The organism is Nocardioides sp. Z38_18, assembly GCF_058215695.1.
In genome coordinates this window covers 504,979-615,503 of record NZ_JBZAJE010000001.1, presented here as the reverse complement: position 1 = coordinate 615,503, position 110,525 = coordinate 504,979, and the positions used below count along the sequence as shown (strand labels likewise).

112 protein-coding genes, 2 tRNA genes and 1 pseudogene (2 of these 115 only partly in view) are annotated in these 110,525 nt (G+C 71.1%); 61 read left to right on the top strand and 54 right to left on the bottom strand.

The window, feature by feature from the left end; genetic code table 11:
• The 4 genes from AC4BGC_RS03040 to AC4BGC_RS03025 form a co-directional block, all read right to left on the bottom strand.
• On the bottom strand, positions 1-1,711 hold the 5' portion of the coding sequence (locus tag AC4BGC_RS03040) for a glycosyltransferase family 2 protein (protein ID WP_490554248.1). The gene continues 197 nt to the left of window position 1, outside the view; the window shows 1,711 of its 1,908 coding nt (coding positions 1-1,711); it begins with the start codon at positions 1,709-1,711; the stop codon falls past the left edge of the window.
• Positions 1,712-1,718: 7 nt separating this feature from the next.
• The gene (locus tag AC4BGC_RS03035) at positions 1,719-3,533 is read right to left on the bottom strand and encodes a hypothetical protein (RefSeq protein ID WP_490554247.1); all 1,815 of its coding nucleotides are present in this window, start codon (positions 3,531-3,533) and stop codon (positions 1,719-1,721) included.
• Positions 3,533-4,723, bottom strand: a complete 1,191-nt coding sequence (locus tag AC4BGC_RS03030) for an NAD-dependent epimerase/dehydratase family protein (protein ID WP_490554246.1) — start codon at positions 4,721-4,723, stop codon at positions 3,533-3,535. The genes AC4BGC_RS03035 and AC4BGC_RS03030 overlap by 1 nt, the downstream gene beginning before the upstream one ends.
• A gap of 143 nt (positions 4,724-4,866) precedes the next feature.
• On the bottom strand, positions 4,867-5,757 hold the full coding sequence (locus AC4BGC_RS03025) for a LysR family transcriptional regulator (protein ID WP_490554245.1): 891 nt from the start codon (positions 5,755-5,757) through the stop codon (positions 4,867-4,869).
• A gap of 85 nt (positions 5,758-5,842) precedes the next feature.
• On the opposite strand from AC4BGC_RS03025, the gene AC4BGC_RS03020 reads away from it, so the two are divergent.
• A complete protein-coding gene (locus AC4BGC_RS03020; protein ID WP_490546211.1) occupies positions 5,843-6,568 on the top strand; it encodes an aspartate/glutamate racemase family protein in 726 nt (241 codons plus the stop codon).
• Between the two features lie 205 nt (positions 6,569-6,773).
• On the opposite strand, the gene AC4BGC_RS03015 is transcribed toward AC4BGC_RS03020, so the two are convergent.
• From AC4BGC_RS03015 to AC4BGC_RS02985, 7 genes are all read right to left on the bottom strand, one after another.
• Positions 6,774-6,846: transfer RNA gene (locus AC4BGC_RS03015), tRNA-Ala, on the bottom strand.
• Positions 6,847-7,012: 166 nt separating this feature from the next.
• A complete protein-coding gene (gene sepX / locus AC4BGC_RS03010; protein WP_490554243.1) occupies positions 7,013-7,891 on the bottom strand; it encodes a divisome protein SepX/GlpR in 879 nt (292 codons plus the stop codon).
• Between the two features lie 61 nt (positions 7,892-7,952).
• The gene (locus AC4BGC_RS03005) at positions 7,953-8,558 is read right to left on the bottom strand and encodes a GNAT family N-acetyltransferase (RefSeq protein ID WP_490554242.1); all 606 of its coding nucleotides are present in this window, start codon (positions 8,556-8,558) and stop codon (positions 7,953-7,955) included.
• 14 nt (positions 8,559-8,572) lie between these two features.
• Positions 8,573-9,043 carry a MogA/MoaB family molybdenum cofactor biosynthesis protein gene (locus AC4BGC_RS03000; protein WP_490555706.1) on the bottom strand — a complete coding sequence of 157 codons (471 nt, stop codon included), beginning with the start codon at positions 9,041-9,043 and terminating at the stop codon, positions 8,573-8,575.
• A gap of 5 nt (positions 9,044-9,048) precedes the next feature.
• Positions 9,049-9,528 (bottom strand): cyclic pyranopterin monophosphate synthase MoaC, encoded by a 480-nt coding sequence (gene moaC, locus AC4BGC_RS02995; protein WP_490546214.1) that lies wholly within the window; start codon positions 9,526-9,528, stop codon positions 9,049-9,051.
• A 12-nt stretch (positions 9,529-9,540) separates the two neighbouring features.
• Positions 9,541-10,788, bottom strand: coding sequence for a molybdotransferase-like divisome protein Glp (gene glp / locus AC4BGC_RS02990; RefSeq protein ID WP_490554241.1), 1,248 nt, complete (start codon positions 10,786-10,788; stop codon positions 9,541-9,543).
• A 10-nt stretch (positions 10,789-10,798) separates the two neighbouring features.
• Positions 10,799-12,184: a UTP--glucose-1-phosphate uridylyltransferase gene (locus AC4BGC_RS02985; protein ID WP_490554240.1), complete on the bottom strand. Its 1,386-nt coding sequence runs from the start codon at positions 12,182-12,184 to the stop codon at positions 10,799-10,801.
• Positions 12,185-12,206: 22 nt separating this feature from the next.
• On the opposite strand from AC4BGC_RS02985, the gene AC4BGC_RS02980 reads away from it, so the two are divergent.
• A complete protein-coding gene (locus AC4BGC_RS02980) occupies positions 12,207-12,821 on the top strand; it encodes a 5-formyltetrahydrofolate cyclo-ligase (protein ID WP_490554238.1) in 615 nt (204 codons plus the stop codon).
• Here AC4BGC_RS02980 and AC4BGC_RS02975 read toward each other — a convergent pair.
• The 5 genes from AC4BGC_RS02975 to AC4BGC_RS02955 are packed head-to-tail and all read right to left on the bottom strand — an operon-like array spanning position 12,811 to position 19,351.
• Entirely contained in the window at positions 12,811-13,617 is an 807-nt protein-coding gene (locus AC4BGC_RS02975) for an ABC transporter ATP-binding protein (protein ID WP_490546218.1), read from the bottom strand. The two genes, AC4BGC_RS02980 and AC4BGC_RS02975, sit on opposite strands and share 11 nt — an antisense overlap.
• Complete coding sequence (locus AC4BGC_RS02970; protein WP_490554236.1) at positions 13,614-14,663, bottom strand: FecCD family ABC transporter permease; 1,050 nt, start codon at positions 14,661-14,663, stop codon at positions 13,614-13,616. The genes AC4BGC_RS02975 and AC4BGC_RS02970 overlap by 4 nt, the downstream gene beginning before the upstream one ends.
• Positions 14,660-15,706, bottom strand: coding sequence for a FecCD family ABC transporter permease (locus AC4BGC_RS02965; protein WP_490554235.1), 1,047 nt, complete (start codon positions 15,704-15,706; stop codon positions 14,660-14,662). Before AC4BGC_RS02965 ends, AC4BGC_RS02970 begins: the two co-directional genes overlap by 4 nt.
• Positions 15,703-16,737, bottom strand: coding sequence for an iron-siderophore ABC transporter substrate-binding protein (locus tag AC4BGC_RS02960; protein WP_490554234.1), 1,035 nt, complete (start codon positions 16,735-16,737; stop codon positions 15,703-15,705). The genes AC4BGC_RS02965 and AC4BGC_RS02960 overlap by 4 nt, the downstream gene beginning before the upstream one ends.
• Before the next feature lie 52 nt (positions 16,738-16,789).
• Positions 16,790-19,351 (bottom strand): penicillin acylase family protein, encoded by a 2,562-nt coding sequence (locus AC4BGC_RS02955; RefSeq protein WP_490554233.1) that lies wholly within the window; start codon positions 19,349-19,351, stop codon positions 16,790-16,792.
• 83 nt (positions 19,352-19,434) lie between these two features.
• Between AC4BGC_RS02955 and AC4BGC_RS02950 the strand changes: the two genes are divergently transcribed.
• The 3 genes from AC4BGC_RS02950 (at position 19,435) to AC4BGC_RS02940 (ending at position 20,901) form a co-directional block, all read left to right on the top strand.
• A complete protein-coding gene (locus tag AC4BGC_RS02950) occupies positions 19,435-19,755 on the top strand; it encodes an FmdB family zinc ribbon protein (protein WP_490554232.1) in 321 nt (106 codons plus the stop codon).
• A 52-nt stretch (positions 19,756-19,807) separates the two neighbouring features.
• A complete protein-coding gene (locus tag AC4BGC_RS02945; RefSeq protein ID WP_490546224.1) occupies positions 19,808-20,473 on the top strand; it encodes an SAF domain-containing protein in 666 nt (221 codons plus the stop codon).
• A 62-nt stretch (positions 20,474-20,535) separates the two neighbouring features.
• A complete protein-coding gene (locus AC4BGC_RS02940) occupies positions 20,536-20,901 on the top strand; it encodes an MscL family protein (RefSeq protein ID WP_490546225.1) in 366 nt (121 codons plus the stop codon).
• 5 nt (positions 20,902-20,906) lie between these two features.
• Here AC4BGC_RS02940 and AC4BGC_RS02935 read toward each other — a convergent pair whose 3' ends face one another.
• Both AC4BGC_RS02935 and AC4BGC_RS02930 read right to left on the bottom strand, forming a co-directional pair.
• Positions 20,907-21,083, bottom strand: coding sequence for a hypothetical protein (locus tag AC4BGC_RS02935; RefSeq protein ID WP_490554230.1), 177 nt, complete (start codon positions 21,081-21,083; stop codon positions 20,907-20,909).
• Positions 21,084-21,101: 18 nt separating this feature from the next.
• Positions 21,102-22,235, bottom strand: a complete 1,134-nt coding sequence (locus AC4BGC_RS02930) for an LCP family protein (protein ID WP_490554229.1) — start codon at positions 22,233-22,235, stop codon at positions 21,102-21,104.
• A 279-nt stretch (positions 22,236-22,514) separates the two neighbouring features.
• Between AC4BGC_RS02930 and AC4BGC_RS02925 the strand changes: the two genes are divergently transcribed.
• The 5 genes and pseudogenes from AC4BGC_RS02925 (at position 22,515) to efeB (ending at position 26,768) form a co-directional block, all read left to right on the top strand.
• Positions 22,515-22,590, top strand: a tRNA-Arg gene (locus AC4BGC_RS02925).
• 163 nt (positions 22,591-22,753) lie between these two features.
• Positions 22,754-22,930: pseudogene (locus AC4BGC_RS02920) on the top strand (BldC family transcriptional regulator); the annotation flags it as partial.
• Positions 22,931-23,429: 499 nt separating this feature from the next.
• Positions 23,430-24,305 carry an iron uptake transporter permease EfeU gene (efeU, locus tag AC4BGC_RS02915; protein ID WP_490546228.1) on the top strand — a complete coding sequence of 292 codons (876 nt, stop codon included), beginning with the start codon at positions 23,430-23,432 and terminating at the stop codon, positions 24,303-24,305.
• Between the two features lie 16 nt (positions 24,306-24,321).
• A complete protein-coding gene (gene efeO / locus AC4BGC_RS02910; RefSeq protein WP_490554227.1) occupies positions 24,322-25,488 on the top strand; it encodes an iron uptake system protein EfeO in 1,167 nt (388 codons plus the stop codon).
• A complete protein-coding gene (efeB, locus tag AC4BGC_RS02905; protein WP_490554226.1) occupies positions 25,485-26,768 on the top strand; it encodes an iron uptake transporter deferrochelatase/peroxidase subunit in 1,284 nt (427 codons plus the stop codon). Before efeO ends, efeB begins: the two co-directional genes overlap by 4 nt.
• Before the next feature lie 25 nt (positions 26,769-26,793).
• Here efeB and AC4BGC_RS02900 read toward each other — a convergent pair whose 3' ends face one another.
• Positions 26,794-27,963, bottom strand: coding sequence for a saccharopine dehydrogenase family protein (locus AC4BGC_RS02900; RefSeq protein WP_490554224.1), 1,170 nt, complete (start codon positions 27,961-27,963; stop codon positions 26,794-26,796).
• Positions 27,964-29,078: 1,115 nt separating this feature from the next.
• Here AC4BGC_RS02900 and AC4BGC_RS02895 point away from each other — a divergent pair.
• Positions 29,079-29,351 carry a DUF2277 domain-containing protein gene (locus AC4BGC_RS02895; protein WP_490546232.1) on the top strand — a complete coding sequence of 91 codons (273 nt, stop codon included), beginning with the start codon at positions 29,079-29,081 and terminating at the stop codon, positions 29,349-29,351.
• Positions 29,344-30,219: an NAD-dependent protein deacetylase gene (locus tag AC4BGC_RS02890; protein ID WP_490554222.1), complete on the top strand. Its 876-nt coding sequence runs from the start codon at positions 29,344-29,346 to the stop codon at positions 30,217-30,219. Before AC4BGC_RS02895 ends, AC4BGC_RS02890 begins: the two co-directional genes overlap by 8 nt.
• Here the strand turns inward: AC4BGC_RS02890 and AC4BGC_RS02885 are convergent.
• Positions 30,157-30,843 carry an iron-dependent transcriptional repressor DtxR gene (locus AC4BGC_RS02885; protein ID WP_490546234.1) on the bottom strand — a complete coding sequence of 229 codons (687 nt, stop codon included), beginning with the start codon at positions 30,841-30,843 and terminating at the stop codon, positions 30,157-30,159. The genes AC4BGC_RS02890 and AC4BGC_RS02885 overlap by 63 nt on opposite strands.
• A 178-nt stretch (positions 30,844-31,021) precedes the next feature.
• Between AC4BGC_RS02885 and AC4BGC_RS02880 the strand changes: the two genes are divergently transcribed.
• A complete protein-coding gene (locus tag AC4BGC_RS02880) occupies positions 31,022-31,693 on the top strand; it encodes a LuxR C-terminal-related transcriptional regulator (protein ID WP_490554221.1) in 672 nt (223 codons plus the stop codon).
• A gap of 28 nt (positions 31,694-31,721) precedes the next feature.
• Here AC4BGC_RS02880 and csrA read toward each other — a convergent pair whose 3' ends face one another.
• The 5 genes from csrA to AC4BGC_RS02855 are packed head-to-tail and all read right to left on the bottom strand — an operon-like array spanning position 31,722 to position 35,233.
• Positions 31,722-31,961: a carbon storage regulator CsrA gene (gene csrA, locus AC4BGC_RS02875; RefSeq protein WP_490546236.1), complete on the bottom strand. Its 240-nt coding sequence runs from the start codon at positions 31,959-31,961 to the stop codon at positions 31,722-31,724.
• A 44-nt stretch (positions 31,962-32,005) separates the two neighbouring features.
• Positions 32,006-32,473, bottom strand: coding sequence for a flagellar assembly protein FliW (fliW, locus tag AC4BGC_RS02870; protein WP_490554220.1), 468 nt, complete (start codon positions 32,471-32,473; stop codon positions 32,006-32,008).
• Positions 32,470-33,360, bottom strand: coding sequence for a flagellar hook-associated protein FlgL (gene flgL / locus AC4BGC_RS02865; protein ID WP_490546238.1), 891 nt, complete (start codon positions 33,358-33,360; stop codon positions 32,470-32,472). The genes fliW and flgL overlap by 4 nt, the downstream gene beginning before the upstream one ends.
• Positions 33,360-34,754 carry a flagellar hook-associated protein FlgK gene (flgK, locus tag AC4BGC_RS02860; RefSeq protein ID WP_490554218.1) on the bottom strand — a complete coding sequence of 465 codons (1,395 nt, stop codon included), beginning with the start codon at positions 34,752-34,754 and terminating at the stop codon, positions 33,360-33,362. Before flgK ends, flgL begins: the two co-directional genes overlap by 1 nt.
• Positions 34,755-34,756: 2 nt before the next feature.
• Positions 34,757-35,233 carry a flagellar protein FlgN gene (locus tag AC4BGC_RS02855; protein WP_490546240.1) on the bottom strand — a complete coding sequence of 159 codons (477 nt, stop codon included), beginning with the start codon at positions 35,231-35,233 and terminating at the stop codon, positions 34,757-34,759.
• Positions 35,234-35,523: 290 nt separating this feature from the next.
• Here AC4BGC_RS02855 and AC4BGC_RS02850 point away from each other — a divergent pair, with 290 nt between their 5' ends.
• The 31 genes from AC4BGC_RS02850 to AC4BGC_RS02700 all read left to right on the top strand — a co-directional run bounded on the left by AC4BGC_RS02850 (position 35,524) and on the right by AC4BGC_RS02700 (position 60,570).
• A complete protein-coding gene (locus AC4BGC_RS02850; RefSeq protein ID WP_490546241.1) occupies positions 35,524-36,387 on the top strand; it encodes a sigma-70 family RNA polymerase sigma factor in 864 nt (287 codons plus the stop codon).
• A 112-nt stretch (positions 36,388-36,499) separates the two neighbouring features.
• Positions 36,500-37,297 carry a flagellin N-terminal helical domain-containing protein gene (locus AC4BGC_RS02845; protein WP_490546242.1) on the top strand — a complete coding sequence of 266 codons (798 nt, stop codon included), beginning with the start codon at positions 36,500-36,502 and terminating at the stop codon, positions 37,295-37,297.
• A gap of 114 nt (positions 37,298-37,411) precedes the next feature.
• Entirely contained in the window at positions 37,412-38,734 is a 1,323-nt protein-coding gene (gene fliD, locus AC4BGC_RS02840) for a flagellar filament capping protein FliD (RefSeq protein ID WP_490554216.1), read from the top strand.
• Positions 38,735-38,754: 20 nt separating this feature from the next.
• A complete protein-coding gene (gene fliS / locus AC4BGC_RS02835) occupies positions 38,755-39,141 on the top strand; it encodes a flagellar export chaperone FliS (protein ID WP_490554215.1) in 387 nt (128 codons plus the stop codon).
• Positions 39,138-39,473 (top strand): hypothetical protein, encoded by a 336-nt coding sequence (locus AC4BGC_RS02830; RefSeq protein WP_490546245.1) that lies wholly within the window; start codon positions 39,138-39,140, stop codon positions 39,471-39,473. The genes fliS and AC4BGC_RS02830 overlap by 4 nt, the downstream gene beginning before the upstream one ends.
• A 149-nt stretch (positions 39,474-39,622) precedes the next feature.
• Complete coding sequence (gene flgB, locus AC4BGC_RS02825; protein ID WP_490546246.1) at positions 39,623-39,991, top strand: flagellar basal body rod protein FlgB; 369 nt, start codon at positions 39,623-39,625, stop codon at positions 39,989-39,991.
• Complete coding sequence (locus tag AC4BGC_RS02820) at positions 39,991-40,383, top strand: flagellar basal body rod protein FlgC (protein WP_490546247.1); 393 nt, start codon at positions 39,991-39,993, stop codon at positions 40,381-40,383. The genes flgB and AC4BGC_RS02820 overlap by 1 nt, the downstream gene beginning before the upstream one ends.
• Complete coding sequence (gene fliE / locus AC4BGC_RS02815) at positions 40,383-40,712, top strand: flagellar hook-basal body complex protein FliE (protein WP_490554214.1); 330 nt, start codon at positions 40,383-40,385, stop codon at positions 40,710-40,712. The genes AC4BGC_RS02820 and fliE overlap by 1 nt, the downstream gene beginning before the upstream one ends.
• Positions 40,712-42,301: a flagellar basal-body MS-ring/collar protein FliF gene (gene fliF, locus AC4BGC_RS02810; RefSeq protein ID WP_490546249.1), complete on the top strand. Its 1,590-nt coding sequence runs from the start codon at positions 40,712-40,714 to the stop codon at positions 42,299-42,301. The genes fliE and fliF overlap by 1 nt, the downstream gene beginning before the upstream one ends.
• On the top strand, positions 42,301-43,314 hold the full coding sequence (gene fliG, locus AC4BGC_RS02805) for a flagellar motor switch protein FliG (protein ID WP_490546250.1): 1,014 nt from the start codon (positions 42,301-42,303) through the stop codon (positions 43,312-43,314). The genes fliF and fliG overlap by 1 nt, the downstream gene beginning before the upstream one ends.
• Positions 43,298-43,984: a FliH/SctL family protein gene (locus AC4BGC_RS02800; RefSeq protein WP_490554212.1), complete on the top strand. Its 687-nt coding sequence runs from the start codon at positions 43,298-43,300 to the stop codon at positions 43,982-43,984. Before fliG ends, AC4BGC_RS02800 begins: the two co-directional genes overlap by 17 nt.
• Positions 43,981-45,285 (top strand): FliI/YscN family ATPase, encoded by a 1,305-nt coding sequence (locus AC4BGC_RS02795; protein ID WP_490546252.1) that lies wholly within the window; start codon positions 43,981-43,983, stop codon positions 45,283-45,285. Before AC4BGC_RS02800 ends, AC4BGC_RS02795 begins: the two co-directional genes overlap by 4 nt.
• Positions 45,282-45,728 (top strand): flagellar export protein FliJ, encoded by a 447-nt coding sequence (locus tag AC4BGC_RS02790; protein WP_490554210.1) that lies wholly within the window; start codon positions 45,282-45,284, stop codon positions 45,726-45,728. Before AC4BGC_RS02795 ends, AC4BGC_RS02790 begins: the two co-directional genes overlap by 4 nt.
• Positions 45,725-46,684 (top strand): transglycosylase SLT domain-containing protein, encoded by a 960-nt coding sequence (locus AC4BGC_RS02785; protein WP_490554209.1) that lies wholly within the window; start codon positions 45,725-45,727, stop codon positions 46,682-46,684. Before AC4BGC_RS02790 ends, AC4BGC_RS02785 begins: the two co-directional genes overlap by 4 nt.
• On the top strand, positions 46,681-47,964 hold the full coding sequence (locus tag AC4BGC_RS02780; RefSeq protein ID WP_490554207.1) for a flagellar hook-length control protein FliK: 1,284 nt from the start codon (positions 46,681-46,683) through the stop codon (positions 47,962-47,964). Before AC4BGC_RS02785 ends, AC4BGC_RS02780 begins: the two co-directional genes overlap by 4 nt.
• Before the next feature lie 9 nt (positions 47,965-47,973).
• A complete protein-coding gene (locus AC4BGC_RS02775) occupies positions 47,974-48,483 on the top strand; it encodes a flagellar hook capping FlgD N-terminal domain-containing protein (RefSeq protein ID WP_490554206.1) in 510 nt (169 codons plus the stop codon).
• Positions 48,484-48,534: 51 nt separating this feature from the next.
• Positions 48,535-49,389, top strand: coding sequence for a flagellar hook protein FlgE (locus AC4BGC_RS02770; protein WP_490554205.1), 855 nt, complete (start codon positions 48,535-48,537; stop codon positions 49,387-49,389).
• A 236-nt stretch (positions 49,390-49,625) separates the two neighbouring features.
• Positions 49,626-49,922: a flagellar FlbD family protein gene (locus tag AC4BGC_RS02765; RefSeq protein ID WP_490546258.1), complete on the top strand. Its 297-nt coding sequence runs from the start codon at positions 49,626-49,628 to the stop codon at positions 49,920-49,922.
• The gene (locus AC4BGC_RS02760; protein ID WP_490554204.1) at positions 49,922-50,686 is read left to right on the top strand and encodes a motility protein A; all 765 of its coding nucleotides are present in this window, start codon (positions 49,922-49,924) and stop codon (positions 50,684-50,686) included. Before AC4BGC_RS02765 ends, AC4BGC_RS02760 begins: the two co-directional genes overlap by 1 nt.
• Position 50,687: 1 nt before the next feature.
• Positions 50,688-51,584: an OmpA/MotB family protein gene (locus AC4BGC_RS02755; RefSeq protein WP_490554203.1), complete on the top strand. Its 897-nt coding sequence runs from the start codon at positions 50,688-50,690 to the stop codon at positions 51,582-51,584.
• On the top strand, positions 51,581-52,024 hold the full coding sequence (locus AC4BGC_RS02750; protein WP_490546261.1) for a flagellar basal body-associated FliL family protein: 444 nt from the start codon (positions 51,581-51,583) through the stop codon (positions 52,022-52,024). Before AC4BGC_RS02755 ends, AC4BGC_RS02750 begins: the two co-directional genes overlap by 4 nt.
• Positions 52,025-52,069: 45 nt before the next feature.
• The gene (locus AC4BGC_RS02745; protein WP_490554202.1) at positions 52,070-53,020 is read left to right on the top strand and encodes a flagellar motor switch protein FliM; all 951 of its coding nucleotides are present in this window, start codon (positions 52,070-52,072) and stop codon (positions 53,018-53,020) included.
• Positions 53,017-53,823 (top strand): flagellar motor switch protein FliN, encoded by an 807-nt coding sequence (gene fliN, locus AC4BGC_RS02740; protein WP_490554201.1) that lies wholly within the window; start codon positions 53,017-53,019, stop codon positions 53,821-53,823. Before AC4BGC_RS02745 ends, fliN begins: the two co-directional genes overlap by 4 nt.
• A 2-nt stretch (positions 53,824-53,825) precedes the next feature.
• Positions 53,826-54,278 (top strand): flagellar biosynthetic protein FliO, encoded by a 453-nt coding sequence (locus AC4BGC_RS02735; protein WP_490554199.1) that lies wholly within the window; start codon positions 53,826-53,828, stop codon positions 54,276-54,278.
• The gene (gene fliP / locus AC4BGC_RS02730; protein WP_490554198.1) at positions 54,275-55,174 is read left to right on the top strand and encodes a flagellar type III secretion system pore protein FliP; all 900 of its coding nucleotides are present in this window, start codon (positions 54,275-54,277) and stop codon (positions 55,172-55,174) included. Before AC4BGC_RS02735 ends, fliP begins: the two co-directional genes overlap by 4 nt.
• 8 nt (positions 55,175-55,182) lie before the next feature.
• Positions 55,183-55,452, top strand: coding sequence for a flagellar biosynthesis protein FliQ (fliQ, locus tag AC4BGC_RS02725; RefSeq protein ID WP_490546266.1), 270 nt, complete (start codon positions 55,183-55,185; stop codon positions 55,450-55,452).
• A gap of 3 nt (positions 55,453-55,455) precedes the next feature.
• Positions 55,456-56,223: a flagellar biosynthetic protein FliR gene (locus AC4BGC_RS02720; protein WP_490546267.1), complete on the top strand. Its 768-nt coding sequence runs from the start codon at positions 55,456-55,458 to the stop codon at positions 56,221-56,223.
• A gap of 3 nt (positions 56,224-56,226) precedes the next feature.
• Positions 56,227-57,387: an EscU/YscU/HrcU family type III secretion system export apparatus switch protein gene (locus AC4BGC_RS02715; protein ID WP_490554197.1), complete on the top strand. Its 1,161-nt coding sequence runs from the start codon at positions 56,227-56,229 to the stop codon at positions 57,385-57,387.
• Between the two features lie 74 nt (positions 57,388-57,461).
• Complete coding sequence (gene flhA, locus AC4BGC_RS02710; protein WP_490546269.1) at positions 57,462-59,507, top strand: flagellar biosynthesis protein FlhA; 2,046 nt, start codon at positions 57,462-57,464, stop codon at positions 59,505-59,507.
• A complete protein-coding gene (locus AC4BGC_RS02705) occupies positions 59,504-59,752 on the top strand; it encodes a hypothetical protein (RefSeq protein WP_490554196.1) in 249 nt (82 codons plus the stop codon). The genes flhA and AC4BGC_RS02705 overlap by 4 nt, the downstream gene beginning before the upstream one ends.
• Positions 59,753-59,814: 62 nt before the next feature.
• Complete coding sequence (locus AC4BGC_RS02700; protein WP_490554194.1) at positions 59,815-60,570, top strand: hypothetical protein; 756 nt, start codon at positions 59,815-59,817, stop codon at positions 60,568-60,570.
• Positions 60,571-60,645: 75 nt separating this feature from the next.
• On the opposite strand, the gene AC4BGC_RS02695 is transcribed toward AC4BGC_RS02700, so the two are convergent.
• On the bottom strand, positions 60,646-61,080 hold the full coding sequence (locus AC4BGC_RS02695; RefSeq protein ID WP_490546272.1) for a MarR family winged helix-turn-helix transcriptional regulator: 435 nt from the start codon (positions 61,078-61,080) through the stop codon (positions 60,646-60,648).
• A gap of 272 nt (positions 61,081-61,352) precedes the next feature.
• On the opposite strand from AC4BGC_RS02695, the gene AC4BGC_RS02690 reads away from it, so the two are divergent.
• On the top strand, positions 61,353-61,766 hold the full coding sequence (locus AC4BGC_RS02690; RefSeq protein ID WP_490554193.1) for a hypothetical protein: 414 nt from the start codon (positions 61,353-61,355) through the stop codon (positions 61,764-61,766).
• Positions 61,767-61,769: 3 nt separating this feature from the next.
• Here the strand turns inward: AC4BGC_RS02690 and AC4BGC_RS02685 are convergent, their stop codons facing one another.
• The 3 genes from AC4BGC_RS02685 to pdxH all read right to left on the bottom strand — a co-directional run bounded on the left by AC4BGC_RS02685 (position 61,770) and on the right by pdxH (position 66,290).
• Positions 61,770-63,818 carry an ABC transporter ATP-binding protein gene (locus AC4BGC_RS02685; RefSeq protein ID WP_490554192.1) on the bottom strand — a complete coding sequence of 683 codons (2,049 nt, stop codon included), beginning with the start codon at positions 63,816-63,818 and terminating at the stop codon, positions 61,770-61,772.
• Positions 63,815-65,551, bottom strand: a complete 1,737-nt coding sequence (locus tag AC4BGC_RS02680) for an ABC transporter ATP-binding protein (RefSeq protein ID WP_490554191.1) — start codon at positions 65,549-65,551, stop codon at positions 63,815-63,817. Before AC4BGC_RS02680 ends, AC4BGC_RS02685 begins: the two co-directional genes overlap by 4 nt.
• An 82-nt stretch (positions 65,552-65,633) precedes the next feature.
• A complete protein-coding gene (gene pdxH / locus AC4BGC_RS02675; protein ID WP_490554190.1) occupies positions 65,634-66,290 on the bottom strand; it encodes a pyridoxamine 5'-phosphate oxidase in 657 nt (218 codons plus the stop codon).
• A 131-nt stretch (positions 66,291-66,421) separates the two neighbouring features.
• On the opposite strand from pdxH, the gene AC4BGC_RS02670 reads away from it, so the two are divergent.
• Positions 66,422-67,552, top strand: a complete 1,131-nt coding sequence (locus AC4BGC_RS02670; RefSeq protein WP_490546277.1) for a citrate synthase 2 — start codon at positions 66,422-66,424, stop codon at positions 67,550-67,552.
• 18 nt (positions 67,553-67,570) lie between these two features.
• On the opposite strand, the gene AC4BGC_RS02665 is transcribed toward AC4BGC_RS02670, so the two are convergent.
• The gene (locus tag AC4BGC_RS02665; RefSeq protein WP_490554189.1) at positions 67,571-68,110 is read right to left on the bottom strand and encodes a GNAT family N-acetyltransferase; all 540 of its coding nucleotides are present in this window, start codon (positions 68,108-68,110) and stop codon (positions 67,571-67,573) included.
• On the opposite strand from AC4BGC_RS02665, the gene serC reads away from it, so the two are divergent.
• The gene (gene serC / locus AC4BGC_RS02660) at positions 68,109-69,242 is read left to right on the top strand and encodes a phosphoserine transaminase (protein ID WP_490554187.1); all 1,134 of its coding nucleotides are present in this window, start codon (positions 68,109-68,111) and stop codon (positions 69,240-69,242) included. The genes AC4BGC_RS02665 and serC overlap by 2 nt on opposite strands.
• A 42-nt stretch (positions 69,243-69,284) precedes the next feature.
• Here serC and AC4BGC_RS02655 read toward each other — a convergent pair whose 3' ends face one another.
• The 5 genes from AC4BGC_RS02655 to AC4BGC_RS02635 form a co-directional block, all read right to left on the bottom strand.
• Positions 69,285-70,349, bottom strand: coding sequence for a hypothetical protein (locus AC4BGC_RS02655; RefSeq protein WP_490554185.1), 1,065 nt, complete (start codon positions 70,347-70,349; stop codon positions 69,285-69,287).
• 8 nt (positions 70,350-70,357) lie between these two features.
• Positions 70,358-71,566, bottom strand: a complete 1,209-nt coding sequence (locus AC4BGC_RS02650; protein WP_490554184.1) for a class I SAM-dependent methyltransferase — start codon at positions 71,564-71,566, stop codon at positions 70,358-70,360.
• 95 nt (positions 71,567-71,661) lie between these two features.
• Positions 71,662-72,939, bottom strand: a complete 1,278-nt coding sequence (locus tag AC4BGC_RS02645) for an MFS transporter (RefSeq protein WP_490546282.1) — start codon at positions 72,937-72,939, stop codon at positions 71,662-71,664.
• Positions 72,936-73,403 (bottom strand): MarR family winged helix-turn-helix transcriptional regulator, encoded by a 468-nt coding sequence (locus tag AC4BGC_RS02640; RefSeq protein ID WP_490546283.1) that lies wholly within the window; start codon positions 73,401-73,403, stop codon positions 72,936-72,938. The genes AC4BGC_RS02645 and AC4BGC_RS02640 overlap by 4 nt, the downstream gene beginning before the upstream one ends.
• 218 nt (positions 73,404-73,621) lie before the next feature.
• Positions 73,622-75,049 carry an NCS2 family permease gene (locus tag AC4BGC_RS02635; protein WP_490554182.1) on the bottom strand — a complete coding sequence of 476 codons (1,428 nt, stop codon included), beginning with the start codon at positions 75,047-75,049 and terminating at the stop codon, positions 73,622-73,624.
• Between the two features lie 68 nt (positions 75,050-75,117).
• Here AC4BGC_RS02635 and AC4BGC_RS02630 point away from each other — a divergent pair, with 68 nt between their 5' ends.
• Both AC4BGC_RS02630 and AC4BGC_RS02625 read left to right on the top strand, forming a co-directional pair.
• On the top strand, positions 75,118-75,432 hold the full coding sequence (locus AC4BGC_RS02630) for a DUF2530 domain-containing protein (RefSeq protein ID WP_490546285.1): 315 nt from the start codon (positions 75,118-75,120) through the stop codon (positions 75,430-75,432).
• A 102-nt stretch (positions 75,433-75,534) separates the two neighbouring features.
• On the top strand, positions 75,535-76,080 hold the full coding sequence (locus AC4BGC_RS02625; protein WP_490554181.1) for a dihydrofolate reductase family protein: 546 nt from the start codon (positions 75,535-75,537) through the stop codon (positions 76,078-76,080).
• An 18-nt stretch (positions 76,081-76,098) separates the two neighbouring features.
• Here the strand turns inward: AC4BGC_RS02625 and AC4BGC_RS02620 are convergent, their stop codons facing one another.
• Positions 76,099-76,842 carry a DUF3027 domain-containing protein gene (locus tag AC4BGC_RS02620; RefSeq protein WP_490546287.1) on the bottom strand — a complete coding sequence of 248 codons (744 nt, stop codon included), beginning with the start codon at positions 76,840-76,842 and terminating at the stop codon, positions 76,099-76,101.
• Between the two features lie 69 nt (positions 76,843-76,911).
• Between AC4BGC_RS02620 and AC4BGC_RS02615 the strand changes: the two genes are divergently transcribed.
• Entirely contained in the window at positions 76,912-78,333 is a 1,422-nt protein-coding gene (locus AC4BGC_RS02615; protein WP_490554178.1) for an MFS transporter, read from the top strand.
• A 50-nt stretch (positions 78,334-78,383) separates the two neighbouring features.
• Here AC4BGC_RS02615 and AC4BGC_RS02610 read toward each other — a convergent pair whose 3' ends face one another.
• Together AC4BGC_RS02610 and AC4BGC_RS02605 are read right to left on the bottom strand one after the other, a co-directional pair.
• On the bottom strand, positions 78,384-78,779 hold the full coding sequence (locus AC4BGC_RS02610; RefSeq protein WP_490546289.1) for a cold-shock protein: 396 nt from the start codon (positions 78,777-78,779) through the stop codon (positions 78,384-78,386).
• 161 nt (positions 78,780-78,940) lie between these two features.
• A complete protein-coding gene (locus tag AC4BGC_RS02605) occupies positions 78,941-79,591 on the bottom strand; it encodes an HAD family hydrolase (RefSeq protein WP_490554176.1) in 651 nt (216 codons plus the stop codon).
• Between the two features lie 79 nt (positions 79,592-79,670).
• Here AC4BGC_RS02605 and AC4BGC_RS02600 point away from each other — a divergent pair, with 79 nt between their 5' ends.
• Entirely contained in the window at positions 79,671-80,831 is a 1,161-nt protein-coding gene (locus AC4BGC_RS02600) for a fatty acid desaturase family protein (protein WP_490554174.1), read from the top strand.
• A gap of 25 nt (positions 80,832-80,856) precedes the next feature.
• Here the strand turns inward: AC4BGC_RS02600 and AC4BGC_RS02595 are convergent, their stop codons facing one another.
• From AC4BGC_RS02595 to AC4BGC_RS02580, 4 genes are all read right to left on the bottom strand, one after another.
• The gene (locus tag AC4BGC_RS02595; RefSeq protein WP_490554173.1) at positions 80,857-82,509 is read right to left on the bottom strand and encodes a DUF885 domain-containing protein; all 1,653 of its coding nucleotides are present in this window, start codon (positions 82,507-82,509) and stop codon (positions 80,857-80,859) included.
• Positions 82,506-84,182, bottom strand: coding sequence for an AMP-binding protein (locus AC4BGC_RS02590; RefSeq protein WP_490554172.1), 1,677 nt, complete (start codon positions 84,180-84,182; stop codon positions 82,506-82,508). Before AC4BGC_RS02590 ends, AC4BGC_RS02595 begins: the two co-directional genes overlap by 4 nt.
• Positions 84,183-84,225: 43 nt before the next feature.
• Positions 84,226-84,945 carry an SDR family NAD(P)-dependent oxidoreductase gene (locus tag AC4BGC_RS02585; protein WP_490554171.1) on the bottom strand — a complete coding sequence of 240 codons (720 nt, stop codon included), beginning with the start codon at positions 84,943-84,945 and terminating at the stop codon, positions 84,226-84,228.
• A gap of 62 nt (positions 84,946-85,007) precedes the next feature.
• Positions 85,008-85,673, bottom strand: a complete 666-nt coding sequence (locus tag AC4BGC_RS02580) for a histone deacetylase (RefSeq protein ID WP_490554170.1) — start codon at positions 85,671-85,673, stop codon at positions 85,008-85,010.
• A 60-nt stretch (positions 85,674-85,733) separates the two neighbouring features.
• Here AC4BGC_RS02580 and AC4BGC_RS02575 point away from each other — a divergent pair, with 60 nt between their 5' ends.
• On the top strand, positions 85,734-86,312 hold the full coding sequence (locus AC4BGC_RS02575; protein ID WP_490554169.1) for a YdeI/OmpD-associated family protein: 579 nt from the start codon (positions 85,734-85,736) through the stop codon (positions 86,310-86,312).
• Between the two features lie 4 nt (positions 86,313-86,316).
• Here the strand turns inward: AC4BGC_RS02575 and AC4BGC_RS02570 are convergent, their stop codons facing one another.
• A complete protein-coding gene (locus tag AC4BGC_RS02570; protein WP_490546296.1) occupies positions 86,317-87,684 on the bottom strand; it encodes an MFS transporter in 1,368 nt (455 codons plus the stop codon).
• A 34-nt stretch (positions 87,685-87,718) separates the two neighbouring features.
• Positions 87,719-88,477 (bottom strand): 3-hydroxybutyrate dehydrogenase, encoded by a 759-nt coding sequence (locus AC4BGC_RS02565; protein ID WP_490554168.1) that lies wholly within the window; start codon positions 88,475-88,477, stop codon positions 87,719-87,721.
• Between the two features lie 124 nt (positions 88,478-88,601).
• Here AC4BGC_RS02565 and AC4BGC_RS02560 point away from each other — a divergent pair, with 124 nt between their 5' ends.
• From AC4BGC_RS02560 to serA, 5 genes are all read left to right on the top strand, one after another.
• Positions 88,602-90,773, top strand: coding sequence for a helicase-associated domain-containing protein (locus AC4BGC_RS02560; protein WP_490554167.1), 2,172 nt, complete (start codon positions 88,602-88,604; stop codon positions 90,771-90,773).
• A 56-nt stretch (positions 90,774-90,829) separates the two neighbouring features.
• Positions 90,830-91,798, top strand: a complete 969-nt coding sequence (locus tag AC4BGC_RS02555) for a lytic transglycosylase domain-containing protein (protein WP_490554165.1) — start codon at positions 90,830-90,832, stop codon at positions 91,796-91,798.
• Between the two features lie 100 nt (positions 91,799-91,898).
• Positions 91,899-92,405, top strand: a complete 507-nt coding sequence (locus tag AC4BGC_RS02550) for a TY-Chap domain-containing protein (protein ID WP_490554164.1) — start codon at positions 91,899-91,901, stop codon at positions 92,403-92,405.
• Positions 92,406-92,505: 100 nt separating this feature from the next.
• Positions 92,506-94,155: a DNA repair helicase XPB gene (locus tag AC4BGC_RS02545; protein WP_490546301.1), complete on the top strand. Its 1,650-nt coding sequence runs from the start codon at positions 92,506-92,508 to the stop codon at positions 94,153-94,155.
• A gap of 26 nt (positions 94,156-94,181) precedes the next feature.
• On the top strand, positions 94,182-95,390 hold the full coding sequence (gene serA, locus AC4BGC_RS02540; RefSeq protein WP_490546302.1) for a phosphoglycerate dehydrogenase: 1,209 nt from the start codon (positions 94,182-94,184) through the stop codon (positions 95,388-95,390).
• A gap of 10 nt (positions 95,391-95,400) precedes the next feature.
• Here the strand turns inward: serA and AC4BGC_RS02535 are convergent, their stop codons facing one another.
• The gene (locus tag AC4BGC_RS02535) at positions 95,401-97,026 is read right to left on the bottom strand and encodes an alpha/beta hydrolase (RefSeq protein WP_490554162.1); all 1,626 of its coding nucleotides are present in this window, start codon (positions 97,024-97,026) and stop codon (positions 95,401-95,403) included.
• Between the two features lie 97 nt (positions 97,027-97,123).
• Positions 97,124-97,879, bottom strand: coding sequence for a copper homeostasis protein CutC (locus AC4BGC_RS02530; RefSeq protein WP_490554161.1), 756 nt, complete (start codon positions 97,877-97,879; stop codon positions 97,124-97,126).
• On the opposite strand from AC4BGC_RS02530, the gene AC4BGC_RS02525 reads away from it, so the two are divergent.
• Positions 97,872-98,225: a DUF8819 family protein gene (locus AC4BGC_RS02525; RefSeq protein WP_490546305.1), complete on the top strand. Its 354-nt coding sequence runs from the start codon at positions 97,872-97,874 to the stop codon at positions 98,223-98,225. The two genes, AC4BGC_RS02530 and AC4BGC_RS02525, sit on opposite strands and share 8 nt — an antisense overlap.
• A 19-nt stretch (positions 98,226-98,244) precedes the next feature.
• Positions 98,245-98,886 (top strand): maleylpyruvate isomerase family mycothiol-dependent enzyme, encoded by a 642-nt coding sequence (locus tag AC4BGC_RS02520; protein WP_490546306.1) that lies wholly within the window; start codon positions 98,245-98,247, stop codon positions 98,884-98,886.
• Between the two features lie 9 nt (positions 98,887-98,895).
• On the opposite strand, the gene AC4BGC_RS02515 is transcribed toward AC4BGC_RS02520, so the two are convergent.
• The 8 genes from AC4BGC_RS02515 to AC4BGC_RS02480 form a co-directional block, all read right to left on the bottom strand.
• Positions 98,896-99,633 carry a GntR family transcriptional regulator gene (locus tag AC4BGC_RS02515; protein WP_490546307.1) on the bottom strand — a complete coding sequence of 246 codons (738 nt, stop codon included), beginning with the start codon at positions 99,631-99,633 and terminating at the stop codon, positions 98,896-98,898.
• Between the two features lie 116 nt (positions 99,634-99,749).
• Positions 99,750-102,290: an ABC transporter permease gene (locus tag AC4BGC_RS02510; protein ID WP_490554160.1), complete on the bottom strand. Its 2,541-nt coding sequence runs from the start codon at positions 102,288-102,290 to the stop codon at positions 99,750-99,752.
• Complete coding sequence (locus AC4BGC_RS02505) at positions 102,290-103,063, bottom strand: ABC transporter ATP-binding protein (protein ID WP_490546309.1); 774 nt, start codon at positions 103,061-103,063, stop codon at positions 102,290-102,292. The genes AC4BGC_RS02510 and AC4BGC_RS02505 overlap by 1 nt, the downstream gene beginning before the upstream one ends.
• Positions 103,064-103,176: 113 nt before the next feature.
• Entirely contained in the window at positions 103,177-103,962 is a 786-nt protein-coding gene (locus AC4BGC_RS02500; protein ID WP_490554159.1) for an SRPBCC family protein, read from the bottom strand.
• 2 nt (positions 103,963-103,964) lie between these two features.
• Positions 103,965-104,816 (bottom strand): FAD binding domain-containing protein, encoded by an 852-nt coding sequence (locus tag AC4BGC_RS02495; protein ID WP_490546311.1) that lies wholly within the window; start codon positions 104,814-104,816, stop codon positions 103,965-103,967.
• Positions 104,813-107,347 carry a xanthine dehydrogenase family protein molybdopterin-binding subunit gene (locus AC4BGC_RS02490; protein WP_490546312.1) on the bottom strand — a complete coding sequence of 845 codons (2,535 nt, stop codon included), beginning with the start codon at positions 107,345-107,347 and terminating at the stop codon, positions 104,813-104,815. The genes AC4BGC_RS02495 and AC4BGC_RS02490 overlap by 4 nt, the downstream gene beginning before the upstream one ends.
• 1 nt (position 107,348) lies before the next feature.
• The gene (locus AC4BGC_RS02485; protein ID WP_490554157.1) at positions 107,349-107,882 is read right to left on the bottom strand and encodes a (2Fe-2S)-binding protein; all 534 of its coding nucleotides are present in this window, start codon (positions 107,880-107,882) and stop codon (positions 107,349-107,351) included.
• Positions 107,883-107,989: 107 nt separating this feature from the next.
• Positions 107,990-108,640, bottom strand: coding sequence for a VOC family protein (locus AC4BGC_RS02480; protein ID WP_490554156.1), 651 nt, complete (start codon positions 108,638-108,640; stop codon positions 107,990-107,992).
• 75 nt (positions 108,641-108,715) lie between these two features.
• Here AC4BGC_RS02480 and dapD point away from each other — a divergent pair, with 75 nt between their 5' ends.
• Complete coding sequence (gene dapD / locus AC4BGC_RS02475; protein ID WP_490546315.1) at positions 108,716-109,681, top strand: 2,3,4,5-tetrahydropyridine-2,6-dicarboxylate N-succinyltransferase; 966 nt, start codon at positions 108,716-108,718, stop codon at positions 109,679-109,681.
• A gap of 6 nt (positions 109,682-109,687) precedes the next feature.
• Positions 109,688-110,525, top strand: partial view of a hypothetical protein gene (locus tag AC4BGC_RS02470; RefSeq protein WP_490554155.1) — the 5' portion only. Its footprint extends 5 nt past the window's final position; 838 of the gene's 843 nt are visible here — the first part of the coding sequence; its start codon is at positions 109,688-109,690; its stop codon lies beyond the right edge, outside the window.

Sequence of the window (110,525 nt, the reverse complement as noted above, 5' to 3'; positions counted from 1 at the left end):
GACACACCGCGATCGCGACGAGCGCGGGGAGCCCGATCACCATGGCCAGCAGTGGCTGCCAGCCCACGCCGGCGAAGGCGACCTCGAAGATGCTGAGCGTCAGCGCGGCGAAGAAGAGCAGCGGGATCAGCATCGCGCGACGCGCCGTGTTGAACAGTGCGAAGGGCAGCACCACGGTCCCCGCCATCGATCCCGGCCGCAGCAACGCTCGCCGGTTGTGGGCGGCCACGTGGTAGGTGCTGCGAAACCACCGGATCCGCTGCTCGGTCAGGTGTGCCCAGGTGCGGGGGACCTCGCTGGCGTAGACGGCCCGCGGGTCGACGACGCAGCGGTAGCCCAGCGAGTTCAACCGCATGCAGATGTCGGTGTCCTCACCGTTGATCCCCTGCATGATCGGCCCGGCCTCGTCGAGCGCCGAGCCCCGGTACGCCGTCAGCATGCCCGGCACGCCCACGACCCCGCCGTACCCCATGCGTGCCACCTGGTAGAAGGCGTGCCGCAGGAGCACCTCGACCAGCCGCACCCGGTCGATGGAGGTCTCGGTGCGCGTCGGCAGCGGCAGACCCCCCACGGCACCGACAAGGGGATTGCTGAAGTGCCGCATCACCTTGCCCAGGCAGCGCTCCTCGACCAGGGAGTCGGCATCGAGGCGCAGCACGAAGGGCTCGGTCAGCCGGTCCAGCCCGTGGTTCAGGGCCGCGGCCTTTCCCGGCCGGGCACAGCTGAGCATCGTGCAGGTCAGGTGACGGGTCCGCGCCATGGCCTCTTTCGCGACGGCGACGGTGTCGTCGTCGGAGGCGTTGTCCACGACGTACAGGTGCACCGGAGCGTCGTAGGACCCGGCCGCGAGGTCGAGAGCGTGGATGGTCGCCGCGATCCCGTGCGCCTCGTTGTGGGCGGGGACCAGCACGCCGACCGGCCCGGTGAAGTGCGAGCGGCTCCCCCTGGCCACCAGGACGACCCCGATCGCCGCGGCGAACACCGAGACTGCCTGCTGGACCAGGAACACGCCGGGGCCGATCCCGCCGAGGAGGGCGACGGCCCGCATCACCGACACCACGCCGTCCAGCTCCTGCGCCACATGGACCGCCAGTGCGACCGCCAGTAGCACCGGCACCAGCAGCCGGGCCCAGCCTCCGGCGCCGATCCGGGCCGTCGGCGCGGGAGCGGGCACGGGATCGGGAAGCCGGGCGTTGGCCAGCACGACCACGGGAAACACGGCCACAGCGATGATCGAGCCGATGATCTGTTGCGCGGCCACCGGTGGGGAGACGCCCGGGATCCGGTGTGCCGCCAGGGTCAGCAGGTCGACGGCCAGGCTGATCAGCAGGACTGATCCGACAAGCTCGAGGAACACCAACAGGCGACGCCAGAGATTGGTGGCCAGGGTCAGGCTGTACACCGTGAAGTACACCAGGATGAAGATCCGCACGGGAATCGTCGCCTTGCTCCCGGAAGCGGAGAACAGCACGATGTCCCGGTCCTCCAGCCGTCCCGACCCGATCAGGCCCGCAATCAGGAGCAGCGCCAGGAGGCTGAGCGCCACGAACGAGACGAGGAACGCGATCACCGTTCGGGGTGAGCGCCTCATGGCGTATTCCTCGGGGGCGCTGTCCACCGAGCGGTAGTGCTCACGAACGGCCTCGGGAGCGATGAGCTCCTCGGACCTCGACCCGGGCTCTCCCGCCCCGTCCTCGGCCGGAGTGGTCACCGCGTCGTCACCTCGGGGTCTCCGCCCTCACCTCGGGTGCGCTCACCACCCGGCCCGACCTGCTCACCACGAACCCGCCACCACCGCCGGCGACCAGGCGGGCCTGCTCCCGGCCGTACGGCGGCACGACCACCTCGGGGTCACCGACTGGGGTGAGCACCATGCCGGGCTCTCGGCCCGCACGTACGCACTGCAGCACGATGCCGTCCTCGAAGGAGGACAGGTCGAAGCCGCCGGAGCGGATCCGCCCGTCGGCGAGGGTGACCAGTGGAGCGGTCCGGGCCGGAGGCGGACCGAAGAACAGGAAGGGGCGCGCCCGGAGCGTGCCGTCCCAGGCGAACACGGCCTCCTGGCGCCAGCCGCTGAACTCCCCCAGCGTGGGCACCAGCCCGGCGAGGGCGGTGGTCGGGTCCTCGAGGACCGAGCTCGGCACGATGACGTCGTAGCCGTCGGCGTACTGCGCCGGTACGGCGGTGAAGCCGGCGCCTGCCCCGCCGCCGGTCAGGGCGGACTCCTTGAGCAGCTGGACGTCGTAGGAGGTCTGCCGGACGTTGCAGCCACCGAGGTCGCGGTCACGGATCAGCGTCACCGTCAGCTCGTTGCGCACCAGCTGGTCCCGGGGCGGGAGTGCGACCGACAACGACTGACGGCCGGCGCCGGGAAGCCGTGAGCTGGCGAGGAGGTCGTCGTTGAGGCGCACCTCCACCAACCAGCGGGCATCGACGGTGGTGGCAGGGACCATCATCGAGATCTGGAACGAGGCCGGCACGGCGCCACCCGGCAGGTCCGCCAGCGAGTACGGCACCCGCCAGCTGCGGCGGTCGGAGATCTGCTGCACCGACGTGTCGACCCCGAGGTCCTCGAGGGTCGCACCGCTGCCGACGGCCCGCTGAGGCGCAGCCGCCCTCGGGTCGGTGGAGCCGGAGTCACTCGTGGTGACCGCGCTCGTGGTCAGGAACGTCGGTACGACGTCGGCCGCGGGCGTGACCACACCGAGCAGCGTCACGTCGCCTCGCGTCCCGACCCGAACCGAGCCGCTGTCGGCCGCTGTCTCCCAGTCCAGGGTGGAGAGCGCGTCAGGGGGGCCGAGGAGGATCGGGGTCTCACTGTGGTCCTCGGAGTCCGGGACGCTCTCGGAGTAGGAGACGTCGTACCCACGCTGGGTGAGGAAGGCGCCCAGCCGGGCCGCGGTCGCGAACCACTCGCGTGAGCTCGCCCGGGGCGAGAGGACCAGCGTGACCTCGTGCCCCAGCTCCGCGACCACGTCCCGCACGGTGTGCAGCGGCTCGTCCAGCAGCTCCCCCCGCACCCGAGTGTCCTCGGCGTCCAGGGCCACCAGGGCACCGATCTCGGTGGTGACGTTGCACCGCCGCTGGTCCAGACTGCCCGTCGTGCGGAGCTGCACGTGCAGCTCACCGTCCTCGACGGCCCACCTGGGCACGTCGATGTCCGCCTTCAGCTCGCGGTCACCGGGCTCGAGCTCCGAGACGAAGACCGACTCGCCGTCGATCAGCACCCGCAGGAAGACGGTGCTGGCCTGCGCGACCTCGGTGTTCCCGCGCAAGAGCAGCACGGAATGCTCCAGGCGGGAGTCGACCGGCACCGGGACGGTGAAGCTCCCCGAGGTTGAGTTGTCGTCGCTGAGCCGGATCCCTCTCACCTTCCCCAGGTCGAGCAGGCTCGTGCTGAACACGTGATCCGGGGGCACGTTGTCCTCGTCGTTGCTGAACCAGCTCGGGCGAGCCAGCACGGCCCCGACCACGACGAGAATCGCCACGAGGAGGAAGACCAGCGCCCCCACCGGCAGCCACCTCCCGCGCATCAGCCCTCCTCCGCGGCAGCTCGCCGGCCACGGGTCCAGTAGGACTCCGCCCGGATCTTGGAGCGGTCACAGCGATCGGCGTACCGGCTGGCGATCTCGATCGACTCCCGCATCAGCCCCTCGCCGACCAGGATCGGGTCGAGGCCGAGCGCGCGCAGGTTGTCGTTGCGCAGCGCCAGCTCGTTCTCGGCCGCCTCGACCCGGGGGTTGGAGACGTGGTCGACGGTCCCGCCGAGCATCCCCGCCACGAGCTGGGCGAGGTCCTCGACGCGCAGGGTCTCGGCGAGCTGGTTCATGATCCGCGCCCGGCCCCGCACCTGGTCGCCGGACTCCACGGCCATCCGCACGCAGCGCACGGTGTCCTGGATGTTGATGAACGCCCGCGTCTGGCCCCCGGTGCCGTACACCGTCAGCGGGTAGCCGATCGCTGCCTGCATCAGGAACCGGTTCAGCACGGTGCCGAAGTCGCCGTCGTAGTCGAACCGGTTGATCAGCCGGTCGTCGAGCCGGGTGTCGTCGGTCTGGGTGCCCCAGACGATGCCCTGGTGCAGGTCGGTCACCCGCACCTTGTCGTTCTCGGCGTAGTACTGGAACATCAGCTGGTCCATCGACTTCGTCAGGTGGTAGACGCTGCCGGGCTTGGTCGGGTAGAGGATCTCGCGGGTGACCGTGCCGCCCTGACGATCGGGGTAGCTCACCTCGAGGTATCCCTCGGGCAGGTCGACCGGCGAGGTCTCATAGCCGTAGACACCGGTGGTCCCGAGGTGCACCAGGTGCGCGTCGAGGCCCACCTCCACGAGGCCCGCGAGCAGGTTGTGCGTGCCGTTGGCGTTGTTGTCGACCGTGTACCGCTTGTGGGCGCTGTCCTTCATCGAGTACGGCGCGGAGCGCTGCTCGGCGAAGTGCACGACCGCGTCCGGACGCAGATGCTCCAGCAGGGCGAGGAGGCGGTCGTAGTCCTGGGCGAGGTCGAGGTCGTCGTACCCGATGACCGATCCGGTGACCTCTTCCCAGGCCGACAACCGTTCGGGCAGCGTGCGGATCGGGGTCAGCGACTGCACCCCGAGCTCTTCGTCCATCCGTCGCCGGACCAGGTTGTCGACGATGGTCACGTCGTGTCCCGCGCGGGACAGGTGCACCGCACTCGGCCAGCCACAGAATCCATCGCCCCCGAGAACAAGCACCTTCATGATCTCTCCTCACGGGTTGACCACATTCAGCGTAGGTCGCAGCCCTGCACCGAGGCTTCGCCCCGACTCGGCCGGCGGGCCTCACCGGCGACCCCCGCCTGCAGGGGCGGTCCAGACCGCTTCCGGCCCGGGCACAGCCGGGCTCAGGGCCGGGGCGCCCGCTGCAGCTCGGCGATCATCGCCTGCGTCGCTGGAACCCGGTCAGCCCCTTCGCGGTGCACGAAGCCGAAGGTCCGGGTGCCGAAGGACGCGTGCCCGCGCACGGACACGGCCGGGTGCCGGTAGGCCTCCAGCGCCGACTGGGGCAGCAGCGTGACCCCCAGCCCGGCCGCGATCAGGTTCTGCACCACCACGTAGTCGTCACTGACGTGCCGCACGCGAGGCTCGAAGCCGGCGGCGGCGCACAGCCGCAGCGTGTGCGCCCGGCACCGCGCGCACCCCACGATCCACTCCTCCTCGGCGAGGTCGCGCAGGGCGAGGCGGCGGCGGCTCGCGGCGGGGTGCTCGGCCCCGACCACGAGGCAGACCGGCTCGTCGGCCAGGGGGTGCCACAGCAGACCCGGCGCCTCGACGGGCGCGAGGTCCTCGTATCCGAAGACCAGGGCGAGGTCGACGTCACCGGCGATCACCTGCGCGATCGCCTCGGGCGGCTCGGCCTCGACGAGCTCGACGTCGACCTCGCGGTGTCGTTCCCGCAGGCCCGCCACCGCACGCGGGACCAGGGTCGCCGCCGCCGAGGGGTACGCCGCCAGGCGGACCCGGCCGCGCCGCAGCTCGGTCAGGTCGGCGAGCTCCTCCCCCGCCATGTGCAGCTGTACGGCGATCGCGTCGGCGCGCGCGAGCAGCACCCGGCCCGGCTCGGTGAGGTCGACCCCACCGGCGCCGCGGAGCAGGAGGGCGCACCCCACCGACCGCTCCAGTGCCCGCAGGTGCTGGCTGACGGCCGGCTGGGTCCAGCCGAGCTCGCGGGCGGCGGCGCTGATCGAGCCCGCCCGGGCCACGGCACGGAAGATCAGCAGACGTTTCGCATCCACCTGCTCGAGCATAAGTCCTGCTTATGGGTCGTCCTAGGAACTCGGGACTTCCGTAGGGCCCCGACCGGTGGCGAACATGGAGGGCATGAAGACGATCGGCCTCATCGGAGGCATGAGCTGGCACTCGACGCTGCAGTACTACCGCGTGGTCAACGAGCTCGTGGCGCAACGCCGCGGCGGCCACGCGTCGGCGCGGATCACCATGGAGTCCCTCGACTTCGCCGAGGTCAGGGAGCACCAGGTCCGCGGCGACTGGGACGCGGCCGGGCGCCTGCTCGCCGAGGCCGGCCGGCGTTGCGAGCGGTCCGGCGCCGATCTCGTGCTGATCTGCACCAACCTGATGCACCGGGTGGCCGACGACGTGGAGGCCGCCATCGACGTCCCGCTCCTGCGCATCACCGACGCGATCGCGGACCGGGCGCGCGAGTCCGGCTGGTCTCGACTCGGCGTGCTCGGCACGCGCTGGGTGATGGAGGAGGACTTCTACGTCGGACGGCTCGCCCGGGCGGGCCTCGACGTGGAGGTACCCGACCCCGACGAGCGCCGGGAGGTGGACCGGATCGTCTTCGACGAGCTCACCCTCGGCCGGGTCGAGGACCGGTCGCGGGCGGCGTACCTCGCGGTGATCGAGCGGCTGCGGGAGGCCGGCGCCGAGGCCGTGGTCTTCGGGTGCACCGAGATCGAGCTGCTCGTCAGTCCCGAGGAGTCACCGATCCCCGTCCTGGACTCGATGCGGACCCACGCCGAGGCCGCCGTCGCCGCCGCGCTCGGGGATCGCACCCCCGCCCCTGGCATCGGACGGGCTCCGTGAAATCCATATTTCGGACGAACAATGGCTTTATTGGTGCAGGACCGGCATCATCGCTGAGGTTTGCGGGCCGACCCCCGAGACGGCCCGAGACAAGCTGCCCGTCGTTAGGATATTGCGGCGGGCAGCACCCTTTTCCGCCCACGCCCTGTAGAAGCAGAACCGCCCGCCTCCTGCAGGCTGCAGGTGACGGGCGGTTCGTCGTCGGTGGAGCTGAGGGGATTCGAACCCCTGACCTTCTCATTGCGAACGAGACGCGCTACCAACTGCGCCACAGCCCCATGCGCCGTTCAGCGCGAGGGAAAAGTTACCACCGGCAGGGCCGGCCCTCCGAATCGCCCCCTGCTGACAGCCTGCATGTTGGAGAGGGTTGTGGACGCTTCAGGCCCGGTCGGCACCTTGATGAGCGTCCATAACCCCGATTTACATGCGGTTGGCGCCGCGGCCCTAGGCTCCGGCGACCCGGCGCTCGCCGTTGCCGGTGTCGGTCTCGGTGGAGGCCGCCTCGGCCGACTCGGCGGCCTCGCGGGCCAGGGTGCTGTCGGCCTCGTCGTGGCCGGAGCTGTTCATCCCGGTGAGCTCGATCGTGCGGACCGTACGACGGGCGCGAGCCTTGTTCACGTAGGTCGGCAGCGTCAGCGGCAGCGGGTCCCACAGGGAGCCGTCGTCGGCGAGTGCGGCCTCGATCTCCGCACGCTCCAGGCCCACGGTGTCCTCGGCGAGCAGGTCGACGAGGTCCTGCGAGTGCTGGACCTTCTCGACGGGCGCGGGTGCGTGCTCGACCTCGACCGCGACCTCGATCGCGTCGGCCGGGACGGCCTCGGGGACCGACGGGGCCACGACGGCGGAGGACCGGCGGGCGTTGAGCTTGCGGACCGAGAGCCGGGCGAGGACCAGCCAGCCGACCACCAGTGCCCCGGGGACGGCGGGCGCCCAGATCGGCAGGTAGGCGAACCAGGTCAGGGCCCACACGACGGCGAGTGCCGCGACGAGCAGCCCGAGCACCCGGCGGCGGCGCTGGGCCGCCTTGCGGGCCGCGGCACGGGTCACGAGGGGACGCGTCTGTGCAGGGACGCTCGGGGCAGCGGGCTTCGTGCGCCGGGGAGCAGTGACTGTCTTCTCGATCGTCTCGACGTGCTCGGTCTCGACCTCGACCACCTGCGTCTGGCCGCCCTTGGCCTTGCGGGTGAGGATGCGCACCTTGTCGGAGTGGCCCTCCACGAGGCGGTCACTGGCCAGCTCGTCGTGGTGCTTGAGCGCCTTCGGGATCAGGTAGAGCGCCCAGGCGACGGCGAGCACGACGAAGATTACTGCTGACAAGTCCACGGGGCTGACGATACGAGGGGGGCTGGGCCCGGAGCCGCATGCGTGGCGGTGTGTCGGGAGATCACTCGTGTGACTGTTGTGAATCTTGTGATCGGCGGGTGCTCTCGAGGCGTTTCAGCAGTCCCAGCGGCACTTCCTCGCGGGTGATCGCGAACAGCCGGTGGTCGCGCCAGTTGCCGTCGATGTGCAGGAAACGAGGGGCGAACCCGAACTCCTTGATGCCGAGCTTCTCCACCACGCGCAGCGAGGAGGTGTTCTCCGGCCGCACCGCCACCTCGATGCGGTGCAGCCCCACCGGGCCGAAGCAGTGGTCGATCGCCAGCGCCACCGCCACCGGGGTGATCCCGCGCCCGGCGTACTCCTGGTCGATCCAGTAGCCGATCGAGGCGAACTGCGCCGATCCCCGCACGATGTTGCTCACCGTCACCTGCCCGACGAACCGGCCGCCGAACTCCACCACGAACGGCAGCTGCCGGCCGGCCTTCGCCTCGATCAGCATCTGGCGCACCATCGCCCCGTAGCTGCGCGGCTGGACCTGGCTGCGGGAGGGCGCGGTCGCGTCCCAGCGGCCGAGCCAGCCGGCGTTCGCCTGCCGGACCCGCCGCCAGACGTCCTTGTCGTGCCGGCTGATCGGCCGCAACCGCACCTCGCCGGCATCCAGCACCACCGGCCAGCCGGCGCTCAGTGGTCGCTCCCCACGATCTGCTCGACGGCGTGCCGCAGCAGTGGTACGACGACCTCGAGGCCGTCCCTGACGCCGCCGCGCGACCCGGGGAGGTTGACCACGAGCGCGCCCCCCAGGGTGCCGGCGACCCCACGGGAGAGCGCCGCCGTGCTGACGCCCTTGCCGATGCCGTGCGCCCGGATGGCCTCGGCGATCCCGGGGACCTCGCGCTCCAGCAGGCCGCGGGTCACCTCGGGGGTGAGGTCGGTCGGGGTGAGACCGGTCCCCCCGGTGGTCAGCACGGCCCGCGCCCCGGACTGCACGGCCGCACGGATCGCCTCCCCCACCGGCTCCCCGTCCGGTACGACGACGGGGTCGCCCACGGTCCAGCCGGCGCCGCGCAGCGCCTCGGCGATCAGCGGGCCGGTGGTGTCCTCGTAGACCCCGGCCGCCGCGCGGTTCGAGGCGACCACGACCGCCGCGGGCAGCGAGGTCACCGGGAGCCCTCGCGCCTGTAGGTGCCGCTCTTCCCGCCGGTCTTCTCCTCCAGCCGCACGTCGGTGATCTCCGCGTTCTTGTCGACCGCCTTGACCATGTCGATCACGGTCAGCGCCGCGACGCAGACCGCGGTCAGCGCCTCCATCTCCACCCCGGTGCGGTCCGTGGTGCGCACGGTCGCGGTGATCGTGACCCCGGAGTCGTGGACCTCGAGGTCCACGGTGACCCCGGAGATGGACAGCGGGTGGCACAGGGGGACCAGGTCGGGGGTCCGCTTGGCGGCCATGATCCCGGCGACGCGAGCCACCCCGAGGGCGTCGCCCTTGGGCACCCCGTCCCCGCGCAGCGCCTCCACCACCGCTGGGGAGACCAGCACCCGGCCGGTCGCGGTGGCCGATCGCGAGGTGACGTCCTTGCCGGAGACGTCGACCATCCTGGCCGCACCGGACTCGTCGAGATGGGTGAAGCGCTCCATGTGGTTCCTCCCTCAGTCCAGCGGCCGGTCGAGCAGCAGCACCGGGACCTGGTCACCCTGGTCGATCCGGGTGACTCCCTCTGCCAGCACGATCAGCGCGTCGGCCTCGGCGAGGCCGGCGATCAGGTGCGAGCCCGCGCCACCGACGGGGGTGACCCGGACCCCCTCGGCGCCGAGCTCGACCTTCGCCCGGACCAGCTGCTGCTTGCCCGGCATCGAGCGCAGCGAGGTCTGGACGGTCGCGGTCACCAGCCGCCGCCCGGCGGGCTCGCGGCCCATCAGCTTGTGCAGGGCCGGGACCACGAACATCTCAAAGGAGACGTACGCCGAGACCGGGTTGCCCGGCAGCGTGAAGATGGGAGTCCGGTCCTCGCCGACGACGCCGAACCCCTGCGGCTTGCCGGGCTGCATCGCCACCTCGAGGAAGTCCACGGTGCCGAGCTCGGCGAGCACCTCCTTGACCACGTCGTGGGTGCCCTTGCTGACGCCGCCGCTCGTGACCACGAGGTCGGCCCGCGCCAGCTGGTCGGTGAGCGCCTCGGTGAACGCGGTGGGGTCGTCCGAGCTGGCGACCACCCGGTACGCGCTGCCGCCGTGCGCGCGGACCGCCGCCGCCAGCAGGTAGCTGTTCGCGTCGTAGATGCTGTCGTGCCCCAGGGGCCGTCCGGGCTCGACGAGCTCGGAGCCGGTCGACATCACCACCACCCGGGGCCGGGGCGAGGTGGAGATCCGGCCGAGGCCGACCGCGGCGAGCAGCCCGACCTGCCGGGTGCCGATGACCTCACCGCGACGCATCAGCACGTCGCCCTTGGAGACCTCCTCGCCGGCGCGACGGATGTGCTGGCCCTCCTCGGGCGCCCGGTGGATGAGCACCTCGCGGCCCTGCTCCTCGGTCCACTCGAACGGGACCACGGCGGTGCACCCGGCGGGGACCGGCGCCCCCGTCATGATCCGCACGGCGGTGCCCGGCGTCAGCGAGAAGATCGTGGCCTGCCCGGCCGCGATCTCACCGACCACCGGCAGGTGGACGGGCCGTTCACCGGTGGCCTCGGCGACGTCGCGGAACGCCACGGCGTACCCGTCCATGCCGGAGTTGTCGAAGACCGGCAGCGAGACCGGGGAGACGACGTCCTCCCCCACGGGCAGGCCGATCGCGTCCATCAGCGGGTGGTCGAAGGGCTGCATCGGCTCGATGCCGCTGAGCACTCGCTCGAGGTGGTCCTCGACCGGCAGCAGGTCCGGGGGCGGCTCGACAGGCATGGGCACGACCCTAGTCCGCGGTGGGTTCCTCACCGAGGACCTGGCCCGCCTCGATCCGGCCGTGCGCACCCTCGACCTCGACGGCGCCCCGGATCCGGACTCCCTTGCCGAAGGTCCAGTCGCCGGAGACCACCAGCGACTCCGCGCCCTTCAGCGACGGGACCCCGGTCGGGAACCGCTTGTCGAAGTCCTCGACCAGCTTGTAGTGCTCGTCGAGGTCGATGAACGGGAGCGTCTCGGCCACCTGGTCCAGGACGAAGTCCTCGCCGAGGTCGTAGGCGTCCGAGCGGAGCACCAGCAGGTCGTTGGTCGTCTTCACCGGCACGAACCGGTCCCGGCCGACCTCGATCGTGCGGGAGTCGTCGAAGACCTCGATCGCCGCGCCCATGGCGGTCTCGATCTGGATCACCTCGGGGCTCGAGGAGTCGCTCGGGTCGACGTTCTTGACGTTGCGGATCAGCGGCAGCCCGAGGATCCCGTCACGGCGACGGCTCTCGTCGCGCATCCGCTCGAGGTCGAACCACAGGTTGTTGGTCGAGCAGTACTTGTGCCGGTCGAGGTCGCCCAGCGCCTCCAGGTCGGCCTTGGCCGTCTGCGCCGTCTCGCGCAGCACGATCCGCCCGTCGGCCTTGCGGCGGGCGAAGTGGCCGCCCTTGCGGTCGGACTTGGTACGCCGCACGGCCTCGATCGCGAACGGCGCACCCGACTCGGCGAACCACCCGGCGACCCGCGCGTCGGCCACGGCACCGAGGTTGTCGGAGTTGGAGACGAACGCCTGCCGGTAGCCGGCGTCGATGAGCTGGTCGAGCAGCCCGCTCGACATCAGCGCCGTGTAGATGTCGCCGTGCCCGGGCGGACACCACTCCATCGACGGGTCCCGCGGCCAGCTGACCGGTCGCAGGTCGTCGGCGCGCAGCTTGGGCTCCTTGTTCTGCAGGAACTCCAGGGGCAGCCCGGGGACAGCGAGGTCCTGGTAGCGCTCCAGCGCGGCGAGGGTGTCGGCCGAGGTGCGGAAGCTGTTCATGAAGATCAGCGGCAGCGTGGCGCCGTACTCCCGGCGCTGGTGGAGCACCTGCCGGGCGATCACGTCGAGGAACGACAGTCCCCGGCGCACGCACAGCAGGGACTTGGCGCGGGCCATCCCCATCGAGGTGCCGAGGCCACCGTTGAGCTTGATCACGACGGTGGCGCCGATCGCCTTCGCGGCCGCTTCCTCGCTCACCTCGACGTCGTCCAGTGAGGGCATGTCCAGCGGCTCGATCGTGCTCTCGGCGATCATGCCCTTCTCGCCGTGCTCGAGCTGTCGGTAGTAGTGCGCGAACACCTGGATGGCCAGGTCGTCCACGCCCGCGGCCTGCATCTTCTCGGTGGCCTGCCGCAGTCCTTTCGATGTCATGTGCCGATCGTAGGCTGATCGCGTGCCCGACTACATCGCTGCCGCCAAGCTAGCGCTCCGCGACCAGGTCCTGACCGCTCGCAAGCACCTCCCGCTGACCGTCCTGGGCGAGCGCGCCCGGTCGCTGGCCGACCATCTCGTGGCGACTCCCGAGGTCCGGGACGCCGCCACGGTCGCGGCCTACGTCTCGGTCTCCAGCGAGCCCGGCACCGGGCCGCTGCTCGACCGGTTGCGCGAGCAGGGCAAGCGGGTGATCCTCCCGCTGCTGCAGGGCGACGACGACCTCGACTGGGCGCCGTACGCCGGCCCGGAGGACCTGCACACGGCCCGCCGCGGGCTGCTCGAGCCCTCCGGTCCCCCGCTCGGCCGCTCCGCGGTGGCCACCGCGGACGTGCTCCTGGTGCCCGGCCTGGCGGTCGGCAGGGACGGCGTGCGCATGGGCCGGGGAGGCGGGTCCTACGACCGGGCCCTGGCCCGGGTGCCCGTGGGGACCTTCGTGTGCGTGCTGCTCAACTCCGAGGAGGTGCTCGACACCGTGCCGCACGAGGACCACGACCGGCCCGTCGCGGCCGTGGCGACCGAGCTGGGCGTCACCCGCCTCGGCCGCGGGGCGTCCCAGGCGGGGCCTACGCCGTGAGCGAGTGGTGCCGCCCGATCGGCAGCACCATCGGCTTGCCCGAGACCGGGCAGGGCTTGACCTGGCTCTCCATCCCGAACACGTCGCGCACCACCTCGGCGGTGAGCACCTCGTGCGGATCGCCGGCGGCGTGCAGCCGTCCGGCCCGGACCGCGACGAGGTGGTCGGAGTAGCGCGCCGCGAGGTTCAGGTCGTGCAGCACCATCACGATCGTCGTGCCGCGGGTGCGGTTGAGGTCGGTGAGCAGGTCGAGGACGTCGATCTGGTGGCTCACGTCGAGGAACGTGGTCGGCTCGTCGAGCAGCAGCAGGTCGGTGCGCTGGGCCAGTGCCATCGCGATCCACACCCGCTGGCGCTGCCCGCCCGAGAGCTCGTCGACCGGCCGGTCGGCCAGCTCGGTGGTCTCGGTCACCGCCAGCGCCTCGGCGACGGCGTCGTCGTCCGCGGGGGTCCAGCGGGCCAGGAAGCCCTGGTGGGGGTGGCGGCCGCGGGAGACGAGGTCACCGACCACGATGCCCTCGGGGGCGATCGGCGACTGCGGGAGCAGCCCCAGCGTCCGGGCGACCTCCTTGGTCGGGAGGCGGTGCAGGTCCTTGCCGTCGAGCAGCACCCGGCCCGCCTGCGGCGAGAGCAGCCGCGCCATCGAGCGCAGCAGGGTCGACTTCCCGCACGCGTTGGCCCCGACAATCGCGGTGATCCGTCCCGGGGGGACGACGAGGTCGAAGCTCTCGACGACCGTGCGGTCGCCGTACCCGAGGGTGACGCCCTCGAGGCTCAGGGAATGTAGGTCGGTCACAGTGACCCTCCAGCACGGTTGTTCCGGACGAGCAGGTAGACGAGGTACGGCGCACCGATGGTGCCGGTGATCACCCCGACGGGGTAGCGGGCGCCGAAGGCGAACTGGCCGACGAGGTCGGCGGCCATCACGAGCACCGCCCCGACCAGGGCCGCGGGGACCATCAGCGACCCGCCACTGCCCACGATGCGGGCCGCGATCGGGCCGGAGAGGAACGCGACGAACGCGATCGGGCCCGCCGCGGCGGTGGCGAAGGCGATCAGCGCGACCGCGGCGACGATCGACAGGATGCGGGTGCGCTCCACCCGGACGCCGAGGGCCGACGCGGAGTCGTCCCCCTGCTGCATCAGCGTCAGGTTGCGCGACTGGGCGAGCAGGATCGGCGCGACGAGCACGACGGCGACCAGCAGGGGACCTACCTCGCCCCAGGTGGCGCCGTTGAGGCTGCCGGTGAGCCACTGCATCGCGGTCTGCAGGTCCCACGCCGCGGCCTGCACGATGACGTAGGCGACGACGCTGTCCAGCATCGAGGCGATCCCGATGCCGATCAGGATCAGCCGGGTGCCGACGACGCCGTCCTTGTAGGCCAGCACGTAGATCAGCAGCGCGGTGACCAGGGCCGCGGTGATCGCCATCAGCGACACCACGGTCTCGTCGACCGAGAGCACCACGATCGCGATCACGGCGGCTGCGCTGGCCCCGGAGCTGATCCCGATCACGTCGGGCGAGGCGAGCGGGTTGCGCAGCATGGTCTGGAAGGTGGTGCCGGCGATGCCGAAGCAGGCGCCGGTGAGCACCGCCAGCACGGTCCGCGGCAGCCGCAGCTCCCCCACCGTGAACGACGCGCCCGGCACGACCTCGCCCATGATCACGCGGAGGACCTCACCGGGTCCGTAGAAGGTCTGCCCGACCATCAGGCTCACCGCGAACAGCACCACGGCGATCACGGCGAGGTTCACGCTGGTCAGGGCACGGCGGCGGCTGCGGCGTACCCGCGACTGGGCCACGGTCCGGGCCGCCGAGTCGCGCACCGGCTGGGTACTCACAGCGCACGCAGCTTCTGCCGGCGGACGATCGAGATGAACACCGGGGCTCCGATCAGCGCGGTGACGATGCCGACGTCGATCTCGGTGGGCCTGGCCACGACCCGGCCGATGACGTCGGCGGTGGTGAGGAGCAGCGCGCCGACCACGGCCGAGCTCGGCAGCAGCCAGCGGTGGTCGATGCCGATCACCAGGCGGCACACGTGCGGCACGATCAGGCCGACGAACGCGATCGGCCCGGCCACCGCGGTGGCCGCACCGCACAGCGTGACCGCACCCAGGAACGCGATCACTCGGGTCCGGGCGACGTGCTCGCCCTGTCCCGCGGCGACGTCGTCACCGAGGGCCAGGGAGTTCAGGCCGCGGGCCGTGGCCAGGCAGATCACCGCGCCGACGACGAGGAACGGCAGGACCTGGCCCAGCTTGGAGTACGACGCGCCGCCGACCCCGCCGATCTGCCAGAACCGGAACTGGTCCATCACGTCGATGCGCGGGAGCAGGATGGCGCTGATCAGCGAGGTGAGCGCCGCCGAGGTGGCTGCTCCCGCGAGGGCGAGCTTGAGCGGGGTCGCACCGCCCCGTCCCAGGGAGCCCACCGCGTAGACGAACAGCGCCGCCAGGGCGGCACCGAGGATCGCGACCCAGATGTAGGCGGTGGACGACGAGAGCCCGAAGAAGGCGATGCCCGTCACCACGGCCAGCGAGGCCCCGGTCGTCACCCCGAGGATGCTGGGGTCGGCGATCGGGTTGCGGGTCACGCCCTGCATCACCGTCCCGGCGGTGCCCAGCGCCGCGCCGACCAGCATCGCGAGCAGGGTGCGCGGGATCCGCTTCTCCACCGCCGCCTGGGCGAGACCGTCACTGCCGGCTCCCAGGGCGGCGAGGACGTCGCCGAGGGAGACGACGCGAGCGCCGAAGGCGACCGAGGCGAGCGCTGCGAGCGCCAGCAGCCCGAAGGCCACCACGATCCACAGCGCCCGCCCTGCCGCGGGACGCCGCCCGGGGGCGACGTCCCGCGGCATCGTTCGCAGGGGTGTCTGCGTCACGCCTTTTCAGCAGCTGCGGCCAGCAGGGCGAAGTACTTGTCGATGCCCCACGGGATGGACAGCGGCGAGGGGTTGGCCGAGGCCGCCAGCGGGGTGTTCTCCTCGAGCACGGCCACGGCGCCCTTCTTGATCGCCGGGATCTGCTTGAGCAGGGCGTCGGACTTGATCCCCTTGAGGATCTTGCCGTCCGGGTCGCCGTAGGTCACGAAGACGTCGACGTCGTTGAACTGGTCGGCGTTCTCGGAGCTGACGCTGCCCAGGAACTCGTCGCTGCCCTCGGATGCCTTCGTCACCGCGGCGGGCATCTTCATGCCGACCGACTCCATGAACCCGGGACGGGTGTCGTTGGTGGTGTAGAAGCCGATCTTGCTCATGTCGGCGGGGTCGAAGTAGGAGAAGATCAGGCTCTTGTCCTTCAGCACCGGGTACTTGGCGAAGGCGTCACCGACCTGCTTGTCGAGGTCCGCGATGAGCTTCTCGCCCTCGGCCTTCATCCCGAGCGCCGTGCTGTTGAGCTCGATCATGTCCTGGACCGAGGTGGCCCAGGCGATCTCCGGGTAGGCCACCGTGGGGGCGATCTTGCTCAGCGTCTCGTAGTCCTTGTCGGTCAGGCCGGAGTACGACGCGAGGATCACGTCGGGCTTGGTGTCGGCCACGGCCTCGAAGTCGATGCCCTCGGTCTCGTCGAAGAGCACCGGGGTCTTGGCGTCGAGCTCCTCGAGCTTGTCCTCCACCCACGGCAGGACGCCGTCGGCGTCGTCGTCGCCCCAGGTGGCCTTGCTCATGCCGACCGGGACCACCCCGAGTGCCAGCGGCACCTCGTGGTTGGCCCACGCCACCGCGGCGACCCGCTTGGGCTTGGACGTGATCTCGGTCTTGCCGAGGGCGTGCTTGATCGTGACCGGGAAGGCGTCGGACCCGGCGTCGGACCCGGAGCCGGCGTCCCCGTCGTCCGACGAGCTGCCACAGGCACTGAGGGTCACGGCGAGGGCGACCGAGGTGGCCACGGCCAGCAGGCGCGGTGTGCGCATGATGGTGCTCCATTCTGCTAAGTAGGTAAGGCAAACCTAACCTACCGCGGACCTACCGCGGAGCGAGGACCATCCTGTGGTCCACTTCGCGACGTACGGCGTCGCGGCCGAAGGCCCAGCGCAGGGTGCGCCCCGACGCCCACAGCGGGGTCTGGTCGCGGTAGTTCCCCGAGGCGGGATGGCCCGAGGCACCGGTGAGGTTCACCCACCGCGAGCGGTCGAGGTCGTCGAGATCGACCACCATCCGCATCGACGGCGCCGAGGTGACGGTGTACCCCTGGCTGGCGTCCCAGTTCGTCGCGTCCACGGCGGCGCTCCCCCCGGCGGCCGCGAACGGCCCCCGGTTGAACAGCGCCTCCACGAGGCCCACACCGCTCTGGCCCAGCGACTGGTTCTCCAGCTCCAGGCGGTGCAGCCGGCCCCACTCCCACCGGTTGGGGCTCAGCGCCACCTTGCGGGTGAGCTCGTCGCGGGCGGCGAGCATCGCCTGGGACAGGATCATGTCGCGGTCCTCCACGACGTCCTCGGTCTTCGAGTCGTCCCACCACTGGTTGTCGGGCTGGCGCAGCAGGTTGCTGACCACCGCCATCCAGCGTTGCCCGCCCTCGGGCCACAGCGCCTCGGGCAGCTCGTCGTGGAAGGTCCGGCGCAGCAGGTTGCTCCAGACCACGTTGAAGTAGGCGGCCGGGGCGGAGTCGGCGGGCTGCGAGTAGTCCCAGTCGAGCAGCAGCCGCTGGCCGTCGGCGTAGTACTCCGAGGTCATCAGCTGGCGCAGCAGGTAGGGCACCAGCACCGGCGCCATCGGGTTGCGGTCGTCGAGCTGCAGGGCGCTCATGTCGCCGACGTCGAGCCGGGCCCCCTCCTCGAAGCGGCTCTTGAGCACCGACCGGATCCGCTGGCTGCGGTAGCCGTGGTCCGGGGAGTCGCTGAGGTAGTGCTCGTACGACGGGCCGGTGACCGCCTGGTTGGCGGTGACGATGAACCCCTCGGCCGGGTTGAGGACGTTGGGCAGCTCCTCGAACGGCACGTAGCGGCCGCTCCAGTCGTTGGCCGAGCGCCAGCCCTCCGCCGGGTAGGCCCCGCTGCGGTTTCCCTTGCGGATCGGGATCGCTCCCGGCGCCTGGTAGCCGATGTTGCCCGCCCGGTCGGCGTACACCAGGTTCTGGCTCGGCACGGCGAACTTGGAGGCCGCCTCGCGGAACTCCCCCCAGTTCCTGGCCGCGTCGATCATGAAGATCGCGTCGGCCGTCGGCCGCGGGGTCAGGGCCGTCCAGGCCAGCGCCACGGCGTAGCCGTTGTCCCGCTCCGGGGAGTCCGCCCCCACCTTGGCGTTGGCGCCCACGCTGGAGAGCTCGGCGGAGACGTCGGAGAGCAGCGGTCCGTGGCGGGTGGAGCGCACCGTGATCAGCCGCGAGGACGAGCCGGCGACCCGGATCACCTCGTCGCGCTCCTCCAGCGGCACCTGCTTCCCGTCGTAGAGGTAGCTCTTGCCGCTGACCTTCTCCAGGTAGAGGTCGGTCACGTCGGGGTCGAGGTTGGTGAACCCCCAGGCGATGTCGCGGTTGTGGCCGATCACCACGCCGGGCATCCCGGCGAAGGTGAAGCCACTCACGTCGAAGGGGCACTCGGCGGTGACGGTGTTGCAGTGCAGGCCCATCTGGTACCAGATGCCGGGGATGGAGACGCCCAGGTGCGGGTCGTTGGCGAGCAGCGGCTTGCCCGAGACCGTGTGCTCCCCCGAGACGACCCAGCTGTTGGAACCGATCCCGCCTCCCTTGCCGAGCAGGTCCGGGATCGCCCCCACCCCCCGCTCGACCGCCTCGAGCGCCTGCAGGGCCGCGCGGCTCGGTGCCGGCCGCGGGTTGCCCTCCGCCAGTCCGCCGGACGACTCTTCGGCGTCGCGGACGATCGGGCGGTGCCGGTCGTAGGGGTAGCGCGGGTAGAGCTCGTCGACCTGCTCGGGGGTGCGGTTCACCGCCAGCCGGGTGCGGGCGATCTCCTCGCTCATGTTGCCGCGCAGGTCCCACGCCATCGCCTTGAGCCAGGCCAGCGAGTCGACCGGCGTCCACTTCTCCGGCTTGTAGTCCAGGCCGGTCGCGCCCAGGACGGTGTACTCCACCGCCAGCTCGGTGGCCGTGCGGCCCTCGAGGTAGGCGTTCACGCCCTCGCTGTAGGCCTCCAGGTAGGTCCGGGTCTCCGGGGCCAGCAGGTCGAGCTCGCGCGCCGCCACCCGGCGCCACCCCATCGTGCGGATGTACATGTCGGTCTCGACGGTGCTCTCGCCGAGCAGCTCACTGATCCGTCCCGCGGTCACGTGACGACGGAAGTCCATCTCGAAGAACCGGTCCTGCGCCTGCACGAACCCCTGGGCCTTGAACAGGTCGACTGCCGTGTCGGCGTACACCGAGGGGATGCCCTGCTTGTCGCGCAGCACCTCGACCTCGCCCGAGAGTCCCTCGATGCGCTGGACGCCCTCGGTGTCCGGGAGCGGGCGCCGGACCATGGCGATCCCGGCCACGAGACCGGCCACCAGGACGAGCACGACCACCATCGCGACGTACGCCGAGGCGCGTGCCCATCCGGGCCAGTCGCTGATGGGGTGCTTGGAAGTCACCTCAGGCATTGTGCCGTAGCATTCGCAGTCGACGACCACGAGTGCCAACCCCTCGTCCCGCACGACCCCCGGAGGACCAAGCAGTGCCCACGTACCAGTACTCCTGCACCGAATGCGGCCACTTCTTCGAGATCTTCCAGAGCTTCTCCGACGACTCGCTGACCGTCTGCCCCGAGTGCGAGGGACGGCTCCGCAAGGTGTTCAACGCGGTGGGCGTGGTCTTCAAGGGATCGGGCTTCTACCGCAACGACAGCCGCGGGCAGCAGAGCGGCGCCGACGCCCCCAGCGCGCCCAAGGAGTCCTCGGGCTCCTCGGAGAAGACCGGGGACACGGCCGCCAAGACCTCCACGCCGGACAAGCCCAAGGCCACCACCCCCTCGTCGCCGGCCACCACCTCCTCCTGACCCTGTGGACGACCGGCGCACGCGCTGAGCGATCGTCCTACCGTCGGGGGCCATGAACCCCCTGCACCCGGTCCTGGGCCCCGTACTGGGCCCCGTCCTGCTCCGCCTCGGACGGCTGCGCCGCCGGGTGCTCCTGCACCGCCGCCCACTCGCGGCACTGCTCGCCGGGGCCGCCGTCCTGGCGGCCCTGCAGGCGACCTCTCCCCCACCGCCCGAGACCGTGCGGGTCTGGACGGCGAGCCGGGACCTGCCCGGCGGCACCGTGCTGGAGCCCGCGGACCTCGCGGACGTCCGGTTCGAGCCGGGCTCGGTGCCCGCCGCGGCCGTGCGCGACCCGCGTTCGGTGCTCGGACGCCCCCTGGCGGCGCCGATGGGACGCGGCGAGGTGGTCACGGCGCTGCGCACCGTCGGTGAGGGGCTGCTCGCGGGCTACCCGGGCCGGACGGCGGTGCCGCTGCGGGTCACCGACGGCGCAGTCGTCGACCTGCTGCGCGTGGGCGACCGGGTCAGCTTCGTGGTGGCCGACCCCGAGGGCCGGACCGCGCCCCTCGTGCTGCTCGAGCGCACCCCCGTCGTGGCGATCCCCGCGGAGCCGGACTCCCGCTCGGACACGGGGCAGCCCGGGCGCCTGGTGGTCGCCGCTGTGCCGAGCAGCCGGGCCGGCGAGGTCGCCGCGCGGGCCGCGACGTCGATACTGATCCCGGTATGGGACCAGTAGCGTTGTTGACGACTAGGAGAGGGCGTCCGAACCGGTCGGGTCCTCAACCAGGAGGAATCACCATGAGCGGCTTCAAGAACTTCATCCTGCGCGGAAACCTGATCGAGCTCGCCGTGGCCTTCATCATGGCCACGGCGTTCGCGGCGGTGGTCACCGCCACCGTGGAGCTGATCATGTCCCTGATCGGCAAGCTCGGCGGCCAGCCGGACTTCAGCGCCTGGCGGCCGGGGGACCTTCCCGTGGGCGCGTGGATCACCGCAGTGGTCTCGTTCCTGATCATGGCGGCGATCGTCTACTTCCTGATCGTCAAGCCCTACACCGCGGCCAAGGACCGGTTCTTCCCTGCCGAGGAGACCGGGACACCGGCCGACATCGCGCTGCTGGAGGAGATCCGCGACCTGCTCGCGACGCGTTCCGGTCCCGCCTGAGGGAGCTACTGGCCGTGGTGCGGCGGCACCTGTCGTCGCAGCCACTCGTCGCTGCTCTCGGAGGTCGTCCCCGACTCGTCGGCGTCGTCGTTGGTCTGCTCGGGAAGCACCTCGCCGAAGACCTCGGCGAGGCGGCGGCGCCTCGCCGCGCGCTCCGCGGGGGTCGGCTTGTCGTCGCTCATCGGCTCACGCCGTAGCGCTCAGGCACACAGGCCTGCCTCGGCGGCCGCCCTCTTGCGGGCCTCCTCCTGCGCCTCCGCGTCCGGCGAAGGGGCCTGCGACGGGCTGGCCGAGGCGGAAGGTGACCCGGACGGGGACGGGGTGGCCGAGCCGCCGGGGGCCTCTCCGGGCTTGCGTCCGGGGGTGACCGCGTCGGCGGCGAGGCGGCCGAGCGGCTTGTCGAATCGCACCTTGCGCCACACCTCGTCGGCCTCGGGCGCCCACTCGAGGCGGTTGGGATCGGGCGCGTAGGGCCGGTTGGGCACGGTGATGAACTGGATGTTGTCGAGCCCGATGTTCTTCAGCGACGACCCCAGCGAGGTGAGCTCCTGGAGGTGCGCGAACCCGGTGTCGGTGGTCAGTGACTCGGTGGCTGCGTCGAGGAAGCGGTAGAGCCGCACGGGGTTGGCCAGGGTGCCCTTGGAGACGACCTTCTCGATCATCGCCGCGATGAAGGCCTGCTGGCGCTTCATCCGGCCGATGTCGCCGTTGGCCGCACCGATGTCGTGGCGCACCCGGACGTAGTCCAGCGCCTGGGCGCCGTTGACCTTGTAGGTGCCCGCCGGGAGGTGGATGTGCCCGATGTCGTCGTTGACCTCCTTGGGCACGCAGACCTGGACACCCTCGATGGCGTTGACCATGTCCTTGAAGCCGGCGAAGTCGATCACCACGAAGTGGTCGATGCGGACGTCGGTCAGCTGCTCGACGGTCTTGATGGTGCAGGCCGGGCCGCCGACGGCGTACGCCGCGTTGAACTGGGTCAGCCCACCGGGGATGGTGCGCTTGCCGTTCTTGCTCACGCACTCGGGTCGCTCCACCATCGCGTCGCGCGGCAGGCTCACCCCGTAGGCGCGCTTCCGGTCGGCGGAGAGGTGCAGCAGGATCGTGGTGTCCGAGAGACCCGGGGTGTCCCCACCGATCTTGGTGCCGTCGCGGTTGTCAGAACCCATCACCAGGATGTTCAGCGGCCGGGTGGGCCCGTCGACCACCTGGTCGGGACGGTCGTCGCCGAGCTGGTCGCCTAGCGTGACGGCGTTGATGTTGCCCTCGAGCTTCTTGTAGGCCACCAGCAGCACCGAGGTGAGGACGAGGAACACGACGCCGACCACGATCACGACGCGTTGGGCGATCGTTCGGCCACGAGACCTGCCCTTGTGGCGCGGCGCTTCGCCGGGCGACTCATCCTCGGACAATGTGACCTTCGATCTCGACAGTGACCCCCCATTGTGACCGTGCGACCTCGGGTCGCCCAAATCATGACATGTAGCAGGTGGGGAACCGTGCACGTTCGTCCGGACCGTCGCGAACCGCCGACGGCCCAACGGCACCGCCTCGTCCCCGCATGGCAAACTTCTGCCGAACGCGCCGGAGACACTGCTGTCCGGACGCGTCCCGCCCCAGTAGCTCAGTGGATAGAGCAGCCGCCTCCTAAGCGAAAGGTCGCCAGTTCGACTCTGGCCTGGGGCACCACGGCTGGAACCGCTCTAGTCCAGTGGGGAGCAGTTTCAAGCGTGAAACCGAGGTGGAAGTCTCCGAGAAACGCCCAATTTGGAGCAGATCACCTTTTGACCAGCCGAGTCCTAATATTTCGGGCCTATCCTCGGCAGGTACCTTCGGGGGAGATGAGGAACCGATGACCCAGCACCAGACCGCAGAAGAGCTGCTCACACCGGCAGAGGTGGCAGCCATGCTCTTCGTGGACCCCAAGACCGTGACCCGGTGGGCACGGGCCGGCAAGCTCGACGCGATCCGGACGCCCGGCGGTCACCGCCGATACCGGACCAGTGACGTCCTCGCGATCATGGCGGGTGACTACAGCAACGAGATCGAGTCCGGACTCGAGACCCCCAGGCCGCTCGTCGCGAGCGTGGACGACGCCGAGCTCGGCACGGACGAGGCGACCGCACGCGCTCTCGAGGCCGAGGCAGACCGCGCCACCCGCCACGTCCTCGAGGCAGCTGCCGCGGTGACCGCGGCCGCGGAGAAGGCGGCCACCGCCGTCGCCCGCGCCCGGGCCGCACGCGCCCTGGTCGGCTCGCCGGCCCCAGCGGATGTCCAGGCGGATGTCCAGACCGGTGTCCAGTCGACTCCGGAGCCGGCTCCGGCCCGCCGCCGGCCCACCACGGACCTCCAGGTGCCCTCGCAGCGCGGGAGCACCCACCAGGACGCCCACACCGCCTGACCGGCGGCGACGCGGTCCGTTCTCACAGACCGTTCTCCTGGCCGGGCTCGGGCCCGGACGCCTTTTGCGCACCGGGTGGGGCAGGTTTACCTTAGCGAGGTAAGCCTTACTTCACTCCGGAGCCTCGATGTCCTCTTTCCCGCTCGGCAACTACCTGATCGGGTTGCGCGAAGGACTCGAGGCCAGCCTGGTGGTGGTCATCCTGATCGCCTACCTGGTGAAGTCGGGCCGAACGCACCTCCTCCCCCGCATCTGGGCCGGGGTCGGGGTCGCCGTACTCATCTCGCTGGCCTTCGGTGCGCTGCTGACCTACGGGCCGCGACGGCTCACCTTCGAGGCGCAGGAGGCCATCGGCGGCATCCTGTCGATCGTCGCGGTCGGCTTCGTCACCTGGATGGTCTTCTGGATGGGCTCCCACGCCCGCGGGCTCTCCGGTGAGCTCCGCGGCAAGATCGACGTGGCGGCCGACGCCGGCCGGTTCAGCCTCGCCTTCGTCGCTCTGCTCGCCGTCGGGCGCGAGGGGCTGGAGACCGCGCTGTTCCTCTGGGCCGCGACGCAGGCGGCCACCGGGTCGGAGGGGTCCACGCTGACCCCGCTGCTCGGTGCCCTGCTCGGCATCCTCACCGCGATCGCGATGGGCTTCGCCTTCTACAAGGGCGTCCTGAAGATCAATCTGTCCAAGTTCTTCACCTGGACCGGCGCCATCCTGATCGTGGTCGCCGCCGGCGTCCTGGCCTACGGCGTGCACGACCTGCAGGAGGCCGGCATCCTTCCGGGCCTGAACAACCTCGCCTTCGACGTCAGCGCCCAGGTCCCGCCCGACTCCTGGCGGGGCACCCTGCTGAAGGGGACGCTGAACTTCTCCCCCGCCACCACGTGGTTCGAGGCCGGGGCCTGGCTGGCCTACCTCGTCCCCACGATGACCCTGTTCCTCCTCCGGATGCGCACCCCGCGCCCACCGGCCTCCTCCGCTCCGGCAACCTCGCCGGCGCGGGCCGCCTGACGAAAGGCTCCACCCCGTGAACCGACTGATCACGACCTCATTGGCGGTCGTCCTGCTGGGTGCGGGCTCGGCGTGCAGCCTGACCGAGTCCAACGAGCCCTCCTCCAGCGGGGGCAAGGGCACCATCGAGGTGGACTCCTCGGCGAAGGACTGCAAGCTCACCGCCACCGAGGCCCCCTCGGGCAACGTAGTGTTCAAGGTGAGGAACACCGGCAACCAGGTCACCGAGTTCTACCTGTACGCCGAGGACGGGATGCGGATCGTGGGCGAGATCGAGAACGTCGGGCCGGGCCTGTCGCGCGACCTCGTCGTACGCACCGTGCCCGGTGACTACGTCACCTCCTGCCGCCCGGGGATGACCGGCAAGGGGATCCGCTCGGACTTCAAGGTCACCGACTCCGGCAAGGACACCAAGATCACCGGGGTCGACCAGGCCACCATCGACGCCGCGACCACCCAGTACGCCGCCTACGTCAAGGACCAGGCCTCCCAGCTCGTCGACGAGACCGAGGCGTTCACCACCGCCTACGAGAAGGGCGAGGACGAGAAGGCCCGCGCCCTCTACCCGCAGGCGCGCGGCTACTGGGAGCGGATCGAGACCGTCGCGGAGTCCTTCGGCGACCTCGACCCGAAGATGGACCTCCGCGAGGCCGACCTCGAGGAGGGCCAGAAGTGGACCGGCTGGCACCGGATCGAGAAGGACCTGTGGCCCCCGGCGTCGGGCTACAAGCCGCTCACGCCGGCCCAGCGGGCGACGTACGGCGACGACCTGCTGGCCAACACCAAGACGCTGGATCAGCGGGTCCAGACCCTCGACTACACCGTGGACCAGATCGGCAACGGCTCCAAGGGCCTGCTCGACGAGGTGGCCGCCGGGAAGATCACCGGCGAGGAGGACATCTGGTCGCACACCGACCTCTACGACTTCCAGGCCAACGTCGACGGCGCCCGGGTGGGCTTCGAGGGCCTCGAGCCGCTCCTGGAGGTCAAGGACCCCGAGCTGGCGAAGCAGATCGAGTCGGCCTTCGCCGCCCTGCAGACCCAGCTCGACAAGTACAAGGTGGGCAAGGACGGCTTCGTCTCCTACGACAAGGTCACCGAGCCCCAGCGCAAGCAGCTCTCCGACGCCGTGAACACCCTCGCCGAGCCGCTCTCGAAGATGACCGGGGCGATCACGCTGTGACCCAGGGCCGTCCCCCCGGCAGCGGGCTTTCTCGCCGGCGGCTCCTCGGAGCAGCCGGCGCGGGAGCGCTCGCGGCGGGCGCTGCGGGGGTCGGCGGCTTCGCCTACGGCCACGAGTCGCAGGAGCCTGCTGCCGGCGGGGTCGACCGGGCGGCGTACCCCTTCGGCGGCAAGCACCAGGCCGGGATCACCACCCCCGCCCAGGACCGGCTGCACTTCGCCACCTTCGACGTGACCACGGACTCCCGCGAGCAGTTGGTCGCGCTGCTGCGGGAGTGGACCTCGGCCGCCCGTGAGCTGACCACGGGGGTGGCGGTCGGCGACGGCCTGCCCACGTCGTACGACGCGCCGCCGACCGACACCGGTGAGGCCGTCGGGCTCGACGCCTCGGGGCTGACCCTGACGTTCGGGTTCGGTCCCACCCTGTTCGAGAAGGACGGCAAGGACCGCTTCGGGATCCGGGACCGGCGACCCGCGGCGCTGCGCGAGCTGCCGCACTTCCCGGCCGACAACCTCGACCCAGCCCGCAGCAACGGCGACCTCTGCATCCAGGCCTGCGCGCACGACCCGCAGGTGGCGGTGCACGCGATCCGCAACCTCGCCCGGATCGGCTTCGGGACGGTCGCGATGCGCTGGACCCAGCTCGGCTTCGGGCGTACGTCGTCGACCTCGACCCGGCAGGCGACCCCGCGCAACCTGTTCGGGTTCAAGGACGGCACCGCCAACCTCAAGTCCGAGGACCCGAAGAACCTCGAGGAGTTCGTCTGGGTCCACGAGGACGACGACGCAGGAGCCACCTGGCTCGCCGGCGGCTCCTACCTGGTCGCCCGCCGGATCAACATGCACATCGAGACCTGGGACCGCACCAGCCTGCGCGAGCAGGAGACGCTGGTGGGTCGCGACCGCACCGAGGGCGCACCGCTCTCCGGCGGGACCGAGTTCACCGAGCCCGACTTCGAGCTCAAGGGCCGCGACGGGCCGCTGATCGCGACCGAGTCGCACGTGCGGCTGGCGCACCCGACGCAGAACAAGGGCACCAAGATGCTGCGCCGCGGCTACAACTTCACCGACGGGAGCACCTCGCTCGGGCGCCTGGACGCCGGGCTGTTCTTCATCGCGTTCGTGCGCAACCCCGACGAGCACTACATCCCGATGCAGAACACCCTCTCGGCGAAGGACGGGTTGATGGAGTACCTCCAGCACACCGGCTCCGGCCTGTTCGCCGTACCGCCCGGGGTCACCTCGAGGAGCGGCCACATCGGCGAGGGCCTGTTCGCCTGAGGCCCGGCTGAGGTCTGAGGTTCGGCTAGCCGACGACCTCGAACCTCATGCCGGCCTTCTGCAGGCGGGAGAGCAGGTTCTCGGCCATCGCGGTCGCGGTGGTCACCTGCCCGGCCGTCGTGGGGTTGTCGTCGAGGACCAGGCACATCGCGGACTCCGCGAGCATCTTCGCGGTCTCGGTGTAGCCGGGGTCGCCGCCCGAGACGCGGGTGTGCACCGACTTGCCGGCACTCGTCCCGACGAAGTCCACGGTGAACCACGACTTCTCCCGGCGCTTCACCGAGGGTCCCTCGCCCTGCTGGAACTTGCCCTGGAGGAGGTTGCGCACCGGCTTGACCTGCGCGGCGAGGGCGAGCGCAGAGACCGCCGCGACACCGCCCACGGCGTACGGCAGGGTCTTGAGACCGGCGTAGTGGCTGTAGCGGAAGTCGGGACCGTAGCTGGCCAGGGCCGCACCCGAGCGGGCCACCACGAACGGGTCGATCGTCGGCAGCGGCAACAGCCACAGGCCGAGCTCGCGGTCCCGGCCCGGCTTGCCGGAGACCGCACGCGACTTGCGACCCTCCGGCCGGCCCTCCTTCTTGCGACGGGCGACCATCGCCTCGCGCATCTGCTTGGCCCGGCTGATCTGGCCCAGCGCCGAGGCGAGGGTGCCGCCGGAGAACTGCGCGCCGGCACGTACGGCGCCCCGCAGCGTGATCGGGTCGCTGGAGCCGAGCTGCTGGACGGTGAACCATGCGCCGAGGTCGTGCGGGATCGAGTCGAACCCGCAGGCGTGCACGATCCGCGCCCCGGAGGCGACCGCGGCGTCGTGGTGCGCGAGGTACATCCGGTCCACGAACTCCGGCTCCCCGGTGAGGTCGACGTAGTCGGTGCCGGCGGCGGCGCACGCAGCGACCAGCGGCTCGCCGTACTCCAGGTAGGGACCGACCGTGGTGACCACGACGCGCGTGGACTCGGCGAGCGTGCGGAGCGAGGCCGCGTCGGTGCTGTCCGCCTGCAGCAGCGGGAGCTCGGTCAGCGCCGGGTCGATCTTGGCGAGCCGGGCCCGCACCACCTCGAGCTTGGACTGGTTGCGTCCGGCGAGCGCCCACCGCAGCCCGGCTGGGGCGTGCTCGGCGAGGTAGGCGGCGGTGAGCTCACCGGTGAAGCCGGTGGCCCCGAGGACGACGATGTCGTGTGCGCGATCAGGCACGGTCACTCCTGGGTCGGTTACGAGCTGGTCCCCCATCCTCACCCATCCGGACGCCCCGCCGCCCCCACGGTCCGCGATGCGGTGCCCCAGCCGCCCCAGGGGGGTCGAGCAACGAGCGGTAGAACTCCCGGGCGTACGGCACCGAGTTCCCGCACTCGGACGTACGACGGGCACGACCACAAGGTGGTCGAGCAGCGAACGCAGTGAGCGGACAGCCGAGACCACTCAGGTGAGCCCGCAGGCAGACCCACGCGGGCGGGTTTCCAGCCGCACGCCGGGGCGCGCCCGAAAGGTGGTCGAGCAGCGAACGCAGTGAGCGGACAGCCGAGACCACGTGAGGCGAGCCGAGAGCCAGACGTACGACGGCAACGAGTTCCCGCACTCGCACGTACGACGGGTACGACCACAAGGTGGTCGAGCAGCGAACGCAGCCTTGCGTCGAGCAGCGAGCGGACAGTCGAGACCACCATGGGGGTCGCGCCCTACGGCGTACCCCCGCCCTCGGCGTACGTCTGGCTCTTGGCTCACCTGACGTGGTCTCGACTATCCGCTCGCTTCGCTCGCTGCTCGACCACCTAGTGGTCGCGTGCACCGGCGTACGTCTACGAGCACGGAGCATCTGCCGTCGTACGTCTGGCTCTTGGCTCACCTGACGTGGTCTCGACTATCCGCTCGCTTCGCTCGCTGCTCGACCACCTTGTGGTCGCGTGCCTCGGCGTACGTCTGCGAGCACGGAGCATCTGCCGTCGTACGTCCGGCTCTCGGCTCGCCTCACGTGGTCTCGACTGGCCGCTCGCTTCGCTCGCTGCTCGACCACCTAGTGGTCGCGCGCACCGGCGTACGTCTGCGAGCACGGAGCATCTGCCGTCGTACGTCTGGCTCTCGGCTCACCTGACGTGGTCTCGACTAGCCGCTCGCTTCGCTCGCTGCTCGACCACCTTGGGGTTGCGCGCCCCGGCGTACGTCTGCGAGCACGGAGCATCTGCCGTCGTACGTCTGGCTCTCGGCTCACCCGGTGGGGTCTCGACTGTCCGCTCGCTGACGCTCGCTGCTCGACCACCGGGGGCGCTGCGGAACTGCTCGACCGGTCGGGAGGGGGCGCCTAGACTCGAATCATGTGCCGCAACATCCGCACCCTGCACAACTTCGAGCCGCCGGCGACGCGGGACGAGGTGCACGCTGCTGCGGTGCAGTACGTCCGGAAGATCAGTGGGTCCACCAAGCCGTCGCAGGCCAACCAGCATGCGTTCGACCACGCTGTCGCGGAGGTCGAGGCGGCGACGCGGCGGCTGCTGGAGAGCCTGAGCACCAGTGCGCCGCCGAAGAACCGCGAGGAGGAGGCGGCCAAGGCCCGCGCTCGGGCCGAGGTGCGCTACGCGCGTGGCTGATCCGGTCGGCACGCTGCTCGGCGGGCGCGTCGTCGTGCTCACCGGCGCCGGTCTCTCCACCGACTCGGGCATCCCCGACTACCGGGGCCCGGGGGCGCCGGTGCGGATGCCGATGACCTACCAGGAGTTCGTCGCCACCCCGGACAACCAGCGCCGCTACTGGGCCCGCGCCCACGTCGGCTGGTCCCGGATGGGCGAGGCCGAGCCCAACGAGGGCCACCACGCGCTGGCCCGGCTCGAGGCCGCCGGACGCGTGTCCTTCCTGATCACCCAGAACGTCGACGGCCTCCACGAACGCGCCGGCAGCCAGCAGATGGTCGCCCTACACGGCCGGATCAGCGAGGTCGTCTGCCTGGACTGCCGCGGCCGCACGCACCGTACGGCGATGCAGCGACTGCTGAGCGAGGCCAACCCCGGCTGGCTGCAGCGGCACTCAGAAGTCCTGTCCCGACCGGACGGAGACGTCGAGCTCGACGACACGCACGCGTTCGTCGTCCCCGGCTGCTCGGGCTGCGGCGGCCGGCTCAAGCCCCACGTGGTCTTCTTCGGCGAGAACGTGCCCAAGGACCGGGTCCAGCGCTGCTACACCGCGCTCGAGTCGGCCGATGCCCTGCTGGTCGCGGGCTCGTCGCTGACGGTGATGTCCGGCCTCCGCTTCGTGCGGTACGCCGCCAAGGCCGGCGTTCCCGTCGTGATCGTGAACCGTGGCCCGACCCGCGGGGACCCGCTGGCCACCGTGAAGATCGAGGCCGGCTGCAGCGAGTGGCTCACCGCCTGGTCGCTCAGTGCCGGCGACGCAGAGCCCTCAGGAGGGCGTCACGAAGATGTGCTCGGCCGCCTCGGTCACGATCTCGGTCGTCTCGCCTGAGCTGCCCAGCAGCACGCCCTCGGGGGTGGAGACAGCGGCGATCACGGCGCCCGGGATCGCACCCGCACGGCGCAGGGCGCCCATCAGCACCTCGTCCTTCTGCATCTCCTCGCTGATCCGGCGTACCCGCACCCGCCGCGACTCCGGGCCGACCACGGAGCTCAACGGTTCGACCCCGTCGCGGAAGTGCTCGCCCTCGCCGCTCTGGCCCAGCTCGGCCAGCCCGGGGATCGGATTGCCGTAGGGCGACTCCGTGGGGTGGTCGAGCAGCTCGAGCAGGCGGCGCTCGACGGTCTCGCTCATCACGTGCTCCCAGCGGCACGCCTCCTCGTGGACCAGCTCCCAGTCCAGGCCGATCACGTCGGTCAGCAGGCGCTCCGCGAGGCGGTGCTTGCGCATCACCCGGGTGGCGAGGCCGTTGCCCTTCTCGGTCAGCTGGAGGTGCCGGTCACCCTCGACGGTCAAGAGGCCGTCGCGCTCCATCCGGGCGACCGTCTGGCTCACCGTGGGCCCGCTCTGGTGCAGCCGCTCGGCGATCCGGGCGCGCAGGGGCACGATGCCCTCCTCGACGAGCTCGTAGATCGTGCGGAGGTACATCTCGGTGGTGTCGATCAGATCGCTCACCCACTCATTCTGGCACTGTTCGCATGACGAGCGGGTGCCCACCTCGCTGCCGCGGACGCCGGGCGGCGCGAGCGCGACCCGGGCCCGGCGCTCTCAGCACGTGGACGCCAGGCGCGCCCCGAGGCGCCAATTCCCGCGTTTTGTTCCGCGCCGTCCCCCTTTGCGGATACAACGGAGCGTGCACTCATCGGGGCCCCATCGAGTCTTCCTCCTCGACGAGAACGAGATCTTCCGCCTCGGGGTCCGGTCGGTGCTCTCCGACAGCGAGGCCCTGCACGTCGTCGGCGAGACCGGGAGCCCGGAGCAGGCGATCTCCCTGGTGGCGGCCGCCCGCCCGCACGTGGCCGTGGTGGGCATCCGGGAGGACGGGGTGTCCCTGCTCGAGCGGCTGCCCGAGCTCAAGGAGCGGCACCCGCCGATGCGCGTGCTGGTGCTGAGCCGCGCCGACAAGGACGAGCTGCTGGACGCAGCCCTGCGGGGAGGTGCCGACGGGTACCTGTTCACGAACCTCCACGCCGAGCAGCTCACGGCGGCGGTGTGCGCCATCGCCGAGGGCCGCACCCTGATCGACCCGGCCGTCGCCGTACGCCTGGCGACCCGCCGGCAGCGCGCGCCGGAGGCCTCAGACGCGGCGGACGCGTTGCAGCTGCTCACGCCCCAGGAGCACAAGATCCTGGCCCTGATCGGCGAGGGGCTGACCAACCAGCAGATCGCCGACCGGCTCTACCTGGTCGAGAAGACCGTGCGCAACCACGTCACCCGGCTGCTCGCCAAGCTCGGGGTGCAGCGCCGTACGCAGGCCGCCCTGCTGGCGGCACGGCTCGGCGTGGGTCCGCACACGGGCAGCTGAGCGGCACCGGCCCTGCGCAGAAAGCGGGTCAGAGACCGCGCTGGCGGCGGATCGCCTCGCTGAGCGACTCCACCGTCTCGTCGCTGGGTGAGGCGGCGTCCTGGTTGGTGCTCTCCAACTGCGCCAGCAGCTCCGCGCGGTGCACCGCCACCGACCGTGGGGCGGCGATCCCCACGCGCACCACGTCGCCGCGCACCTCGAGGACGGTGACGACGACATCGTCTCCGATGGCGACGCTCTCACCTACGCGACGGCTCACAACCAGCATGCGCCCACGCTACCTGCCGAAGGACTCCACGGCAGGCACGTGGCTCAAGCGGCGCTCAGCGGCGTGGTCAGCGAGAGGCCGGGATCGTCGAGGACGACCTGCTGGGCCCGCCTGGTCGAGGTGTTCACCAGCAGGGGTGCCGCGAGGTTGGCGGTCGAGTCGGACAGCGAGGCGCCGGCGTTGACCACCACCAGCACGAGGACGTCCTCCGGGCCGGCGATGCCGAGCTCACGGACCGTGTCCTCGTCGACCTCGGGCACGTAGTCGGGGAAGAAGGCCGCCGGCGGCATCACCAGGAAGCGCAGCTCGGGCTCCTCGATCGAGCGGAGGGCGCAGAGCAGCCCGTCGTCGTCGAGCTGCACCAGCGCAAAGCGGCGCAGGGCGGGGAAGCCCGGCATCGGCTGCACGAGCTCGATCAGCGGTACGTCGGACATGTGACTCCCTGGTGAGTGGGCGGTCCTGTCGAGGTCGGTGACCTCGTCAGTGACCGGGGGCGCGTAGTCGATGGTCATCGCAAGAAGTCCAGGAGGCTCGGCTGCATCACGCGGGCCGTGGCCGCGAGGGCAGCCTGGTAGGCGGTCTCCTGCAGCTGCAGCTCCACCATGACCTTGGGAAGGTCGGCGTTCTCGACCTCGGAGAGCGAGCTCCTCAGGCGCAGCTCGAGGTCCGCGGAGGTCTGGGTGGCGGCATCGACCTGCTTGGCGCGCGTGCCGACCCCGGCGTGGGCCGTGTTCAACCGGTCGAGGTCGGCGTTGAGGTTGGTGATGCCTGCCTGGATGCCGGCCTGGTCGCCGTCCCGCAGCGCGGTCGAGAGCGCGGTGAGGTGGTCGAAGACGTTGTCGCCGGCCGGGCCGAACACGGCGTCGGCATCGGTGTCGACCCGGACCTGCACCCCGTCGGCGATGGTCCGGTTGACGGCCCCGGGCGTGCCCACGAAGGTGCCGGAGGCGTCGTACGCCTTGTCGCCGGCGGTGATGCCACCGAAGACCGGGCGACCGAGGTAGGTGGTGTTGGCCGCGGCCAGCAGGTTCTTGCGCAGCTCGTCGACCGTCGTGGCGAGGGCATCGCGGGCGGACTGGCCCACGGCGCCCGCGTTGGCGCCCTGGAGCGCGAGGTTGCGCGCCTCCCGGGTCTGGTCGGTCACCGAGGTCATCGTGTGGTCGATGGTCCCCAGCCAGGCGGCGCCGTCCTGGGCGTTGCGCTGGTACTGGCGGGCCGCCGCGAGGTCGTCGCGCAGCCGCATCGCCGTGGTGGTCCCGCTCGGCGAGTCCGAGGGCCGGTTCAGCACGCGGCCGGTGGACAGCTGCTCCTGGAGCCGGCCCATCCGGGACATGTTGGCCTGCAGCGACTCCAGCGAGTTGCGGGTCAGCATGCTCTGGGTGACGCGAGTGATGGCCATCAGCGCAGCAACCCGGTCCGGTTGATCAAGGTGTCGAGCACGGAGTCGACCGTGGTCATCACCCGGGCGGCCGCCTCGTAGGCCCGCTGGGCCGCGATCATGTTCACCATCTCCTCATCGAGGTCGACGCCGGCAAGCTGCTCCCGTGCGCTGTCGACCTGGCCGGTCAGGACCTGCTGGTTGGCGGCACGCCGCCGCGTCTCGATCACCTCGGTGCCGAGCCCGTTGACGAGCCGCTGGTAAGCCCCCTCCACCCCGGGTGCGGTGGCGAGCAGGTCGGCGTTCCCGGTGTCGGTGCCGCCCCCGGGGACCGAGGAGGCGGCCACGAGCCGGGGGTCGGTGAGGCTCACCGCGAGGGTGCCGAGGACGTCGGCCGGGTCGTAGGAGAACACCGCGAGGCCCGGGTCGCCGGCAGCGTCGTACCCCGCCTGGTGGCGGGTGTTGATGCCGTCGGCCAGGTCCTTGGCCACGGCGGAGAGCCCGGTCAGGTAGCCGGGCAGGGTGGTGGTGAGCAGGTCGGTGAGGCCGCCGAGCTCGCCGCCGATCCCGGCCGGGACCGCCGTGGTGCCGGACGCGTCCACGACGGCGAAGGAGACCGGGGCACCGTCGCTGTCCCCCGTCGGCGTGACTCCGCCGGCGACGGTGAGGCTGCCTGCCCGGCTGCCGGTCACGAGGGGTACGCCGTTGACCGTCACGTCCGCGCCGCCGTCGGCCCGCACGGTGGCCTTGGCGCCGGTGAGCTCCGCGAGCCGCATCGTGAGCTGGTCGCGCTTGTCGAGCAGCACGCCCACGTCGGAGCCGTTCATGGTGCCGGCCGCGATCGCCCGGTTGGTGTCGGCGAGGCCCCGAGCCACGGTGTTGGCCTCGCCCACGTCGCCGAGCAGGCGGACCCGCTGGTCCCCGGCCTCGGTCTCGACGTGGCGCGCCTGGACCCGGATGGCGTCGAGGACGTTGCGTGCGCTGGAGAGGACCTGTGCCCGGGCGGACTCGCTGGTCGGGCTCTTGGCGAGCTCGGACCAGGCGTCGCGCAGCTCGGCCAGCGAGGCGGCGATCCCCGCGTCGCCGGGCTCGCCGAGGCCGTCCTCGATCCGCTCGAGGCTGGCCGTGCGGACGTCGAGGTAGGCCTGGTTCCCGTGCTCACGGCGACCGCGCACGTTGAGCAGCTCGTCGGTCATCCGGGTCACCCCGGAGACCTGCACGCCGTCGCCGGCACCGTCGTAGCGCGACCACATGGCCGGCTGGGTCGGCCCTCCGATGGCAGCCGCCTCCACGCGGCGCCGGGCGTATCCCTCGGTGGAGACGTTGGCGATGTTGCCGCCCGCGACGTCCATGGCGACGCGGTTGTACCGCAGCGCCGACAGGGCCGTGTTGAGGGAGGAGAAGCCGCCGGACACCGCTACAGGCTCCTGTCGACCAGTCGCGGGACGGTCTCGGTCATCACGGCCGCTCCGTCGGGCGAGTAGCCCTGGGCGACGCGCTCGAGGCTCAGCAGCGCCTCGCGCGCGGAGCGCAGGCCGGTGGTGAGCAGGTCGCGGTTGGTCTCGGCCATCGCCGTGATCTCGCGGCTGACCTTCTCGAAGGAGTCCTTGTGGTCGAGCAGGATGGAGCGCCACGGCTCGTCGACCGCCTCCGCGAGGGCGCGCAGGCTCGGGTTGCTGGACAACCCGATCGAGTCGGCGGCCTCGTCGGCCGCGACCGCCCGCAGGATCTCGGTCTCCCGCAGCATCTCCAGCACCAGGGCGACCTCCTTGGCGGCCCGGGACAGCCAGCGCGTACGACCGCTCGCGAGCACCAGCTGCTCCATCTCGAGCTTGAACAGCAACGAGTCGAGGAGCTCACGCTCGCGCCACAGGATCTGCGACAGCTTGTCCACTGGTCCTCTTCTCCTCGTCCGGGTGCGCACGTCCCCAGGTCGGCCCCAGGACGGCGATGTCCCTCTCATCGGCGGCGAGCGGCCCGGTGTGAGCAGAACGAGCAAGAAATTCGGGCGCGATCGGCACGAGCTGGTCTACAAGGTGGACCTGTTTCGCTGGCCGCCGCGGAACCCCGAGTAGTCCCACCTAGCTATGCCTACTAGGGACATACGTCCCGAATCTCGCGACTCGCCCGATTTATCCCAAGAAACCCACCAGAAGGGACATAGAGCGCAAGAAGGTACGTCTCGTGACCAACGCACTCCAGTCCCCCGCCGTCTCGTCGGCCGACGAGATGATCACCGCGCATCTGCCCCTCGTCGCCCACGTGGTGCGCGAGACCATGGGCCGGGTGCCGGGCCACGTCAACCGCGACGACCTCACCTCCGCCGGCATGATGGCGCTGGTCCAGGCCCAGCGTGCGTACGACGCCAGCCGGGGCGTTCCCTTCGCCAGCTACGCCACCACCCGGATCCGCGGCGCCGTGCTCGACGAGCTGCGCAGCGTCGACTGGGCCTCCCGCTCGGTACGCCGCCGGGCCCGCACCCTCGACGAGACCCGTACCCACCTCGCCACGTCCCTGGGCCGGATGCCGAGCGCCCAGGAGGTCGCCGCCGCCGTCGGCCTGACCGCCGACGAGATCGCCCGCAACCAGGACGACATCGCGCGGGCCCAGGTCCTCTCGATCCAGGGCTCCGAGCAGTCCGACCTCGAGCACCTGCTGCCCACGGCCGGCGAGACCCCCGAGCAGGTCGTGGAGAACCGCGAACAGCTCACCTACATGGTCGAGGCCGTCGCCGAGCTGCCGGAGCGGCTGCGCACCGTGGTGGAGCAGTACTTCCTCGTCGAGCGCCCGATGGCCGAGATCGCCGCCGAGCTCGGGGTGAGCGAGTCCCGCGTCTCCCAGATCCGCGCCGAGGCGCTCGTCCTGCTCCGCGGGGCGATGGAACGCGCCCTCGCGCCCGAGCAGGTCGCCGAGACCGGCCGGGCGACGGGCTGCGCAGCTCGCCGCCGCGAGAGCTACTACTCCGCGGTCGCCGCCCGGCACGCCGCCGGCGGCAGCCTCGCGATCGGGGCCCACGCACACCCGGTCTCGCTCGACGAGACCGCGTGAGAAAACTTCTGTAAAAACATCTCAGGAGGTCGGCGGCCACGCCGATGAGACAGCCACGGAACCCAAGGACGGGGACCGGCACCACGACTCAACATCCAGGAAGGAAACCATCATGAGTCTTCGCATCAACCAGAACATCGACGCCTTCAACAGCTACCGCAACCTGTCGGTGACGCAGGGCCAGATGTCCAAGTCGCTGGAGAAGCTGTCCAGCGGATTCCGCATCAACCGCGCTGCCGACGACGCCGCCGGCCTCGCGATCTCCGAGGGCCTGCGCTCGCAGGTCGGCGGGCTCAAGGTGGGCGTGCGGAACGCCCAGGACGGTATCTCCGTCGCGCAGACCGCTGAAGGTGCCCTCACCGAGGTCCACTCGATGCTGCAGCGGATGAACGACCTGTCCGTCCAGTACGCGAACGGCACGCAGAACACCGAGTCGCAGGCCGCCCTCTCGGCGGAGTTCGACGCACTCAGCACCGAGATCGGCCGGATCAAGGACAACACCAAGTTCAACGGGGTGGAGCTCTTCTCCGGCGGCGCGCTGGCGTTCCAGGTCGGCTACGACAGCGGGGACACGATCGAGATCTCCGCCACCGCCCTGGCCGACTTCTCGACGGCCACCGCGATGGCTGCGATCGACATCACCGACAGCAACACGCTGAAGGCGGCCGTCACCGAGGTCTCCACACAGCGTGCCGCCCTGGGTGCTGTGCAGAACCGGTTCGAGCACACGATCAACAACGTGAACGTTGCGATCGAGAACCTGTCCGCCTCGGAGAGCCGGATCCGCGACACCGACATGGCCTCGGAGATGGTGAACTTCACCCGCTCCCAGATCCTGTCGCAGGCCGGCACCGCGATGCTCGCTCAGGCCAACCAGGCCCCGCAGAGCGTGCTCAGCCTGCTCCGCTGATCGACCACCGTCTGATCAGCACAGGCAGTACCAGCAGCTCCGGCGAGGGGGCGAGACCCCCTCGCCGGAGCTGTTCCACCTAAAAGCAACGACCAGCCAGGGAGGGGACGTCAGATGGCCACCGCATCGATCAGCGGACTCTCGAGCGGGCTCGACACCGCCACGATCATCGACCAGCTGATGCAGCTGGAGTCCGCCCCCCAGACCCGGCTCCGGACCACCCTGACGGCGGAGCAGAGCAAGGTCGCCCAGCTCCAGTCGATCAACACCAAGGCCGCCGCCCTGATGACGCAGGCCAAGGACCTGGCCGCCGGCACCGGGTGGAACGCCCTCACCGCCACCTCCTCGAGCACCGGCGTGGCCGTGAGCACCACCGGGGGCACGGCGGTCGGCAGCTTCGCCTTCACCGTCGACGCGACGGCCGCAGCCCACCGGCTGACCTTCGCGACCACGTCCGCCGCGAGCACCACGGTCGTCTCCGGTGGCACCACCGTCCAGCTCACCTCCGGTGGAGTCACCCAGAGCCTCGAGACCGGCGACGGCACCCTGGACGGCCTGGTCAACGCCCTCAACGGCTCCGGCACCGGCGTCACCGCCGCCAAGGTCAAGCTCGACGACGGCAGCTTCCGCCTGGTCGTCAGCGCCAGCAGGACCGGCGCCGCCGCAGGCTTCACCCTGACCAACGCCGACGGCTCGGACCTGCTCGGCGGGGCGAGCGTCACCGCCGGCCGCGACGCCGCCATCACCATGGGCGCCGACACGATCCACTCCCCCACCAACACCTTCACCGGAGTCGTCCCGGGCGTGGACCTCACCGTCTCCAGCGCCGCCGTCGGCACCTCCGTCGAGGTGTCCGTGGCGCGGGACAGCAACAAGGTCAAGGACAACGTCAAGTCGCTGGTCGACGGGGTGAACGCGATCCTGACCCAGATCGACTCGCTGACGGCGTACAACCCCACGAGCAAGACCACCGCGCCGCTCGCCGGCGACACCGGTCTGCGGGAGCTGCGGACCCAGCTGCTCAACTCGGTCTACCCCGGCGACGGGACCTCGATGGCCGAGATCGGCCTGCAGACCGACCGCTACGGCAAGCTCGTCCTCGACGCCACCAAGTTCGCCACGGCGTACGCCGCTGACCCCGCACGGGTCGCCGGCGCGTTCACCAGTGACTCCGGTGACGGGTTCGCGGCCCGGATCGCGACCATCGCGGAGAAGGCGAGCGACAAGTACACCGGCACCATCACGACCGCGATCACCGGCCGCAACTCCGCGATCGGGCGGCTCAACGACAGCATCGACAACTGGGACACCCGCCTGGAGCTGCGGCGCACCACCCTGACCCGTCAGTTCACCGCCCTGGAGACGGCGCTGAGCCAGATGACCAGCCAGTCCAGCTGGCTCGCGGGACAGATCAGCTCCATGACCGGATCATCGTAGAAGCCAAGGAGGGCACGAAGATGATGATGATGACCAACGCACGCGCCGCATACATGGATGCATCGGTGGCGACGGCAGACCCCAGCAGGCTCCTGCTGATGCTCTGCGACCGGCTGGTGCTCGACGTGCAGCGCGCGCACACCGCCCAGGTCGCACAGAACCACCAGGCCGCCCACGACCAGCTCCTGCACGCGCAGGCGATCGTCAGCGAGCTGCGCACCAGCCTCGACCCTGCCGGGTTCAAGGGCGGCGTCGAGCTAGCGGCGCTCTACGACTACCTCTACCAGCAGCTCGTCGTGGCCAACATCCGCCGCGACGCCGAGGTGACCGCGCAGTGCGAGCAGATCGTCGTCCAGGTCGCGGAGACCTGGCGCCAGGCAGCGCTCTCGCTGGCCAGGACGGCGTGAGCACGATGAGCGCGATGGCACGCGACGAGCGCCACGACGTGGCCCTGGAGTGGGAGGTCGAGCTCGACCGCCTCGACCTCGAGGTGATCAGGGTCGAGCGGCTGCTCAAGGCGATGAAGCCGATGGAGCACCCGGACTGGGTCGCGCCGTCCCCCTCCGGCCCGATGCCGCCGCACCTGCTCCCGCGAGCGATGGAGATCCACCGCCGGCAGACGGCGATGCTGGAGCGCGTGCTCCGCGCGATGCGGAGCACCACGCTGCACCGCACCTACGTGGAGACCCTCGCGGACCCGAACGACGCGGCGCCGCGCTACGTCAACGTGACCGGCTGAGTGGCAAATCCGCGATATTAGGGACATTTGGCCCCAATATCGGATTTTCTCCTTAACCCCGGCCTAGTCCGGCCGAAAGAACCAGCGAGCACGGATTGCTCGCCACTGCCGAAGGACCGGCGCCCCATCGCCATCTCCGGAGGCATGTCGTGTCCTTGGCCGTATCCGACGCTGTGAGCCGTGTGCTCGGAGTCGCCCTCGAGGGCGTCACCCTGCGCCAGAAGGTGACCGCCGACAACATCTCCAACGTCGACACCCCCGGGTTCCGGGCGACCAGCGTCGACTTCGAGACCTCCCTGCGACAGGCGGTCGAGGGCGGCAAGATCACCGCGAGCTCCAGCGGTGGCGTGAGCGTCGAGACGAACCCGACCGACACCCCCGTGGGCGCCAACGGCAACAACGTGGACCTGCGCAAGGAGACCCTCGCCGCGGTCCAGACGCAGTACCAGTACCAGATGCTCTCCCGCGCCGTGAACGACCGGTTCACCCGCATCCGCGACTCCCTCGGCGGCATGTGATGGGCGCCTTCGACGTGCTGCGGATCGCCAGCTCCAGCCTGGGCATGCACCAGACCTGGCTGGACACGCTCGCCAACAACATCGCCAACGTGAACACGGTCAAGCCGACCAGTGAGGACGCCTTCACGGCGCAGTCCGTGATCGCCGAGGCCCGCCAGGGCGGCGGCGTCCAGGTGGGCGGCATCGTCGAGGGTGACCCGGCCGGTCGCCTGGAGTACGCCCCGGACCACCCGCTGGCCGACGAGCAGGGCTACGTGCGGACACCCGAGGTCGACATGGCCAGCCAGATGAGCCAGCTGGTGATGGCCCAGCGCGGCTTCCAGGCCTCGGTCCAGGTCACCAAGGACGCCCAGGAGACCTACCAGTCCGCCCTGTCGATCGGACGTGCCTGATGAGTGTCTCCGGGATCGAGTCCATCGGGTTCACCCCGCTCGCCACCCCCACCCTCGACGCCGGCAGCGGCGTCAAGGGAGCTGCCGCCAGCAGCTCCGTCAAGGGTTCCGGCGAGTTCGGGGAGCTGGTGCTCGACGGCATCGACCGGCTGGAGTCGGTCCAGGCCACCAGTGACCAGCTGGCCGTCAAGGCCGCGACCGGTGACCTCCAGGCGATCCACAACTACACGATCGCCGCCACCGAGGCTGCGGTGACCACGCAGCTGACGGTCGCTGTGCGCAACAAGGCCCTCGAGGCGTTCAACGAGATCATGCGGATGCCGGTGTGATGAAGGATCGAGTGCTGCAGAAGTTCTCCGGGTACCAGCAGACCTTCTCCGGCTTCACCGCCGCGCAGAAGGTGGTCGCCCTCCTCGGGACCGGGGCCCTGCTCCTTGCCGCGGTGATGGTGTTCCGCTGGGTCTCCCAGCCCGACTACGCCCCGCTGTTCAGCAACCTCTCCTCCGAGGACGCCTCGGCCGTGATCGAGCAGCTCGACGCCCAGGGCATCGACTACGAGCTCGGCAACGGCGGCAACAGCGTGCTGGTGCCCCGCAACGACGTCTACAAGACGCGCATCCAGCTCAGCGGCGAGGGCCTGCCGAGCGGGTCCAAGGGCGGCTACTCGCTGCTCGACGAGCAGGACCTCTCCACCTCGCAGTTCAAGGAGCAGACCGACTTCAAGCGGGCCATGGAGGGCGAGCTCTCCAAGACGATCGAGGCGATGGACAGCGTCCAGTCGGCCGTCGTCCACCTCGCCATCCCGGCCAAGCAGGTCTTCGCCGACAAGCAGGACCCGCCGACCGCGTCGGTCCTCGTCGGCACCCGCCCGGGCTCCACGCTGAGCAACGAGCAGGTCCAGTCGGTCGTGCACCTGGTGGCCGCGAGCATCGACGGCATGGACGCGGAGAAGGTCACCGTCGCCGACTCCACCGGCAAGCTGCTCTCGACGAACGGATCGGTCGGAGGCGCCGCGGCGAGCACGCGCAGCCAGTACGTCACCGACTTCCAGAACGAGATCAACGCCCGCGTCCAGGCGATGCTGGACCGCGTGCTCGGCCCGGGCAACTCCAACGTCCAGGCCACCGCGGACCTCAACTTCGACAAGACCGTCACCGAGTCCCGCAAGTACGCGCCCGCCGACCCCGAGGGCCTGGAGCTCTCCTCCACGACCAACACCGAGGACTACACCGGACCGGCCGGCTCCGCCGCCGCCGCCGGCGTGGTCGGCCCGGACGGCCAGATGGACACCTCCGCGGGCGGAGACGGCTCCGGCTCGAGCTACGCCAAGAAGTCCGAGACCAAGGACAACGCGATCAACAGCACCACCGAGCGCCGCGAGGCCGCCCCCGGTGCGGTCGACTCCCTGCACATCGGCGTCGCCCTCGACCAGGAGGCCGCGGCGAGCAACGACCCCGAGGAGATCCAGCAGATGATCGCCTCGGCGCTGGGCATCGATCCCAAGCGCGGCGACACGGTGCGCGTCTCGGTCCTGCCCTTCGACCGCAGCGCCGAGGAGGCTGCCGCCAAGGCCGTCAAGGCCGAGGCGGCCGCCGCCGAGAAGGCCGGCCGGATGGAGCTGCTTCGCAACGTGTCCATGGGCGTCATGGTGCTGCTCGCGCTCCTCGCCGCCTGGATCACCGGGCGCCGCCGCAGCAAGAAGCGGCAGGAGGCAACGACGTACGTCGTCGAGCAGCTGCGCAACGACGCCGCCCGCCGCGACGAGGGCCGTGCCCTGGAGAGCCCGGCGAGCGCACTGCTGAGCCTCGAGGGTGCGTCCTCGCCCGAGGACGACATGCGCGCGGAGCTGATCGCCCTCGTTGAGAGTCAGCCCGAGGACGTCGCGGCCCTGCTACGCGGATGGCTGGTGGAGCGCTGATGACGCCGTCGGTTGCCACCATCGGGGTCCGCAAGGCCGCGATCGTGCTGATCCAGCTCGGCCGCGAGCGCGCGGCCCTGGTGCTGAGCAAGCTCAGCGAGGCCGAGGTCGAGGCGGTCAGCGCCGAGATCGCCCGCCTGGACTCGATCACCCCCGAGGAGAACTCGGCGGTGATGGGCGAGTTCCACGACCTGATGACCGCCCGGTCGCACATCGCCCAGGGCGGCCTGGAGTACGCCAAGCACCTGCTCGAGCAGTCCCTCGGTCCCGAGCGCGCCTCCGAGATCATGGACCGGCTCAACGCCGCGGCCGTGCAGCTGCCGTTCCAGTTCCTGCGGCGGGTGGACCCGGCCCAGCTGCGCTCCTTCATCGTCGACGAGCACCCGCAGGTGATCGCCCTGGTGCTGGCGCACATGTCCGCGGAGAAGGCCTCGCTGCTGCTCTCCGGGCTGCCCTCGGACCAGCAGGCCGAGATCGCGCACCGCATCGCGGTGATGGACCGCACCTCCCCCGAGATGATCAAGGCCGTCGAGAGCACCCTGGAGCGCAAGCTCTCCTCGATGCTCCAGCCGTCCGACGTGTCGCGCGTGGGTGGCGTGGACCCGCTGGTCAACATCATCAACCGCTCCGACCGGTCGACCGAGCGCCAGATCGTCGAGGGGCTCGAGGCCCTCGACGCCGCTCTGGCCGAGGAGGTCCGGAGCCGGATGTTCATGTTCGAGGACATCGTCCAGCTCGACGACCGCTCGGTGCAGCTGGTGATGCGCACGATCGACACCGGCAGCCTGGCGCTCGCCCTGAAGGGTGTCTCCGAGACGGTGCGCAGCAAGATCACCACGAACCTCTCCCAGCGTGCCGCCGCCGACCTGATCGACGAGATCGAGATCCTCGGCGCGGTCCGGCTCACCCAGGTCGAGGAGGCCCAGCAGGGCATCATCCGCTCGATCCGCGAGCTCGAGGAGCAGGGCCAGATCATGCTGCGCCGCGGGAACGACGATGACTTCGTCGTCTGAGCCGCGCGTGCTGCGCGCCGGCCAGGCCGGATCGGCGTACGCCCCGAGCACGCCGGACCTCCGTGCCGGCACCTGGACCCGGCTGGGGTCCAACAGCACCTTCGGCGACCTGGTCACCGAGGACACCCTGTCCGGCCTGGCCGAGCGCACCCGCTCGACCGCGGAGGCACAGGGGTACGCCGTCGGCTGGACCAAGGGCGTCCGCGAGGCCCGGGCCGCCGAGCAGGCCGCCCGCAGCGAGCAGGAGGAGCAGCTCCGTCTCGACTCCGAGCGCCGCGAGGCCGAGCACGCCAACGCCCTCGCCGCCCTGCGCGCCGCCGCCACCAAGCTGGAGCAGGCCCGGGCCGAGCTGGTGCACCGCCTCGAGGAGCAGTCCGCCGCCCTCGCCGTCGCGGTGACCACCGAGGTGCTGGGCCAGCGGGCCGCGGAGCAGACCCCCGTCGAGGTCGTACGCCGCGCGCTGGACGTCCTCCCCGAGGGCGCCCTGGCCACCGTGAGACTGAGCCCTGCCGTGGCCTACCACGTGCTCGACGCCGAGCTGCCCGCCGGCGTGACGATCGCGGTCGACGCGACCCTCGCGCAGGCCGACGCCCTGGTCGAGCTGCACGACCACGTCCTCGACCTGCGCATCGACCGCGCGGTCGCCCGGGTGCGGGAGGCGCTGCGATGAGCCTGCTCGCCACCTCGATGCTCGACCTCGCCAGGGACGCGGCCCGCCCCGCACGCCTGGGCCGGGTCTCCGAGCTGCTCGGGCTGCAGCTGCGGGTCACCGGCCTCGACGCCGCGGTCGGCGACCTGCTCTCGGTCGAGGGCGCCTCCCCCGTGCTCGCCGAGGTCGTCGCCAGCGGGCCGTCGGGCCTGGTGTGCCTGCCGCTGGGCTCAACCTCGGGCCTGAGCATCGGGGCGCCCGTGCACCCTGCCGGCGGACCGCTGCGGATCGGTGTCGGCGACGCTCTCCGGGGACGGGTGCTCGACGGCCTCGGACGCCCGATCGACGGCGGACCCTCGCTCGACTCCCTGCCTCGCGTCACGGTGGAGCACGCTGCTCCCGGCGCCCTGGCCCGCCCGCGCATCGACCACCAGGTCGGGCTCGGGGTCCGTGCCCTGGACGCGCTCGTCTCCTGCGGCCGCGGCCAGCGTCTGGGCATCATGGCCGGCTCCGGCGTCGGCAAGTCCAGCCTGCTCTCGATGGTGGCCCGCGGCACCGACGCCGAGGTGTCGGTGATCGCCCTGGTCGGTGAGCGCGGCCGTGAGGTGCGGGAGTTCATCGAGAACGACCTCGGGCCCGAGGGCCTCGCCCGGTCGGTGGTCGTGGTGGCCACCTCGGACGCTCCTCCGGTCGAGCGGCTGCGCTGCGCCTTCGTGGCGACCCGCATCGCCGAGTTCTTCCGCGACAGCGGCTCGCACGTCGTACTGATGATGGACAGCCTGACCCGGGTCGCGATGGCGCAGCGCGAGATCGGCCTCTCGGCGGGCGAGCCCCCGGCCACGCGCGGCTACCCGCCCAGCGTGTTCACCCTGCTGCCGCGGCTCCTCGAGCGCGCGGGCACCAGCCCCGAGGGCAGCATCACCGGGCTCTACACCGTCCTGGTCGAGGGCGACGACCTCCAGGATCCGATCGGCGACAGCGCCCGCTCGATCCTCGACGGCCACGTGGTGCTCTCGCGGCGGCTCGCCACCTCGGGGCACTTCCCGTCCATCGACGTGCTCGAGTCGATCTCGCGGGTCACCGGCGCGGTGACCACCCGCGAGCAGCAGGAGGACGCCCGTCGGCTGCGCCGGCTGCTCGCCGCCCACCGGGAGGTGCGCGACCTCGTCGAGATCGGCGCCTACGTCAACGGCGCGGACCCGAACGCCGACCAGGCGCTGGAGCTGATGCCCCGCATCGAGGCGTTCCTGCAGCAGTCGATGGACGACCCGACCGACTGCGCCACCACGTGGGAGCGACTGCACGGGCTGGTGAACCGATGACCGCACGCGACGTGCACTCCCTCGACGCCGTGGCCCGGGTGCGCCGGGTGCGCGAGCGCGACAGCCTGGCCGGCCTCCAGATCGCCCTGCGCGAGGTGGAGACCTCCCGCATCGAGCTGGCCTCCGTCGAGTCGCGGCTCGCCGGCCTCGCCGGCGAGCACGCCTCCTCCCCGCTGGAGTTCGTGGCGCTGCGCCAGACCATGCTGGCCCTGGGCCAGGCGGTCGCGACCGCCCGCACCCGGCTCGAGTCGGCGGGCGGCCTCGCCGCGTCCGCACAGTCCCACTGGCAGCACGACCACACCCGCCTGCGCACGATCGAGATGCTCCAGGAGCGACGCCTGGACGAGGCCCGCGCCGAGGCCCTTCGTGCCGATGCGAAGGTCCAGGACGAGGTCGCCACCCAGCTGTGGCGGCGTACCCGTGCGCTCGGGGAGGCATCGTGAGCGTCGGCGACGTCACCTCCCGGATCCAGCAGCTGCAGTCCCAGCTGGCGCTGCTCAGCCCGGTCCGCACGTCCTCGGTGGACGCGGCCAACGGGACCGCGTTCGCGCAGGCGCTCGGCACCGCAGGCACCGGCACCGGCGCGGTCACCGGCAACGACATCGTCAACGAGGCCAAGGAGTTCCTCGGCCTCCCCTACGTCTGGGGCGGCAACTCCAAGGAGCGGGGCGTCGACTGCTCCGGCCTGGTCCAGCAGGTCTACCAGAAGTTCGGCTTCGACCTCCCCCGTCTCTCCGCGGACCAGGCCCGCCAGGGGCGGCCCGTGGCCAGCCTCGCCGAGGCCAAGCCCGGCGACCTCCTCGCGTGGGACAACTCCAGCCGCAACAACGGCGCCGACCACATCGCGATCTACGTCGGCAACGGCAAGATGATCGAGGCACCCCGCACGGGACTCGACATCCGCATCGTCGACGTGCCGAAGACGCCCGACATGATCCGCCGGATCCTGCCCGACTCGGCCGTCTCGGGAGTCGCTCCCGTGGCCGCCGCCGGCGTCGCGGGTGGCGGCACCGTCTCCGGCGTGCCGTACGCCGACCTGTTCAACCAGGCAGGCGCGAGGTACGGCGTCAGTCCCGCCCTGCTCTCCGCGGTGGCCAAGCAGGAGTCCGGCTACCGCCCCGACGCCGTCAGCCCTGCCGGGGCGCGCGGCCTGATGCAGCTGATGCCCGGCACCGCGAAGGGCCTCGGCGTCACCGACTCGATGGACCCGGCCCAGGCCGTCGACGGAGCCGCCCGGATGCTCCGCGACCTGCAGAACCGCTTCGGCAGCACCGAGCTCGCGCTCGCGGGCTACAACGCCGGCCCCGGTGCGGTGATGAAGTACGACGGGATCCCGCCGTACGCCGAGACGCAGAACTACGTACGCAACATCATGACGATGTTGGGGAGGACCGCATGACCCAGATAGCAGTCGAGTCCTCGGTCTCCGCCCTCCCGGCAGGGGTCCTCGGGAACCCGCCGGCCGTGGGGATCGGCGCCGCGGAGGCCTTCTCCGTGGCCATCCGGCTCGCGCTCGGGGTGCTCACGGCTCCGGCGACCACCGGGACCGCTCCCGGCGAGCAGGAGGGCGCCCAGGAAGGTGGTCAGGAGGGTGCGCAGGAAGCACCCGCCGATCTCCTGGCCGACCTCCTGGCCGGCTTGCGGCCAGGTCTCCAGGCCGGCGCCGCCGCGCTCTTCCCGGCCCCTCTCGGTGGCAGCCCTTCCGGGGACGCCACCGAGACCACCGACCCCGAGGCCGACGCCACTGCCGGTCCCGCTGTCGATGCTGGTGCCGTGCTCGGCCTCGCGTTGGCGCTGGACGGACTGCTCACGGTGCCGGTGCCCCCGGCACCGGAGGCCATCGCCCTGTCGGGCGACGCGGGCACGGGCAACGGCGTCAGTGCCGACCTGGTGGTCCCGCCGGCCGACGGCCCGTCCGCGGACGCCCCGGCCGCCGCCACCCAGGCAGCGGACAACCGGTCCGGCACCCAGACCACCGGCACCCAGACCACCGACAACCAGACCACCGACACCCAGACCACCGACACCCAGCCCGTCGACGTACAGCCCGGCGACCACCAGGCCGAGGCCGCCCCCGCGCCCGCCGGCCCCACGGGCAGCCAGGCCGTGGCCGGACCGGCGCAGGTCGCACCGGCGCCGGACCTGCCCACGACACCTGTCTCGCGCGCGGTGGCCGGCCAGGTCGTCCCCGAGGTGACCAAGCTGTTCAGCAACGGCGAGGGCGTCCACCGCGTGACCCTGGAGCTGAACCCGCGCGCGCTCGGCGAGGTCCGCGTCGTGCTGACGGTGCGCGACGGCGACGTGCACGTGCGGCTCGCCGCCGGCAGCGAGGCCCGGGAGGCGCTCGCGCTCTCCGCCCGCGACCTGACCCGCGCGCTCGAGCTGATCGGCGTCAAGGACCACAAGCTCACCCTCGCCGAGCTCCCGGGGGTGGCCTCCTCGAGCGGCACCCAGTCCGGGTCGCTCGCCGACACCCCGGAGAACCGGGACCAGCAGGCGGCCTTCACCGGTCGCTTCGACACCCAGCAACACCACGGATCGCGTCACTCACGGATGGGCGACGACAGCCATGCCACGGACGGCACCGACCACGACCACGGCTCCCGCTCCCGCGGGGACCGTTCGATCCACGAGGTCAGCCACGTCCCCAGCCGGGGCGGGGTCGACCTCCGGATGTGAGGAGGACGCATGTCCATCGGAGCCACCGAGCCGCTGACCTACACCGGCATCCTCGGCACCGGACCGACGACCGGTGCCGCCACCGGACCCACCACGACGACCAGCACCTCGGCCGACAAGGACATGTTCTTGCAGCTGCTGGTCGCCCAGATGAAGTACCAGGACCCGATGAACCCCACCGACTCCAGCCAGTTCCTGGCGCAGTCGGCGCAGTTCACCGCCCTGGAGAAGATGCAGGACGTCGCCGACCAGACCGCTCAGCTCGTCGCCAGCCAGATGGCCTTCGGTGCCAGCGGGCTCGTCGGGCGCAGCGTCTCCTGGACCTCGGCTGACGGGGCCCTCCAGAACGGCACCGTCAACGGGGTCACCTTCGGCAGCGACGGGCCCGTGCTCGACGTCGCCGGCAACCAGGTGCCCCTGGCCCAGGTCCAGTCCGTGACCTCGGGTACGCCGTCGACCGCCATCAGCAGAACCGATGGCAGCAACACCGACGGCACCGAGAGCCCCATCACCGCGTAGCACCGCCGGCCCAGGGGCCGGTGCACCCATCCATCGAGAGGAACCCATCCCATGCTTCGCTCACTCTTCGCCGGCATCAGCGGCCTGCGTGTCAACCAGACCATGCTCGACGTCACCGGCAACAACATCGCCAACGCCAACACCGTCGGCTTCAAGTCCAGCACCACCGTCTTCTCCGACACGCTGAGCCAGATGCTCACCGCGGCGTCGGGGTCCAACACCGCCCGCGGCGGCACCAACCCGGTCCAGGTCGGGCTCGGCGTCCAGGTCGCAGGCACCACGACCAACTACAACCAGGGAGCCCCGCAGAGCACCGGCCGGGCCACCGACCTGATGATCCAGGGCGACGGCATGTTCGTGGTCCGCAAGAACGGCGAGCAGCTCTACACCCGCGCCGGCTCGTTCACCTTCGACGAGACCGGCGGGCTGGTCAACCCGACCGGCGGCCGGGTCCAGGGCTACGCCCTCGACGGCAACGGCAACCCCACCGGCGGGCTGGTCAACGTCTCGCTCGACTACAGCGGGTTGACCCCGCCGGTCCCCGCGGGGGTGCAGATGACGTCGTACAACATCGCTGGCGACGGCAAGCTGCGTGCGGTGTTCTCCGACGAGACCCAGCGCGACATCGCCCAGCTGGCGATGGCCAACTTCAACAACCCGATGGGGCTGGAGAAGGTCGGTGAGACCTCCTTCCGGGAGACCGCGAACTCGGGCGCGCCCCAGGTCGGCCTCCCGGGTACCGGCATGAACGGCGACCTCGTCGGCGGCATGGTCGAGATGTCCAACGTGGACCTCGCCGTGGAGTTCACCAACCTGATCCTGGCGCAGCGCGGGTTCCAGGCGAGCTCGCGCGTGATCACCACCTCCGACCAGGTCCTCGAGGACCTCGTCAACATCAAGCGCTGACCCTGCCGAGAGCACCCTGGCGCCCCGCGAGTCCGCGGCGCCAGGGTGCTCTCGCACGTCCGCCCGGCTCCTCCCCGCGCCACTGCTGCGACAACTGCTTCGGTCGCCCTGCACAAAACCGCCTTTTTCGGACACCTTTTTCGGTCAACGGCTCAGGTCTGGGCGGGCGCGGCCGATGGATCAGGCACCTGGCCACGGATGGCCGCTCACAGGTGTAGGCACAAGGAAGGTGCGTCGTGATAGCGCTCACGCGAATCTCAGGTCAGCCGTTCGTCTTGAACTGCGACCTCATCGAACGAGTCGACTCGACGGCCGACACCGTGATCACGCTGGTCGACGGCAAGAAGTACGTCGTCCTGGAGTCCCCCACCGCCGTGACCGAGGCGATCCGGCGCCACCGCAGCGAGATCATCACGCTGAGCCGCTACCTGCAGCCGGTCGACGTCGGCCTGGACGCCGACGGCCACTGCGGTGAGCCGACCCCCTCGGTCCCGCACCTGTCCCCGGTCACCCCGATCTCGCGGGAGGTGTGATGGATCCGGCACCCGCCATCGGCATCGGCGCCGCCTTCGCCGTCGTCGTCACCGCGAACGTGCTCGAAGGGGGCGACCCGACGAGCCTGTTGCTGCTCCCGCCGATCCTGCTCGTCTTCGGCACCACCCTGCTGGTCACCATGGCTGGCGGCACGATGCACGACGCGAAGACGGCCGTCTCCTCGGCCAAGCGTGCCTTCACCGGCAAGGCCGAGTCCCCCGAGGACCTCGTCCCGCAGGTGGTCACCCTCGCCGAGCGCGCCCGCCGCGAGGGGCTGCTGGCCCTGGAGGACTCCGTCAAGGAGGTCGATGACGACTTCCTGCGCCGTGGCGTCACCATGGCCATCGACGGCACCGACCCCGAGGAGCTGCGCGAGATCCTCGAGTCCGAGGTCTACGCCAAGCGTGCCGCCGACAAGCAGGCGGCGAAGTTCTACGCCGACGCCGGCGCCTACGCGCCCACCATCGGCATCATCGGCACCGTCATGGGCCTGGTGCACGTGCTGGAGAACCTGGCCGCGCCCGAGGAGCTCGGGCACCTCATCGCCGGCGCGTTCGTGGCGACCCTGTGGGGCGTCACGTCCGCCAACGTGATCTTCCTGCCGCTCGGCAACCGCCTCAAGCGGCTCGGCGAGCTCGAGGCGGCCCGGATGGAGGTCACCATCGAGGGCGTCGCGGCCATCCAGGCCGGGTCGAACCCGCGCGTGGTCGCGCAGAAGCTCCGCTCGCTGATCATCGGGGGCAGCCAGGAAGAGGCGGCCTGAGATGAGCCGCGGCAAACGTCAGGCTCCGCACGAGGAGCACGAGAACCACGAGCGCTGGCTGGTCACCTACGCAGACATGGTGACGTTGCTGATGGTGCTGTTCATCGTGATGTTCGCGATGAGCCAGGTCGACGAGAAGAAGTTCAACGCCCTCAAGGTGGGTCTCGCGGCCGGGTTCGGCCAGTCGACCTCCATCCTCGACGGGTCGAGCAGCCTCCTCGAGCAGCCCGGCACCGCCATCGCGGCGCCGATCGCCCCCGCGGAGCTCGCCAGCGACCTGCCGCCCAAGCAGCAGGCCGCGGTCGCCCAGGCAGTGGAGCGCAACGACCGTCTCCGCCAGCAGCGTGAGTACGCCGACGCCGAGGTGGAGGTCGACCGGCTCGAGGGCATCCGCAAGCGGCTCTACGAGGCCCTGAAGAAGGCCGGCCTGCAGGACGACGTACGTACCGCGCTGGACGAGCGCGGCCTGGTGGTCAGCCTGGTCTCGCGCCACGTGGTCTTCCAGAACGACGTCGCCGAGCTCTCCCCCCGTGGCCGCAGGGTGGTCGACACGATCGCCCCGGTCCTGGCCGAGCTCGACGAGTCCCTCTCCATCGACGGGCACACCAACCAGGTGAAGGTGAAGCCGAAGTACTTCCCGACCGACTGGGAGCTCTCGGCCGCCCGGGCCGTGCGGGTGCTGCGGTACCTCAACGAGACCTGGAAGCTCCCCAACAAACGGATGACCGCCAGCGCGTTCGGCCCCGAGCGGCCCATCCTCGACCCGGCCAAGCCCGGGTCCCAGGAGGTCAACAAGCGCGTGGACATCGTCATCCACTCGTCGCTGCCGGCCCAGACCCGTTCCCTGATCAAGCAGGTCCTCAGCACCCACGACCTCCCCGGAGGAGAGCCCTCATGACCATCACTGCCATGCCCACGAGCCCGCCGGCCCAGGGCACCGACGGCGCGGCCCCGGCCGAGAGCAAGAGCCGGAAGAAGATCGTCGTCATCGTCCTCATCCTGGTGCTCGCCGCCGGCGGCTACTGGAAGTTCCGGCCCCAGCCCCCGGCCCCGCCGAAGCCCGGCGAGGTGATGACGCTCGACCCGATCCAGATCAACCTGGCCGGTGCGCACTACCTGCGCCTGGGCCTGGCGCTCCAGCTGTCCGACAAGGCCCACGAGGCCGACGGCAGCAAGGCACTGGACGCGGCGATCAGCGAGTTCAGCGGGCGCGACCTCGCCGAGCTCACCGACCCGAAGAAGAGGGAGAAGCTCAAGAAGGACCTCGAGCACGAGCTCGGGGAGCGCTACCACGGGGACGTGATGGAGGTGTACTTCACGGAGTTCGTCACCCAGTGAGCTGAAAAGGCTCAGGTCGGGTCCACGCCGGTCGATACGACGGGCGTGAACCCCGCATCCTCACCCTCCCGCGCCACCGGGGGTTCCGTCCTGCCCGAGGGCCGCGAGCGGTCCAAGGCGGTCGCGTACGACTTCAGCCGGCCGATCCAGCTCTCCCGCGAGCACGCCCGCATCCTGCAGGTGGGCCTGGACAGCTTCGCGCGCCAGGCGACGACCCTGATCACCTCGTCCCTGCGGACGGTGTGCTCGCTGACGCTGCTCTCGGTGGAGCAGCGCAACTACGGCGAGTACGTCGACGGGCTGCTCGCGCCGACGTACATGACCATCTTCACCGCGGACCCGCTGGCGGGTCGCGGCGTGCTCGAGATGCCGGTCAAGGCCGCGATGACCTGCATCGACCACATCCTCGGCGGGCCCGGCTCCGACTCGCAGCCGCTGCGCACGCTGAGCGAGATCGAGAGCACCGTGATGACGCGGCTCATCGAGCGCCTGCTGGCCGAGATGCGCTACTCGATGGGGAACGTGCTCGAGTTCGACCCCGTGATCCAGGGCGTCGAGTACAACGCGATGTTCGCCCAGGTCGCCGCCGCCTCCGACGTGGTGGCCGTCGCGACCTTCGACCTCCGCATCGGCGAGCGGCCGCACCGGGTGACGCTGTGCCTGCCGTTCAGCGAGCTGCTCCCCTACCTGGTGGCCGCGGCGGCACCGGCCCCGGTCTCCGACCGCGAGCGCGCCACCCGGGTCCGCTCGGCCGAGCTGCTGCGCCGCCAGTTCGAGTCGGTACCGGTCGACATCGCCGTCCGCTTCCGGACGACGCACGTCTCCCCCGACTCGCTGGGCGAGCTGGCCGTCGGCGACGTCATCCGGCTCAGCCACCCCGCCGCCGCACCCCTCGACGTCACCACCGACGACACCGTCTTCGCCCACGCCACCCCGGGCTCGAAGGGTCCGAAGCTCGCCGCCCTCGTCGTGGGCGCCCCCAAGGAGGACCGATGACCACCCAGCTCCCCACCGTCGACACCACGATCGCAATCGCGGCCGCCACCCTCGCCTCGGGCGTGCTGCCCTCGGTGCAGCCACTGATCGTGGCAGGCGCCCAGGTCGGCACCGCCGAGGTCGGCGCCGGCTTCCCCGGCGCGGTGGTCGCCCGCCTCACCGGTCACCCCACCGCCCGGATCGGGATCCTCGTCGGTGACGAGCTCGTCGGCGCCCTCGCGTCCAGCCCGACGCCAGGGCTGCGGCTCGCCGCCGCGGTGCAGCCCGCCGTGGACGCCGTGGCCCTCACCGTGGGCGCCACCGCCGAGGCGGCCACCGACGTCGACCCCGGCTCCCTGGCCGCCGAGCTCGGCGGGCCGTTCACCGTCGTACCGCTGATCGGCGCCGGCGCCGCCGCCGCGATCGCCGTGACCAACGACGTCCTCGTCGCCGCGACCACCGAGACGGGTCAGTTCTCCACCGCCACCAGCGCGGCCGCCGCGAACGCCCCGACCGTCCCGCCGGCCGCCGTCACGCACCAGCCACTGACCGGGAACCCACAGCCCGGGGTGGCTCCGCGACGCGGCATCGAGATGCTGCACGGCGTCGACATGGAGCTCACGGTCGAGCTCGGGCGCACCCGGATGGCCGTGCGCGACCTGCTCGCCCTGGCACCCGGCGACGTCCTCGAGCTGGACCGCGCAGCGGGCAGCCCCGCCGACCTCCTGGTCAACGGCCGACTGATCGCCCGCGGCGAGGTCGTCGTCGTGGACGAGGACTTCGGACTCCGGATCACCCAGATCCTCGACTCCAGCGCTGGGTGACCATGGTCGAGCTGGCAGTACGACTGGTCTTCTCACTCGCCGTCGTCATCGGTCTCCTCCTCATCACCGTCAAGGTGGGAGGACAGAAGTTCCGTCCCCGCAACGGCGCCCTGGTGCGCGTCGTGCACCGTCAGGCGCTCAGCCGGGGAACCGCGGTCGCCGTCGTACAGGTCGGCAGCCGCGTGCTGGTGCTCGGCACCACCGAGCACCAGGTCAACGTGCTCGCCGAGCTCGAGGAGGGCGAGCTCGGCGAGCCGGCAGAGGTCGTCACGGCCCCCGCCGCGCGCGACGACCACGCCGAGGTCACCGACCTCGACGACGTCGCCGCCAGGCAGCCCCTCCCGTCCCTGCCGAAGGAGCGGTCGCTGGCCGCCACCGGTCCGCTGGCCGGCTCGGTGCTCTCCGCCGAGACCTGGCGCCAGGCGATGGCCGTCGCCACCGGACGCGCCTCGTGAGCACGGTCCGGCGCGCGCTGCTGCTCCTGTCGCTGCTGTTCGCCGGGTTCGTCGTCTCTATCGCCGTGCTGCCGGCCACTGCCGGCGCGGCCACCAGCCCGGCCACCAGCCCGGCCATCAGCACGGCCGGCGTCAGCCAGGTGAGTACGCCGAGCCTGCTGCCCGCCGCGCCCGGTGACCCCGGCGAGCCCGACGGCCCGGAGGGGCCGGACGGACCCGCGGAGCGAAACCAGACCGACGTCAACGTCAACCTGAGCGGCCTCACCGACAAGCCGAGCACCTCGGTCTCGGTCATCCTCACGATGACCCTGCTCTCGCTGCTGCCGGCGATCGTGCTGACCTGCACCAGCTTCACCAAGATCCTGGTGGTGCTGGGCCTGACCCGCAACGCGCTGGGGCTGCAGCAGTCGCCGCCCAACCAGGTGCTCGCCGGCCTCGCGCTGTTCCTGAGCCTGTTCATCATGACCCCGGTGCTCAGCGGCATGAACGACGCGGGGCTCAAGCCCTACATGGACGGCGACAAGACCTCCGCGCAGGCCTGGGAGGACGGCTCGGAGCCGCTCAAGGAGTTCATGCTGGACAACACCGAGGACGAGCAGCTCGAGCTGCTCACCAACGTGGCCAAGCGGGAGCTGCCCAAGAACCGCGCCGACGTCGGGCTGAGCACCCTGATCCCCGCGTTCGTGCTCAGCGAGCTCAAGCAGGCCTTCATCATCGGCTTCATCGTGTTCATCCCGTTCCTGGTGATCGACATCGTCGTCGCCGGAGCGCTGATGGCCCTGGGCATGATGATGATGCCGCCCGTGATGGTCTCGCTCCCCTTCAAGCTGCTGCTCTTCGTCCTCGTCGACGGGTGGGGGCTGCTGATCAAGTCACTCATCTCGAGCTACGGGTAGGTGCCTCGATGACAGACACCACGATCATCGAGCTGGCGATGAGGACCATGATGGTGGCGCTGAAGCTCTCGGCGCCGATCCTGGTCACCTCGCTGGTCATCGGCTTCGTCATCTCGATGTTCCAGTCGATGACGCAGATCCAGGAGTTCACGCTGTCCTTCGTGCCGAAGCTGATCGGCGTCGGGATCGCGCTGCTCGTGTGCGGCAACTGGATGCTGCACACGCTGATGACCTTCACCATCGACCTGTTCGAGGGCCTTCCGGCCATGCTGGGCTGACCGGTGGAGATCACGGTCCCGGGCGACGCGCTCATCGGGTACCTGCTCGCCTCGGTACGGATCGTGTCGTGGCTGGCCGTCGTACCCCCGTTCTCCTCGCGAGCGGTGCCCAACACCGCCAAGGTGATCCTGTCCCTGGGACTGGCCTTCGCCGTCGCCCCCGCACTGAAGGACACCGCGCTGCCGACCACGGCCCTCGGCCTGGCCGCCGAGACCGCGACCCAGGTCGCGATCGGGGCCTCGATGGGCTTCGTCACCTTCATGCTGCTCGCCGCCATCGCGGCCGCCGGCGCCATGATCGACGTCTTCGGCGGCTTCTCGCTGGCCCAGGGCTTCGACCCCCTCGGGATGAACTCCAACACCGTCTTCGGCACCTTCCACCAGATGCTCGCGACGAGCATCCTGTTCGTCACCAACGGGCACATGCTCGTGCTGGGCGGCCTGCTCAGCACCTTCCGGTTCCTGCCGGTCGGCGCCAACCCCGACACCACGCACGCCACGGAGGTGATCGGGTCGGCCTTCCGGGTCTTCTTCACGACCGCCGTGCAGATCGCGCTGCCGCTGATCGCCGTGCTGTTCATCGCCGACCTCGGGCTGGCGCTGCTGACGAAGGTCGCGCCCCAGCTCAACGCCATCAATGTGATGTTCCCGGCCAAGATCGGGCTGACGCTGCTGCTGCTCGGGCTCTCCTTCCCGGTGCTGCCGCCCGCCGTGGCCAGGCTGACCGACCTCGCCCAGCAGGCGATGGCCGTGATGTCCGGGGCGGGGTGAGCGATGAGCGCAGGTAGCGGCGGCGGGGAGAAGACCGAGAAGCCCACTCCCAAGAAGCTCAAGGAGAGCCGCAAGGAGGGCCAGGTCGCACGGACCCAGGACCTGGGCGGCTGGGCCTCGATCCTGCTGTTCGGGCTGGCCCTGCCGATCCTGCTCAAGCACGAGCTCACCGCGCTGTGGGAGCTGCTCGAGCGGACCCTCGCGCTGACCGAGAACCCCTCCACCTCGGTGGCGCTGGACCTGCTCGGCGAAGGCGCCCGGCACGCGTTCTTCGCGCTGGTGCTGCTCGGCGGGCTGGTGATGGTGGTCGGCGTGGCCTCCGCGGTGGCCCAGGGCGGGTTCGTGCTGGCGACCAAGTCCGCCAAGCCGAGCGCCGCGAAGCTGGACCCGATCAAGGGGGCCAAGCGCATCTTCGGCCCGCAGGCCGCCTGGGAGGGCGTGAAGATCCTGCTCAAGAGCACGGTGGTCGCCCTGCTCGCCTATCTCGCCATCCGTGACCTGATGCCGCTGGTGGGCGGCCTGGTGCCGATGCAGGCCACGCTCGAGCAGCTCTCGCAAAGCGTCTTCGCGATGATTCGCAACATCGCCCTGGCGGGTCTGGTCCTGGCCGCCGCCGACTACGCGATGCAGCGGCGCCGCGTCGGCAAGCAGACCAGGATGAGCAAGGAGGAGGTCAAGCAGGAGCACAAGCAGGCCGAGGGCGACCCGATGCTCAAGGGCGCGATCCGGTCACGCCAGCTCGCCGCCTCGCGCAACCGGATGATCGCCGACGTGGCCACTGCCGACGTCGTGCTGGTCAACCCCACCCACGTGGCCGTCGCGCTGCGCTACGAGTCCGACAAGGGCGCACCGCGGGTGGTCGCCCGGGGCGCCGGCGCCATCGCGGCCAAGATCAGGGAGCGTGCCGTGGAGGAGCGGGTCCCGCTGGTCAGGGACATTCCGCTCGCCCGGGCGCTCTACTCCTCCACCCAGGTCGGTCAGACGATCCCGGGCGAGCTGTTCGCCGCGGTCGCCACGGTCCTCGCGTTCGTGATCAGCAGGCGCACCACCGGTCAGTACGGCGGCGAGCACCGGTCCCCCCGGCGCCAGGACGACCTGCCCGCCGTACTCCCCAACGGACGACGTCCCCGGATCTCCTCAGCATCTCCACCCGCCGGCCGATAGGACCCACGTCGCCAGGAGGGCGGGCACCGGTGCCAGGACGGCGCAGCGATCTAGTTGTCCCCGAAAGGCTCTCCGTGCCGCTGAAGCGTCTGACCCAGCTGGGCGTGCCCGTCGGCGTCGTCCTCATCGTGGTGATGCTCGTCGTACCGCTGCCCGCGATGGTCCTCGACCTGCTGATCGCGCTGAACATCGTCGCGGCGCTGCTGATCCTGCTCACCGCGATGTTCATCCACCGCCCGCTCGAGTTCGCCGCCTTCCCGGCGGTGATCCTGGTGATGACCCTGTTCCGCCTCGCCCTGAACGTGAGCGCGACCCGGCTCGTGCTCCTCGACGGGTACGCCGGCAAGGTGATCGACACCTTCGGGCACTTCGTCGTGGGTGGCTCCCTGATCGTCGGCCTGATCGTGTTCGCGATCCTGCTCGTGATCCAGTTCGTGGTCATCACCAACGGCGCCGGCCGCGTCGCCGAGGTGGGCGCGCGGTTCACCCTCGACGCGATGCCCGGCAAGCAGATGGCCATCGACGCCGATCTCAACTCCGGCCTGATCGACGAGGACGAGGCGCGCAGGCGGCGTCGTGAGGTGCACGCCGAGGCCGACTTCTACGGTTCGATGGACGGTGCCTCGAAGTTCGTCAAGGGTGACGCGATCGCGGCGATCATCATCACGGTCGTCAACCTGCTCGGCGGCTTCGCCGTCGGCGTCGCGCAGAAGGGGATGCCCTTCGGTGAAGCGGTCGAGACCTACAGCCTGCTCACCGTCGGCGACGGCCTCGTCTCCCAGATCCCCGCACTGCTGCTCTCGGTGGCCACCGGCCTGATCGTCACCCGCAACACGGGCGAGGACGACATGGGCTCGGACATCCTTCGGCAGGTCACGGCCCAGCAGGTGCCGCTGCGGGTGGCCGGCTTCGCCGGGCTCGCCCTGTGCCTGATCCCGGGCCTGCCCAAGCTGCCGTTCATCGTCGCCGGCGGGGTGATGCTGCTGGCGTCCACGCGAGCGGGCAAGAAGCCCGAACCACCGGAGCCCGAAGCCGCCCTGGCCCTCACGTCCGGGGAGCAGGAGACGCCGGAGGACCTCGCCCTGGAGATCCAGGTCGACCCCCTGGCCCTGGACCTCTCCGCCGACATCGTCGACCTCGTGGACCCCAACGTGGGCGGCGACCTGCTCAGCCGGGTCAAGGCCCTGCGCCGCAAGATCGCCGCGGACATCGGCATCGTGATCCCACCGCTGCGGACCCGGGACAGCCTCGACCTGCCCGCCCAGACCTACGCGATCAAGCTCTTCGGCGTCGAGGTCGCCCGGGGCGAGGCGCCGCGCGGACAGGTGCTCGCGATCGGCGAGTTCCTCGGCTCCCTTCCCGGTACGCCGACCCAGGAGCCGGTCTTCGGCCTGGACGCCAAGTGGATCGCCTCCGAGCTGCGCAGCCAGGCCGAGCTCAGCGGTGCCACCGTCGTCGACCGGCCCTCCGTGATCACCACCCATCTCGCCGAGGTGGTGCACCAGCACGCCGCGCGCCTGCTGGGACGCGAGGACGTGCGCCTGCTGACCGACGTCGTCAAGCGCAGCCACCCGGTGGTCGTCGAGGAGCTCACCCCGGCCCAGCTCAGCCTCGGCGAGGTGCAGCGCATCCTGCAGGCCCTGCTCGACGAGGGCATCTCGATCCGCGACCTGGTCCGCATCTTCGAGGCGATCTCGCTGCGCGCGCAGAGCACCAAGGACCCGGACACTCTCGTGGAGAGCGCCCGGGTGGCGCTCGGCCCCGCGATCGTGGCCCAGCACACCAGCGCCGACACCGTGAACGTGATCAGCCTCGACCCCCGGCTCGAGCAGCAGATGCTCGAGGCCCAGCGCCAGACCGAGGCCGGCACCATCCTCGCGCTCGACCCCGACACCGGCCAGCGCGTGCTGACCCAGGTCGACCAGCTCGTCCGCGAGGCCCAGAACGCGAACACCAACCCCGTCGTCGTCTGCGCCCCGCAGATCCGGGCGTCCCTGCGCCGGTTCCTGCGGCCGACGATGCCCCGGCTGCCGGTGCTGTCCTACTCGGAGCTGATCGGCACCGGGCAGGTCCGCTCCGTCGGCGTGGTCGTGGTGGAGCGCCTGGCGGTCACCCGATGAGCGCTCCCCTCGGCCTGGTGCTCGGCACCAGCCTGGTGGTGGCCTCACCGGTCCTGTGGATGGTGCACGAGGGCAGCCTGAGCGCCACGGTCGCGCTGCAGCGCTGGGGCATCTGCCTGGTGGTCTGCTGGGTCGCGATCTCGGTGATCGGCGGCCTGGCGTTCCCGGACACCCGCAAGGGCGCGGCCGCCGCCGTACCGCCGGAGTCCGCGCAGCCGGAGGCCGAGCCCACCGTCGCCGTGTGAGATCGGTCAGAGCGGGTGGGCACGGCTTGCCTCGGTCCGGGTGTCACGGGCAGGGTGGCCCGATGGAGGACGCGTTGCTGGTGCCGTCGCGCTACTGCGGGCCGGCGAAGTCGGGCAACGGCGGCTACGTCGCCGGAGCCCTGGCTGCTGAGCTCGGGGACACCGCGGGCCGGGCCGTGACGGTCAGGCTCCGCCAGCCCCCACCCCTGGACGCGACGATGCGGATCGTCCGCACCGATGACGGGCTCGAGCTCACCTTCGGCGGCGCCGTGGTCGCACAGGCAGCCGGGTCCGAGGTCGACGTCGAGCCGGTCGAGGCGGTCCCGTGGGACCAGGCGGTCGCGGCGAGCGCGTCGTACCCCGGGCACCGCTCGCACCCGTTCCCCTACTGCTTCTCCTGCGGCACCGAGCGGATCGACGGGCTGCGGATCTTTCCCGGCGAGGTGCCCGCCGTCCGCGACGGACGCACGCGGGTGGCCGCGCCCTGGGTGCCCGAGGACACCTCGGGCACTCCCCTGCGCGAGTACGACGACACCGCCGCCCGGGCCTGCCTGGCCGTGACGTGGTCGGCGCTGGACTGCGTCGGGGGCTGGGCCGGGGACCTGACCGAGCGGCTGATGGTCCTGGGGCAGATGACCGCCATCGTCGACGACCTTCCCGTCACCGGGGAGCCCCACGTGGTCACCGGTGAGCACCGCGGCTCCGAGGGGCGCAAGACCTTCACCGCCTCGACGCTGCACGACTCCGACGGGCGCATCGTCGGCCGTGCCGAGCACACCTGGCTCGCCGTCGACCCGGCGACCTTCAACGGCCCCTGAAACGCCCCTGACGGCCTCTGACGCCCTCTGAAACGCCCCTGACGGCCTCTGAAAACGGCCTTCAACCGCTGAGGGTCACTCCAGGGTGGCGTTGTAGGCCGTCAGCGAGCGCACGAACTCCCGCAGCTCCTCGTCGGTCCAGCCGTGCAGGCGCTCCCCGAGCGCCTGCCGACGGACCTCGGCGATGTCGGCGAGGCGCCGGTGCCCCTCCTCGCTGACGGTGAGGATCATCGCGCGCCGGTCGTCGCTGTCGCGGGCCCGCTCGATCAGCCCGAGGTCGAGCAGCACCTGGACCTGGCGGCTCACCGCGCCCTTGTCGATCGAGAACACCTCGACGAGGTCGCTGGCCCGCCGCGGACCCGAGTCGTGCAGGGCCATCAGGATCGAGTAGGCCACCGGGGGCAGATCCGGGTGCAGCATCCGGGCGCGGTCCGCGATCACCCGCCGCAGCCGGCGCGCGAGCACGCTCATCTCGTGCTCGAGGGCTCGCAGGGTCTCGTCGTCGGCCACGGCCTCACCCTACAAATGTGTGCGGAATGCAGCGACCCGCAGGTGTGGCTTCGAGAAGCCGCTCGGGGGACGTTCCCGATTCACCTGCGGGTCGGGTGACTGCTTTGGATTCACCAGCGCGCTCTCGCACGGCTGGCCGGCGGGCTGCTAGCGGGCAGCCACCTCACGCGTCCTGAAAGAAATCATTCTTCGGACCACCTCCTTTCCCGTGTCCCACCACCGTAGGTCGTCGCGAGGCGTGACTCAACGGGTTTTCGGGTATGCACCCACGCATGAGCGAACAACCAGAAGACGCGACCGCCGACTCCGCGCCCGAGCCCGACGCCGGCTCCGGCAGCGACTCCGAGGAGTCCAGCTCGATCGAGCTCGAGGAGAGCGAGCCCGGCGAGGTGGGCGACGACAAGCTGCCCGAGGACCTGCAGCCGACCGAGGACAACCCGCTGGCCCGCCACCCCGGCCAGACCGGGAACGACGAGGACAAGATCGGCGCCGATGTCGAGGGCACCGACGCGGAGAACCCGTCGACGAACACCACCTACGGCAGCGGCCCCGACGACGGCGGCGCCTCGCAGGCGGAGCAGGACTCCTCCGACGACGCTCCCGGTGAGTCCGAGAACAGTGAGGTCAAGGCGGAGGAGGACGACGGCTCCTCGACGCTGGACAACGGCGGCGGCGGAGCCGGCTGACCCCTACCCGCCGGTGGCCGTGGGTGCGGCGAACTGGGCGTTGTAGAGCCGGGCGTAGGCGCCGTCGGCCAGCAGGAGCTCCTCGTGGGTGCCCTGCTCGACGATCGCCCCGTCCTCCATCACCAGGATCAGGTCCGCGTCGCGGATCGTGGAGAGCCGGTGGGCGATCACGAACGAGGTCCGGTCGCTGCGCAGTGCCGCCATCGCCTGCTGCACCAGCAGCTCGGTCCGGGTGTCCACCGAGCTGGTCGCCTCGTCGAGGATCAGCAGTGCGGGATCGGTCAGGAACGCGCGTGCGATCGTGACCAGCTGCCGCTCGCCGGCGGAGAGGTTCGAGCCCTCCTCGTCGATGACGGTGTCGTAGCCCTCCGGCAGCGAGTGCACGAACCGGTCCACGAACGTCGCCCGGGACGCCTCGAGGATCTCCTCCTCGGTGGCGTCGGGACGGCCGTAGGAGATGTTGTCGCGGATCGTGCCCTCGAAGAGCCAGGTGTCCTGGAGCACCATCCCGATCTGGCTGCGCAGCGCCGCCCGCGGCATCGTGGAGATGTCCACCCCGTCGAGGGTGATCCGGCCGCCGTCGACGTCGTAGAAGCGCATCACCAGGTTGACCAGGGTGGTCTTGCCGGCGCCCGTGGGGCCGACGATCGCGACGGTCTCCCCCGGCCGGGCGACCAGGGAGAGGTCCTCGATCAGCGGGACGGCCGGGTCGTAGGAGAACGTGACGTGCTCGAAGGACACCTGCCCCCGGCGCGACCCTGCCGGTGCCGGAAGACTGTCGGAGTCGGCCGGCTCCTCCTCCGCGTCGACGAGCTCGAAGACCCGCTCCGCGGACGCGACCCCCGACTGGAGCAGGTTCATCATCGAGGCCACGGTGGTCAGTGGCTGGGTGAACTGGCGGGTGTACTGCACGAAGGCCTGCACCTCCCCCAGGGACAGGGATCCCGAGGCGACCCGCAGCCCGCCGATGACGGCGATCACGACGTAGTTGAGGTTCCCGATGAACATCATCGCCGGCATGATCAGGCCCGAGACGAACTGGGCGCCGAAGCTGACCTTGTAGAGCTCGTCGTTCTCCTCCGCGAACGTCCGCTCCACCTCCTGCTGCCGGCCGAAGACCTTCACCAGCGCGTGGCCTGAGTAGGCCTCCTCGATCTGCGCGTTCAGTCGTCCCGTACGGCGCCACTGGGCCACGAACTGCCCCTGCGAGCGCTTCATGATCGCCCGCGTCAGCAGCAGCGAGACCGGCACCGAGACCAGGGCCACCAGCGCGAGCAGCGGGGAGATCCAGAACATCATCCCGAGCACGGCGAACACCGTGAGCAGCGAGGTCATCAGCTGGCTCAGCGTCTGCTGGAGGGTCTGGCTGACGTTGTCGATGTCGTTGGTGACCCGGCTGAGCAGCTCGCCGCGCGGGGATCGGTCGAAGTAGTTCAGCGGCAGCCGGTTGATCTTCTCCTCGACGTCCTGCCGCATCCGGTGCACGGTGTTCTGCACGACCCGGTTGAGCACGATGCCCTGGAGCCATCCCAGCAGCGCCGCCCCGACGTACACCGCGAGCACGGTGAGCAGCACGTTGCGCACCGCGACGAAGTCGACGCCCTGGCCGGGCACGATGTGGTCCATCCCGGCGAGCACGTCGGCGAGCTTGCTCTCACCGCTGTTCCGCAGCCGCTCCACCGCCTGCGCCTGGGTGGACCCGGCGGGGACGAAGTTGCGGCTGAACATCCCGGAGAACACCAGGTCGGTGGCGTGGCCGAGGATGCGCGGGCCGACCGAGAGCAGCAGCACGCTGCCCACGCCGAGGAGCACCACCACCACGGCCTTGGCGCGGTCCGGGCGCATCTGGGCGACGAGCCTCTTGGAGGACGGGATGAACGTCATCGCCTTCTGCCCGACCATGCCCCCGCCCATGGGGCCGCGGCCGGGGCCGCCGGCGGGCGCCTCGATCCGCTCGGTGGCCTCGAAGCCGGCCTGCTTGTCCTTCACGGCCGGGGAGTCCGCCGAGGAGTCGACCGGGGCCTCGACCGGGGCCTTCTCGCCCGGGCTCATGCCGCCTCCTCCGCGGTCAGCTGCGAGGTGACGATCTCCTGGTAGGTGCCGCAGGTCTCGAGCAGCTCGTGGTGGGTGCCGCGTCCCACCACCCGGCCGTCCTCGAGCACCAGGATCAGGTCGGCGTCGATGATCGTGGTCACGCGCTGGGCCACGATCAGCGTGGTCGAGTCGCGGGTCGTCGGTCGCAGCGCCGCCCGCAGCCGCGCGTCGGTGGCGAGGTCGAGGGCAGAGAACGAGTCGTCGAACAGGTAGATCCCCGGCTTGCGGACCAGGGCCCGGGCGATCGCGAGGCGCTGGCGCTGGCCGCCGGAGAAGTTCGTGCCTCCCTGGACCACCGGCGCGTCGAGCCCCTCGGCGAGGGACTCGACGAAGTCGCGGGCCTGGGCGATCTCGAGGGCGGCCCACAGCTCGTCCTCGGTGGCGTCGGCCTTGCCGTACTCCAGGTTGCTGCGGATGGTCCCGGAGAACAGGTAGGCCTTCTGGGGCACCAGCCCGATCTGGGACCAGAGCGCGTCCGGGGCGATCCGGCGTACGTCGGAACCACCCACCCGGACCACGCCCGAGGTCGCGTCGAAGAGCCGCGGGATGATGTTGACCAACGTCGACTTCCCGGCACCGGTGGACCCGATCACCGCCACGGTCTGTCCCGGTCGAGCGGACAGGGACACGTCGCTGAGCACCGGGGACTCCGCACCGGGGTAGGAGAACGTCACGTCCTCGAGGTCGAGCCAGCCGCGCCGGGCGGGGTCGGGCAGCTCGGGGTCCTCCGGCGGCGGCACCGAGGTCTGCGTGTCCAGCACCTCGACGATCCGGTCCCCGCAGACCGAGGCCCGCGGCACCATCATCAGCATGAAGGTCGCCATCATCACCGACATCAGGATCTGCATCAGGTAGGACAGGAACGCGGTGAGCGCCCCGACCTCCATCTGGCCGTCGTCGACGCGGTGCCCGCCGAACCAGATCACCGCGACGCTGGAGACGTTCACCACCAGCATCACCAGCGGGAACATCGTGGCCATCCACCGCCCGGCCCGGACCGAGACGTCGGTGAGGTCGTCGTTGGCGCGACGGAAGCGGGCGGCCTCGTGGGGCTCCCGGACGAACGCCCGGATGACGCGGATGCCGGTGACCTGCTCGCGCAGGATCCGGTTGACCTCGTCGATGCGGACCTGCATCCGGCGGAAGTTGGGCACCATCCGGCTGACCACGAGGCCGACGCTGAGGAACAGCGCGGGCACGACGACGGCGAGGATCCAGCCCAGGCCGAAGTCCTCGCGCAGGGCCATCACCACGCCGCCGACCATCATGATCGGGGCGGAGACCGCGATGGTGCAGGCCATCAGCACCAGCATCTGCACCTGGGTGACGTCGTTGGTGCTCCGGGTGATCAGCGACGGGGCCCCGAACTCCTGGACCTCCCGCGCGGAGAACGTGCCCACGCGCCGGAACAGCGCGGCCCGCAGGTCGCGGCCCAGGCTCATCGAGGTCCGGGCGCCGAACCAGACGGCGCTGACCGAGCTGGCCGCCTGGACCAACGTGACGGCGAGCATCACCCCGCCGGCACGGACGATGTAGCCGGTGTCGCCGGTGGCCACCCCGCGGTCGATGATGTCCGCGTTCAGGCTGGGCAGGTAGAGCATCGCCACCACGCCGACGAACTGCAGGACGACGACGGCGGCCAGCCAGGACCGGTAGGGCTGGAGGTACTCGCGGACGAGGCGCAGCAACATCTCAGCCCTCCCTTCCCTGGTCCCCGGGAGGCGTCACGCCGGTCTCGCGCCTGATCTGCTCACTGCGGGTCACCTGACCACACTAGGGAGCAAGGCGCGACGTGCCCCAACCATTTGTCCCGCGTCGGTAGACCAGTCGGTCGTGCAGCCGGCCCTTGCGTCCCTGCCAGAACTCCACCAGGTCCGGCAGCACGCGGTAGCCGCCCCACCGGGGCGGGAGCGGGACCGGGTCGGCGTCGGCGAACCTGCCCTCGACCTGCGCGTACAGGTCGTCGAGCTCGTGTCGCGAGGACACCTCCTGCGACTGCGGCGAGGCCCACGCGCCGAGCTGGGACTCGCGGGGCCGCACCGAGAAGTAGGCCTCGCTCTCCTCCTGCGAGACCGGGGTCGCGGTGCCCTCCACCCGGACCTGGCGCTGCAGGTCGTGCCAGGGGAAGAGCAGCGCGACCGCGGGGTTGGCGGCGAGGTCGTGGCCCTTGCGGGAGTCGTAGTTGGTGTAGAACACGAAGCCCTCGTCGAGCCCCTTGAGCAGCACCATCCGGGACGACGGGCGTCCCTGGTCCGAGACGGTGCTCACGACCATCGCGTTGGGCTCGTGCACCCCGGCCGCGACCGTGTCCTCGAGCCAGGCCCGGAACATCTCGACGGGGTCGGGCCGCAGGTCTGGAAGGTCGAGCCCGCGGTCGCCGTACTCCCTCCTGAGGGCGGCAAGGTCGGCACCGTTCGGCTTCTCGCTCATCCTCCGAACCTAGCGCCAGCGCCCCGGCCGAAGTCCGCAACTGGGTACCCAGCGTGACGGCGCGCACAGGAGTAGGCATGATGTGACAGTCCGCGACACTGCCGGACAGCCACTCGAAGGAGTCGTCACCAATGACCGAGGTACACCACGGCCTGGAGGGCGTAGTCGCCTTCGAGACCCAGATCGCCGAGCCCGACAAGGAAGGGTCCGCGCTCCGTTACCGGGGCGTCGACATCGAGGAGATCGTCGGCCGGATCCCGTTCGAGAAGGTCTGGGGCCTGCTCATCGACGGGTCCTACGACCCGGGTCTTCCCCCCGCCGAGCCGGTCAACCTGCCGATCCACACCGGCGACGTCCGCGCCGACGTCCAGGCCGGTGTCGCGATGCTCGCACCGATGCTGGGCATGAAGCAGACCTACGACATCTCCGACGAGGAGGCCCGCACCGACCTCAGCCGCGTCGCGGTGATGGTGCTGTCGTACGCCGCCCAGTCCGCTCGTGGTCTCGGCCTGCCGATCGTCCCCCAGCGCGAGGTCGACAAGGGGAACACCCTCGCGGAGAAGTTCATGATCCGCTGGAAGGGCGAGGCCGACCCCGCCCACGTCAAGGCGATCGACGCCTACTGGAGCTCGGCCGCCGAGCACGGGATGAACGCCTCGACGTTCACCGCCCGGGTGATTACCTCCACCGGCGCCGACGTCGCCGCGGCGTTCTCCGGCGCGATCGGCGCGATGAGCGGCCCGCTGCACGGCGGAGCCCCCTCCCGCGTGCTCGGGATGATCGAGGACGTCGAGAAGACCGGCGACGCGAAGGCCTACGTCAAGAAGCTGCTCGACGACGGTGAGCGCCTGATGGGCTTCGGCCACCGCGTCTACCGCGCAGAGGACCCCCGGGCCCGCGTGCTGCGCCGCACGGCCAAGGAGCTCGGCGCCCCTCGCTACGAGGTCGCCGAGGAGCTGGAGAAGGCCGCGCTCGCCGAGCTCAAGGAGCGCCGCCCCGACCGCGTCCTGGAGACCAACGTGGAGTTCTGGGCGGCGATCGTCCTGGACTTCGCCGAGGTCCCGGCCAACATGTTCACCTCGATGTTCACCTGCGCCCGCACCGGCGGCTGGTCGGCGCACATCCTGGAGCAGAAGACCACCGGCCGGCTGATCCGGCCCTCGGCGATCTACGTCGGCCCGGGCGAGCGTCCGGCCAGCGACATCGAGGGCTGGAACCCTGCGTGGGGCGACACCGACGCCTCCGAGGAGCCCGTCGCCTGATCGTCCGACGGCCCGGGGTCAGGTGCGGCGATCGCCCTGCCCCCGGGCCGTTGCGCGCTCCGGGGTGGGCGCCAGGCTGCGCGCGAAGCAGCGCGAGAGCGGCGCGTCCTTGTAGAACCCGAACCCGGGGATGCGGACGTAGCCCGAGGACTCGTAGAGCGAGATCGCCTCGGGCTGGCGGATCCCGGTCTCGAGCACCATCACCTGCGCCCCCGCTTCGCGGGCGGTCTGCTCGAGATGGGCCAGCATCTCGCGGGCCAGGCCCAGGCGCCGGCCGCTGGGGGCGACGTACATCCGCTTCACCTCGGCGCTGAGCCGGGTGCCGTCCACCTCGACGTCCTCGCGCCGGCGCCAGGCGCCGGTGGCCACCGGCCGGTCCTGGAGATAGCCGACGAAGAAGGCGCCCATCGGCTCCTCGAAGTACGTCGGGTCGATCGGGGTCTCGTCACGCCCGCCGTAGCGCCGGACGTACTCCTCCTGGACCTCCTCGACGAGGACGGCCGCGTCCGGATGGGTGATCGGCAGCCGTTCCACCCGCCAGCCCGAGAGGTCCACCATGACTGACAGAATAGGGACCGTGACCGACATCGTGATCCCCGAGGAGCTCAAGCCTGCCGACGGACGATTCGGAGCCGGACCCTCGAAGATCCCTGTCGGCGCCCTGGACGCGCTGGCCGCGACCGGCACCTCCCTGATGGGCACCTCGCACCGGCAGGCTCCCGTGCGCAACCTGGTCGGGCACGTCCGCGAGGGGCTCGGTGACCTGTTCTCGCTCCCCGACGGCTACCAGGTCGTGCTCGGCAACGGCGGCTCCACCGCGTTCTGGGACATCGCCACCTTCGGGCTGATCCGGGAGAAGAGCCAGCACCTGAGCTTCGGCGAGTTCGGCTCGAAGTTCGCCCAGGCCGCCACCGCGGCCCCCTTCCTCGCCGACCCCACGGTGATCAGGAGCGAGCCCGGTTCGCGGCCCGAGCCGGTGGCAGAGGAGGGCGTGGACGCCTACGCGTGGGCTCACAACGAGACCTCGACCGCGGTGATGGCGCCCGTCCGGCGGGTGGCCGACGACGACTCGCTGGTGCTCATCGACGCGACCTCCGGCGCCGGAGGGCTTCCGGTGGACCTCAGCGAGGCCGACGCCTACTACTTCGCGCCGCAGAAGGCCTTCGCCTCCGACGGCGGACTGTGGATCGCCCTGATGTCGCCGGCCGCCCTGGACCGGGCGGCCTCGATCGCGGCGAGCGGCCGCTGGATCCCCGCGTTCTTCGACCTGCCCACCGCCATCGAGAACTCGGCGAAGAACCAGACCTACAACACCCCCGCGGTCGCGACGCTGTTCCTGATGGCACAGCAGCTCGACTGGATGAACGGCCAGGGCGGGCTCGACGCGATGGTCGCGCGGACCACGGCCTCCTCCCAGGCGCTCTACGGGTGGGCCGAGCGCACGTCGTACACCACGCCGTACGTCGTCGACCCGCAGCACCGCTCGCTGGTGATCGGCACCGTCGACCTCGACGAGGCGATCAGCGCCGACGCGGTCGCGGCGACCCTGCGGGCCAACGGCATCGTGGACACCGAGCCCTACCGCAAGCTGGGGCGCAACCAGCTCCGGATCGCGATGTACCCCGCGGTCGACCCGGCCGACGTCGAGGCGCTCACCGCGTGCGTCGACTTCGTGGTCGAGCGCCTCTGACCTGACCCGACCCCAGCTCGCGGCCGCCGCACCGGCGCAGGGTCAGTCCGACCGGTGGCGCAGGCCCAGGCCGATGCCCGAGGCGCCCACGCCGACGACGCCCAGGATCGCCCACATCAGCCAGGGGTCGGGCATCTCGAACCCGGCCCGGTCCTGCTCGCCCGGCGGCGGCTCGGGTGTCGGCACGGGACTGGCCGTGGACGAGGGGGTCGGGGCGGTCGGGGTCGCGGAGGCCGACGGGCTCGCCGAGGGCGTACCCGAAGGGGTGGCCACCGGGGTCGCTGCCGAGGTCGCTGCGGGTGCGGCAGCCGGCTGTCGCATCCGCTGCACCACGGCCGCGGGGAGGGACACCTCGTGCACCACCGCGCGCACGCCCTCGCTGCTCAGCCGGATCCGCCCGGTGGGCCCCACGGAGATCCCCTCGCCCTGGGGCTGGGGTGGGAGCGCGAAGGTCCCGACGGGTGCGAAGCCGGGGAAGGTGTAGACGCTGGCCTGTCCGGGGCCACGCACGATCACGTGGCGCCCGTCGGGCAGCATCGCGGCGTCCGTGGCGAGCTCGGCCACCCGGCCCACCGGCTCGAGCCGGTTCACCTTCGTGCGGCTCAGCCGGGCCGGGGCCCGGAAGACGGCGCCGCCGGAGAACGCCTTGGTGATCACGTGCAGGCGACCGGAGCGGTCCGCGAACAGGGACTCCGCGTCCCTGGAGCCACCGGGGTAGGCGAAGCGGTAGGTCGCGGCGACCCGGGTGGTCCGTCCGGGCAGCAGCTTGACTCGGTGGACGCTGACCCACTTGCGCCGGGCGCGGTTGTCCCCGATGTCACCGACCCAGACCGACCAGCCCCCGGCGGGGGCGAGGGCCTCCACGTCGACCAGGTCGGCGCGGTACCTCGTCGTGGCGACCGTGGCGCCGGTCGCCGCGTCGAGGAGGTAGAGCACCGGTCGGCCACCGGAGTCGTTGGTGGTGACCATGGCAGAGCCCAGGTCGACGAGCCCGCTGGACTCGTCGATCCGGGTGTCGCTGAACGCGAAGGCAGGACCGTCGTTGCCGTGGGCTGCCGACGCAGGGACCGACACCATCCCCCCGGTCAGCAGCGCAGCGATGAGCATGCGCCACCTCAATGCGGATCCCCCTCGTTCAGCAGCTCCGCCAGCTGCGGTGTGAGGTGCCACGAGGACACCAGCACGTCGTACTCGTCCTGGGCCTGCCTTGACGGAGCAGTCCCCGTACGCACGGCTCGCAACAGGGTGTTGCGCGGAGTGTGCACGCTGTCGACGAACTCGACGACGTCGACTCGGTAGCCGACCTGTCGGAGAATCCCTGCCCGCAGGGCGTCGGTCAAGGTATCGGCCAGACGTTCGCGAAGAATGCCGTCTCGGGTCAAACTGGTGTAGCCCACCGGTGTCGGATTTTCCCGTAATTGTCGAGAAATATCGTGATGACAGCACGGTGCTGCTAGCACCAGTTCCGCCTGCCAGCCGATGGCCCGGAACAGGGCGTCGTCGGTGGCCGTGTCGCACGCGTGCAAGGCCAGCACGACGTCGGGATGCTCCTCCAGGACCACGTCCCGGATGCCCGCGGTGAGGAAGGTGAGCTCATCGGCCACGCCGAGCTGCTCGGCGACCTCGGTGTTGTGCCGACGCGACTGCTCCTTGACGTCGACCCCGATGAGGTGCACCGGCAGCTGCTCGCGCAGCCAGGCGTGAGCCGCGAAGGTCAGGTAGGCGTTGCCGCAGCCGAGGTCGACGACCCGCAGCGGGTTCTCCGGCGTCGGCGTGCGCAGCCTCCCCGCCCGGGTGGCCTCGTCGATGGCCGCCGAGAGCGAGCGCAGGAACTCCTCGACCTGGCGGTACTTCGCCTGGCGCGACGGCTTAACCCGCCCCTGGGCGTCGGAGATGCCGAGCGCGCGCAGCACCGGGTGGTCACCGGGCAGGAGACGCTGCTTGGCGTGGTCGTGGCCGCGCTCGGGGACCACCGGCTGCTCCCGGTCCGTGGAGTGCGTCAGCGGCCGCCGCTTCTTGGTCACCCGGAGCTGGTGGGTCTGCGTGGTGGTCTCGACGTGCCAGTTGGCGAAGGGCTGGGCGAACAGCTCCTCGAGGGCGGCTGCGACGTCCTCGTGGTTCGTGACGTGGGCCTGGGTGTCGTCGTACGCCGTGACCTGGAGGCGCCTGCCGGCCTTCAGGTCGACGTAGCGCAGCTCCACGCGGCGCCACCGGGGCTCCGGCTCCCCGCGGCGCCGGCCCGAGGCCAGGGCGCGGACGAGGTGCTCCTCGTCGGCCACGAGGTCGCGCAGCCGGGTGAGTGCCAGCGAGAGTTCCTCGGCCATCACAGCCCCGCTCTACTTGCTCAGGGCTGCGATCACCACGATGAGGATCAGCCCACCCAGCGCGACCGGAATCACCATGCGGCGGTAGCGGGGGTTCATGCCGGCGAGTCTATGGGCTCGGCAAGCGGCGCCCGACCGACCGTCACCTGGGGCTCGACGAAGCCCCGGCGGCGGGTGAAGATCGCCATCGCGAGCAGCACCCCGAGGATGGTCAGCCCGCCCCCGCCGATCAGCGTCCACCGGGCGCCGAACTGCTCACCGATCCAGCCGATGAACGGCGAGCCGATCGGCGTACCCCCCATGAACACCATCAGGTAGAGCGCCATCACGCGGCCCCGCAGGTGGGGTGCGGTGGCCAGCTGCATCGTGGTGTTCGCGGCCGTGATCATCGTCAGCGCGCTGAACCCGAGGAGCGGGACGATCAGGGCGAACGTGAGGTACGTCGGCACCAGGCCGGCGAGGATCTCGACCACCCCGAAGACCAGCGCGGCGCCGGCGACCAGCCGCAGCCGGATCCGGACCCGGCGAGCGGCCAACAGGGCTCCGGTGAGCGATCCGACCGCCATCGCGGAGCCGAGCAGGCCGTACTCGGTGGCGCCCTTGTCGAAGACCTGGGTGGCCATCAGCGCGGAGGTCATCTGGAAGTTCAGGCCGAAGGTGCCGGCGAAGAACACGATGGTGAGCACCAGCATCAGGTCCGGGCGACCGCGCAGGTAGCGCACGGCGTCGCGGATCATCCCCTTGTGCCGTGGCTCGGGCGGACTGGTGTTGAGGTCGGCGACCACCATCCGACGCAGCGCGAACACCACCGCCGCGTAGCTGAGGCCGTTGAGCAGGAACACCCAGCCGGTGGCCTCCGCTCCCCCGCCCAGCGCGCCGATCAGCAGCCCGGCGATGGCCGGCCCGGCCACCCGGGCGGCGTTGAAGGACGCGGAGTTCAGGCCGACGGCGTTGCTCAGGTCGTCGGGGCCCACCATCTCGCTGACGAAGCTCTGCCGGGCCGGGGCGTCGAAGGCCGAGCCGACCCCGAAGACGAACGCCAGCACGTAGACGTGCCAGACCTCCACGGTGCCGGTCACCGCGAGCGTGCCGAGCAGCAGCGCGGTGAGCCCCATCACGACCTGGGTCACCTGGAGCAGCCGGTGCTTGGGGAACCGGTCGGCGACCAGCCCGGCGTACGGCGAGAGCAGCAGCGCGGGCAGGAACTGCAGCCCCGTGGTGATGCCCAGCGCGACACCGTCGTTGGTGGCCAGCACGACGACCAGCCAGTCCTGGGCGACGCGCTGCATCCAGGTGCCGGTGTTCGACACGACACCACCCGTGGCGTACAGGCGGTAGTTGTGGTTGTGCAGGGAGCGGAACGTAGGACTCAAGTAGTGGCCAACCTCTGGATCAGTGGCGCGGCCTCACGCAGGAGGGCGCGCTCGTGCGGAGTGAGCTCGCGCAGTCGCTGGCTCAGCCAGGCGTCGCGCCGCCGGCGGCCGGCAAGCACGGCCTCCCGCCCCTGATCGGTCAGGTCGACGAGCACCTGCCTGCCGTCGCTGTCGTGCGGCCGGCGGACGACGTACCCCTGCTCGACCAGCCAGTTCACCGTCCGGGTCATCGACGGCGGCCGCACGTTCTCGTGCGCAGCGAGCGCACCGACGGTGCACTCGCCCTCACGGAACAGGATACCGAGCGCGCTCGACGCGGTGCTGGTCAGCGGGTCGTCCGGGTCCCGCTCGTTGCGCAACCGTCGGGACAGCCGCGCCACCGAGAACCGGAGCTCACTGGCCAGCCCACCCTCGGACCGCGACGTCTGCGGCCGGGGCTGCGGCGACTGCGTGACTGAAGACATATCGTTAGCATAAGTCATTACCCCCGCTAACCATTCCCTGAGCGCACAGATTTTTCCGCGTCCGCCGAGCGGCGGCTGTGGCGCAGACGCGCGGACACAAGTTCTCGTCTCGCGGAGCACGCACGCTCAGCCGACGCGGTCGACCCGACTTGTGTCCGCGCGTCTACGAGGCTGGGCCGGGACAGCTGGGCCGGGACAAGAGTGCCCGGTCAGCGTGCTCAGGTGAGGAGGTTGGTGAGCGGGTCGATCGCGAAGTAGGCGACGAACATCACGCTGATGCCCCACATCAGGGGGTGGATCTGGCCGATCTTGCCGCGGACGACCTTGATCAGGACGTAGGCCAGGAAGCCGGCGCCGATACCGGCGGTGATCGAGTACGTGAACGGCATCAGCACGATGGTGAGGAACGCCGGGATCGCGATCTCGATGTCGTCCCAGTCGATGCCCCGGACCTGCTGCATCATCAAGAAGCCGACCAGGACCAGCGCGGGTACGGCGGCCTCGCTCGGGATCACCTTGACCAGAGGGGCCAGGAAGATCGAGAACAGGAAGAGCACGCCGGTCACGACGGAGGCGAGACCGGTGCGGGCGCCCTCGCCCACGCCTGCCGCGGACTCCACGTAGGAGGTGTTCGAGGACACGCCGCCCGCGCCACCGGCGACGGCGGCGAGGGAGTCCACGACCAGGATGCGCCGGGTGTTCGGGGGTGCGCCTTCCTCGTCGAGCAGCCCTGCCTCGGCGCCGATGGCCGTCATCGTGCCCATCGTGTCGAAGAAGTCGGCCAGCATCAGCGTGAACACCAGCAGCACGACCGCGACGACGCCGATCGACTCGAAGGAGCCGAGCAGGTTGAACTCGCCGAGGGTGCCGAAGTCGGGTGCCTCGAAGATGCTGTCCGGCAGCGCCGGCACGGTCAGGCCCCAGCCGGTGGGGTTGTCGGCGCCCGCGGGGCCGAACTTCCCGAGGGTCTCGACCACGATCGCGATCACCGTGGTGGCGAGGATCGAGATCAGGATCGCGCCCCTGACCCGCAGCACCCACAGGGCGATCATCAGCACCAGGCCGATCACGAACACGGCCACGGGCCAGCCCTGGAGGCTGCCGCCGTTACCGAGCTGGACCGGCACGGTGCTCATCGCGGCGTCGGGGATCCGGCGGACGAAGCCCGCGTCGACGAAGCCGATCAGGGCGATGAACAGTCCGATGCCGACCGAGATCGCGACCTTGAGCTGCGCTGGGACAGCGTGGAAGACCGCTTCCCGGAAGCCGGTGAGCACGAGGACCAGGATCACGATCCCCTCCATCACCACCAGGCCCATCGCGTCCGCCCAGGTCATCTGGGTGGCGATCGAGACCGCCACGAACGCGTTCAGCCCCAGTCCGGCGGCCAACGCCAGCGGATAGTTCGCGAACACGCCCATCAGGATGCTCAGCAGGCCGGCCACGAGCGCCGTACCCGCGGCGATCGCCGCGAGGTTGCCCGGGGCGGCTCCTCCGAGGAGGTTGCCGTCGGCGTCCTCGATGAAGCCGAGGATCAGCGGGTTGAGCACGATGATGTAGGCCATCGTGAAGAAGGTGACCACACCACCGCGGATCTCCTGGGCGACGGTCGATCCACGTTCGGTGATCTTGAAGAACTTGTCCACGCGCGGAATCCAACCACGATGTCGGCTCCGGCCACGAACGGAGTCCCCAGCGGGGCTAGATTGGGGGCATGCAATCCGCCGACGACCAGCCCATGGTCCACGAGATCGGCAACCACACCTACGTCGTCGCGCCGGTCGATCCGCTCGACCTCGACGGGGTCCGCACGATGCAGGTCGGCACCGCCATCTGGGCCGTCGCATTCGTCCTGCTGCTGCCGTTCTACAGCCGCCTCGAGGAGGCGGACAAGCTCTGGTGGCTCTGGACCTGCCTGGCCGGCTTCGGGCTCGGCCTCGTCGGCTGGGACCACGTACGCCGCCGGCGCAATGCCCGACAGCAGCCCACGGAGCAGCAGCTCACAGACCAGCAGCTCACCGACCGGTAGCCGGCCGGCGCGGCGACCGGGAGCGAGCTGCCGGGCCCCGGCCAGGTCGTCGACGAGGGCGACCCCCATCACCTGGCACCGGCATCGCGCAGGAGGCGAAGGATGACCCGCACCGTCTACTACACCGCCACCACCCTCGACGGCTTCCTCGCCGACGAGCACGACTCCCTGGCGTGGCTCTTCGAGCAGGACATCGACCAGGCCGGGCCGGGTGGCTACGAGCCGTTCATCGCCACCGTGGGCGCCCTCGTGATGGGTACGACGACCTACCGCTGGATCGGCGACCACATGCGCGCCCACGACGAGACGTGGGCCTACGACATCCCCTGCTGGGTCTTCACCCACCAGGAGCTCGAGCCGCTGGGTGACGACATCACGTTCGTCTCGGGCGAGGTGGCCGAGCAGCACGCGGCGATCACCGCATCGGCGGGCGAGCGTGACCTCTGGGTCGTCGGCGGCGGCGACCTCGCCGGTCAGTACGCCGACGCGGGGCTGCTCGACCAGGTGATGGTCGCGATCGCACCGGTCACCCTGGGCGCGGGGCGTCCACTGTTCCCGCGCCGGCACGACCTGGAGCTGGTCGAGGTGGGCCGCAACGGCGACTTCGTCGTGGCGACGTACGACGTCCGCGGCCCCCGCAAGGACTGACCGGGACCCAGCGGCGACTCAGAACTGCTCGAAGTCGTCCACGCTCAGCGAGTCGAACACGTGGTCCGGCAGCGGGGGCGGCAGCTGCTTCTTGCGCAGCTGCGCCTCGGAGTGCGCGCCGCAGCCGTGGTCCAGGGAGACCACCTGGCCGTCGTCGTTGGCGAACTCGTTGGCGCACACGCCGAAGGTCTCCGACAGTGGGCCGGCGAGCCGGACCAGGAAGCCGCAGCCCTCGCAGCGGCCGGGGGCCGACTGCGCGATCGGCGTGTTCGGGCCGCGCTCGCCGTCGTACCACCGCTGCGCCGCCAGGTCACGGCCCTCCGTGGAGAGCACCCGGGAGCGGCCCAGGCCGAGCTCCTCGATGACGGCGCGGTCCCACTGGTCGACGTCACCGGCGAAGTAGGCGGGGACCAGGCGGGGGTCGTCCTCGTCGGTGGGCAGCAGGTCCCCCGGCGACAGGTCGCCGGACTGGATCCGCTCGCGCCACGGCACCCAGGCGGGCGCGAGGATGGCGTCGTCACCGGGGAGCATCACGATCTCGTCGATGGTCACGCGGTCCGACCCCGGAGCGTGGGCGACGGTGACCGCCCAGGCCCAGCCCGGGTAGCCGGCCTCGGTGCAGGCGAAGCTGTGCGTGACGACGCCCTGCTCCTCCGGGGTGGCACCGAGGTGCTCCCCCACGACGTCGGCACCCACCTGCTCCACGAGGGCGGCTCGGGCGGTGTCGACTGCCTCGAGGGCGGACGGGTCAACTTGGGTCATCACGGCCCCATTGTCACTCATGGGCAAGGGCTGTGTCCGTTGTGCCCTCGGAGTTGACAAGATGTGGACATGCATGACGAGGGGGCTGCGCCCGAGACCGAGGAACCGGCCCCGCCCGCGTCCGCTCCGCCGCGCGGGCGCCGGGTCGCCGGCGCGACCGGCCGCGGCCTGAAGCGGGCGGGTACGGCGACCGGCTCCGCCGCGACGTACACCTTCCGTCAGGCGCGGCGCGCCTCGCACGCCGAGGGCGCCGGCGACTCCGGCCTCTACCGGCTGATCGAGCTGCACGCGTTCAACGCCGCCGGCGACGCCGCGGTGGCGATCTCGCTGGCGGGCACCCTGTTCTTCGCCCAGCCCGGCGAGGCCCGTGGGCAGGTGGCCCTGTTCCTCGGCCTGACGATGCTGCCGTTCGCCATCGTCGCTCCCCTTCTCGGCCCGTTCCTGGACCGGTTCAGCCACGGCCGGCGCTGGGCGATCGGCAGCACGATGGCGCTGCGCGCGTTCCTGTGCTGGCTGATGGCCGACGCCGTCGCCACCCAGTCCCTGGCGATGTTCCCGACCGCCCTCGGTGTGCTCGTCTCCTCCAAGGCGTACGGCGTGGCCCGCGCCGCGACGGTCCCCCGCCTCCAGCCACCGACGCTGACCCTGGTCAAGGCCAACAGCCGGATCTCGCTGGCCGGGGTGGTGGGCGCCGGGATCGCGGCGCCGTTCGCGGCGGGAGCCGCGACCTTCGGCGCGCAGTGGTCGCTGCGGTTCGCGTTCGTGGTCTTCGCCGCCGCGACCATCCTCTCGATCCTGCTGCCCGCGAAAGCCGACGCCCACGGCGGCGAGCTCGGGGTGAGCCTGAGCGGCGGTGACAAGAAGAAGTTCCGCGTTCCCGCCGACCTCGTCTTCGCCCTGCGGTGCAACGCCGGCCTGCGGATGCTCTCGGGCTTCCTGACGATGTACATGGCCTTCCTGCTGCGCCAACACCCGCTGCCGGGCTGGGAGAACCGCACCACGCTGTTGATGGCGCTGGTGATCGGCGCCGCGGGGTTGGGCAACACCGTCGGGATCGGGCTCGGGTCCATCCTCACCCGGCTCAGACCCTCGGTCACGGTGGTCGTGGCGCTGCTGGCGGACGCGACCGCCGCGGTGGTCGTGGCGCTGTTCTACGGGCTGGTGCCCGCCGTGATCCTCGGCCTCACTGCAGGCATCGCCCAGGCGATGGGGAAGCTGGTGCTGGACGCGACGATCCAGCGCGAGGTGCCCGAGCGCAACCGCACCTCCGCGTTCGCGCGCTCCGAGACCCTGCTCCAGCTGTCCTGGGTGGTCGGCGGCTTCATCGGGATCGCGCTGCCGCTCCAGGCGGGCGGCAAGGTGGTCCCCGAGCTGGGCCTGGGCGTCCTGGCCACCCTGATGGTCGGCTGGACGGTGTTCGTGCTGCTCAAGCGGCCCGGACGGGCCTCGGAGGAGCCTGCGACCGCAGGCTCCGGGCCGCAGCCCGGCTGAGGGTGCCGCTCACCGCGAGCGGCGCCCAGAGCTCGCTGCCCAGCTCGGGCCTAGAGCTCCAGCTCGTCGGCCAGGCCGCGGAGCAGCTTGGCGGTGGGCCGGGCGGTCTTGGCGTCAGGGCGGCGGCCGTGACGGTAGGCCTCCTCGACTCCCTCGAGGAGGCGGATCAGGTCCTCGACGATCCCGACCATCTCCTCGGGGTTCTTGCGCTGCGCCTCACGCCGGTTCGCGGCGACCGACGGCGGGGCGTCGAGCACCTTGACCTGGTGGGCCTGCTCGCCCTTGCGGCCCGAGAGGATGCCGAACTCGACCCGGGTCCCGGCCTTGAGCGTGGTGAGCCCGTCGGGCAGGGAGGAGGAGCGGACGTAGACGTCGTCCCCGTCCTCGCGGGAGAGGAAGCCGAAGCCCTTCTCCGCGTCGTACCACTTGACCTTTCCGGTGGGCACGGCACTGCCTTTCTGTCTTGCTCGTCATGACTGGGCCGATGTCTGCCGGCCCGGGGAGTGCACAGCGTACGTGCTGCCCCCAGGGCCCACGAACCAGTTTCGGACGCTGGGCGCGTCTTGACCAGCCCGCCGGGCAGGCGTCCGGCCCGACAGCGGGGACGCTAGCCGCCCCGCCGCTCGCGGGGGCCCTCGACGAAGCGCTCGAGGACGAAGGCGTCCAGCCAGGCCGGGAACTCCGCGAGGTCGGTGAGCACCACGTCGGTGCCCGCCTCCACGAGCTCGTCGCGGGTGCAGCCACCGGTGAGCACCGAGACGCTCACGGCGTCCGCCGCCAGGGCGCCCTCCACGTCGTGCACGTGGTCGCCGACGTAGACCTGGGCCCCGTGCCGCCGCAGCACCTCCCCCTTCCCGGCTCCCCAGACCCGGCCCTCGACGACGTCGACGTCGAGGCCGAGGTGGTCGACGTGCAGCTGGGCGTTGGGCGTGTGCTTGCCGGTGACCAGGACGATGCGCCCGTCGTGACGGCGTACGGCGGCCAGCGCATCGGCCACCTCGGGGAACGCGGGCGTCGGCTCGACGGCGAGGTCGGGGTAGATCTCCCGGAACCGGTCGGCGGCCGCCTCGATCCGGTCAGGGTCCAGGTGCGGCTGCAGCAGCGTCTCCAGCGGCGGGCCGAGCCTGGTGGTCATGTCGGTGGTGGGGAACTCCACCCCCAGCTCGGCCCCGAGGGCCTCCAGGGTCGCGGCGAAGCCCACCACGGTGTCGATCAGCGTCATGTCGAGGTCGAACCCCACGACCAGCCGGGCACGCATGGCGCCAAGGCTACGGGGTTCCGTCCGCGATTCCGGCGGCACTCTGGGGCTCCCGGCGCCGCTTGGTTAACCTCTTCTCGTGACGGCGCTCGAGAACAAGCCCCAGAACCAGGTGAGCCACCTGACGGCCGAGGACGTCGAGGCGCTCGGACGCGAGCTCGAGGACATCCGCGAATCGGTGCTGGAGAGCCGCGGCGAGGTCGACGCGGCGTACATCCGCCGGGTGATCGACACGCAGCGCAAGCTGGAGATGACCGGCCGGGCACTGCTGCTCGCGAGCCGCTACCGGCCGGCCTGGGTGCTCGGCACCGCCTGCCTGGCGCTCGCCAAGATCCTGGACAACATGGAGATCGGCCACAACGTCATGCACGGCCAGTGGGACTGGATGCGTGACCCGAAGATCCACTCGAGCACCTGGGAGTGGGACCACGCCTCCCCCGCCGAGCAGTGGAAGCGGGCGCACAACGTCCAGCACCACACGTTCACCAACATCCTGGGCAAGGACAACGACCTCGGGTACGGCATCATGCGCGTCGACGAGGACCAGCCCTGGAAGCCGCGCTACCTCGTGCAGCCGCTGTGGAACTTCCTCAACGCCTGCATCTTCGAGTACGGCATCGCGATGTACGACATGGAGATCGGCGACCACCTCCGCCAGAAGCGCGGGGTCACCCCCGAGCTGCGCGCGAGCATCCGGCAGACCGCCGGGAAGGTCGCCCGCCAGGCCGCGAAGGACTACGTGCTGTTCCCCGCCCTCTCCGGGCGCGCCTGGCGCCGGACGCTGGCCGCGAACCTCACCGCGAACGTGGTCCGCAACGTCTGGTCGCACTCGGTGATCATGTGCGGCCACTTCCCCGAGGGCGTGGAGACCTTCGAGCAGGAGTCGCTGCCGGTCACCGAGACCAAGGGCGAGTGGTACCTGCGCCAGATGCTGGGCTCGGCCAACATCACCGGCAGCCCGATGATGCACCTGCTCAGCGGCAACCTCTCCCACCAGATCGAGCACCACCTGTTCCCCGACCTGCCGAGCCGGCGCTACGCCGAGATCGCCCCGCGCGTCCGGGCCGTCTTCGAGCGCCACGGGCTGCGCTACCACGCCGCCCCGCTCGTGCGGCAGGTCGGCAGCGCGTGGCACAAGGTGGTCCGGCTCTCGCTGCCCAACGACTGGATCGCCGAGACGAACGTGCGCACCGCCCCCCGGCAGCTCGCCCGGCTGTTCCGCAGCGAGGTCCCTGCCTGAGCGACCGCCCGGTTCGGCCCGCGGCTCAGCCGGGCAGGCGAGAGCGGACGACGGCGTCGAGCACCCCCAGCGGGAGGGACCCGGAGTCCAGGACCGCGGAGTGGAACCGCTTGACCTCGAAGGCAGCCCCCTGCCGTGCCTGCGCCTCGGCGCGCATCCGCTGGATCTCCAGGCGGCCCACCATGTACGACGTGGCCTGACCCGGCAGCACGACGTAGCGGTCGATCTCCGGCCGGACCACGCCCTCGGCCAGCGGCGAGTTCGCGAGCATGTACTCGACCGCCTGCTCGCGGCTCCAGCCCAGGGCGTGCAGCCCGGTGTCAACGACGAGGCGGCAGGCACGCAACGAGTCGGCGGCGCACATCCCGATCCGGTCCACCGCCGTGCTGTAGAGCCCCATCTCGTCGGCCAGGCGCTCGGTGTAGAGCCCCCAGCCCTCGGCATACGCCGAGTTGTTCAGGTGCTTGCGGAACTCGGGGACGTCGTCGAGCTCGCTGGCGATGGCGATCTGCAGGTGGTGGCCGGGGATGCCCTCGTGGAAGGCCATCGACTCCAGCTCGAAGGTGCCCCAGGCGGTGGGGTCGGAGATGTTGACGAAGAACGTGCCCCCGCGGCTGCCGTCGCTGGCCGGTGGGTAGTAGAACGCCAGCGGGCCGGTCATCGTGGACTGCACGTCGCACGGCGCCTCGGGCAGCACCTCGAACCACTCCGGCATCGCCTCCCAGGCGCGGGCCATCGCCACCTCGGAGTCATCGACGATCTGCTGGCCGGACTCGAAGTGCAGCCGCGGGTCGGTCCGCATCGCCTCGAAGATGCCGGCGAGGTCGTCGGTGCCGACGACCTCGGGGCCGAGCGCCCGGTACTCCTCGGCGAGCTTCGCGACCTGCTCGAGCCCGATCTCGTGGATCTCCTGCGCGGACTTGTCCGTGGTGGTGAACAGCCGCAGGCTGGAGGCGTAGGCGGCCTCGCCGTCCTCGACCCAGCTCAGGCCGCAGCGGTCGTCGGGGCGGCTGACCGGCAGCACCTCGTCGCGCAGGACGTCGCGGTAGGCCCGCATGCCGGGGCGGACCTCGGACTCCACGACCGCGCGCAGCCGTGCCTTCCACGCGTCGGCGTCCATCCCGTGCGGCGGCGAGCTGGTGACCAGCAGCGGGTCGTCGGCGACCGGCTTGGCCAGCAGCTCGTCGAGCTGGGTGAGCGTGTCCGCCGTCGCGAACCTCGCCGGGACGCGGCCGGAGGCGACGCCCTCGCGGTGCCGCTCGGCGAGCTGGCGGTAGTAGCGGGCCAACCCCCGGAACTTCTCCACGAGGGCGTCGGCGACCTCGGGGTCGGGCAGCGCCAGCATGCCGACCACGATCGGCATGTCCACCTGGATGCCGAAGACGGGGTCGACGGCGAACTCGGTCAGGCGGTGCTCGATCAGCTCCGCGCGGGTGGTGGCGTCGGAGACCAGCACGTCGCGGGTGACCCGCTGCTGTGGGTCCAGGTCGTCGTCCGCGATCGCCCGGGCCCGGTCCACGAACCCGCGCAGGGCAGCGACGTCGCGGTCCTCGTCCTCCCGGGTCACGGCCTCGAACCGGTCCGCCCGACGGTAGTCACCGAGCATGTGGCCCTCGGTGGGGTGCGTGTCGAGGTAGTGCTCCCAGTACGCCGCGGCCAGGGTCTCGATCTCGCTCATCGCTCGTCCTTCGTGTCGGTGGTCCCGAGGCCGAGGATCTCGTAGGTCTCCTCGCGCATCTGCACTTTGCGGATCTTGCCGGTCACCGTCATCGGGAACTCCTCCACCAGGAGCACGTAGCGCGGGATCTTGTAGTGCGCCAGCCGGCCGGAGGCGAACTCCCGCACCTTCGCCTCGTCGAGGGGCTGGGCGCCGGCGCGCAGCTTGATCCACGCGGCCAGCTCCTCGCCGTAGCGCTCGTCGGGTACGCCGATGACCTGCACGTCCTCGACGTCGGGATGGGTGTAGAGGAACTCCTCGATCTCGCGCGGGTAGATGTTCTCCCCGCCCCGGATCACCATGTCCTTGATCCGGCCGACGATGTTGCAGTAGCCGTCCTCGCGCGTCTCGGCGAGATCACCGGTGTGCATCCAGCCGTCGGCGTCGATCGCCTCGGCCGTCTTCTCCTGCCCCTCGGGGTCCTCCAGCGGCCAGTAGCCGAGCATCACCGAGTAGCCCCTGGTGCAGAACTCCCCCGGCTCGCCGCGCTCCAGCGTCTCGCCGGTGGCCGGGTCGACGATCTTGACCTCCACGTGCGGGTGCACCCGCCCGATCGTGGCCGTACGACGGTCCAGGTCGTCGTCCGCACGGGTCTGGCAGGAGACCGGCGAGGTCTCGGTCATGCCGTAGGCGATCGCCACCTCCTCCATGTGCATGTCCTCGATGCAGCGCTTCATCACCTCCACCGGGCAGATGGAGCCGGCCATCACACCGGTGCGCAGGTGGGAGAGGTCGTGGTCGGCGAAGCTCGGGTCGTTCTGGATCGCGATGAACATCGTCGGCACGCCGTACAGGCCGGTGCACCGCTCCGCGGCCGTGGCCTCGAGCGTGATCGCGGGGTCGAAGCCGGGCGCGGGGATCACCATCGTCGCGCCGTGGGTGGTGCAGCCGAGGTTGCCCATCACCATGCCGAAGCAGTGGTAGAAGGGCACCGGGATGCACAGCCGGTCCTCGTGGGTGAAGTTGATCAGCTCGGTGGTGAAGAACCCGTTGTTGAGGATGTTGCGGTGGCTCAGGGTCGCGCCCTTGGGGTAGCCGGTGGTCCCGGAGGTGTACTGGATGTTGATCGCGTCGCCCGGGTCCAGGGTCGCCATCCGTGACGCCACGGCGTCCTCGGGCAGCCCCTCGCCCTCGGCGAGGAGCGCGGCCCAGTCCTCGGTGCCGATGTAGACGACGCGCTCGAGGCTGCCGCCGTTGGCCGAGCCGGCCGAGACCTGGGGCCACACCTCCTCGACCATCGCCCGGTAGTCGCTGCTCTTGAACGACTCGGCGCTGAACAGCAGCCGCAGGCCGGACTGGTTCACGGCGTAGGAGAGCTCGTGGGTGCGGTAGGAGGGGTTGACGTTGACCAGGATCGCCCCGACCTTGGCGCTGGCGAACTGCGCGATCGTCCACTCCGCACAGTTCGGCGCCCAGATCCCGACCCGGTCGCCCTTCTCGATGCCCGTGCCGATCAGCCCGCGGGCCAGGGCGTTCACGTCCCGGTCGAGCTCCGCGTAGGTCCATCGCCTCCCCGTCGCGAACTCGACCAGCGCCTCGTTCTCGCCGTGCTCGCGCACGGTGCCTTCGAAGTTGGCGCCGATGGTCTCCTCGATCAGGGCCGGGCTGGTCTCACCGGCGGCGTAGGACTCCATTCCAGGAACCTACCGAGGCGACCGGGGAAGCGACAGGATCGACTCAGCCCATGCCGCCGTCGACGGCGAGCACGGCGCCGGTGACCATCCGGGCCTCGGGTGAGGACAGGTAGCGGATCGCGGCCGCGATCTCCGCCGGCGCGATGGTGCCCGACAGCATCATCATCAGCCGGTCCGCGACCCGGGTGTCGAGGTCGTCGGTGATCTTCTCGAACACCTCGGCCACGATCGGGGTGTCGACGGTTCCCGGGCAGATCGCGTTGACCCGGATGCCCTCGGGCGAGAGCTCGAGGGCCAGCGCGCGGGTGAGCATGGTGAGTCCGCCCTTGGCTGCGGCGTACGCCGTCGTGTAGGGCTGTGGCACCCGGCCCGCGACCGACGAGACGTTGACGATGTTGCCGGTGCACGCGCGGACGAGCGGCAGCGCCGCCTGCATCACCATGAACGGGCCCTTGAGGTCGATGTCGTGCACCCGGTCCCACTCGGCGTCGGTGATCGTCTCGAACCGGCCGAACTGCACCACCCCCGCGACGTTGGCGAGCACGTCGATCCGGCCCTCGCCCGAGCAGGCCGCGATCGCGGCGTCCACCGACGAACGGTCACCCACGTCGCACGCGACGTGGGTGACGCCCTCGGGGACGCTGTCGCGCAGGTCGAGCCCGTAGACCCGCTCCCCCATCTCGGCGAACATCGCGGCGGTGGCGTGGCCGATCCCCGAGGCGGCTCCGGTGACGACGACGACGCGTGGCTCGGCAGTGCTCAACGGATGCCTCCTGGACCGTGGGACCGACGGTCAGGGCACTGCGCCGTCGGTAGGCCCGGACGCTACCAGCGACCTAGAACGTGTTCTAGGTTCGTTCGCGGGACACCGACCCGCTCCAGGTAGGCCGACGCCTCGCGCTCGGTCCAGTCGCGGCTCTCCCGCAGGCCCTCGGCGAGCATCGCGACGTACGCCGCCGACGGCTCGGTGCGCTCGACGTGGTCGAGGCCGTGCGGCGCCGTGAACAGCAGCATCGGGGCACCCTCGAGCCGGCCCACCTCGACGAGGGTCTCGTAGCGACCCGGCCCGGCGCTGTGCCGACCACCGTCGATCCCACCGATCAACAGCTCCTCCAGCGGGTCGCCCTCCTGCGGGAGGCGGTACATCTCCTGCGCCGCGACGTCGGCGAACTGCTGAGCGGTGACCAGGTAGGCCCGCGCCGCGGTGGGCGCTCCCCGAGCGGGGTCCTGGGTGTCGTGGTCGTAGAAGGCGACACCACCGCCCCACTGCCGCGACTCGCCGGCGAAGTACAGCGTGCCCGGGAGGTCCACCGGCACGCTCCGGGTCGGCAGACGCCGGTTGCGGGCGCCGGGGTTGGCGCGGCTGCCGCCCGGCGGGACGCCGCCCTCGAGGTAGGCCGCGAGCCGCCCGGCCGCCATGTTGGACCCGTAGCTGACGTACCAGACCTCGCCGTGGACGGGCAGCTGTTCGGCGGCAGGATCCTCAGGCATCGCCCTCGACGTTACCGAACGGCCTTGCAAGCCAACGGTGTGGTCACCGAACCTTGACCGATGAGCAGTCCCGATGCCGAGCGCGTGCACCCGGAGACGGCGCAGGAGTGGCGGGCGTGGCTCGATGCCCACCACCAATCGCACGCCGGGGTGTGGCAGGTCTCGTGGCGCAGGCACACCGGGCGCCCCACCGTCAGCTACGACGAGGCGGTCACCGAGGCGCTCGCGGTCGGGTGGGTGGACAGCAAGGGGCAACGTCTCGACGAGGACCGGACGATGCTGTGGTTCGGCCCGCGGCGGGCCACCAGCGGCTGGTCACGCCCGAACAAGCAGCGCATCGAGCGGCTGTACGCCGAGGGCCGGATGGGCCCGGCCGGCCAGGCCGCGATCGACACGGCCCGGGCGAACGGCACCTGGACCCTGCTCGACGCCGTGGAGGACCTCGTCGTACCCGAGGACCTGGCTGCAGCGCTCGCCGCGCACCCCGGCGCGCGCGAGACCTGGGAGGGCTTCCCGCGGTCGGTCAAGCGCGGTCTCCTGGAGTGGATCGTCACCGCGAAGCGGGCGCCCACCCGGGAGGCCCGCATCGCCGAGACGGCCGAGAAGGCGGCGCGGGGCGAGCGCGCCCACCGGCTGTAACCGCTCAGTCGTGCGCGCCCCGCACCACCCGGTCGTGGCGCAGCGAGGACGCCTTGGTCTCCTTGGCGAACAGGACCGCCACGATCGTGATCAGCGCGGCGACCGCGACGTAGACCCCGACCGCGAACGTGTCCTTCTCCTCCGCCGACCCGAGCAAGCGCACCGCGATGATCGGCGCCAGAGCACCGGCGAAGATCGAGGCGAGCTGGTAGCCGACCGAGGCACCGGTGTAGCGCACCGAGGTACCGAAGAGCTCGGAGAAGAACGCCGCCTGCGGCGCATACATCAGCGTGTGGAAGAACAACCCGACCACGACCGCGAGCAGGATCTGCCCCGGGCTGTTGGAGTCGAGCAGGCCGAAGAAGACGAACCCCCAGACCCCCACGCCGACGGCTCCGGTGAAGTAGAGCGGCCGCCGACCGACCTTGTCGGAGAGCGCGCCGATCGCCGGGACGAGGAAGAACTGCAGGGCGGCACCGATCAGCAGCATCCTCAGGATCACATCGTTCTTCTGGTCCAGGTAGGTGGTGACGTAGGTGATCGAGACGATCGTGAAGATGTAGTAGCTGATGTTCTCCGCCATCCGCATCCCCATCGCGATGAAGACCTCCTTGGGGTAGGTCCTGATCACCTCGACGATCGGCATGTGCGAGGACTCGTCCTTCTTGGCCGCGATCTCGGCCTTGGCCTCCTTGAAGACCGGCGACTCCTCGAGCTGGAGCCGGACCCACAGCCCGATCAGCACCAGCACGGCGGAGAGCAGGAACGGGATCCGCCAGCCCCAGGCCTCGAAGTCGGCGTCGCTCTGGAAGGCGGCCAACACGAACAGCACCCCGGTGGCCAGCAGGTTGCCCAGCGGGACGCCCGCCTGTGGCCACGAGGACCAGTACCCGCGGCGTGCCTCGCTGCCGTGCTCGGCGGCCATCAGCACCGCTCCGCCCCACTCCCCGCCGACGGCGAAGCCCTGGAGCAACCGGCACACCAGCAGCAGGATCGGTGCACCGATGCCGATGGTGGCGTACGTCGGCAGCAGCCCGATCGCGAAGGTCGCGGCGCCCATCAACATCAGCGCGACCACGAGCATCTTCTTGCGCCCGACCCGGTCACCGAAGTGGCCGAAGACCACCCCGCCGAGCGGCCGGGCGACGAACCCGACGGCGTAGGTGCCGAACGCCAGCAGGGTGGCGTTGACCGGGTCTGCGTCCGGGAAGAACAGCTTGCCGAAGACGAGCGCGGCAGCCGAGCCGTAGAGGAAGAAGTCGTACCACTCCACGGCCGTGCCGACCAGGCTGGCGAAGACGACCTTGACGATGCCGTTCTCCTCGCCGCGGGACTGCTCCTCAGGGTTCAGGGGGGTGCTCATGGTGGACATCTGCGGCTCCTGGGGGGTGCGGCGGGTGGTTCGGTCAGGCGGCTGTCCAGCCGCCGTCGAGCAGGTAGGAGGACCCGTTGATCGAGGCGGTGCCGGGTCCGCACAGGAACGCGACCACCGCGGCGACCTCGTCGGGCTCGACGAGCCGCTTGACCGGCGTACGCGCGAGCAGGACCTGGTCGAGCACCTCGTCCTCGGCGATGCCGTGGCTGCGTGCCTGGTCGGCGATCTGCCCCTCGACCAGCGGAGTGCGCACGTAGCCGGGGCACACGGTGTTGCTGGTGACCCCCTTCTGGGCCCCCTCGAGCGCGATCACCTTGGACAAGCCCTCGAGCCCGTGCTTGGCGCTGACGTAGGCGGACTTGTACGGCGAGGCACGGAGGCCGTGCACGGAGGAGAGGTGCACGATCCGGCCCCAGCCGGCGGCGTACATCCCCGGCAGCAGCGCGCGGGTCAGCAGGAACGGCGCGTGCAGCATCACCCGGTGGATCTGGGCGAACCGCTCGGGGTCGAACTCCTCGATCGGCGCGACGTGCTGGATGCCGGCGTTGTTGACCAGGATGTCGATGCCGCGGTCACCGAGCCCGAGGCCCTCGATCGAGCCGGCGTCGGCGAGGTCGGCGACGAGGTGCTCTCCGCCGACTTCGGCCGCCACCTGCTTGACCCCGTCCTCGTCCCGATCGAGGAGGAGGACGTGGGCACCGTCGGCGGCGAGGCGGCCGGCGACGGCGCGGCCGATGCCACTGGCGGCCCCGGTGACCAGCGCGGTGTGTTCTCCGAGAGTGCTGTCCATGGATCAGGACGCTACGTGACGAAGATCACTCCCGCTACCGCTCAGCCACCCCGGATTCACTTGCGGCGCCGTCGGGGTCTGCGAACTCTCGCCCCGCACCGGGCGCCACCGTAGGATCGGACGGATGCCCACCCCCGCCCCGCGCACCCTCGCCGACCAGTTCCGCAGCTGGCCGGACGCGAAGCTGGCCGCGCTGCTGGAGGCCCGTCCCGACCTGGCCACCCCCGCACCGCACGACTCCGCGCAGCTCGCCGCGCGAGTGGTGGTCAAGGCCTCGGTGCTGCGGGCGCTCGACGGCCTGGACGCGCTCGAGCTCACCGTGCTCCAGGCGATCGTCCAGGAGGACGACCCCGCCGGCCTGCCGGCCCGTCCGGCGGCCATAGCGGAGGCGATCGAGCGGCTGGAGCAGCTCGCGCTCGTCTGGGGGTCGCCGCCCAGGCCGGTCCTGGTCGTCGGCGACCTGCTCCGGCTCCCGGCCGGCCCGCCTGCCGAGGAGGCGGCCCACCTGCTCGAGGCCGCCGCACCACCGGCCCGGGCGATCCTGGACCACCTGGACGAGAACGGCGTCGACGGCAGGTGGAGCGGCGGTGCCGGCCCGACCGCCGATCTCGTCGCCGCCGGCCTGCTCGCCCGCACCGACGAGCGCCACGTCACGGTGCCGTGGTCGGTCCGGCTGGCGCTGCGGGTCGCGAGCGGCCGGCCGCTGGACGAGCCACCCGGGCTGGCCACCTCCGGGCGCGACCAGTCGATGATCGACCGGGCTGCCGCCGGCGCCGCCTTCGAGCTGGTACGCCGCGTCGAGCTCCTCCTCGACCGCTGGGGCACCCACCCCCCGGCGGCGCTGAAGGCCGGCGGTCTCGGCGTACGCGAGCTGCGCGCGGCGGCCACCCTGCTCCACATCGAGGTCGGCGTGGCAGCGCTGGTGATCGAGACGGCGGCGGCCGCCGGGCTGCTGGACCAGGGCTTGGGTCCTTCGATGAGCGGTGAGAACGACGCGGCCTGGTTGCCCACCGAGGCGTTCGACGCCTGGCAGCTCGGGTCGAGCGCCGAGCGCTGGGTGGTGCTGGCCCGCGCCTGGATGACCAACCCCCGACTCGTCTCCGCGGTCGGTGGCCGCGTGGCCGACAAGCCGGTGAACGCACTCTCCCCCGACCTCGCCCGGACCTGGCAGGTTGGGCTGCGCGCCGACGTGCTCGAGGAGCTCGGCGGCCTGGACGAGGGCCAGGTGCTCGCGAGCGGTACCGGTGTCCCCTCGCTGATCGACCGGATGCGCTGGCGCCGTCCGCGCCGCCCGGCGATGCGGCTCAACCAGGTCGCGCCCACGCTCGAGGAGGCGGCGCTGCTCGGGATCACCGGGCTGGACGGCTACTCCACCTTCGGTCGCGAGCTGGTCGCGGGCAACGACCCCACCAAGGTGCTCGACGACCTGCTCCCGGCCCCCGTGGACCAGGTGCTGCTCCAGGCCGACCTCACGGCGATCGCCCCGGGACCGCTGGAGCAGGAGCTCGCGCGAAAGCTGGCGCTGGTCGCCGACGTGGAGTCGCGCGGCGGGGCGACGGTCTACCGGTTCGCCGCGTCGTCGGTCCGGCGGGCCTTCGACGCCGGCTGGTCGGCCGCCGAGGTGCACGAGTTCGTCGCCGAGACCTCGCGCACGCCGGTCCCGCAGTCGCTGACCTACCTCATCGACGACGTCTCTCGCCGCTTCGGCACCTTGCGGGCGGGACATGCGGAGTCGTTCCTGCGCAGTGACGACGAGACCGCGCTGACCGAGCTGCTGCACGCGGCGGGCGCCGAGTCGCTGCGCCTGCGCCGGATCGCGCCGACGGTGGTGATCTCCGACGTACCCCTGGGCACCCTGCTCCCCCGGATCCGCGAGCTCGGGCTGGCGCCGGTCGTGGAGGCCGCCGACGGCACCGTCCGGGTCGCGCGGCCCGACGTCTTCCGCGCACGGTCCCCGCGCCGCAAGCCGACCGCTCCCCCGCGGGTGCGGGCCGTCGCGCACACCACGGCCGTGGTGGCAGCGGTGCGCGCCGGGGACCGGGCCGCCGCCTCCCGGCCGACCCGCGGAGCCAGCGCCTCCAGCCCGACCGACGTGATCGCGATGCTGCGCCAGGCTGCCGAGTCCCGCGAGCAGCTGCTGATCGGCTACGTCGGCAACGACGGCACCGTCGCCGAGCGGATGGTCAGCCCCGAGCGCGTCGAGGGCGGTCGCCTCACGGCGTACGACGAGCGCAGCGACTCCTCCCGCACCTTCGCCATCCACCGGATCACCGCGGTGTCCAAGCCCGTGTCCTGAGCGCCCGCTGCGCGGATCGCTGCGCCGGGTCTTGACTGGTCAGTGACGCTGGTGGGGTGTCGCGTCCCCGATGCCTGATCTCGCTGTTGCTCTGCCTCGTCCTGACCGGCTGCTCCGGCACCGGTGACCAGAGGGAGCCCGACAGCGCCGAACAGGGATCCCCTACACCCGGACCCGCGAAGACCGAGCTGCCGGAACCGCTGGCGCAGGCTTTGTCGGGCCGCCCACCGGTCTCCACCTCGCCGAGACAGCTGGTCGCACACGTCATGGCCGCAGAGGGGGCGATCGACCAGCCGTCCACACCGCCCCATGTGCTCGCGGCGGCCGGCCACCTGCAGCAGGTGGCCTACCGGACGCTAGCCAGCCGGCCGCAGTGGGACGCGAAGGTCCGCCGCGCCCTGCCACCCGGGCTGGTCCGGGTGGTCGCCGACAACGTCGCCTCGCGTCGGGCGTTCCGGTCGATGCACCCCACCGCACGGGCCAACCTCCACACGGACCTGCCTGCCTGGCGGATCGTCCCGGCAGCCCCAGCCGCCGAGCTCCTCGGCCACTACCGCGCCGCGGAGAAGCGGTTCGGCGTCGACTGGGCCTACCTGGCGTCGATCAACCTCGTGGAGACCAGCATGGGCCGGATCCGGGGCACCTCGGTGGCCGGCGCCCAGGGACCGATGCAGTTCCTGCCCACGACGTGGGACATCTACGGTCGCGGCGACATCAACTCCGTGCGCGACTCGATTCTGGCGGCGGCCCGCTTCCTGCGCGCCCACGGGTTCAACGAACCGGGCGGCCGGCCGGGCGCCCTGTATCGCTACAACAACTCCAACGCCTACGTGCGAGGGGTTTCCCTCGTGGCCAGGCAGATCCAGCAGCGCCCCCGCGCCTTCCACGGCTACTACCACTGGAAGGTCTACTACCTCACTCGCCAGGGCAGCGTGCTGCTTCCGGAGGGGTTCTCCTCCACCCGCCGCATCCCGGTGCGCACGTGGCTGGCGCAGAACCCGGACTCGCGCCCCACCGACCCGTGAGCTCGGAAGCCCGGGCTCAAACCATGGCCTGAGACGGCGGGTGCTCAGGCACTGGACCACGGGGGGCATCCACCCCTGCCTCCGACGTATGTTTGACCGCATGCCTTATGCAGACTGGGCGTCGGTCACGCGTGCCCTCGACACCACGCTGGAGCGCCTCACCGACGGGGAGTTCCTCATCCTCGGCGAGCCGGTCTCCCTGCGCAGACCCAGCCGCGGCCAGTTCCCACTGCCCCACCGCGAAGCCAGCACCCGCTACGTGCAGGTCCTCCGAATCGGCGAGGTCCTCTCGGCCGAGTGCGTGGGCGCCACCTCGATGGGCGGCACCTGGACCATGCCCCAGCACACGATCGAGCAGCTCCGCGGCCTCGGCTGGCTCACCCCGGCGGAGTGCCTGGTCGAGTTCGGCACCGTGACCCCCAACTTCGGCCAGTACGTCGACGTGGAGACCGCAGGCGCCCTCCCCGACGTACTCGCCGCCAGCCTGGCCGTCCTCGGCGCCCGCCCCGAGTCCCTGGTCCTGGAGCACGCCGGCGGGCTCGCCCGGCAGCCGATGGTCCCCTCCCAGGAGCGTCGGCGGCCGCTGGGCGAGCGCCCCTGGGCCTAGGGTCCCCGCCTGCGCTCGCCTCGAACCGCCGCCGAGGACAACCGCGCCCAGCGGCCCGAATGGTGCTGCCGCGAGGACCGGTCCGTAGACTCGGCCTCCTATGAGCGACGGCCCCCTGATCGTCCAGTCCGACAAGACCCTGCTGCTGGAGATCGACCACGAGCAGGCCGACGCCTGCCGCAAGGCGATCGCTCCGTTCGCCGAGCTCGAGCGCAGTCCGGAGCACATCCACACCTACCGGCTCACGCCGCTCGGCCTCTGGAACGCGCGGGCCGCCGGGCACGACGCGGAGCAGGTCGTCAACGTGTTGCTGACCTTCAGCCGGTACGCCGTCCCGCACGCGCTGCTGGTCGACGTGGCCGAGACGATGGCGCGCTACGGAAGGCTCCGGCTCGACAAGGACCCCGTGCACGGCCTCGTCCTGAGCAGCGTCGACCGCGCGGTCTTCGAGGAGGTCGTCCGCTCCAAGAAGATCGCCGGGATGCTCGGTGAGCGCCTCGACAACCTGCCGGGCCAGGAGGGCAGCGTCGCGGTCCACCCGAGCCAGCGCGGCAACCTCAAGCAGGCGCTGCTCAAGCTCGGCTGGCCGGCCGAGGACTTCGCCGGGTACGTCGACGGCGAGGCCCACCCGATCGCGCTCGACGAGTCCGGGTGGACGCTGCGCCCCTACCAGCGCGAGGCGGCCGAGTCGTTCTGGCACGGCGGCTCCGGGGTCGTCGTACTCCCCTGTGGCGCCGGCAAGACGCTCGTCGGAGCCGCTGCGATGGCCGAGGCGCAGGCCACCACCCTGATCCTGGTGACCAACACGGTCAGCGCGCGGCAGTGGAAGGCCGAGCTGGTCAAGCGCACCAGCCTCACCGAGGACGAGATCGGGGAGTACAGCGGCGCGAAGAAGGAGATCAAGCCGGTCACCATCGCGACGTACCAGGTCCTCACGATGCGCCGTAAGGGCGTCTACCCCCACCTCGAGCTCCTCGACGCCAAGGACTGGGGCCTGATCGTGTACGACGAGGTCCACCTGCTCCCGGCTCCCATCTTCCGGATGACCGCCGACCTCCAGGCGCGCCGGCGGATCGGGCTGACCGCCACCCTGGTGCGCGAGGACGGCCGCGAGGGCGACGTGTTCAGCCTGATCGGCCCCAAGCGGTACGACGCGCCCTGGAAGGACATCGAGAGCCAGGGCTGGATCGCGCCCGCCGACTGCGTCGAGGTGCGGGTGACCCTGCCCGAGGGCGAGCGGATCGCCTACGCCACCGCCGAGCCCGAGGAGCGCTACCGGCTGGCCAGCTGCACCCACGCCAAGGTGCTGATCGCCGAGCAGTTGGTCAAGAAGCACCAGGGCGAGCCCACCCTGGTGATCGGGCAGTACCTCGAGCAGCTCGACGAGCTCGCCGAGCACCTCGACGCCCCGGTGATCAAGGGTGAGACCAGCGTGAAGGAGCGCGAGCGGCTCTACGCCGAGTTCCGCTCCGGCGAGATCGACCTGCTGGTGGTCTCCAAGGTGGCCAACTTCTCCATCGACCTGCCCGAGGCTGCGGTGGCCATCCAGGTCAGTGGCTCCTTCGGCTCCCGGCAGGAGGAGGCCCAGCGGCTGGGCCGGTTGCTGCGGCCGAAGGCCGACCAGCGGACCGCCCGGTTCTACACGATCGTCAGCCGCGACACGGTGGACGCCGACTTCGCCCAGAACCGGCAGCGGTTCCTGGCCGAGCAGGGCTACGCCTACCGGATCGTGGATGCGGACGACCTGTGAGAAATCCGCCCTCGTAGGCTGGCGGGGTGAGCAAGCACCAGGTCCTCCTCCTCGAGAACATCCACCCCGCCGCGACCGAGGTCTTCGAGCGCAACGGGCTCGTCGTACACACACGCCCGGGATCGCTGGGTGAGGACGAGCTGATCGAGGCGCTCCAGGGCATGTCGATGGTGGGGATCCGGTCGAACACCAAGGTCACCGAGAAGGTCCTCGCCAGCGCCCCGGACCTGCTCGCGGTGGGCGCCTTCTGCATCGGCACCAACCAGATCGACCTCACCGCCGCCGCCCAGCGCGGCGTCGCGGCGTTCAACGCGCCGTACTCCAACACCCGCAGCGTGGTCGAGCTGGTGATCGGCGAGATCATCGCGCTGGCTCGCCGGCTGACCGAGAAGACCCAGCGGATGCACGACGGCATCTGGGACAAGTCGGCCGAGGGCAGCCACGAGGTCCGCGGGCGCACGCTGGGCATCGTCGGCTACGGCAACATCGGCACCCAGCTCTCCAACCTCGCCGAGGCCCTCGGGTTCCGGGTGATCTTCTTCGACAAGGCCGACCGGCTGGCCCACGGCAACGCCCGCCGGGTGAACACGCTCGAGGAGCTGCTCGAGCAGGCCGACGTGGTCAGCCTCCACGTGGACGGCCGCCCGGGCAACGCCGGCTTCTTCGGCGCCGCCCAGTTCGCCCGGATGAAGCCGCGGTCGCTGTTCATCAACGCCGCCCGCGGGATGGTCGTGGACGACGTCGCCCTGCGCGAGCACATCCTGTCCGGGCACATCGCCGGCGCCGCCCTCGACGTCTTCCCGATCGAGCCCAAGGCCCAGGGAGAGCCGTTCGAGTCGGTGCTGCGCGGCCTGCCCAACGTGATCCTCACCCCCCACGTCGGCGGGTCCACCCAGGAGGCGCAGGAGGAGATCGGCTACTTCGTCTCGGGCAAGCTCACCCGGTTCCTCACCGCCGGGAGCACCGAGCTGTCGGTGAACCTCCCCGAGGTGGCCGCCCCGGCGCTGGAGAGCGGTTCCAGGATCGCGCTGCTGCACCACAACGTCCCGGGTGTGCTCGCCTCGGTCAACCAGGTCCTTGCCGACCAGGACGCCAACGTGACCGCGCAGTACCTCTCCACCCGGGGAGAGCAGGGGTACGTCGTCACCGACGTGACCACCCAGCTGGCGGCCGACGCCCTCGAGGGACTGCGGACGGCCGACCACACGATCTGGCTGCGGACCTACTCGGCCTGATCGGCGCCGCTCAGCGCAGTGAGTGGCGCTGCGCGGCCACCATGTCGGCCCGCAGCGACGCGGGCAGCCGGTCGGCGGGTCGTGCTGCCCCCGGGCGCCAGGTGGTGAACGCCTCCGAGGGGGGCGGCAGCCGTGGGCAGGCCCGGTCCGACCGCGTGCCGGGCAGCCTGGTCGGGGTCACCCCGGTGCGCAGGTAGCTCGCCACCGCGTTGTCCACGCACGTCACCCCGGACAGCGAGCTCGCGTGCGTGGTTCCACCCACGCCTGCGACCAGTGACGCCGAGGGGAACAGCCGTCGTACCGCGAGGGCACCGGAGTACGGCGTGGCCGCGTCCCGGGTCTCGCTGATGAGCAGGATCTTCGCCCGCACAGCCTTGCCGGAGACGGGCGGGCGGGACCGCTGGGGAGCCCGCCAGGTCAGGCAGGGCGCGTTGTACCAGGTGTTGCTCCAGGTCAGGAACGGCGCTCGGCGGTGCAGCACCCGTGCGTCGGAGAACGTGCGCGCCGCCGTCGGCCAGGGGGCGTCGGTGCACTCGGTCGCGTTGTAGACGGCGTACCCGTTGTCGTCGCCCATCTGGGCGACCCGGTAGCGGGCCAGGATCCCCTCGCCCTTGCGCCGGCGGACCAGCGCCGAGTAGTCGAGCCCGAGGCCCTCCCAGTCCTGGACGTAGTAGCCGGCCGTCAGCATCGTGTCGGCCAGCTCCGCGGGCCCCAGCCGCCTGCCGGCAGCGGGCTTGCGGTCCAGGCGCCGCAGCGTCTTGTAGTAGCCGCGCTTGATCGCGCGCCAGCGCTTGCCGAGGTGGAAGAGCCGGGGACGCGACGCGAGGTAGCGCCAGTAGACGTCCATGTTGGCCTCGAACGCACGGTCCTGGTCGAGGTTCGCGGCGTACCAGGTGCGGGCGGGGTTCACCACGCCGTCGAGGACGAAGCGTCCGACCCGGCTCGGGTAGCGGGTCGCGTAGACCTGCCCGAGGTAGGTCCCGTAGGAGAAGCCGTAGTAGCTGATCTTCTCCGCACCGAGGGCCTGGCGGATCGCGTCCATGTCCTTGACCGTGTCCAGCGTCGTCAGGTGCGGCAGCAGGGCGCGCTTGGCTGCGGTGTTGGCGCACGCGGCCGCGTAGCCGCTCGACTTGCGCAGCCAGTAGCGGGTGATCCAGCGCTTCTTCGGCACGTAGTTGGGGCGGTCGTAGCCGAACTGGTTCCGCGAGCAGCGCAGCGCCGGGCTGCTGGCCCCCACTCCGCGGGGGTCGAACCCGATCCAGTCGTAGGTCGAACCGACCCCGCCGGGAACGAAGTCGCTCAGCGCCGGCAGCGTCAGGTCGGACCCGCCGGGTCCGCCGGGGTTGGTGAGCAGCACGCCGTTGTAGGTGCGGGAGGTGTGCACCTTGCGGGTCAGGGCGAGCCTGATCCTCGGCCCCGTGGGCCGGGCGTGGTCGAGCGGGACCGCGAGGCTGGCGCACTGCAGCTCGTAGTAGGACAGCTCGGGGTCGGCGCACGGCCGCCATGCCAGCGTCGGTGCGGGGGCCGCTGCCGTGACTGTTGTCGCGGCCGGGGCCTGGGCCTGGGAGCCGGCCGGGATGCTCACCAGCGTGACGCCCAGCGCCACCGCAGTGACGATCACCGACCAGCGCAGCACCGTGGTGGTTCCTTCCCGAGGACCGAGGGTCCGTCCGGTGGGGACCCACCAGCTCGCCAGTGCAGCATCCCGCCCGCCCGGGCCCCTGTCCACCCCCTCAGTCGTCGGTCGGGATCCCCAGGGCCCGGTAGAGGGCGTCGTCCAGAAGCATCCGCCACGAGCGGACCCGGTCGGCGTCGACGATCCCGCGGGTCCACGAGCCGCCGGCCCGGGCCGAGGACCCGATCGCGAAGCGGCGTACGCCGGCGCGCACCAGCCAGGGCACGACCTCCGGGGTGAGGGCACCTCCGACGGTGAGCAGCTCGGCCACCCGTGGGTCGCTGCTCGCCCTGGCGATCAGCTCGTCGGCTCCGTAGGCGAGCCCGCGTGTGGAGCCGGCGGAGATCACCGACTCCAGCCCCGGCAGCCCGATCACGTCGCGCCAGGCGCGGTCGGGGTCGAGGACCTCGTCGAACCCGTGGAACATCCACGGGACACCGCCCAGCTCAGCGCACAGCAGGGCGCAGGTCGGCCGGTCGACCTCCAGGTTGCGATCCAGGTAGCCGTAGGCGACGCCCCGGGCGCCGAGCTCGACGAAGGTGGTGCCCAGGGTCACCAGTCGCCCACCGGGCACGGGCACCGGCTCGCGCCGGTCGCGGAGCACCACCCACACCGGGAGGTCGGTCTCCTTGACGACCGCCGAGACCAGCGCCGGCTCCGGGGACCAGTGCCCGTCCTCGGGATCGGCGCTGAGCAGGAGCCGGTCGGCGCCGCCTGCGGCGGCTGCGTGGGCGTCGCGCGGATGCAGTACGACGACATCGAGCTGGGCACCATCGGTGGGGCCGGCCACTTGGTCGGGGTTCACAATGTTCATCGTGACATCCCATGAAGTCCTGATGACGGCGCGTGCCCTGGTGTTGCACGACCTCGAGGTCACAGGGGTCGCCGGCCCCGAGGCCGTCTCGGCGCTCGAGGCCGCCGTGGTGGACCGCTCCTGGTGGCTCGAGCAGTGGGCGGAGGGTCGCGACTACGTGGTCGGCCTGGTGGCCCAGGACGTGCAGGACGCCCTCCTGGAGACCAGGGGCCGGTGGCCGCTGTGCCAGGTCTGCGACGACGGGGACCCGCACGCCCTCTACGTCCAGCCGGACCTGGGCGGCCCCGACCCCGTCTGGGCGTGCGAGCAGGCCGGCGTCGTGGTGGCGCCCGTCGGGAGGCTCTGACGGCGCTACCCTGCCGCGCATGACCCGCGAGACCCCCGACTCCGACCTCTGGCCGGCGACCCACGCAGCACGCCGTGCCCTGGCCGCGGACTTGTCCGCACTCTCCGAGGCCCAGTGGCGGCAGCCGTCGCTGTGCGCCCAGTGGAGGGTGGAGCAGGTCGTGGCCCATCTCAGCGCGGCGGCCAGCGTCGGGCGGCTGCGCTGGCTGGCGAGCATCGCCGGAGCGGGCTTCCGTCCCGCGGTGCACAACGACCGGCGCCTGCGCGAGCACCTCGGCCACACCCCGGCGGAGACGCTGCGCCGCTTCGAGGCCGTCGCCGACTCGGTCACGGCCCCGACCGGGGACACGGCCGCCTACCTCGGCGAGGTGATCGTGCACAGCCAGGACATCAGGCAACCGCTGGGGATCGGCACCGAACCGGATCCGGCCGCGCTGCTGGCGGTCGCGGAGTTCTACTCCCGGCGCGACTTCACGGTGCCGAGCCGGACGCTGACGATCGGGCTGCGCCTGCGCGCGACCGACAGCGCCTTCGTCACGGGCGACGGTCCCGAGGTGGCCGGGCCGACCCTGGCGCTGGTGATGACGATGGCCGGACGGCGCGCGTACGCGGACGCGCTGGAAGGTCCGGGGGTGAGCGTCCTGCTCGACCGGCTCGGCTGAGCCGTTCGACTAGCGCAGGTGCTCTGGGCGCAGCACCGGCACCCACAGGGTGTAGCGGTCGGCGCGGTAGACGCTGCGGGTGACCTCCACGACGTTCTCCCGGCAGAACGCACGCCGGGAGATGTGCAGCACCGGCGAGCCGGGCTCGAGCTCGAGCAGCTCGGCCTCCTCGTCGGTCGCGATCCCCGCCAGCACGGAGTCCTCGCCCCAGGTGGGCATCAGGTCGCGCATCGCCAGCCAGAAGTACAGGCTTGCGGGCAGGGCCTCGTCGAGGAAGTTGGGGAACAGGTCGAGGGAGAGGTAGACGTGCTGGATGGCCATCGGCACCCCGTCGGCCAGCCGCAGGCGCTGCCAGTGGGCGATGGCGGCGCCCTCCTCGACCTCCAGCGCGCGGGCCACGCCCGGTCCGGCGCTCTCCCGGCGGGCGAGCAGCGTCTTGGACTCCGGCAGCTTGCCGCGTCGCTCCATCTCCTCGGTGTAGGCCGAGAGGCGCATCTGCATGTCGATGAGCGGCTTGGTCACGAAGGTGCCGCGGCCGGCGACCCGCTCGAGCAGCCCCTGGGCCACCAGCGCGTCGATCGCGTGCCGCACCGTCATCCGGGCGACCCCGAACTGCTCGGCCAGGTCACGCTCGGAGGGTGCCGGCGTACCGGGCTCGGCGCTCACGATGACCGAACGGACGTACTCGCGGACCAGCACATGCTTGCGCCCGCGCCTGCCTCCGCCTCGCGGCGAGTGCTCGTCCACCCGTGAGCTCCTTCTTCAGACTTACCCCGAACCTAGCGGGCCGGGGGGCACCTGGGGGCCGAAGTTCACAAGATTTCACACTGTGCCCCTCCTGGACAGGGGTCTGAGGCCCCCGCTCAGTCGGTGCCGATGGCCTGCAGCACGTCGAGCCGGGCTGCGCGGCGGGCCGGCAACCGGGCCGCGAGCAGCCCGATCAGCACCGACGCCAGCAGGTAGACGCCCAGGCTGAGCCACGGGACCTTGGTGACCTCCAGTCCCTCGTCGCGCAGGGAGGCCACCAGGGCGACGCCGAAGACCAGCCCCATCCCGATCCCCATCAGCGAGCCCAGTACGGCGATCGCCACCGACTCCAGACTGACCATCCGGCGCATCTGGCGGCGGTCGACCCCGATCGCCCGGAGCAGCCCGATCTCCCGGGTCCGCTCGATCACCGAGAGCCCCAGCGTGTTGACCACACCCAGGACCGCGATCACCAGGGCGAGTCCCAGCAGGGCGTAGATCATCAGCACCAGCCGGTCGATCGGGGCCCGCTGCTCCGCGGCGTACTCCCGCTGGTCCTTGACCGTGATGATCGGCAGGTCCTCGGTGTCCTTCTCCAGCGCCTGCTTCACCTTCGCCGAGCTGACTCCCGGGTCGAGCTTGAGCAGGAGGCTGGAGTCCTCGGGCTTGAACCCTCCGCCCTGCAGCGCCTCGAGGGTGGTGAGGTAGTTGGCGAAGTCGGCGTCGTGGATGCCGACCACGCGCAGCTTGGTGGGCCCGTTGGGGAACCGGAACGTGATCTCGTCCCCGACCTTGTAGCCCTCGTCCTCGGCCACGTTCTCGCTCACCAGCAGGGTGTTCCCGGTGAGGTCGTCGAGGGACCCGGCGCTGAGGTCCAGGCGCAGCACCTGGCCCACCGTGCGGGGGTCGGTCGCGCTGAGGTAGGTGCGGTCGCCGCCCTGCCGCTTGGCCGCTGCCTGGCGGACCTGGGTCACCGACGCGACCCCGGGCTCCTTCGCCGCCAGCTTGGCGATCTCGGGCGAGAAGCCCTGCCCGATGGCGTTGCTGATCACGATGTCGCCCTGGAAGGTGCGCTCGATGGTGCGGTCGATGCTCGCCTTGGCCGAGGAGCCGGCGATCGACATGGTGGTGACCAGGGTCAGGCCGATCATCAGCGCGGAGGCGGTGGCCGCCGTACGCCGCGGGTTGCGCAGGGAGTTCTGCCCGGCCAGGGTGCCGATGCTGCCGAAGACCCGGCGATAGGCACCCGCAGCCACCGAGAGCAACGGTCGCGAGGTCGCCGGGCTGGCCGCGGCCATCCCGAGCATCGCCAGCAGGGCGCCCGCGCCGACCCAGTAGCCCTGCTTGGGCACGTCGGCGAACAGGCCGGTCGCCCCGGCGCCCACACCGACGACCATCATCAGCGCGCCGACCAGCAGCCGGCGGCGCAGGGAGGACTCCGGCATCGCCACGTCGTCGCGCAGGGCCGCCACCGGCGGGATCCTGCTGGACCGCCTGGCCGGGAGGTACGCCGCGACCATGGTCACGACCAGACCCACGCCGTACGCCGCCAGCGGGGTGCGCCAGCCGATGACGAGGCTGGTGCCGGCCAGGTCCAGGCCGAAGCTCGCGAACAGCGCGCGGATGCCGATCGCCAGGAGCACCCCGAGGCCGAGGCCGAGGCTGCTGCCCACCAGTCCCACGACGAACGCCTCGAAGAGCACCGACCGGGTGACCTGCCTGCGCGAGGCCCCCAGGGCGCGGAACAGGGCCAGCTCCCGGCTGCGCTGGGCCACCAGCATCGAGAAGGTGTTCACGATCAGGAACGACCCGACCACCAGCGCGATCCCGGCGAAGACGAGCAGGAAGATCGTGATGAAGGAGATCGCCTGGAGCAGGTCGCTGGCCGACTGGTCCGCGGCCTTGTCGCCCGTGACCGCCTGGACCCCCTTGGGGAGCACCTTCGCGACCTCGTCGCGCAGCTCCTCCTGGGAGACGCCCGGCTTCGCGGTCACCCAGGCGTCGCTGTAGACGTCCTTGCCGCCGAGGAACAGGTCCTGGGCGGTCCTGGTGTCGAACATGCTCACGGTGGCCCCGTTGAGCGAGCCGCCCTCCGGGAAGTCGGCGATGCCGACCAGCCGGGGCTGGAGCAGCGCCCGGTCGCCCGAGCTGATCAGCCGCACCTTCTCGCCGAGGTCGAAGTTGGCCCGCCGTACGGTCGCGGCATCGATCGCCACCTCGTCCTTGCCGCGCGGCTCGCGCCCCTCGGTGACCTGGAGGCCCTCCACCCCGTTCGCCGCAGGCGCCGAGCTGGAGTTGATGGCCAGGCCGGGCGCGCCCTGGCCGCCGACCACCCGGTTGTTCTCGCCGATCACGAACACCCCGACGCCGGTCACGTTGCCGTCCGCCCGGGCGGCCCCGGGCACCTTGGCCAGCTTGGCGACCAGGTCGCCGGGGATGGTCAGCGTGGTCTGCGCGGAGCTGTTGGCGTCGGTCCCCACCGGGCGCACCACCACGTCGCCGACGGTGCTGTCGAAGATGGCGGTGAAGCTCTTGTTCAGCGTGTCGGTGAAGATCAGCGTCCCTCCGACGAACGCCACTCCCAGCACGATCGCGAAGGTGCTCATGATCAGCCGCAGCTTGCGGCCGAGCAGGCTCTTCCAGGCAGCGCGCAGCATCAACGACCCGCTTCGCGCGCGGCCATCTGCTCCAGCACCGCCTCGCGAGTGGGCTCGCGCAGCTCCCCGGCCAGGCGGCCGTCGGCCAGGAACACCACCCGGTCCGTGTACCCGGCTGCCACCGGGTCGTGGGTGACCATCACGATCGTCTGGCCGAACTCGGTGACCGAGCGCCGCAGCAGGGTCAACACCTCGGCCCCCGAGCGGGAGTCGAGGTTGCCGGTGGGCTCGTCGGCGAAGACGATCGCGGGGCGGCTCACCAGCGCCCGCGCCACGGCGACCCGCTGCTGCTGGCCGCCCGAGAGCTGGTTGGGCCGGTGGTCGAGCCGGTCGCGGAGCGAGACCGTGTCGATCACGGTGTCGTACCACTCGGCGTCCGGCTTGCGGCCCGCGATCGACAGCGGGAGCAGGATGTTCTCCTCCGCGGTCAGGGTGGGGACGAGGTTGAACGACTGGAACACGAACCCGATCCGGTCCCGGCGAAGCCGGGTCAACCGCTTGTCGTCGAGGCTGCCGATCTCGGTGTCCCCGACCAGGACCTGCCCCGAGGTGGGCGTGTCCAGCGCCGCGCAGCAGTGCATCAGCGTCGACTTGCCCGAGCCCGAAGGCCCCATCACGGCGGTGAACTCCCCCGCACCGATGTCCAGGGTGACCCCGTCCAGCGCCCGCACCTCGGCCATCCCGCTGCCGTAGACCTTGGTCAGGTCCACCACCCGTGCCGCCACCTCGGTGCCGTCGGGAACAGGGGCCGGCACGTTCTCCACCGTCGTCATGAGGACAACCCTCCCAGCCCCCCGGTGATCGCGCACTCCACAATCGCCGTCGACCGGGCACTCACGTCAACCGTGGTCCGCCGACTCGGCGAGCCACGGGGTGACGGAGGCGATCAGTGGCGCAGGCGGCGGCGGAGCTGGCGCAGGGCGAGGAGGACCAGTACGGCGGCGAGGGCCTGTCGCCAGTAGGCCTTCGCGATCACCGGGAGCACGGTGGCGCCCAGGTCGAGAGCCTCGTCGTTGCCGGGCCTGTTGACCTCGCGGGGGTGGAGCTCGCGCAGGTTGTCCGTCGACGGCTCGGGGGCCGGGGTACCCGGCCCGGTGACCAGACCCGTGGGCGCGGCCGCCGAGGTCTCCGGCTCGGCGCTCGCGCTCTCGGCGCCGCCCTCGGCCGCGGCTGCGGCTGCGTCCGCCTCCCTCGCGGCGGCGCTCGCCGCGCTGGAGTCGCCCACCTTCTGCTCCAGGCAGGCGGTGAACTGCCCGAGCAGCTTGTCGCTGACGTCCTGCATCACCCCGCGGCCGAACTGCGCCGGCTTCCCGGTGATGTTCAGGTCGGTGAGCACCTCGACGCGGGTGGAGGTGCCGTCCGCGCCGTCGGGGGTCATCGTCGCCGTCACGTGGGCCCCGGCCGTGCCGTTGCCCCGCTTGTCCTTGCCCTTGGCGTCGATGACCATCCGGTGCGCCGACTCGTCCTTCTCCACGAAGGTGCCCGAGCCGTTGTAGACGAGGGCGATCGGGCCCAGCTTCACCTTGCAGCTGCCGGTGAAGGTGTCACCGTCCACGGATCCCACGGTGGCTCCGGGGAAGCACTCGGCCACGGACTCGATGTCGTTGAACGCCGCCCAGGTCTCCTCGATCGTCGCCGGGACCGTGAACTCGTGACTCAGCTCCATGCCCATGCTCAGCCTCCCGCAGCGGAGACGACGGCGCGGCGGACCAGGACCGTGGCGAGGTGCCGCCGGTAGTCGGCGTCCCCGTTGAGGTCCGAGGGCGGGTTGGTGCCCTCGGCGGCCAGGTCGCAGGCCTCGCGTACGCCGTCCGCGGTCGCCGGCTGACCGACCAGCGCCTGCTCGGTGGCCGTTGCGCGCAGCGGGGTCGAGCCCATGTTGACCAGGCCGATCCGTGCCTCGCTGATCGTGCCGCCGTCGGACTTCACCGCTGCCGCGACCGCGACGATCGGCCACTGGTGGGCGACGCGCACGAACTTCTCGTAGTCGGTGCCCCATCCGTCGTACTTCGGGATCCGGATGTGGGTGAGCAGCTCGTCCTCCCCCACAGCGGTCTCGAAGAGGTCCTGGAAGAAGTCGGCCGCGGCCACGGTGCGCTCACCGCCCTGCCCGGCGATGACCAGCTCGGCGTCCAGCGCCAGTACCGGCGCCCCGCAGTCGCCGGCGGGGTCGGCGTGCACGAGCGCGCCGCCCAGCGTGCCGCGGTGCCGGATCTGCGGGTCTGCCACCTCGGTGATCGCCTGGTGCAGCAGCGAGAGGCTGCTCTTCACGGTGGGGTCGGCCAGCAACCGGTAGTAGGGCACCATCGCGCCGATCAGCACGCTGTCCCCCTCGTCCACGACCTCCTGCAGCGTGTCGATCGCACCGATGTCGACGAGCAGCTCGGGTGCGTTCAGCCGCATCCGGAGCACCGGGAGCAGCGACTGGCCCCCGGCGATCACCTTGGCGTCGTCACTGGCGGCGAGCGCCGCGAGCGCGTCGGCCACCGAGGTCGGTGCGAGGTAGTCGAACTTGGCGGGGATCACTGGCCCGCTCCTTCCGTGCGGTCGGTCTGGCCCTCTTGGCCGGTGGACTCGTCGAAGTGCGGGGCCGCACCTCCGGTCGTCGGGTCCGATCCCCCGGCATCACCGGAGTGGATCGCGCGCCACACCCGCTCGGGGGTGCACGGCATCTGGATGTCGCTCACTCCGAACGGCCGCAGTGCGTCGACCACGGCGTTGACCACCGCCGGGGTGGAGGCGATCGTGCCCGCCTCCCCGACGCCCTTGGTGCCGAGGGTGTTCGTGGTGGCCGGCGTGGTGTTGTGGTCCACGTCGAAGCTGATCGTGTCGGCCGCGGTGGGCACGAGGTAGTCCACGAACGACGCCGAGACGAGGGTCCCGGACTCGTCGTGCACGGCCTCCTCCCACAGCGCCTGGGCGATCCCCTGGACGAGCCCGCCGTGCACCTGGCCCTCGACGATCAGCGGGTTGACCACGTTGCCGACGTCGTCGACGCAGGAGTACTTGCGCATCTTGATCTGGCCGGTCTCGGTGTCCACCTCGACGGCGCACAGGTGGGTGCCGTGGGGGTAGTTGAAGTTCACCGGGTCGAAGGTCGCGTCCGCGTCGATGCCGGGCTCGATCCCGTCGGGGAGGTCGTGCGCGGCGAAGGCCGCCAGGGCCACCTCGGTGATCGCGACCCCCTGGTCGGTCCCGCGTACGCCGAGCCGGCCCGCCTTGAACTCGATGTCGTCCACGTTGGCCTCGAGCATGTGCGCCGCGATCGGCTTCGCCTTCTCGATCACCTTGTCGGCCGCGCGGACCAGCGCCTCACCGCCGACCACCAGGGACCGGGACCCGTAGGTGTCCAGCCCCTTGTGCGCGATCGCGGTGTCGCCGTGCAGCACCTCGATGTCCTCGAAGGGGATGCCGAGCCGGTCGGCCACGATCTGGCTGAACGCGGTCTCGTGTCCCTGCCCGTGGGCACTGGCGCCGGTGAGCACCTCGACCTTGCCGGTGGGCAGCATCCGCACGCTCGCGTGCTCCCAACCGCCGGCGCCGTAGTCAAGGCTGCCGAGCACCCGGCTCGGCGCGAGGCCGCACATCTCGGTGAACGTGGAGACGCCGATCCCGAGCTGGACCGGGTCGCCCGCCTCACGGCGCCGCTTCTGCTCGGCCCGCAGCTCGTCGTACCCGAAGCTGGACTTGGCCATCTCGGTGGCCACCTCGTAGTTGCCGGAGTCGTACTCCAGCCCGGCGACGGTGGTGAACGGGAACTCCTCGTGCTTGATCCAGTTCTTCTCCCGGACCTCGAGGGGATCGACGCCGAGCTCGGCCGCGAGCTCGTCCATCAGCCTCTCGATGGCGTACGTCGCCTCCGGCCGGCCGGCTCCCCGATAGGCATCGGTCCACGTCTTGTTGGTGAGCACCGTCTGGACGTTGAACTGGTAGGCCGGGAACTTGTAGATCGCGTTGAACATGAACGCGCCCAGCACCGGCACCCCACCGCCGACGAGGCTGACGTAGGCGCCGAGGTCGGCGAGCAGCTCGACCTTCAGCCCGGTGACGGTGCCGTCCTTCTCCGCGGACAGGGTGAGCTTCTGCCACTGGTCGCGACCGTGGTGGGCCGCCATCAGCGACTCGGAGCGGGTCTCGGTGTACTTCACCGGCTTGCCCAGCCGGCGGGCCAGCACCATCGTGATGAACTCCTCCGGCGTGCTGTTCAGCTTGCCGCCGAAGCCGCCGCCGACGTCGGGTGCGATCACCCTGACCTTCGACTCCGGGATGCCGAGCACGTTGGCGAGCAGGAACCGCAGGATGTGCGGGATCTGGGTCGAGGACCACATCGTCACCTGCTCGCCGGTGGGGTCGACCACCGTCGAGCGGGGCTCCATGAACGCCGGGATCAGCCGCTGCTGGCGGTACTCGCGCTCGATCACGATGCCGTCGCCGCGTGCCTTCTCGATGGCCTGGTCGACGTTGCCGCCGGTGCCGGCCTGCTCGGAGTCGAAGACCCACAGCGCCGACTTGTTGGTGCCGAGGTCGGGATGCGCGAGCACGGTGTCGGCCGCGGACTCACGCAGGTCGAGGGCGGCCGGGAGCTCCTCGTAGTCGACGTCGACGAGCTCGGCGGCGTCGCGCGCCTCGGCTGCCGTGCGGGCCACGACGACGGCGACGATCTCGCCCGCGAACGCCACGTGGTCCACCGCCACCGGCGGATGGGCGGGAGTGACCTGGTCGGGGGTGATCGGCCAGGCGTTGGGCAGCGAGCCCTGCTCCTCGGCGACGTCCTTGCCGGTGATCACGGTGACCACGTTGGGGGCGGCCTTGGCGTCCTCGGTGTTGATCGCGGTGATCCGGGCGTGCGCGAAGGGGCTGCGCACCATCGCGAGGTGGAGCATCCCGGGCAGGGTGATGTTGTCGGTCCAGCGGGTGCGACCGGTGATCAGCCGCTGGTCCTCCTTGCGGCGCCGGTCGCGCCCGATCTCCATGCCGGTGCCGCCCGAGCCGTTGGCCGAGCCTGCCGAGGCGTCGACCGACCCGGTCGAGGCGGGAGCGTCCTGGGTGGTGGTCATCTCACATCACCGCCGTCTCGGTCTCGGCGTTCTCGGCCGGGGCCCCGTCCGCGGTCGTGTCCACGGAGCCGCGGGCCGCGGTCTGCACTGCCTTGACGATGTTGTGGTAACCGGTGCACCGGCACAGGTTGCCCTCGAGCCCGACGCGGATCTCCTCCTCGCTCGGATCGGGGTTCTCGTTGAGCAGGTCGACCGACTGCATGATCATCCCGGGGGTGCAGAAGCCGCACTGGAGGGCGTGGCACTCGTGGAACGCGGCCTGCACCTTGTGCAGCGCCCCGTTCTCCCCCGCCGTCGCGGCGAGTCCCTCGATGGTGGTCACCTCGCCCCCGTTGGCCTGGACGGCGAGGACGTTGCAGGACTTCACGCTGCGCCCGTCGAGGTGCACCGTGCAGGCGCCGCAGTTGCTGGTGTCGCAGCCGATCACCGTGCCGGTCTTGCCGAGCTTCTCGCGCAGGTACTGCACCAGCAGCATCCTGGGCTCGACTTCGTCGGAGACCCGGTCCCCGTCGACGGTGAGTTCGATACGTGCCATGGGCGCACTCCATCATCAGGTGTCGGCTTGTGTGACCCCGCTCACAGTAGGGCGCGCCGGTTGGCGAAAGGTTGGCCCCCGAACCCCCGGGTCGGGTGACCCTCGCTTCACTGCGCAGGTGCGGCGAAGACGCAGAACTCGTTGCCCTCGGGGTCTGCCATCACCGTCCATCTCGGCAGCTCGGCCAGCACGGTGGCACCTGCCGCCAGGAACTCGCCGACCTCGCCGTACACGTCCCAGTGGATCCGGTTCTTGACGGTCTTGGGCTCAGGGACGGGATCGAAGACCATCGCCTCGAAGGGCAGGCCGGGAACACCACTCAGGGACCACCAGGGATCCCCGTCATTGTCCGCCTCGCCCCCGCACACCGAGGCCCACCAGCGTGCCTGCGCCTGCGCGTCCCCGCTGTCCACGACCAGCTCGTAGCCTCGGTACGCCGGCAGCGCACCCTGGCGCACGAAGGCGCAGAACTCGCCGCCCTCCGGGTCGAGCAGCACCGTCCAGGGGTCGCCGCCGTACCCGGGTGCGGGCCGGGCCCCCAGGGACAGCAGTGAGTCGACGGAGTCCGTGTGCACGTCGAGGTGCACCCGGTGCTTGACCGTCTTGGCCTCGGGCACCGGACAGATCCCGATGCCCATCCCCTCCTCGGTCCCCACGACGTCGCCCGGGTCGCCGGGATCGCTGGGCTCGGCGAACGAGCACCCGGTCACGGCCGCCCAGAACCGACCGAGCTCGGTGCCCGGTCGGGCGCTGTCCATGCACAGCTCCTTGAACCTCGTCACGCCGTTCTCCCCTCACTGGCCGGCGCCTGCCCCACCGGTACCCTTCTGGCCATGTCCTCGCAGTCACCAGATTCCAGCCTGCCCGAAAACTCACGCGCGTGGGGCCACGGCCTGGCCACCATCTCCGATGACGGCACGGTCCTCGACACCTGGTTCCCGGCCCCGGAGCTGGGCACGACGCCCGCCGGCGCGCCCCCGGAGGAGCTGACGGCGCTCGCGCGCAAGCACCCCGAGCGCCGGGTGCGGACCGAGGTCGTCACCGTCGAGATCGACCTGGCCGAGGCACCGAAGGACGCGAGCGACGTCTACCTGCGCCTGCACCTGATCAGCCACCGGCTGGTCCGTCCGCACGGGCTCAACCTCGACGGCATCTTCGGCAAGCTCGCCAACGTCGTGTGGACCAGCGCCGGCCCCTGCTCGGTGGCCGACTTCGAGCAGGTCCGCCTCGCCCTGCGGGGCAACGGCCCGGTCCAGGTGTTCGGGGTGGACAAGTTCCCCCGGATGACCGACTACGTGCTCCCCAGCGGCGTACGCATCGCCGACGCCGACCGAGTGCGCCTCGGCGCGCACCTCGCCGAGGGCACCACCGTGATGCACGAGGGCTTCGTCAACTACAACGCCGGCACCCTGGGCAGCTCGATGGTCGAGGGCCGGATCAGCGCCGGGGTCGTCGTGGGCGACGGGTCCGACATCGGTGGCGGCGCCTCGATCATGGGCACGCTGTCCGGTGGCGGCAAGGCGGTCATCTCCATCGGCGAGCGCTGCCTGCTGGGCGCGAACGCCGGCATCGGCATCTCCCTGGGCAACGACTGCGTGGTCGAGGCGGGTTGCTACGTCACCGCCGGGACCAAGGTCAGGGTCGAGGGCCTGGACTCCGAGCCGCAGGTGGTCAAGGCGGCCGAGCTCTCCGGGGTCGACAACGTGCTGTTCCGCCGCAACTCGCTGAGCGGCGCGGTCGAGGCGCGCCCCTGGGCCGGCGAGGGCATCAGCCTCAACGCCGCGCTGCACGCCAACTAGACCCGCATGCGTTTCCGCTACCTCGTCTTCTTCGTCGTCCTCGCGGTCGTCGTGGGCGTCGGAGTGGCCATGTGGCGCGGGTCCGGCCCGCTTCGCGACCCCGAGGGCTGCTCGGCCGCTCTCGGCGCCCACCAGGTCGACCTCAGCGTGGAGCAGGCCGAGAACGCCACCCTGATCGCCGCGATCGGCCTGAGCCGGGGCCTGCCTGCCCGGGCCGTCTCGATCGCGCTGGCGACGGCGTACCAGGAGAGCAAGATCGCCAACATCGACTACGGCGACCGGGACTCGCTGGGCATCTTCCAGCAACGCCCCTCCCAGGGCTGGGGTACGCCGCAGCAGGTCCGCGACCCGGTCTACGCGACCAACAAGTTCTACGACGCGCTGGAGAAGATCCCCGACTACCAGAGCCTGCGGATCACCGAGGCGGCCCAGCAGGTGCAGCGCTCGGGCTTCCCCGAGGCCTACGAGGACCACGCGGCGGACGCCCGCACCCTGGCCTCGGTGCTCACCGGCTACAGCCCCGGCGGGCTGTTCAGCTGCGTGGTGCACGAGACCACCGAGCGCAGCACCGCGGACAAGCTGGTGCGGCACCTGGAACGCGCCTACGGGGACCTCGACGTGACCCGCACCGGGTCGCGCCAGGACGTCGTGGTCACCGTGGGCAGCGGCGAGGCAGGCCAGCGCCTCGGCTGGTCGGTGGCGCAGTTCGTGGTGGCCCACGGGGTGCAGCTACGCCCCCAGACCGTGACCTACGGCGGGAAGCAGTGGCGCACCGGCCGGGACTCCGAGGACGGCTGGGTGGACGGCGCCGCCGGCAAGCCGTCCCGGGTGCGGGTCAGCCTCG

What these genes read in the sequence shown, in the direction of transcription:
- AC4BGC_RS02985 (WP_490554240.1), bottom strand. Translation starts at nt 12,184, where the DNA reads ATGACATCGAAAGGACTGCGGCAGGCCACCGAGAAGATGCAGGCCGCG.
- AC4BGC_RS02650 (WP_490554184.1), bottom strand. Translation starts at nt 71,566, where the DNA reads ATGGCCGAGGAACTCTCGCTGGCACTCACCCGGCTGCGCGACCTCGTG.
- AC4BGC_RS02755 (WP_490554203.1), top strand. Translation starts at nt 50,688, where the DNA reads ATGAGCCGCGGCAAACGTCAGGCTCCGCACGAGGAGCACGAGAACCAC.
- AC4BGC_RS02790 (WP_490554210.1), top strand. Translation starts at nt 45,282, where the DNA reads ATGACCGCACGCGACGTGCACTCCCTCGACGCCGTGGCCCGGGTGCGC.
- AC4BGC_RS02845 (WP_490546242.1), top strand. Translation starts at nt 36,500, where the DNA reads ATGAGTCTTCGCATCAACCAGAACATCGACGCCTTCAACAGCTACCGC.
- AC4BGC_RS02605 (WP_490554176.1), bottom strand. Translation starts at nt 79,591, where the DNA reads ATGCGTGCCCGGCTGGTCGTGGGGTTCGACCTCGACATGACGCTGATC.
- AC4BGC_RS02800 (WP_490554212.1), top strand. Translation starts at nt 43,298, where the DNA reads ATGACTTCGTCGTCTGAGCCGCGCGTGCTGCGCGCCGGCCAGGCCGGA.
- AC4BGC_RS02520 (WP_490546306.1), top strand. Translation starts at nt 98,245, where the DNA reads ATGACCCGCGAGACCCCCGACTCCGACCTCTGGCCGGCGACCCACGCA.
- AC4BGC_RS02590 (WP_490554172.1), bottom strand. Translation starts at nt 84,182, where the DNA reads ATGGAGTCCTACGCCGCCGGTGAGACCAGCCCGGCCCTGATCGAGGAG.
- AC4BGC_RS02935 (WP_490554230.1), bottom strand. Translation starts at nt 21,083, where the DNA reads ATGAGCGACGACAAGCCGACCCCCGCGGAGCGCGCGGCGAGGCGCCGC.
- AC4BGC_RS02735 (WP_490554199.1), top strand. Translation starts at nt 53,826, where the DNA reads ATGGTCGAGCTGGCAGTACGACTGGTCTTCTCACTCGCCGTCGTCATC.
- fliS (WP_490554215.1), top strand. Translation starts at nt 38,755, where the DNA reads ATGATGATGATGACCAACGCACGCGCCGCATACATGGATGCATCGGTG.
- AC4BGC_RS02485 (WP_490554157.1), bottom strand. Translation starts at nt 107,882, where the DNA reads ATGGCACGTATCGAACTCACCGTCGACGGGGACCGGGTCTCCGACGAA.
- AC4BGC_RS02620 (WP_490546287.1), bottom strand. Translation starts at nt 76,842, where the DNA reads ATGACCCAAGTTGACCCGTCCGCCCTCGAGGCAGTCGACACCGCCCGA.
- dapD (WP_490546315.1), top strand. Translation starts at nt 108,716, where the DNA reads ATGTCCTCGCAGTCACCAGATTCCAGCCTGCCCGAAAACTCACGCGCG.
- AC4BGC_RS02780 (WP_490554207.1), top strand. Translation starts at nt 46,681, where the DNA reads ATGACCCAGATAGCAGTCGAGTCCTCGGTCTCCGCCCTCCCGGCAGGG.
- AC4BGC_RS02690 (WP_490554193.1), top strand. Translation starts at nt 61,353, where the DNA reads ATGAGCGAACAACCAGAAGACGCGACCGCCGACTCCGCGCCCGAGCCC.
- fliN (WP_490554201.1), top strand. Translation starts at nt 53,017, where the DNA reads ATGACCACCCAGCTCCCCACCGTCGACACCACGATCGCAATCGCGGCC.
- AC4BGC_RS02775 (WP_490554206.1), top strand. Translation starts at nt 47,974, where the DNA reads ATGTCCATCGGAGCCACCGAGCCGCTGACCTACACCGGCATCCTCGGC.
- AC4BGC_RS02665 (WP_490554189.1), bottom strand. Translation starts at nt 68,110, where the DNA reads ATGGTGGACCTCTCGGGCTGGCGGGTGGAACGGCTGCCGATCACCCAT.
- AC4BGC_RS02700 (WP_490554194.1), top strand. Translation starts at nt 59,815, where the DNA reads ATGGAGGACGCGTTGCTGGTGCCGTCGCGCTACTGCGGGCCGGCGAAG.
- AC4BGC_RS02750 (WP_490546261.1), top strand. Translation starts at nt 51,581, where the DNA reads ATGACCATCACTGCCATGCCCACGAGCCCGCCGGCCCAGGGCACCGAC.
- AC4BGC_RS02580 (WP_490554170.1), bottom strand. Translation starts at nt 85,673, where the DNA reads ATGCCTGAGGATCCTGCCGCCGAACAGCTGCCCGTCCACGGCGAGGTC.
- AC4BGC_RS02615 (WP_490554178.1), top strand. Translation starts at nt 76,912, where the DNA reads ATGCATGACGAGGGGGCTGCGCCCGAGACCGAGGAACCGGCCCCGCCC.
- moaC (WP_490546214.1), bottom strand. Translation starts at nt 9,528, where the DNA reads ATGGAGCGCTTCACCCATCTCGACGAGTCCGGTGCGGCCAGGATGGTC.
- AC4BGC_RS02820 (WP_490546247.1), top strand. Translation starts at nt 39,991, where the DNA reads ATGGGCGCCTTCGACGTGCTGCGGATCGCCAGCTCCAGCCTGGGCATG.
- AC4BGC_RS02505 (WP_490546309.1), bottom strand. Translation starts at nt 103,063, where the DNA reads ATGACGACGGTGGAGAACGTGCCGGCCCCTGTTCCCGACGGCACCGAG.
- AC4BGC_RS02530 (WP_490554161.1), bottom strand. Translation starts at nt 97,879, where the DNA reads ATGAACATTGTGAACCCCGACCAAGTGGCCGGCCCCACCGATGGTGCC.
- flgL (WP_490546238.1), bottom strand. Translation starts at nt 33,360, where the DNA reads ATGGCCATCACTCGCGTCACCCAGAGCATGCTGACCCGCAACTCGCTG.
- AC4BGC_RS02705 (WP_490554196.1), top strand. Translation starts at nt 59,504, where the DNA reads ATGAGCGCTCCCCTCGGCCTGGTGCTCGGCACCAGCCTGGTGGTGGCC.
- AC4BGC_RS02760 (WP_490554204.1), top strand. Translation starts at nt 49,922, where the DNA reads ATGGATCCGGCACCCGCCATCGGCATCGGCGCCGCCTTCGCCGTCGTC.
- AC4BGC_RS02715 (WP_490554197.1), top strand. Translation starts at nt 56,227, where the DNA reads ATGAGCGCAGGTAGCGGCGGCGGGGAGAAGACCGAGAAGCCCACTCCC.
- fliW (WP_490554220.1), bottom strand. Translation starts at nt 32,473, where the DNA reads ATGACCATCGACTACGCGCCCCCGGTCACTGACGAGGTCACCGACCTC.
- AC4BGC_RS02685 (WP_490554192.1), bottom strand. Translation starts at nt 63,818, where the DNA reads ATGAGCCCGGGCGAGAAGGCCCCGGTCGAGGCCCCGGTCGACTCCTCG.
- AC4BGC_RS02480 (WP_490554156.1), bottom strand. Translation starts at nt 108,640, where the DNA reads ATGGACAGCGCCCGACCGGGCACCGAGCTCGGTCGGTTCTGGGCGGCC.
- AC4BGC_RS02670 (WP_490546277.1), top strand. Translation starts at nt 66,422, where the DNA reads ATGACCGAGGTACACCACGGCCTGGAGGGCGTAGTCGCCTTCGAGACC.
- AC4BGC_RS02640 (WP_490546283.1), bottom strand. Translation starts at nt 73,403, where the DNA reads ATGTCTTCAGTCACGCAGTCGCCGCAGCCCCGGCCGCAGACGTCGCGG.
- AC4BGC_RS02550 (WP_490554164.1), top strand. Translation starts at nt 91,899, where the DNA reads ATGCCTTATGCAGACTGGGCGTCGGTCACGCGTGCCCTCGACACCACG.
- AC4BGC_RS02510 (WP_490554160.1), bottom strand. Translation starts at nt 102,290, where the DNA reads ATGCTGCGCGCTGCCTGGAAGAGCCTGCTCGGCCGCAAGCTGCGGCTG.
- fliG (WP_490546250.1), top strand. Translation starts at nt 42,301, where the DNA reads ATGACGCCGTCGGTTGCCACCATCGGGGTCCGCAAGGCCGCGATCGTG.
- fliQ (WP_490546266.1), top strand. Translation starts at nt 55,183, where the DNA reads ATGACAGACACCACGATCATCGAGCTGGCGATGAGGACCATGATGGTG.
- AC4BGC_RS02500 (WP_490554159.1), bottom strand. Translation starts at nt 103,962, where the DNA reads ATGGGCATGGAGCTGAGTCACGAGTTCACGGTCCCGGCGACGATCGAG.
- AC4BGC_RS02895 (WP_490546232.1), top strand. Translation starts at nt 29,079, where the DNA reads ATGTGCCGCAACATCCGCACCCTGCACAACTTCGAGCCGCCGGCGACG.
- AC4BGC_RS02545 (WP_490546301.1), top strand. Translation starts at nt 92,506, where the DNA reads ATGAGCGACGGCCCCCTGATCGTCCAGTCCGACAAGACCCTGCTGCTG.
- AC4BGC_RS02960 (WP_490554234.1), bottom strand. Translation starts at nt 16,737, where the DNA reads ATGCGCACACCGCGCCTGCTGGCCGTGGCCACCTCGGTCGCCCTCGCC.
- AC4BGC_RS02680 (WP_490554191.1), bottom strand. Translation starts at nt 65,551, where the DNA reads ATGTTGCTGCGCCTCGTCCGCGAGTACCTCCAGCCCTACCGGTCCTGG.
- AC4BGC_RS02565 (WP_490554168.1), bottom strand. Translation starts at nt 88,477, where the DNA reads ATGGACAGCACTCTCGGAGAACACACCGCGCTGGTCACCGGGGCCGCC.
- AC4BGC_RS02940 (WP_490546225.1), top strand. Translation starts at nt 20,536, where the DNA reads ATGAGCGGCTTCAAGAACTTCATCCTGCGCGGAAACCTGATCGAGCTC.
- AC4BGC_RS03035 (WP_490554247.1), bottom strand. Translation starts at nt 3,533, where the DNA reads ATGCGCGGGAGGTGGCTGCCGGTGGGGGCGCTGGTCTTCCTCCTCGTG.
- AC4BGC_RS02945 (WP_490546224.1), top strand. Translation starts at nt 19,808, where the DNA reads ATGAACCCCCTGCACCCGGTCCTGGGCCCCGTACTGGGCCCCGTCCTG.
- AC4BGC_RS02770 (WP_490554205.1), top strand. Translation starts at nt 48,535, where the DNA reads ATGCTTCGCTCACTCTTCGCCGGCATCAGCGGCCTGCGTGTCAACCAG.
- serC (WP_490554187.1), top strand. Translation starts at nt 68,109, where the DNA reads ATGACTGACAGAATAGGGACCGTGACCGACATCGTGATCCCCGAGGAG.
- fliD (WP_490554216.1), top strand. Translation starts at nt 37,412, where the DNA reads ATGGCCACCGCATCGATCAGCGGACTCTCGAGCGGGCTCGACACCGCC.
- AC4BGC_RS02560 (WP_490554167.1), top strand. Translation starts at nt 88,602, where the DNA reads ATGCCCACCCCCGCCCCGCGCACCCTCGCCGACCAGTTCCGCAGCTGG.
- fliE (WP_490554214.1), top strand. Translation starts at nt 40,383, where the DNA reads ATGAGTGTCTCCGGGATCGAGTCCATCGGGTTCACCCCGCTCGCCACC.
- AC4BGC_RS02630 (WP_490546285.1), top strand. Translation starts at nt 75,118, where the DNA reads ATGCAATCCGCCGACGACCAGCCCATGGTCCACGAGATCGGCAACCAC.
- AC4BGC_RS02575 (WP_490554169.1), top strand. Translation starts at nt 85,734, where the DNA reads ATGAGCAGTCCCGATGCCGAGCGCGTGCACCCGGAGACGGCGCAGGAG.
- AC4BGC_RS02595 (WP_490554173.1), bottom strand. Translation starts at nt 82,509, where the DNA reads ATGAGCGAGATCGAGACCCTGGCCGCGGCGTACTGGGAGCACTACCTC.
- glp (WP_490554241.1), bottom strand. Translation starts at nt 10,788, where the DNA reads ATGCCTGTCGAGCCGCCCCCGGACCTGCTGCCGGTCGAGGACCACCTC.
- pdxH (WP_490554190.1), bottom strand. Translation starts at nt 66,290, where the DNA reads ATGAGCGAGAAGCCGAACGGTGCCGACCTTGCCGCCCTCAGGAGGGAG.
- fliF (WP_490546249.1), top strand. Translation starts at nt 40,712, where the DNA reads ATGAAGGATCGAGTGCTGCAGAAGTTCTCCGGGTACCAGCAGACCTTC.
- AC4BGC_RS03030 (WP_490554246.1), bottom strand. Translation starts at nt 4,723, where the DNA reads ATGAAGGTGCTTGTTCTCGGGGGCGATGGATTCTGTGGCTGGCCGAGT.
- AC4BGC_RS02655 (WP_490554185.1), bottom strand. Translation starts at nt 70,349, where the DNA reads ATGCTCATCGCTGCGCTGCTGACCGGGGGGATGGTGTCGGTCCCTGCG.
- AC4BGC_RS02570 (WP_490546296.1), bottom strand. Translation starts at nt 87,684, where the DNA reads ATGTCCACCATGAGCACCCCCCTGAACCCTGAGGAGCAGTCCCGCGGC.
- AC4BGC_RS02490 (WP_490546312.1), bottom strand. Translation starts at nt 107,347, where the DNA reads ATGACCACCACCCAGGACGCTCCCGCCTCGACCGGGTCGGTCGACGCC.
- AC4BGC_RS02795 (WP_490546252.1), top strand. Translation starts at nt 43,981, where the DNA reads ATGAGCCTGCTCGCCACCTCGATGCTCGACCTCGCCAGGGACGCGGCC.
- csrA (WP_490546236.1), bottom strand. Translation starts at nt 31,961, where the DNA reads ATGCTGGTTGTGAGCCGTCGCGTAGGTGAGAGCGTCGCCATCGGAGAC.
- efeU (WP_490546228.1), top strand. Translation starts at nt 23,430, where the DNA reads ATGTCCTCTTTCCCGCTCGGCAACTACCTGATCGGGTTGCGCGAAGGA.
- AC4BGC_RS02625 (WP_490554181.1), top strand. Translation starts at nt 75,535, where the DNA reads ATGACCCGCACCGTCTACTACACCGCCACCACCCTCGACGGCTTCCTC.
- AC4BGC_RS02525 (WP_490546305.1), top strand. Translation starts at nt 97,872, where the DNA reads ATGTTCATCGTGACATCCCATGAAGTCCTGATGACGGCGCGTGCCCTG.
- AC4BGC_RS03020 (WP_490546211.1), top strand. Translation starts at nt 5,843, where the DNA reads ATGAAGACGATCGGCCTCATCGGAGGCATGAGCTGGCACTCGACGCTG.